The 115,343-nt window shown below is 43.7% G+C and carries 108 protein-coding genes (1 of these 108 running past the window's edge); 48 read left to right on the forward strand and 60 right to left on the reverse strand.

The features are described 5' to 3' along the window. Nucleotides 1-18: 18 nt before the first annotated feature. Entirely contained in the window at nt 19-285 is a 267-nt protein-coding gene (locus P2W76_RS13590; RefSeq protein WP_276348384.1) for a transposase, read from the reverse strand. Nucleotides 286-464: 179 nt separating this feature from the next. On the opposite strand from P2W76_RS13590, the gene P2W76_RS13595 reads away from it, so the two are divergent. Continuing rightward, complete coding sequence (locus tag P2W76_RS13595; protein ID WP_276348385.1) at nt 465-884, forward strand: hypothetical protein; 420 nt, start codon at nt 465-467, stop codon at nt 882-884. A gap of 1 nt (nt 885) precedes the next feature. Here P2W76_RS13595 and P2W76_RS13600 read toward each other — a convergent pair whose 3' ends face one another. Continuing rightward, nucleotides 886-1,866, reverse strand: a complete 981-nt coding sequence (locus P2W76_RS13600) for a YihY/virulence factor BrkB family protein (protein ID WP_276348386.1) — start codon at nt 1,864-1,866, stop codon at nt 886-888. A 179-nt stretch (nt 1,867-2,045) separates the two neighbouring features. Between P2W76_RS13600 and P2W76_RS13605 the strand changes: the two genes are divergently transcribed. Continuing rightward, on the forward strand, nt 2,046-3,032 hold the full coding sequence (locus tag P2W76_RS13605; RefSeq protein ID WP_276348387.1) for an aminotransferase class I/II-fold pyridoxal phosphate-dependent enzyme: 987 nt from the start codon (nt 2,046-2,048) through the stop codon (nt 3,030-3,032). 25 nt (nt 3,033-3,057) lie between these two features. Here P2W76_RS13605 and P2W76_RS13610 read toward each other — a convergent pair whose 3' ends face one another. The 4 genes from P2W76_RS13610 to P2W76_RS13625 form a co-directional block, all read right to left on the reverse strand. After that, nucleotides 3,058-3,738 (reverse strand): M15 family metallopeptidase, encoded by a 681-nt coding sequence (locus P2W76_RS13610; protein ID WP_276348388.1) that lies wholly within the window; start codon nt 3,736-3,738, stop codon nt 3,058-3,060. After that, the gene (locus P2W76_RS13615; RefSeq protein WP_276349272.1) at nt 3,735-4,946 is read right to left on the reverse strand and encodes an alanine dehydrogenase; all 1,212 of its coding nucleotides are present in this window, start codon (nt 4,944-4,946) and stop codon (nt 3,735-3,737) included. The genes P2W76_RS13610 and P2W76_RS13615 overlap by 4 nt, the downstream gene beginning before the upstream one ends. 76 nt (nt 4,947-5,022) lie before the next feature. Then, complete coding sequence (tsaE, locus tag P2W76_RS13620; RefSeq protein ID WP_276348389.1) at nt 5,023-5,439, reverse strand: tRNA (adenosine(37)-N6)-threonylcarbamoyltransferase complex ATPase subunit type 1 TsaE; 417 nt, start codon at nt 5,437-5,439, stop codon at nt 5,023-5,025. A gap of 25 nt (nt 5,440-5,464) precedes the next feature. After that, nucleotides 5,465-7,018, reverse strand: coding sequence for a bifunctional response regulator/alkaline phosphatase family protein (locus P2W76_RS13625; RefSeq protein ID WP_276348390.1), 1,554 nt, complete (start codon nt 7,016-7,018; stop codon nt 5,465-5,467). Nucleotides 7,019-7,114: 96 nt separating this feature from the next. Here P2W76_RS13625 and P2W76_RS13630 point away from each other — a divergent pair, with 96 nt between their 5' ends. The 7 genes from P2W76_RS13630 (at nt 7,115) to P2W76_RS13660 (ending at nt 13,681) form a co-directional block, all read left to right on the forward strand. Then, nucleotides 7,115-8,353, forward strand: coding sequence for an HD domain-containing protein (locus P2W76_RS13630; protein WP_276348391.1), 1,239 nt, complete (start codon nt 7,115-7,117; stop codon nt 8,351-8,353). Between the two features lie 69 nt (nt 8,354-8,422). Further along, nucleotides 8,423-9,460, forward strand: coding sequence for a UDP-3-O-(3-hydroxymyristoyl)glucosamine N-acyltransferase (gene lpxD / locus P2W76_RS13635; RefSeq protein ID WP_276348392.1), 1,038 nt, complete (start codon nt 8,423-8,425; stop codon nt 9,458-9,460). Between the two features lie 29 nt (nt 9,461-9,489). After that, nucleotides 9,490-10,902 (forward strand): bifunctional UDP-3-O-[3-hydroxymyristoyl] N-acetylglucosamine deacetylase/3-hydroxyacyl-ACP dehydratase, encoded by a 1,413-nt coding sequence (locus P2W76_RS13640; protein ID WP_276348393.1) that lies wholly within the window; start codon nt 9,490-9,492, stop codon nt 10,900-10,902. Next, a complete protein-coding gene (lpxA, locus tag P2W76_RS13645) occupies nt 10,899-11,687 on the forward strand; it encodes an acyl-ACP--UDP-N-acetylglucosamine O-acyltransferase (RefSeq protein WP_276348394.1) in 789 nt (262 codons plus the stop codon). The genes P2W76_RS13640 and lpxA overlap by 4 nt, the downstream gene beginning before the upstream one ends. 54 nt (nt 11,688-11,741) lie before the next feature. Continuing rightward, a complete protein-coding gene (locus P2W76_RS13650) occupies nt 11,742-12,362 on the forward strand; it encodes an ATP-binding cassette domain-containing protein (RefSeq protein WP_276348395.1) in 621 nt (206 codons plus the stop codon). 74 nt (nt 12,363-12,436) lie between these two features. Next, nucleotides 12,437-12,997, forward strand: coding sequence for an elongation factor P (gene efp, locus P2W76_RS13655; RefSeq protein ID WP_276348396.1), 561 nt, complete (start codon nt 12,437-12,439; stop codon nt 12,995-12,997). Between the two features lie 105 nt (nt 12,998-13,102). Continuing rightward, nucleotides 13,103-13,681 carry a 5-formyltetrahydrofolate cyclo-ligase gene (locus tag P2W76_RS13660; protein ID WP_276348397.1) on the forward strand — a complete coding sequence of 193 codons (579 nt, stop codon included), beginning with the start codon at nt 13,103-13,105 and terminating at the stop codon, nt 13,679-13,681. Nucleotides 13,682-13,738: 57 nt separating this feature from the next. On the opposite strand, the gene P2W76_RS13665 is transcribed toward P2W76_RS13660, so the two are convergent. The 3 genes from P2W76_RS13665 to P2W76_RS13675 are packed head-to-tail and all read right to left on the reverse strand — an operon-like array spanning nt 13,739 to nt 15,566. Then, entirely contained in the window at nt 13,739-14,506 is a 768-nt protein-coding gene (locus P2W76_RS13665; RefSeq protein ID WP_276348398.1) for an exodeoxyribonuclease III, read from the reverse strand. A gap of 6 nt (nt 14,507-14,512) precedes the next feature. Next, nucleotides 14,513-15,217 carry a peptidylprolyl isomerase gene (locus P2W76_RS13670; protein WP_276348399.1) on the reverse strand — a complete coding sequence of 235 codons (705 nt, stop codon included), beginning with the start codon at nt 15,215-15,217 and terminating at the stop codon, nt 14,513-14,515. Between the two features lie 4 nt (nt 15,218-15,221). Then, on the reverse strand, nt 15,222-15,566 hold the full coding sequence (locus tag P2W76_RS13675; RefSeq protein ID WP_276348400.1) for a hypothetical protein: 345 nt from the start codon (nt 15,564-15,566) through the stop codon (nt 15,222-15,224). Between the two features lie 178 nt (nt 15,567-15,744). Here P2W76_RS13675 and P2W76_RS13680 point away from each other — a divergent pair, with 178 nt between their 5' ends. Next, complete coding sequence (locus P2W76_RS13680) at nt 15,745-16,767, forward strand: Gfo/Idh/MocA family oxidoreductase (RefSeq protein WP_276348401.1); 1,023 nt, start codon at nt 15,745-15,747, stop codon at nt 16,765-16,767. On the opposite strand, the gene P2W76_RS13685 is transcribed toward P2W76_RS13680, so the two are convergent. Next, entirely contained in the window at nt 16,764-17,570 is an 807-nt protein-coding gene (locus P2W76_RS13685; RefSeq protein ID WP_276348402.1) for a class I SAM-dependent methyltransferase, read from the reverse strand. The genes P2W76_RS13680 and P2W76_RS13685 overlap by 4 nt on opposite strands. Nucleotides 17,571-17,585: 15 nt before the next feature. Here P2W76_RS13685 and P2W76_RS13690 point away from each other — a divergent pair, with 15 nt between their 5' ends. From P2W76_RS13690 to P2W76_RS13700, 3 genes are all read left to right on the forward strand, one after another. After that, entirely contained in the window at nt 17,586-17,936 is a 351-nt protein-coding gene (locus P2W76_RS13690; protein ID WP_276348403.1) for a hypothetical protein, read from the forward strand. A gap of 78 nt (nt 17,937-18,014) precedes the next feature. Further along, entirely contained in the window at nt 18,015-20,315 is a 2,301-nt protein-coding gene (locus P2W76_RS13695) for a TonB-dependent receptor (protein ID WP_276348404.1), read from the forward strand. 86 nt (nt 20,316-20,401) lie between these two features. Further along, the gene (locus P2W76_RS13700) at nt 20,402-21,385 is read left to right on the forward strand and encodes an alpha/beta hydrolase (RefSeq protein WP_276348405.1); all 984 of its coding nucleotides are present in this window, start codon (nt 20,402-20,404) and stop codon (nt 21,383-21,385) included. Here the strand turns inward: P2W76_RS13700 and hisS are convergent. From hisS to fumC, 5 genes are read right to left on the reverse strand one after another with little or no spacing between them, the layout of a single operon-like run. Next, complete coding sequence (gene hisS, locus P2W76_RS13705; RefSeq protein ID WP_276348406.1) at nt 21,375-22,763, reverse strand: histidine--tRNA ligase; 1,389 nt, start codon at nt 22,761-22,763, stop codon at nt 21,375-21,377. The genes P2W76_RS13700 and hisS overlap by 11 nt on opposite strands. Before the next feature lie 18 nt (nt 22,764-22,781). Next, nucleotides 22,782-23,225 (reverse strand): low molecular weight protein-tyrosine-phosphatase, encoded by a 444-nt coding sequence (locus P2W76_RS13710; RefSeq protein WP_276348407.1) that lies wholly within the window; start codon nt 23,223-23,225, stop codon nt 22,782-22,784. A 4-nt stretch (nt 23,226-23,229) separates the two neighbouring features. Next, the gene (locus P2W76_RS13715; protein WP_276348408.1) at nt 23,230-24,024 is read right to left on the reverse strand and encodes a S1/P1 nuclease; all 795 of its coding nucleotides are present in this window, start codon (nt 24,022-24,024) and stop codon (nt 23,230-23,232) included. A 58-nt stretch (nt 24,025-24,082) separates the two neighbouring features. Beyond that, the gene (locus tag P2W76_RS13720; RefSeq protein WP_276348409.1) at nt 24,083-24,601 is read right to left on the reverse strand and encodes a fumarate hydratase; all 519 of its coding nucleotides are present in this window, start codon (nt 24,599-24,601) and stop codon (nt 24,083-24,085) included. A 15-nt stretch (nt 24,602-24,616) separates the two neighbouring features. Beyond that, nucleotides 24,617-26,014 carry a class II fumarate hydratase gene (fumC, locus tag P2W76_RS13725; RefSeq protein ID WP_276348410.1) on the reverse strand — a complete coding sequence of 466 codons (1,398 nt, stop codon included), beginning with the start codon at nt 26,012-26,014 and terminating at the stop codon, nt 24,617-24,619. A 188-nt stretch (nt 26,015-26,202) separates the two neighbouring features. Between fumC and P2W76_RS13730 the strand changes: the two genes are divergently transcribed. From P2W76_RS13730 to P2W76_RS13740, 3 genes are all read left to right on the forward strand, one after another. Continuing rightward, nucleotides 26,203-27,417 (forward strand): serine hydrolase domain-containing protein, encoded by a 1,215-nt coding sequence (locus P2W76_RS13730; protein ID WP_276348411.1) that lies wholly within the window; start codon nt 26,203-26,205, stop codon nt 27,415-27,417. Between the two features lie 114 nt (nt 27,418-27,531). Beyond that, nucleotides 27,532-27,915, forward strand: coding sequence for a response regulator (locus P2W76_RS13735; RefSeq protein WP_276348412.1), 384 nt, complete (start codon nt 27,532-27,534; stop codon nt 27,913-27,915). A gap of 12 nt (nt 27,916-27,927) precedes the next feature. After that, nucleotides 27,928-28,236 (forward strand): YbaB/EbfC family nucleoid-associated protein, encoded by a 309-nt coding sequence (locus P2W76_RS13740; RefSeq protein ID WP_276348413.1) that lies wholly within the window; start codon nt 27,928-27,930, stop codon nt 28,234-28,236. Here the strand turns inward: P2W76_RS13740 and P2W76_RS13745 are convergent, their stop codons facing one another. The 5 genes from P2W76_RS13745 to trmB form a co-directional block, all read right to left on the reverse strand. Further along, the gene (locus P2W76_RS13745; RefSeq protein ID WP_276348414.1) at nt 28,237-29,502 is read right to left on the reverse strand and encodes a glucose-1-phosphate adenylyltransferase; all 1,266 of its coding nucleotides are present in this window, start codon (nt 29,500-29,502) and stop codon (nt 28,237-28,239) included. Then, nucleotides 29,492-30,922 carry a glycogen/starch synthase gene (locus P2W76_RS13750; protein ID WP_276348415.1) on the reverse strand — a complete coding sequence of 477 codons (1,431 nt, stop codon included), beginning with the start codon at nt 30,920-30,922 and terminating at the stop codon, nt 29,492-29,494. The genes P2W76_RS13745 and P2W76_RS13750 overlap by 11 nt, the downstream gene beginning before the upstream one ends. Before the next feature lie 82 nt (nt 30,923-31,004). Next, nucleotides 31,005-33,812, reverse strand: coding sequence for a DNA polymerase I (polA, locus tag P2W76_RS13755; protein WP_276348416.1), 2,808 nt, complete (start codon nt 33,810-33,812; stop codon nt 31,005-31,007). Nucleotides 33,813-33,907: 95 nt separating this feature from the next. Beyond that, a complete protein-coding gene (locus P2W76_RS13760; protein WP_276348417.1) occupies nt 33,908-34,480 on the reverse strand; it encodes a DNA-3-methyladenine glycosylase I in 573 nt (190 codons plus the stop codon). A 9-nt stretch (nt 34,481-34,489) separates the two neighbouring features. Continuing rightward, on the reverse strand, nt 34,490-35,140 hold the full coding sequence (gene trmB / locus P2W76_RS13765; protein WP_276348418.1) for a tRNA (guanosine(46)-N7)-methyltransferase TrmB: 651 nt from the start codon (nt 35,138-35,140) through the stop codon (nt 34,490-34,492). Nucleotides 35,141-35,195: 55 nt separating this feature from the next. Between trmB and P2W76_RS13770 the strand changes: the two genes are divergently transcribed. After that, the gene (locus P2W76_RS13770; RefSeq protein WP_276348419.1) at nt 35,196-36,125 is read left to right on the forward strand and encodes a GDP-L-fucose synthase; all 930 of its coding nucleotides are present in this window, start codon (nt 35,196-35,198) and stop codon (nt 36,123-36,125) included. A 46-nt stretch (nt 36,126-36,171) separates the two neighbouring features. Here P2W76_RS13770 and P2W76_RS13775 read toward each other — a convergent pair whose 3' ends face one another. The 7 genes from P2W76_RS13775 to P2W76_RS13805 form a co-directional block, all read right to left on the reverse strand. Beyond that, the gene (locus P2W76_RS13775) at nt 36,172-36,633 is read right to left on the reverse strand and encodes a hypothetical protein (protein ID WP_276348420.1); all 462 of its coding nucleotides are present in this window, start codon (nt 36,631-36,633) and stop codon (nt 36,172-36,174) included. Then, on the reverse strand, nt 36,617-36,985 hold the full coding sequence (locus P2W76_RS13780) for a phage holin family protein (RefSeq protein ID WP_276348421.1): 369 nt from the start codon (nt 36,983-36,985) through the stop codon (nt 36,617-36,619). The genes P2W76_RS13775 and P2W76_RS13780 overlap by 17 nt, the downstream gene beginning before the upstream one ends. Before the next feature lie 16 nt (nt 36,986-37,001). Continuing rightward, nucleotides 37,002-37,331, reverse strand: coding sequence for a YtxH domain-containing protein (locus tag P2W76_RS13785; RefSeq protein WP_276348422.1), 330 nt, complete (start codon nt 37,329-37,331; stop codon nt 37,002-37,004). Between the two features lie 70 nt (nt 37,332-37,401). Beyond that, nucleotides 37,402-38,445: an AI-2E family transporter gene (locus P2W76_RS13790; protein ID WP_276348423.1), complete on the reverse strand. Its 1,044-nt coding sequence runs from the start codon at nt 38,443-38,445 to the stop codon at nt 37,402-37,404. 63 nt (nt 38,446-38,508) lie between these two features. Next, nucleotides 38,509-39,918, reverse strand: coding sequence for a sigma-54 dependent transcriptional regulator (locus tag P2W76_RS13795; RefSeq protein ID WP_276348424.1), 1,410 nt, complete (start codon nt 39,916-39,918; stop codon nt 38,509-38,511). A 118-nt stretch (nt 39,919-40,036) separates the two neighbouring features. Continuing rightward, entirely contained in the window at nt 40,037-40,813 is a 777-nt protein-coding gene (locus tag P2W76_RS13800) for an enoyl-CoA hydratase-related protein (RefSeq protein WP_276348425.1), read from the reverse strand. 65 nt (nt 40,814-40,878) lie between these two features. Continuing rightward, on the reverse strand, nt 40,879-41,298 hold the full coding sequence (locus tag P2W76_RS13805; protein ID WP_276348426.1) for a cobalamin B12-binding domain-containing protein: 420 nt from the start codon (nt 41,296-41,298) through the stop codon (nt 40,879-40,881). A gap of 68 nt (nt 41,299-41,366) precedes the next feature. On the opposite strand from P2W76_RS13805, the gene P2W76_RS13810 reads away from it, so the two are divergent. Continuing rightward, the gene (locus P2W76_RS13810) at nt 41,367-43,037 is read left to right on the forward strand and encodes a glutamine--tRNA ligase/YqeY domain fusion protein (protein ID WP_276348428.1); all 1,671 of its coding nucleotides are present in this window, start codon (nt 41,367-41,369) and stop codon (nt 43,035-43,037) included. Here the strand turns inward: P2W76_RS13810 and P2W76_RS13815 are convergent, their stop codons facing one another. The 3 genes from P2W76_RS13815 to P2W76_RS13825 form a co-directional block, all read right to left on the reverse strand. After that, complete coding sequence (locus tag P2W76_RS13815) at nt 43,038-43,844, reverse strand: N-acetylmuramoyl-L-alanine amidase (protein WP_276348429.1); 807 nt, start codon at nt 43,842-43,844, stop codon at nt 43,038-43,040. A 251-nt stretch (nt 43,845-44,095) separates the two neighbouring features. Further along, nucleotides 44,096-44,548, reverse strand: a complete 453-nt coding sequence (locus P2W76_RS13820; RefSeq protein WP_276348430.1) for an Rrf2 family transcriptional regulator — start codon at nt 44,546-44,548, stop codon at nt 44,096-44,098. A gap of 3 nt (nt 44,549-44,551) precedes the next feature. Then, entirely contained in the window at nt 44,552-44,941 is a 390-nt protein-coding gene (locus P2W76_RS13825; protein ID WP_276348431.1) for a group III truncated hemoglobin, read from the reverse strand. 81 nt (nt 44,942-45,022) lie between these two features. Here P2W76_RS13825 and P2W76_RS13830 point away from each other — a divergent pair, with 81 nt between their 5' ends. Further along, on the forward strand, nt 45,023-45,358 hold the full coding sequence (locus tag P2W76_RS13830; protein ID WP_276348432.1) for a 2Fe-2S iron-sulfur cluster-binding protein: 336 nt from the start codon (nt 45,023-45,025) through the stop codon (nt 45,356-45,358). Between the two features lie 2 nt (nt 45,359-45,360). Here P2W76_RS13830 and P2W76_RS13835 read toward each other — a convergent pair whose 3' ends face one another. The 4 genes from P2W76_RS13835 to P2W76_RS13850 all read right to left on the reverse strand — a co-directional run bounded on the left by P2W76_RS13835 (nt 45,361) and on the right by P2W76_RS13850 (nt 49,332). Continuing rightward, nucleotides 45,361-45,726: a response regulator gene (locus P2W76_RS13835; RefSeq protein ID WP_276348433.1), complete on the reverse strand. Its 366-nt coding sequence runs from the start codon at nt 45,724-45,726 to the stop codon at nt 45,361-45,363. A gap of 173 nt (nt 45,727-45,899) precedes the next feature. Then, nucleotides 45,900-46,703 (reverse strand): DUF4249 domain-containing protein, encoded by an 804-nt coding sequence (locus P2W76_RS13840; RefSeq protein WP_276348434.1) that lies wholly within the window; start codon nt 46,701-46,703, stop codon nt 45,900-45,902. 2 nt (nt 46,704-46,705) lie between these two features. Beyond that, complete coding sequence (locus P2W76_RS13845; protein WP_346429834.1) at nt 46,706-49,027, reverse strand: TonB-dependent receptor; 2,322 nt, start codon at nt 49,025-49,027, stop codon at nt 46,706-46,708. A gap of 107 nt (nt 49,028-49,134) precedes the next feature. Beyond that, on the reverse strand, nt 49,135-49,332 hold the full coding sequence (locus tag P2W76_RS13850) for a KTSC domain-containing protein (RefSeq protein WP_276348435.1): 198 nt from the start codon (nt 49,330-49,332) through the stop codon (nt 49,135-49,137). Nucleotides 49,333-49,433: 101 nt separating this feature from the next. Here P2W76_RS13850 and P2W76_RS13855 point away from each other — a divergent pair, with 101 nt between their 5' ends. Further along, nucleotides 49,434-51,092, forward strand: coding sequence for a Zn-dependent hydrolase (locus P2W76_RS13855; protein WP_276348436.1), 1,659 nt, complete (start codon nt 49,434-49,436; stop codon nt 51,090-51,092). Nucleotides 51,093-51,120: 28 nt separating this feature from the next. Here P2W76_RS13855 and P2W76_RS13860 read toward each other — a convergent pair whose 3' ends face one another. The 5 genes from P2W76_RS13860 to P2W76_RS13880 are packed head-to-tail and all read right to left on the reverse strand — an operon-like array spanning nt 51,121 to nt 57,999. Beyond that, on the reverse strand, nt 51,121-51,522 hold the full coding sequence (locus P2W76_RS13860) for a response regulator (RefSeq protein ID WP_276348437.1): 402 nt from the start codon (nt 51,520-51,522) through the stop codon (nt 51,121-51,123). A 1-nt stretch (nt 51,523) separates the two neighbouring features. Then, complete coding sequence (locus tag P2W76_RS13865; RefSeq protein ID WP_276348439.1) at nt 51,524-52,615, reverse strand: hybrid sensor histidine kinase/response regulator; 1,092 nt, start codon at nt 52,613-52,615, stop codon at nt 51,524-51,526. After that, the gene (locus tag P2W76_RS13870) at nt 52,616-54,766 is read right to left on the reverse strand and encodes a 7TM diverse intracellular signaling domain-containing protein (protein WP_276348440.1); all 2,151 of its coding nucleotides are present in this window, start codon (nt 54,764-54,766) and stop codon (nt 52,616-52,618) included. A gap of 49 nt (nt 54,767-54,815) precedes the next feature. Further along, nucleotides 54,816-57,137 carry an Rv1355c family protein gene (locus P2W76_RS13875; RefSeq protein WP_276348441.1) on the reverse strand — a complete coding sequence of 774 codons (2,322 nt, stop codon included), beginning with the start codon at nt 57,135-57,137 and terminating at the stop codon, nt 54,816-54,818. Nucleotides 57,138-57,189: 52 nt separating this feature from the next. Further along, nucleotides 57,190-57,999: a hypothetical protein gene (locus P2W76_RS13880; RefSeq protein WP_276348442.1), complete on the reverse strand. Its 810-nt coding sequence runs from the start codon at nt 57,997-57,999 to the stop codon at nt 57,190-57,192. 152 nt (nt 58,000-58,151) lie between these two features. Between P2W76_RS13880 and P2W76_RS13885 the strand changes: the two genes are divergently transcribed. The 3 genes from P2W76_RS13885 (at nt 58,152) to P2W76_RS13895 (ending at nt 59,898) form a co-directional block, all read left to right on the forward strand. Continuing rightward, nucleotides 58,152-58,616, forward strand: a complete 465-nt coding sequence (locus tag P2W76_RS13885; protein WP_276348443.1) for a response regulator — start codon at nt 58,152-58,154, stop codon at nt 58,614-58,616. A 224-nt stretch (nt 58,617-58,840) separates the two neighbouring features. Then, nucleotides 58,841-59,293: a PA2169 family four-helix-bundle protein gene (locus P2W76_RS13890; RefSeq protein ID WP_276348445.1), complete on the forward strand. Its 453-nt coding sequence runs from the start codon at nt 58,841-58,843 to the stop codon at nt 59,291-59,293. A 407-nt stretch (nt 59,294-59,700) separates the two neighbouring features. Then, the gene (locus tag P2W76_RS13895) at nt 59,701-59,898 is read left to right on the forward strand and encodes a hypothetical protein (RefSeq protein WP_276348446.1); all 198 of its coding nucleotides are present in this window, start codon (nt 59,701-59,703) and stop codon (nt 59,896-59,898) included. Here the strand turns inward: P2W76_RS13895 and P2W76_RS13900 are convergent. The 3 genes from P2W76_RS13900 to P2W76_RS13910 form a co-directional block, all read right to left on the reverse strand. Next, nucleotides 59,895-60,572 (reverse strand): MCP four helix bundle domain-containing protein, encoded by a 678-nt coding sequence (locus P2W76_RS13900; protein ID WP_276348447.1) that lies wholly within the window; start codon nt 60,570-60,572, stop codon nt 59,895-59,897. The genes P2W76_RS13895 and P2W76_RS13900 overlap by 4 nt on opposite strands. 70 nt (nt 60,573-60,642) lie before the next feature. After that, nucleotides 60,643-61,485 (reverse strand): DUF2911 domain-containing protein, encoded by an 843-nt coding sequence (locus tag P2W76_RS13905; protein ID WP_276348448.1) that lies wholly within the window; start codon nt 61,483-61,485, stop codon nt 60,643-60,645. Between the two features lie 156 nt (nt 61,486-61,641). Beyond that, the gene (locus P2W76_RS13910; protein ID WP_276348449.1) at nt 61,642-62,253 is read right to left on the reverse strand and encodes a DUF6266 family protein; all 612 of its coding nucleotides are present in this window, start codon (nt 62,251-62,253) and stop codon (nt 61,642-61,644) included. 397 nt (nt 62,254-62,650) lie between these two features. On the opposite strand from P2W76_RS13910, the gene katG reads away from it, so the two are divergent. Beyond that, entirely contained in the window at nt 62,651-64,855 is a 2,205-nt protein-coding gene (gene katG, locus P2W76_RS13915; RefSeq protein ID WP_276349274.1) for a catalase/peroxidase HPI, read from the forward strand. Between the two features lie 60 nt (nt 64,856-64,915). On the opposite strand, the gene P2W76_RS13920 is transcribed toward katG, so the two are convergent. The 4 genes from P2W76_RS13920 to P2W76_RS13935 all read right to left on the reverse strand — a co-directional run bounded on the left by P2W76_RS13920 (nt 64,916) and on the right by P2W76_RS13935 (nt 69,937). Continuing rightward, complete coding sequence (locus tag P2W76_RS13920; protein ID WP_276348450.1) at nt 64,916-65,959, reverse strand: PepSY-associated TM helix domain-containing protein; 1,044 nt, start codon at nt 65,957-65,959, stop codon at nt 64,916-64,918. A 46-nt stretch (nt 65,960-66,005) separates the two neighbouring features. After that, on the reverse strand, nt 66,006-68,360 hold the full coding sequence (locus tag P2W76_RS13925) for a TonB-dependent receptor (protein WP_276348451.1): 2,355 nt from the start codon (nt 68,358-68,360) through the stop codon (nt 66,006-66,008). Nucleotides 68,361-68,671: 311 nt separating this feature from the next. Further along, nucleotides 68,672-69,094: a VOC family protein gene (locus P2W76_RS13930; protein ID WP_276348452.1), complete on the reverse strand. Its 423-nt coding sequence runs from the start codon at nt 69,092-69,094 to the stop codon at nt 68,672-68,674. A gap of 36 nt (nt 69,095-69,130) precedes the next feature. Continuing rightward, complete coding sequence (locus P2W76_RS13935) at nt 69,131-69,937, reverse strand: tRNA pseudouridine synthase A (protein ID WP_276348453.1); 807 nt, start codon at nt 69,935-69,937, stop codon at nt 69,131-69,133. 118 nt (nt 69,938-70,055) lie between these two features. Here P2W76_RS13935 and P2W76_RS13940 point away from each other — a divergent pair, with 118 nt between their 5' ends. The 3 genes from P2W76_RS13940 (at nt 70,056) to P2W76_RS13950 (ending at nt 72,558) form a co-directional block, all read left to right on the forward strand. Beyond that, nucleotides 70,056-70,460 carry a hypothetical protein gene (locus P2W76_RS13940; protein WP_276348454.1) on the forward strand — a complete coding sequence of 135 codons (405 nt, stop codon included), beginning with the start codon at nt 70,056-70,058 and terminating at the stop codon, nt 70,458-70,460. 289 nt (nt 70,461-70,749) lie between these two features. Continuing rightward, nucleotides 70,750-71,271, forward strand: coding sequence for a hypothetical protein (locus tag P2W76_RS13945; RefSeq protein WP_276348455.1), 522 nt, complete (start codon nt 70,750-70,752; stop codon nt 71,269-71,271). A 54-nt stretch (nt 71,272-71,325) separates the two neighbouring features. Next, nucleotides 71,326-72,558, forward strand: coding sequence for an MFS transporter (locus P2W76_RS13950; RefSeq protein WP_276348456.1), 1,233 nt, complete (start codon nt 71,326-71,328; stop codon nt 72,556-72,558). A 6-nt stretch (nt 72,559-72,564) separates the two neighbouring features. Here the strand turns inward: P2W76_RS13950 and P2W76_RS13955 are convergent, their stop codons facing one another. Continuing rightward, nucleotides 72,565-73,878: an alpha/beta fold hydrolase gene (locus P2W76_RS13955; protein ID WP_276348457.1), complete on the reverse strand. Its 1,314-nt coding sequence runs from the start codon at nt 73,876-73,878 to the stop codon at nt 72,565-72,567. A 273-nt stretch (nt 73,879-74,151) separates the two neighbouring features. On the opposite strand from P2W76_RS13955, the gene P2W76_RS13960 reads away from it, so the two are divergent. The 6 genes from P2W76_RS13960 (at nt 74,152) to P2W76_RS13985 (ending at nt 80,593) form a co-directional block, all read left to right on the forward strand. Continuing rightward, entirely contained in the window at nt 74,152-75,312 is a 1,161-nt protein-coding gene (locus tag P2W76_RS13960) for a hypothetical protein (protein ID WP_276348458.1), read from the forward strand. Nucleotides 75,313-75,414: 102 nt separating this feature from the next. After that, nucleotides 75,415-76,068 (forward strand): DUF2807 domain-containing protein, encoded by a 654-nt coding sequence (locus P2W76_RS13965; RefSeq protein ID WP_276348460.1) that lies wholly within the window; start codon nt 75,415-75,417, stop codon nt 76,066-76,068. Between the two features lie 103 nt (nt 76,069-76,171). Next, entirely contained in the window at nt 76,172-76,750 is a 579-nt protein-coding gene (locus P2W76_RS13970; protein WP_276348461.1) for an RNA polymerase sigma-70 factor, read from the forward strand. A 14-nt stretch (nt 76,751-76,764) separates the two neighbouring features. Next, nucleotides 76,765-77,718 (forward strand): FecR domain-containing protein, encoded by a 954-nt coding sequence (locus tag P2W76_RS13975; protein WP_276348462.1) that lies wholly within the window; start codon nt 76,765-76,767, stop codon nt 77,716-77,718. Between the two features lie 6 nt (nt 77,719-77,724). Beyond that, nucleotides 77,725-79,506: a hypothetical protein gene (locus P2W76_RS13980; RefSeq protein ID WP_276348463.1), complete on the forward strand. Its 1,782-nt coding sequence runs from the start codon at nt 77,725-77,727 to the stop codon at nt 79,504-79,506. Nucleotides 79,507-79,606: 100 nt separating this feature from the next. Next, a complete protein-coding gene (locus P2W76_RS13985) occupies nt 79,607-80,593 on the forward strand; it encodes a YafY family protein (protein WP_276348464.1) in 987 nt (328 codons plus the stop codon). 80 nt (nt 80,594-80,673) lie between these two features. Here P2W76_RS13985 and P2W76_RS13990 read toward each other — a convergent pair whose 3' ends face one another. Continuing rightward, complete coding sequence (locus P2W76_RS13990) at nt 80,674-81,276, reverse strand: LEA type 2 family protein (RefSeq protein WP_276348465.1); 603 nt, start codon at nt 81,274-81,276, stop codon at nt 80,674-80,676. A 169-nt stretch (nt 81,277-81,445) separates the two neighbouring features. Here P2W76_RS13990 and P2W76_RS13995 point away from each other — a divergent pair, with 169 nt between their 5' ends. From P2W76_RS13995 to P2W76_RS14015, 5 genes are all read left to right on the forward strand, one after another. After that, the gene (locus P2W76_RS13995; RefSeq protein ID WP_276348466.1) at nt 81,446-82,477 is read left to right on the forward strand and encodes a glycerophosphodiester phosphodiesterase family protein; all 1,032 of its coding nucleotides are present in this window, start codon (nt 81,446-81,448) and stop codon (nt 82,475-82,477) included. 202 nt (nt 82,478-82,679) lie between these two features. After that, entirely contained in the window at nt 82,680-83,009 is a 330-nt protein-coding gene (locus tag P2W76_RS14000) for a hypothetical protein (RefSeq protein WP_276348467.1), read from the forward strand. A gap of 45 nt (nt 83,010-83,054) precedes the next feature. Further along, nucleotides 83,055-83,732: a response regulator transcription factor gene (locus P2W76_RS14005; RefSeq protein ID WP_276348468.1), complete on the forward strand. Its 678-nt coding sequence runs from the start codon at nt 83,055-83,057 to the stop codon at nt 83,730-83,732. Continuing rightward, nucleotides 83,732-85,060: a HAMP domain-containing sensor histidine kinase gene (locus P2W76_RS14010; RefSeq protein WP_276348469.1), complete on the forward strand. Its 1,329-nt coding sequence runs from the start codon at nt 83,732-83,734 to the stop codon at nt 85,058-85,060. The genes P2W76_RS14005 and P2W76_RS14010 overlap by 1 nt, the downstream gene beginning before the upstream one ends. A 133-nt stretch (nt 85,061-85,193) precedes the next feature. Continuing rightward, complete coding sequence (locus P2W76_RS14015; RefSeq protein WP_276348470.1) at nt 85,194-87,686, forward strand: TonB-dependent receptor; 2,493 nt, start codon at nt 85,194-85,196, stop codon at nt 87,684-87,686. 54 nt (nt 87,687-87,740) lie between these two features. Here P2W76_RS14015 and P2W76_RS14020 read toward each other — a convergent pair whose 3' ends face one another. Continuing rightward, nucleotides 87,741-88,412, reverse strand: coding sequence for an arylesterase (locus P2W76_RS14020; RefSeq protein WP_276348471.1), 672 nt, complete (start codon nt 88,410-88,412; stop codon nt 87,741-87,743). A 185-nt stretch (nt 88,413-88,597) separates the two neighbouring features. Between P2W76_RS14020 and P2W76_RS14025 the strand changes: the two genes are divergently transcribed. From P2W76_RS14025 to crcB, 3 genes are read left to right on the forward strand one after another with little or no spacing between them, the layout of a single operon-like run. After that, nucleotides 88,598-89,317 carry an ABC transporter ATP-binding protein gene (locus P2W76_RS14025; protein WP_276348472.1) on the forward strand — a complete coding sequence of 240 codons (720 nt, stop codon included), beginning with the start codon at nt 88,598-88,600 and terminating at the stop codon, nt 89,315-89,317. After that, nucleotides 89,304-91,871, forward strand: a complete 2,568-nt coding sequence (locus tag P2W76_RS14030) for an FtsX-like permease family protein (RefSeq protein WP_276348473.1) — start codon at nt 89,304-89,306, stop codon at nt 91,869-91,871. Before P2W76_RS14025 ends, P2W76_RS14030 begins: the two co-directional genes overlap by 14 nt. Before the next feature lie 11 nt (nt 91,872-91,882). After that, nucleotides 91,883-92,263, forward strand: a complete 381-nt coding sequence (crcB, locus tag P2W76_RS14035; protein ID WP_276348474.1) for a fluoride efflux transporter CrcB — start codon at nt 91,883-91,885, stop codon at nt 92,261-92,263. Between the two features lie 105 nt (nt 92,264-92,368). On the opposite strand, the gene P2W76_RS14040 is transcribed toward crcB, so the two are convergent. The 3 genes from P2W76_RS14040 to gltX all read right to left on the reverse strand — a co-directional run bounded on the left by P2W76_RS14040 (nt 92,369) and on the right by gltX (nt 96,566). Beyond that, nucleotides 92,369-93,217, reverse strand: a complete 849-nt coding sequence (locus P2W76_RS14040) for a neutral zinc metallopeptidase (RefSeq protein ID WP_276348475.1) — start codon at nt 93,215-93,217, stop codon at nt 92,369-92,371. 76 nt (nt 93,218-93,293) lie between these two features. Beyond that, entirely contained in the window at nt 93,294-94,985 is a 1,692-nt protein-coding gene (locus P2W76_RS14045) for an amidohydrolase (protein ID WP_276348476.1), read from the reverse strand. A gap of 45 nt (nt 94,986-95,030) precedes the next feature. Next, nucleotides 95,031-96,566 (reverse strand): glutamate--tRNA ligase, encoded by a 1,536-nt coding sequence (gene gltX / locus P2W76_RS14050; RefSeq protein WP_276348477.1) that lies wholly within the window; start codon nt 96,564-96,566, stop codon nt 95,031-95,033. A gap of 185 nt (nt 96,567-96,751) precedes the next feature. On the opposite strand from gltX, the gene P2W76_RS14055 reads away from it, so the two are divergent. Genes P2W76_RS14055 through P2W76_RS14065 form a run of 3 tightly spaced genes read left to right on the forward strand, consistent with a single transcriptional unit; the run spans nt 96,752 to nt 98,869 of the window. Beyond that, entirely contained in the window at nt 96,752-97,957 is a 1,206-nt protein-coding gene (locus P2W76_RS14055; RefSeq protein ID WP_276348478.1) for a HAMP domain-containing sensor histidine kinase, read from the forward strand. Next, nucleotides 97,944-98,450, forward strand: a complete 507-nt coding sequence (locus tag P2W76_RS14060) for a DinB family protein (protein WP_276348479.1) — start codon at nt 97,944-97,946, stop codon at nt 98,448-98,450. The genes P2W76_RS14055 and P2W76_RS14060 overlap by 14 nt, the downstream gene beginning before the upstream one ends. Next, entirely contained in the window at nt 98,447-98,869 is a 423-nt protein-coding gene (locus P2W76_RS14065) for a hotdog fold thioesterase (protein ID WP_276348480.1), read from the forward strand. Before P2W76_RS14060 ends, P2W76_RS14065 begins: the two co-directional genes overlap by 4 nt. Before the next feature lie 201 nt (nt 98,870-99,070). On the opposite strand, the gene P2W76_RS14070 is transcribed toward P2W76_RS14065, so the two are convergent. From P2W76_RS14070 to P2W76_RS14090, 5 genes are all read right to left on the reverse strand, one after another. After that, nucleotides 99,071-100,774 carry a sodium:solute symporter gene (locus tag P2W76_RS14070; protein ID WP_276348481.1) on the reverse strand — a complete coding sequence of 568 codons (1,704 nt, stop codon included), beginning with the start codon at nt 100,772-100,774 and terminating at the stop codon, nt 99,071-99,073. Nucleotides 100,775-100,882: 108 nt separating this feature from the next. Then, the gene (locus P2W76_RS14075) at nt 100,883-101,068 is read right to left on the reverse strand and encodes a hypothetical protein (RefSeq protein ID WP_276348482.1); all 186 of its coding nucleotides are present in this window, start codon (nt 101,066-101,068) and stop codon (nt 100,883-100,885) included. A 3-nt stretch (nt 101,069-101,071) separates the two neighbouring features. Beyond that, on the reverse strand, nt 101,072-103,525 hold the full coding sequence (locus tag P2W76_RS14080) for a PIG-L family deacetylase (RefSeq protein ID WP_276348483.1): 2,454 nt from the start codon (nt 103,523-103,525) through the stop codon (nt 101,072-101,074). A 350-nt stretch (nt 103,526-103,875) separates the two neighbouring features. Beyond that, entirely contained in the window at nt 103,876-106,242 is a 2,367-nt protein-coding gene (locus tag P2W76_RS14085) for an alpha/beta fold hydrolase (protein ID WP_276348484.1), read from the reverse strand. 78 nt (nt 106,243-106,320) lie between these two features. Continuing rightward, the gene (locus P2W76_RS14090) at nt 106,321-109,011 is read right to left on the reverse strand and encodes a M14 metallopeptidase family protein (protein WP_276348485.1); all 2,691 of its coding nucleotides are present in this window, start codon (nt 109,009-109,011) and stop codon (nt 106,321-106,323) included. 102 nt (nt 109,012-109,113) lie between these two features. Here P2W76_RS14090 and P2W76_RS14095 point away from each other — a divergent pair, with 102 nt between their 5' ends. Continuing rightward, nucleotides 109,114-109,860 (forward strand): EcsC family protein, encoded by a 747-nt coding sequence (locus P2W76_RS14095; RefSeq protein ID WP_276348486.1) that lies wholly within the window; start codon nt 109,114-109,116, stop codon nt 109,858-109,860. Nucleotides 109,861-109,919: 59 nt separating this feature from the next. On the opposite strand, the gene P2W76_RS14100 is transcribed toward P2W76_RS14095, so the two are convergent. Continuing rightward, nucleotides 109,920-110,420, reverse strand: coding sequence for a DinB family protein (locus P2W76_RS14100; protein WP_276348487.1), 501 nt, complete (start codon nt 110,418-110,420; stop codon nt 109,920-109,922). An 82-nt stretch (nt 110,421-110,502) separates the two neighbouring features. Then, entirely contained in the window at nt 110,503-111,762 is a 1,260-nt protein-coding gene (locus tag P2W76_RS14105; protein WP_276348488.1) for an FAD-dependent oxidoreductase, read from the reverse strand. A 156-nt stretch (nt 111,763-111,918) separates the two neighbouring features. On the opposite strand from P2W76_RS14105, the gene P2W76_RS14110 reads away from it, so the two are divergent. From P2W76_RS14110 to P2W76_RS14120, 3 genes are read left to right on the forward strand one after another with little or no spacing between them, the layout of a single operon-like run. Continuing rightward, nucleotides 111,919-113,508 carry an amidase gene (locus P2W76_RS14110; protein ID WP_276348489.1) on the forward strand — a complete coding sequence of 530 codons (1,590 nt, stop codon included), beginning with the start codon at nt 111,919-111,921 and terminating at the stop codon, nt 113,506-113,508. Nucleotides 113,509-113,547: 39 nt separating this feature from the next. Further along, nucleotides 113,548-114,363: a maleylpyruvate isomerase N-terminal domain-containing protein gene (locus P2W76_RS14115; RefSeq protein WP_276348490.1), complete on the forward strand. Its 816-nt coding sequence runs from the start codon at nt 113,548-113,550 to the stop codon at nt 114,361-114,363. Nucleotides 114,364-114,374: 11 nt separating this feature from the next. Further along, nucleotides 114,375-114,914, forward strand: a complete 540-nt coding sequence (locus P2W76_RS14120) for a YfiT family bacillithiol transferase (protein ID WP_276348491.1) — start codon at nt 114,375-114,377, stop codon at nt 114,912-114,914. An 18-nt stretch (nt 114,915-114,932) separates the two neighbouring features. Here P2W76_RS14120 and P2W76_RS14125 read toward each other — a convergent pair whose 3' ends face one another. Continuing rightward, a protein-coding gene (locus P2W76_RS14125; protein ID WP_276348492.1) for a hypothetical protein crosses the window boundary here: on the reverse strand, nt 114,933-115,343 show its final stretch. Its footprint extends 432 nt past the window's final position; the window shows 411 of its 843 coding nt (coding positions 433-843); the start codon falls outside the window, past its right edge; the stop codon is at nt 114,933-114,935.

Consider the following 115,343-nt stretch of genomic DNA (forward strand, 5'->3'; position numbering starts at 1 on the left):
CCCGCTTTTGGCAGGGCTTTACAACTTTTTTTCGATGATCGTTTTGGCAAGTTGATAATCCAGGCTTAGCTCAGCGTACATCTGTTTAAGCCTCCGGTTCTCGTTTTGAAGTGTTTTGAGATCTCGCAAGTGAGAGGCATCCATGCCGCTATACTTCTTACGCCAGTTATAGAGTGTGGCTTTGCTGATCCCGTATTCACGGCATACATCTGTGGCCGTGCGGCCTCCTTCATACTGTTTGACCGCAGTAGCGATCTGGGTTTCTGTGAATTGCTGCTTTTTCATTTTATGACATTTGAAATTAAACTTTTTGTCTAATTACTTCATGTCTTAATTTCAGGGAAGCTTACAATCCGCTCCGATGGCTTTAACTTATTCAGACGATCCTTTTTATTGTCAGATCGGGCACTTTTTCAAACAATTATAACCAGAGAGAGTTTAATAACAAGGACAGAACTACATCTATGAAGAAGCTCTTTTATATACTTTCGATCACGTCAGTTTGTTTTTTCAGTTGTTCAGCAACAAACAATCAGCCAGATTGTGAAAACATGATATGCACACAGGAATTCAGAATGGTTCAGGTAGTGTTTAAAGATTCGGTGGGTAAGCCGCTAAATGTGAAAGCATTCTCAGCCGTCAATAAACGCACCGGTGAGAATATGGCCCAGAACAGCGACCCTTCCAATGAACCTAGTCAGGGCGTGTATATAGTAGCAAGTGATGCAGACGTCAGAAAACTTTCGGAAAAAGGCGACGTAATACAGGTCAGCGCAAGTCATCCTGTTACGAATAAAAACGTCATATCAGAATTTGTAGTTACCGGCGGTATTTGTGCGTGTCACATAAATAAGATTTCGGGACCCTCAGAAATTGTACTCTAAATCATTTTTTGACCTTTTCCGTTCCTTCATATGTTTTATCATGATCCTGTGCTGGTAAAACTGCTACTTTTTTCTCTTCTTCAACCTGTAAAACGTGTACAGCATACTCTGCCGGTTTGATTTTGCCGCCATAGCAATCTGCGTAAACCTGGGTGAATTCTGCACCGAAGAATAGGATCGATGCTGTATAGTAAACCCAGATTAATATAACGATCAGTGAACCGGCAGCTCCATAAGCGCTCCCAGGTCCAACCTGCTCTATGTACAGTCCGATTAGAAACTTTCCTAGCATAAACAATGTTGCAGTAAAAAATGCACCCATTCGCACATCTTTCCATCCGATCTGAACATCCGGCAGGTACTTAAAGATTATTCCGAATAAAGCAGATATCACGATGAAAGTTAATATGAGATTGAAAATATTAACAAAAAGGATAGCAACATCCGGAAAATATATCTGAAGCTTGGCGCTAAGCGCAAGTACGAGGCCGTTTATTACGAGCGACACTATCAGTAAAAAGCCTAATCCGATTACCATTGAAAAAGACAGCACACGATTTGTGATCAGTTTTATCCAACCCTTTTTCGGCTTTGCCTTGACTCGCCATATATGGTTTATTGAATCCTGAATTTCTATAAACACACCTGTCGTTCCTATAAACAATGTGGCAAAGCCTATTATTATAGCCAGGGTGGACTCCTGACTTTCGGAAATATTTTTGATCGTTTCCTGTATCTGGTTGGCGGCATCCGCTCCTACGAACTTGTTCAACTCGGCAAATACCTTTCCTTGAGCTGCCTCCTGGCCATATATTATCCCGGCCAATGAAACGATTATGAGCAGTAACGGAGCAATTGCAAAGGTGGTGTAATATGCCAGCGAAGCACTCATTTTTAAAGCGTTATCATCCAGAAAGGCGTTAAATGACCGATATAAAAGCTGTCCCGAATTTCTAATACTGAATCGATCTTTCTGTTTCATAAGTATTTTATTCCTAGAATATGATTGCTTATTAAACTGTTTTAATAAATTTAAAAATTCTCATTTCTGACACATCAGAATAACAAGCAATTGACTGACATAAGCGAATGAAACAATTCTAATTATGGCACACATTAATATGGATCAAATCATGAATAAATAATCCGGTGAAGTGCAATTTGTCTTTTAGTGGTACAGCATACCTCGAAATTCCAGCAAATGAAAAGTTCAGAAAATTGGTATTTGACGGAATTAATCTTTACGGAACAAATTTCGGGGCTTCCCGCAACAACAGTGACACGCCCGATATTTTTGAAAAAGCCGAGGCGGAAGCAGCAAAAAGATCGGGTGCTGAAGATGCAATTGTTGTTTCCAGCGGTTACCTAGCTGCACAGCTTGTAGTTCAATACTACCTGGACGGTCACAAACTTATCTATGCGCCTGATACTCATCCTGCACTATGGATAGGTAAACCTAATCCCCCTAAGGAAAAATTTAATGAATGGATCGTTAAGACGGTCAGGGAAGTTAACAACACGGACGAACCTGTCTTTTTGATAACAAACTCGCTCAATAATCTTGTACCCGAGATTTATAAGTTTGACTGGCTGAATCAACTGAGGACCGAAAAAAAAGTAACAGTTCTAATCGATGATTCTCATGGACTAGGAATTACCGGTGATAACGGCGAGGGGATTTATTCCAGATTACCGGAGCTACCGCACGTAGAGGTGATTGTTATTGCCTCCATGGCTAAGGGACTCGGAATCGACGCCGGACTCGTTCTAAGCAAAAGAAAAATAGCAGATAAATTAAGAAGCTCTCCCGTTTATGCCGGAGCCTCCCCGCCCTCACCTGCCAACCTGTATGCGTATTTAAACGCAGATGAGATCTATGCTGAAGAATTGGAAAAGCTGAAGTTCAATATAAAGTTTTTCAATAGTCTTATCGACGGCCGGCCTGGTGTAACTTACGTTGATGACTTCCCCGTTTATTTAATTCATGAATCCCTGCCTAGTGGTCATTTGTTAGCAAATGGGATAAAAATATCTTCTTTTGCTTATCCCGACCCAAAAGGGAAAGCGCTGAACAGAGTGGTTTTAAATAGCGGTCATACTGAAGAAGACATGAAAAAGCTGGCAATGACACTTTTTGAGAACGAATAACGGCATCAAAATAAGCATAGCTACGTTACAGTTTATCGAACGCCAGATCCATCAGTTCAAAATTTTTCCATCCCTTAAAATCGAAGTGCCACCATTCGTTATCCAGGACCTTAAAACCATTGCTTTCCATTACACTGATCAATAAATTCCGGTTCCTGATCACGTTAGCCGGAAGATTGTTATAGCTCGGACTAGCCGCCGCTGCAAAACTGTCGTAAGGAGTTGGCATAGGCAGTTCTCTGCCGGTTTTTAAATCAATAAGCGTAAGGTCGACCGCACATCCGCGATTATGCCTTGAGCCATCTTTGGGATTAGCAACAAAGTTTTTATCTGAGGCAATAGCAAAGAATTTAACTGTGACACTGTACGGGCGGTATCCATCAAATATTTTAAGCCCCAGACCTTTCCTTTTAAGTTCTGCCTGTACGGCTTTCAATGATTGGGCTACCGGTAACCTTGCAAATGCCCTGGCTTGCCTGTACACCGCTTGCCGCGCAAAATTGTCCTTAGTGGCGTACTTGATATCCAGTTTAATTCCGGGGATGATTTTTTTCAACTCTACTAATTGTTTGTCCGGATTATCTGACACCGACTTTTCATAATCTGCCTGGCTATTAATGATGGCCAGGCCAGAAGAATTTGACTTTTGGGCAACGCTACGTGTGCCTGCCAAAAGAAGCAGGCTAAACAGAATCCGGCTAATCATCGATTGGAAACAATAAGCAGATCAAGGTCTTTAACGGGAATATTAAAGCGCTCTGCAAGATCTTTGTTGGTCAGTTTTCCCTGATACAGGTAAGTAGCATTCCTGATGCCGGGCCGTTCCCAGATGAGATTCATTACACCGCCCATTTCACCGATATCCAGCAAAATCGGTGTGAAAATATTTGTTAATGCATACGTGGCTGTTCTCGACACCCTGGAAGCGATATTAGGTACGCAATAATGGATCACATCGTATTTTCTGAAAGTAGGAACCTTGTGGTTGGTAACCTGCGAGGTTTCAAAACAACCACCCTGGTCGATACTCACATCTATGATAACTGAATTAGGCTTCATTTTGCTAACAGTCTCTTCTGACACTATGCAGGGACTACGGCCATGGCTCGCACGAATCGCACCGATGGCAACATCGCAGTTGCGGATCGCCTTCTGAAGAACGACCGGTTGAATTACTGAGGTGAATACTCTCGCACCAATGTTATTTTGAAGTCTCCGCAGCCTGTAAATTGAGCTGTCGAAAACTTTAACTTCGGCGCCCAGGGCAATCGCTGTACGTGCGGCATACTCACCAACAGTACCTGCTCCCAGGATAACAATTTCTGTAGGCGGTACACCTGTAATTCCACCAAGCATGAGGCCCTTGCCTTCTAAAACATTACTTAAATACTCAGCAGCTATCAGTACGGATGTTGCCCCTACAATTTCACTCATTGCTCTTACAACACTCAGAACGTTGCCCTCATCACGGAGATATTCAAAAGAAAAAGCGGTTATTTTTTTCTTCATCAGTGCCTGAAGAAATTCTGCTTTAATAGTAGCCATCTGTAAAGCGGAAAATAACACCTGCCCTATTTTCATCATCTCAACCTCGTCGTCTGTAGGCGGTGCGATTTTAATGATGATATCGGCTTTATAAACCTCTTTCTTATCATAAACTATCCGGGCTCCCTGCTCACTGTAATGATTATCATTGAAATTTGCGGCCAGTCCGGCACCAGCTTCTATGACTACTTCGTGACCATTCTGGATCAGCAACCCGACAGATAATGGGGTTAGTGCAATGCGGTTCTCCTGAAAAGATGTTTCTTTGGGAATACCTATGAACAGATTGTTTTTCTTGTTCTTAACTTCCAACATTGCTTCCTGCGGCTGCAGCATAGCCTGTTTTGCAATGTCAGATAATTCACTCATCATGTTATCTCAATAAGGGATTGGAAGGTACGAAATTTTTAAAAAATGAGGAAGAGTTAAATGCAGATATTTCAATTCATACTTTCTTCAAACTGATGGTTCTTAGCAGGTCTTCGCCCTGATTTATAACAACTTCAATATAAGTGGGAGGCCACAGACTTTTTATTTTTTCAGGCCACTCGATAAAGCAAAAATTACCGGAGTAGAGATATTCCTCGAACCCGATGTCGTAAGCCTCAGCTTCATTTTTGATGCGGAAGAAATCGAAATGAAATGCCTTTCCATATTTGTAATTGTATTCATTAATAATAGAATACGTCGGACTCGAAACGGTATCGGCTATCCCTATCTCGTGGCAGATAGCCTTTATAAAAGTGGTTTTCCCCGCCCCCATTTCTCCGTTAAAAAGAAAGATCTTTTCATCGTTTGCAAAAGCTAACACCTCCCGGGCAGCTGCCGGGAGGTCATCTACGTCTCGGACGTCAATTTTCATAATTCAAAAATAGAAAATGATCCGGTTATTTAGGGCTGTAGGTCACATAAGGCACAATCATTTCTTCCAGAGAAATTCCTCCGTGCTGAAATGTTTCATTGAAATAATTTACAAATTGGTTGTAGTTGTTGGGGTAGACGAAATAACTGTCCTCCTTGGCAAAGACAAAACCAGAGCTCATATGCAGCTTGGGCAGCATCGCCTCATGGGGGTTTTTTACATGGAACACCTCTTTTGCATTGAAATTCAGGTTCTTGCCTTGCTTATATCTGAGGTTTGAATTTGTGTTACGATCGCCAATGATCTTGCTGGGGTGCTTAACCCGGATCGTGCCATGGTCCGTAGTAATGATCAGTTTGATATCCTTTTGAGCCAGTTTCTTAAGAGCATCCAGTAAAGGTGAGTGTATAAACCAGGAAAGGGTCAGAGAGCGGTAAGCAGCTTCATCATTTGCAAGTTCCCGGATCATGGCCATATCGGTACGGGCGTGAGAAAGCATATCTACGAAGTTATAGACAATGACATTAAGGTCATTACCCATAAGATTATAGATATTTTCTGTAATTGTTTTCCCCTGTTCAAAAGTGAGCACCTTATTATACGAATACTTGCATTCTTTACGCATAATTCTTTGAATCTGGTCGGCGAGGAACTTCTCCTCGAAAAGATTCTTGCCGCCTTCATCTTCATCATTCTGCCACATCTCAGGGAATCGTCTTTCCATTTCAAGGGGCATGAGGCCGGAAAATATGGCATTTCTGGCGTATTGGGTAGCCGTAGGCAGGATACTGTAATAGCTGTCTTCCTCGTCCACCCGGTAATAATCCATCAGGATAGAGTTTATCATTTTCCACTGGTCATATCGGAGATTGTCGATAAGGATAAAAAAAGTTGGCTTTTTAGCCTCCAGGGAAGGTAATACTCTTTTTGAAAAAAGCTGGTTGGAAGTTACCGGTCCATCCTGCGGGCTTTTGAGCCAGCTTAGATAATTCTTTTCAACAAACTTAGAGAACTGGACGTTGGCTTCAGCCTTCTGAACGGTTAATATTTCGTGCATCCCTTCGTCTTCCAGGTTTTCAAGCGAAAGCTCCCAATACACGAGTTTTTTATACACGTCAACCCATTCCGAATGGCTAAGATTATCATTAAGTGTCATACCTAAAGTCCTGAAATCCTGCTGATAAGCCATAGAGGTTTTCTCGCTGATCAGGCGCTTGTTATCGATAAGCTTTTTTATAGTGAGCAGGATTTGCTTGGGGTTAACGGGTTTTATCAGATAATCATCAATTTTAAAACCAATCGCGTCTTCCATCATATACTCTTCCTCGTTTTTTGTAATAAGGACAATCGGAATATCAGGATCTATGGTTTTTATTTGTGCGAGGGTTTCCAGCCCGGTAAGGCCGGGCATATTCTCATCGAGGAAAACGAGGTCAAAATTCTCTTTCTTGAAACAATCTAAAGCATCGTTGCCATTGTTAACTGTTTTTATTTTGTATCCTTTTTCGTTCAGAAATAGTATATGTGGCTTAAGCAAATCGATTTCATCGTCTGCCCATAGAATAGTAGTTTCTTGCATTTGAATGTAAATTTAGTATCATATCGTGCGTTGAACTTTTTTATCAGCGCAATTGTCATTAAAAATAGCAATTTTTGTGCCCTAGGGTTTGAAAGCTTGAATAAGAAGAAAATAATTAATGATCCGGTTTACGGATTTATCACTATTCCATCCGAGTTGGTGTTTGATCTAATTCAGCACCCCTACGTTCAGCGGCTACGATACATTAAGCAGCTGGGAATGACTCACCTCGTATACCCTGGAGCCCTTCACACACGTTTCCATCATGCTATTGGCGCCATGCATTTAATGGGTCTGGCGGTAGAAACAATCAGAAGTAAGGGTCAGGCAATTTCTTGCGAAGAAGAAGAAGCCGCTAATATAGCCATTCTTTTGCACGATATTGGCCATGGCCCCTTTTCACACGCTCTTGAGCACACTATTGTTGAAGGCATACCCCATGAGCATATTTCAAGGTTACTGATGGACAATCTAAACCATGAGTTTGAGGGTAAGCTGGAACTCGCGCTCGACATCTTCAATGATCGCTATCACAAAAAATTCCTGCACCAGCTTGTTTCGGGGCAGCTTGATATCGACCGGATGGACTATCTTAACCGCGATAGTTTTTTTACAGGAGTTTCTGAAGGAGTGATAAGCTTCGACAGGATTATTAAGATGCTGAATGTTGTGGATGACCAGCTTGTAGTGGAAGAAAAGGGGATTTACTCGATCGAGAAGTTCTTAATAGCACGCAGGCTGATGTATTGGCAGGTTTACTTGCACAAAACAGTGATCGCTGCCGAGCAATTGCTGGTCAAGATCCTTGAACGAGCGAAAGAACTTTCAGCACAAGGCCAAAGACTTTTTGCAAGTCCTTGCTTCGCGTATTTTTTAAACAACTCTATTAGTAGGGACGATTTCCAAAATGACCCGCGCAACCTGGAACGGTTCACCAGGCTCGATGATAACGATATATTTACATCCATAAAAGTATGGTGCGACGACAAGGACCTCATTTTATCAACACTGTGTAAGCACCTGATTAAGCGTAACCTCTACCAGGTTGAGATCAGTAATGAACCCCCATCGCTGGAAAAAATCCAGGACCTTGCAGAAAACACTACTCATTTATACGAAATCGATGATGATGACACTTCGTATTTCGTATTTACAGATACTATTAAGAACAACGCGTATAACGTGGGCAATGGTAGTATTAAAATATTGATGAAAGACGGCACTATCCAGGACATTACCACGGCATCAGACAACTCAAACCTGGAAGCGCTCGTGCGGACGGTTCAAAAGTATATTCTTTGCTATTTAAAAGAGGTGAAACTATTTAATGATTAACACATCTTATTCTGAACCTACGGGCAATACAAAATTTGTTCGTTAACTTATAAGCTCTAAATTTGCCAAATGCAATTAACTGCACATCAGATTGGAATATTACTGGAAGGTACTGTAGACGGTAATCCTGACGTGGCAGTAAATCAATTGTCAAAGATCGAGGATGCACAAAAAGGCTCTCTCTCTTTCTTGTCTAATACCAAATACGAACAGTATCTATATACCTCGGGAGCTTCAATAATAATAGTCAATGAAGATTTTACGCCCTCGCAGGCTGTTGCCGCAACATTGATCAGGGTAAAGAACTCGTATAGTGCGTTTTCAATTCTTTTGGAAAAGTACGATGAGATGATTAAGTCTAACAAAAGCGGTATCGAACAGTTCAGCTTTATACACCCTACCGCCAAAATTGGCAAAGATGTCTACATAGGATCTTTTGCTTATATCGGTCCGGATGTTAAAATTGGTGACGGAAGCAAGATCTACCCGAATACCTACGTTGCAGATAACGTAACAATAGGAAAAGGTGTCACCCTGTATGCCGGGGTTAAGGTTTATTTTAATTGTCAGATAGGTGACAAAAGTATTATTCATTCCGGAGCAATAATAGGCGCAGACGGCTTTGGTTTTTCCCCGGATGGTGAAGGTTCTTACCGTAAGATCAGCCAGATTGGAAATGTTATCCTTGAAGAAAATGTGGAGGTGGGATCAAACACAGCAATCGACCGCGCAACCATGGGCTCAACGATTATCCGGAAAGGTGTAAAACTTGATAACCTCATCCAGGTAGCACACAACGTCGAGATCGGGGCTAATACAGTCATCGCAGCCCAAACCGGTATATCGGGAAGCACAAAAATCGGTGACAATTGCGTAATCGGTGGCCAGGCAGGAGTTGTTGGCCACATTACTATAGCAAACGGATCGAATATAGGCGCGAAATCGGGTATAAACAATTCGATTAAAATCGAAAATAAGAGCTGGAACGGCGTGCCGCTGGCACCTTACCGCGACTCCCTAAAAATTCAGGTTGTTATGAAGAGACTGCCCGAACTCGAAGCGAAAGTTCTGGAACTTGAGAAGATCATTAAAAACCTAATAAAATAACCGTTGGGGAAACGGTTAACATTGATGCTATGAATGTAAAACAAAGAACTATTAAATCTGAGATCTCTGTGACAGGGGTTGGATTACATACTGGCCAGGTGGCTACAATGACATTCAAACCTGCACCAGAAAACCATGGTTATAAATTTATAAGAACAGACCTTCCGGGTGCACCTGTTATCGATGCGGATGTGGATAACGTAACAGATACTTCACGGGGCACTACCATTTCCCAGAACGGGGCAAGCGTTAACACCGTTGAGCACGTTCTTGCCAGCCTTGTAGGTGCTGAAGTAGACAACGTGGTGATCGAACTCGACGGACCAGAAACGCCTATAATGGATGGCAGCTCCATCATGTTTATGGAAGCACTTGAAAAGGCGGGCATTGTTGACCAGGAAGCTTACCGTGAATACTATACTATCCCGCATAATATTCATTATTCTGAACCAGATCGTAAGGTTGAAATGGTTGCGATGCCTCTCGATGATTACAGGTTTACGTGTATGATTGATTATAATTCGCCGGTACTTGGAAGCCAGCACGCAGCGATAACCACAATTTCAGAATTCAAAAAAGAAATAGCCTCCTGCCGCACATTTTGCTTCCTGCACGAGCTTGAAATGCTATTGAAACATAACCTGATAAAAGGTGGTGACCTGAATAATGCGATCGTCGTGGTCGATAAACAGGTGAGTAAGGAAGAACTGAAAAACCTTGCAAGACTCTTTAACCGCGATGATATAGACGTAGCCAAGGAGGGTATTCTGAATAACATTGAGCTTCGCCACCAGAATGAGCCGGCACGTCATAAATTACTGGATATGATCGGCGACCTGGCATTGGTCGGTGTTCCTCTGAAGGGACATATCATGGCCGCCAGACCGGGGCATGCGGCTAATGTCGCATTCGCAAAGAAGATAAAAGCTCAGATCAAAAAGGAAAAGAATAAAAAGCACATTCAGATATATAATCCCAATGCAACTCCATTATATGATGTAGTTCAGATTATGAACATGCTTCCGCATCGTCAGCCTTTTTTATTCATCGATAAAATACTTGAACTCTCCAAAACCTATGTTGTAGGCGTGAAAAACGTAACAATGAACGAAGAGTTTTTTAAGGGACATTTTCCGGGCGCGCCAGTAATGCCCGGTGTTATTCAGATAGAAGCAATGGCACAGACAGGCGGTATTTTGCTGTTAAGCACAGTACCTGACCCGCAAAATTATCTGACTTATTTCTTAAAGATCGATAAAGTGAGATTCCGGGCACAGGTATTGCCAGGCGATACGATTATCTTTAGATGCGATCTGATGGAACCAATAAGACGAGGTATCTGCCAGATGAAAGGCGTCGGCATGGTTGGAGAGAAGATTGTTGTAGAGGCAGAAATGATGGCACAGATTAGCAGAGTTAAAGACAGCGAACCAAGCGTATGATCCAACCCTTAGCATATATACACCCGCAGGCAAAAATTGCTGATAATGTAGTGATTGAGCCTTTTGTTACTATTTATAAAGATGTTGTAGTTGGAGAAGGAACCTGGATAGGGTCTAACGTAACCATTATGGATGGTGCCAGGATCGGTAAAAATTGCCGGATTTTTCCTGGTGCTGTAATTTCTGCGCCACCACAGGACTTAAAATATAAAGGAGAAGCTTCAACGGTTACTGTGGGCGACAACACGATTATTCGAGAGTGTGTTACCCTTAATCGCGGAACTGCTTTAGATAAAAACACCACTACCATAGGATCAAATTGCTTGCTTATGGCCTATGTTCACGTAGCCCACGATTGCGTGATCGGAAACAATGTGATCATTGCCAACTCAGTTCAATTGGCCGGACATATAGAGGTACAGGACTACGCTTTTATCGGAGGTGCTTCAGCGGTTCATCAATTTGTATCCATCGGAGCACACTCTATTATTTCCGGGGGCTCACTCGTTCGTAAGGATGTGCCACCATATACCAAGGCAGGCCGTGAGCCCCTTTCGTATGTGGGTATTAATTCTGTTGGATTGAGAAGACGCGGCTTCTCATCAGAGCAAATTAACGAGATACAGGACATCTATCGCACCATATTCCTTAAAAAATTCAATATAACCCGTGCACTGGATATTATTGAAACAGAACGTGAGCCAACAGAAATACGTGACGAGATACTGGATTTTATCCGTAACTCCAACCGTGGCGTTATGAAAGGCTTTGGGAGCGGTGTTTAAATTGCATGCGTGTAGGTGGCAGTTCCTGGTTCGTAATTTTTAATTGCCGTGGCGATGAAGATCATTCTTGAAAAAATCGGAAGGCGCTTTAATCGCGATTGGATCTTCAGAAATATTAATTACACTTTCGAAAGCGGCAAATCCTATGCTATCCTGGGAGCTAACGGAAGCGGAAAATCAACTCTTCTGCAGGTTGTTTCAGCGAGTCTTACAAGTTCCGAAGGCGAGCTTTTTTATCAAAAAGATGGAAGGCCGGTTGATATAGAAAATGTTTTTGATTATTTGAGTATAGCCGCTCCCTATATGGATCTTATCGAAGAGTTCTCTTTGGTTGAGCATATCGATTTTCATTTCCAATTTAAAACCTACAGAGAGGGATATTCAAGGGAATCTGTGATAGAGCTTCTCGGACTGCGTCACTCTCAGCACAAGGCGCTTAAAAATTTCTCGTCCGGCATGAGGCAAAGAGTAAAACTTGCTTTAGCCTTCTGTGCAGATACGGAAGTTCTCTTACTCGACGAACCCACTTCCAATCTCGACGCGCAAGGGGTCGAGTGGTACCTCTCTTTAATTAAACAATTTTCCGCCGGTCGCCTGGTTATCGTTTGTTCCAACCAGGAACACGAATATGCCTTTTGTGATCACAGGATAGGTGTCGAAGATTATAAGCTCTGATTCAAATCAGCGTCTCTATTTGATATCTGAATTTTTCACTGTATCTTTGCGGCTCGAAACCATCAAAATGATTTATGGCAAAAGCGTCAGAAATAAAAACAGGTAATATTCTACGTTATAATGGCGAATTGGTAACTGTTGATGAGATTATTCATCGTACGCCTGGCAAGGGTGGCGCTTTCTATATTGGTAAGTTCCGGAATATAAAAAGCGGAAAGACGGTTGAAGCCCGCCTGGGAACTGACGAGCAGGTTGAAATTTGCCGTGTCGAGACGAGTGATTACCAATACCTTTACGAAGAAGGCGATTATTTCGTTGTGATGGATAACACGTCATTTGAGCAGTTTAGCATTGATAAAAAACTGTTTGGTTCTGCAGCTAAGTTCCTTAAAGAAGGAATGAACGTTATCGTTTCTTTTGAGAGCGAAGAGCCAATTATGGCACAGGCGCCTACAACCGTAGAACTTGAGATTGTCTATACCGAGCCTGCAGTAAAGGGAGATACTTCTACCAATGCATTAAAAAATGCTACCGTTGAAACAGGTATCGAGATCCGTGTGCCTTTATTTGTTAATCAGGGCGATAAAGTAAGAGTTGATACCCGTACCGGGGATTATATAGAAAGAGTAAAATAGTTAATAAGTTTAGTTTTAGGTTTAGGTTGATTATGCGGTCTTTCCAGAGGTGGAGAGGCCGTTTTTTATTGGTATCATTTGGACTGAGTTTTATACATTAGTGTCGTGGATAAAGCTACCCTCCGCCAGCAATTTTTACAACGCCGTTTGAATATCCCGCGCTCACGGTACTGGATTCTTACAGATCAAATTGTAGATCAGGTCAAGTTAATAAACTGGGTGGATTTTAAGATGGTTCACATTTTTCTGCCTATCAGTATGCAGAATGAAATCGATACTTTTTCCATACTACTCTATTTTAAGCATTCTCATCCAAACCTGCAGATCGTTGTCCCAAGAACTAATTTCAAATCGCTCGAGATGTTAAATATGCTCTATGATCATGAGCACACCATTTTAGGGCGAAATCGATATGGTATTCCCGAACCTATTCATGGCCGTGTTGTACCGCCTGCAGAGATCGATCTGGTATTTATTCCTTTGCTGGCATTCGACAGAAACGGCAACCGGGCTGGATACGGAAAAGGTTTTTATGACAGGTTCTTGTCAAATTGCAGACCCGATGTTAAAAAGATCGGTTTGTCATTTTTTGATCCGGTGGATGAAATCAGCGATATCAATGAATTTGACGTCCCTCTTGACATGTGCCTTACTCCCGGAAAGACCTGGAAATTTGGTAATTAGTATTCGAGTAAACGGCGAATGACACCTCAAAGAGCAGTACTGCTTCTGCCGGCCTACCTACAACGTTAATTCAAGTAATACAGGGCAATGATCGGAATGCCGTGCTTCCGGTAAGATGGCCGAGCGCCGTATATTTTGTCTTAGTCCTTCACTGACCATATTATAGTCTATGCGCCAGCCAAGATTCTTCATTCTTGCATTAGCACGATAACTCCACCAGGTATAATTGTGGGGCTCCGCATTTAAGTGCCTGAAGCTATCAACAAAGCCGGTATTGATAAAATTCTCCATCCATTCGCGTTCGGCCGGTAGAAAGCCTGAAGAGTTAGCATTCGATTTTGGGTTGTGAATATCAATCGCCCGGTGGCAAATATTGTAGTCTCCTGAAATTACAAGTTTGGGATGATCGAGCCTCATTTTATCAGCATAATCCTGAAAATCCTCAAGAAAGCGATACTTAAACGTCTGTCGCTCTTCACCGCTTGAGCCTGACGGGAAATAAGTGCTCATCACTGAAAAGCTATCAAAATCGGCTCTTATAACTCTTCCTTCGCGATCATATTCTTGTATTCCGCAGCCATATTCTATGTGCCTGGGCGAATGTTTCGTGAAAATTGCTGTACCGCTGTAGCCTTTCTTTTCCGCCGGGTTCCAATAGTGTTCATATCCCATTTGCTCCAGAAGAAGCAGATCTACGAGCTGGTCGGGAGTTGCTTTGATTTCCTGCAGACAAATAATATCAGGATTTGCTGCCTGCAGCCAGGCCAGCCAGTTTTTACTTAATGCTGAACGTATACCGTTAACATTGTAGGAAATTATCTTCATGAGTTTTTAAAGAGGACTATTTTTTAACACAAGCCTTCTTTTTTCGATTTTTCTTGCTTCGCGATTTTTAAGAACACTAACTTCCATGCTTATATCGTCCATTGGTCTGTCCATGGCATTTGTGCTGACAGAGGCTATTGTATCGACCATCTCCACTCCATGAACTATCTCGCCATAAACCGTGTAGTTTCCATCCAGATGGGGAGTGCCGCCGAGTGTTTTGTAAACTTGCCGATGGGCTTCCGGAATAACCCTCCCGTTCATGCGGTTCATCCTTGTTTGGTCGAGTTCAGCATCTGTAAATTTTCTGCCCTGCACCAGGTAAAATTGACTTGCGCTCGACGATTTCTCCGGATTGTTATCCCTGGCAGCGGCTAGAACTCCCTTTTTATGAAAGAGACTGTCACGGAATTCGGCATCTACCCTGTATCCCAGGTCGCCTGATCCCAGGGCTTGTTCTGGTTTTGCCGCTTTTGAATCCGGGTCGCCACCCTGGATCATAAAGTTTTTGATCACCCTGTGAAAAAGTGTTCCGTTATAGAAGCCTTCATTGGCAAGCTTTAAAAAATTATCGCGGTGCTTCGGAGTTTGATTATACAGCATGATGATACACTCACCTTTTGAAGTCTTTATGCGAACATAACTGTGTTTCGGTTTGGCAACTGTTTCAAGAGCGCAAAACAACAACACAAAGGATATATATTTCTTCATGTCCTTAGTCTAATAAGGTTTCAAAATAGGTAATAATCAACGATCTCATAATCATTTCCTGTTCTAATAAGGTGTAAGGTGGGATAGGCTTGACAAGAGTCCAGTGCGGCCAGCCATCCTGATCGACACCCTCTAACTCGTAGAAACCCAGTTCACTAAACAAACGGCAGTTGGCGATATGCATTAATTCTTCCTTTTGTCTTTTGCTGAACTTTTGCGGCCCTTTTCCCAATTCCTGAACCCCGATCAGGAAAAGCATAACTTTCATGTCCGGAATATCAGTGTCAAAATCCCTTGCGATTCGCTCCTGCAGCACAGTCCATTTATCATTAATCTCCGATGGTTTCATCTGTTTATATTTTTGTCTTAGTTGTCAGATGGAGCCTTTGATAATTAAAATAATCATTGCCATGGGGGTTTAATGATGATTTTAATTATGTCGGGTTCATGACTGTAAAAGTCTGTAAAAAATAGATATATGACGCTATGCCAGAACAGAAATCTATGTGCAATCAGTATATTTGCTTATGCAAAAACCAATTGTCACAGCTTTATTGGCTTATGGAATGTCTGGGAAATTATTCCACGCCCCGTTCATTAATTTTCATCAGGGTTTTAATTTTAAAGGAGTTTTTGAACACAACAATAAGCGCGTTCAGGCTGATTATTCCGGTGTCAAGAGCTATGACACCTTACAGGAGGTCCTTGATGATAAAGATATAGAGCTCGTGATTGTTAATACTCCAAGCAACCTGCATGTAGATCATACAAGACGGGCTCTGCTTGCAGGAAAACACGTGCTGGTGGAGAAACCATTTGCACCCACCGTGGAAGAAGCGAAAGACTTATTTGAGCTGGGCCGGAAAGTGAACCGTAAGATCATGGTCTATCAGAACCGGCGGTTTTCCAGCGATTTTGAAGTAACGAAAGATATTATTAACAGCGGGAAACTGGGTGAAATCATTGAGATGCATTTGCGTTACGATCGTTATAGAGCTGAAATAGGCCCTAAAGCTTTTAAGGAGAATCCTTTTCCGGCCAGCGGCGTAGTTTATGACCTTGCAGCTCACCTATTGGATCAGGTGATCTGTCTGCTGGGAAGACCTGACAGTTATCGCAAGGTCACTGGTATTTATCGCGACCATTCAAAGGTGGATGATTATGGGCATATTTACCTGTCTTATCCGGGCAAAAAGAACGTTTTTATTACAACAAGCCTGCTGGTTGCCGACCCTTTGCCAGGTATTATTATTCATGGCTCTAAAGGGTCTTTTATCAAATCATTTTGCGATTCCCAGGAAGATCAGCTGATTGCCGGAATGAAACCCGGAGATTCAGACTTTGGCAAAGAAGATGATGGAAAAGAAGGCCGGCTCACCATCGTAAATTCTAATGGTGAGAAAAGAACCGAATTGATTGCTTCTGTTAGGGGGAAATATATAGACTTGTTCGAAGCTGTTTATCAGAATATCAGAAACGATGTTGATTTTCCTGTGAAAGAAGAAGAAGTTCTTATACAGCTTGAAATACTGGAAAGTAAGGCAGATTAAGTATTCACTTTTCCGATGCGGGTGTACACGGGAAAAGATACCTTACAGATCTTTTCAGTTCCCCACGCTGTTCTGAATTCTGCTTCCAACTGACCGACAGGGTTGATATTTTTTTTGCCGATAAAATGCTGGACTGCCGACCAACTATTCAGGTAACCGAGAAGGTTTTCCAAGGTCCATGAAGTTTCAATTCGAAATTCAGGAAGAAGGATCTCTTCAAAAGGAAAGGGAATTGTCTGATAATTCTCTTCTATAAATTTTCTTTCAGGATCCCAATATTGACTTCCGAGTATATCACTGTACAAATTCTGTATCACTTTATCTATTGGTGTATTCAGTTCGGGGAGCTTATAGGCCCACACGGCTATAATGCTTTCTGACTTGCCTACACGCCTTGCCTCTTTATAGAACTCTTCGAAATTAAACCAATGTATTGCCTGCGCTACTGTTATAAGATCAACAGAGGAGGTTTTGATATCGGTGTTCTCGGCTGGCATTAGCCGGTAATTTATATTAGGCTTTTGTCTGGCATGTTGTATTTGCCCCGAGCTGATATCTGTTGCAATTACTTCGTCAAAGTGAGCTGAAAGCACACTGGCGACCTGCCCGTTACCGCAGCCACAATCCCAGGCCGTGTTTTTTTCTTTAACCAGATCTAACAGACGATCATATAACCCTTGCGGATAAACAGGGCGAAATTGAGCATAGGAGGAAGCTTGTGCAGAGAAATTATCTTTCAAAACAGATACTAGATTGTTACAATGCCAAAAATAGGGAATTAGGTTATCATTTACCTTTTGCATATTTTTGAGCTGGTTATGAAAAGAATAAAGAAGTCATTAGGTGTTGCGCTCTCGGCAGTTTTGCTGCTGAGCTTCTCCGTGACGTTTATTCCTTTAGATTTTCTTCATAACCATCAAACCAGTCAAACCCAGGTTTCCTGCTCTAAGGATAAAGCGCATTCTAGCTGCAATCATAAATTACACGTCACCAAGAAAGCTGATTTTTGCTGGGCTTGCGCTGTCCATTTCGATAAGACATTTACAAAAATAAGCTTCGTTGAGAAGCTAAAACTTTCTCCGGGATTATCCGTGCTCGTTAATAATGATACAGCAGGATATATCATCGAACTTCTTTTTACAGTCTTACGGGGCCCCCCAACAGAATAATTCTATTTCTTCTACTTAATAATAATGCTATCCGTTTCGGGTAAGCACTTCTATTACATTATTTTTTATCTCATAGAAATGAAATCTATTATTCTTTATATATTCCTGTTCCTTCCGGCGTCAAACCTTTTTGCTGAAGTAATTTCACTCGATGGACACGTTATTGATGCCCAGACTAAAGAAACTTTACCTGGCGCCGTTATAACAATACCAGACCTTAAAATTTCAGCGGTCTCTGATGATTCAGGACAATTCACTTTTACAAATATCCCTCAAAAAGGACGTTTCCTTATTGAGGTGCGATATATAGGTTATAAAACAATGATTCAAACCGTCGACCTGTCGGCAGCTTCAGGTCTTGAGTTTGCGTTATCACCCAGCACTATTGAAACAAAGGAAGTTGTGATTACCGGAACAGCTTTTAGTACTGATAATCGTAAAAACAGTACCGCTGTATCGTCCGTCACTAAGGATCAGCTAATAAATCGCCCCTCTGGTAATCTTGTAGATGCAATTGCCAAAGTTCCCGGAGTTTCCCAGGTTACCACGGGAGGCGGAATATCAAAACCCGTTATTCGCGGCCTTAGTTATAACAGGGTGGTAACGCTTGTAGATGGAGCAAAACAGGAAGGACAGCAATGGGGTGATGAGCATGGACTTGAAGTAGATCAATATAGCGCAGAACGTGTAGAAGTTCTGCGTGGTGCAGCAAGTCTGTTATATGGCTCTGACGCCCTGGGGGGGGTAATTAACGTTTTGGAACCATTACCATCGCCGGAGGGCAAAATACAGGGAGAGTTACTCACCAGCTATCAGTCAAACAACGGTCTCAGTGGAAGCTCCGCAATGATCCAGGGTAATACTGATGGGTTTGTATGGCGTGCAAGGGGATCTTATAAAAATGCGTTCAGTTATAACGCACCTGGTGGCCGTATTGCAAATACAGGGTATAACGAGACCAGTCTTAGCGGACAAGTAGGATTCAATAAGAAATGGGGATATGCTCATCTAAATGCTTCCAGTTTTAGAAACAATATTGGCCTTCCCGATTTTAGCAGAAATCCGGACGGGCAGTTTGAGGATGAGAATGGAAATGTTCTTTCAAATGATGATCTTAAAAGCCGTGACCTATTCCTTCCTTTTCAGGATATACGCCATTACAAACTGGCGATGAACAGTCATATTTTATTCAGCACAGGAAGGTTACGTACAACGCTTGCCTTCCAGAACAATCAGCGGCGGGAGCTTGAAGATAGCAGAACCAATCCATCATTGTTATTTGATCTTAAAACCTATAGCTCGGATTTTAAATATTATTTCAACGAAAAAAGGGGATGGGAACCAGTGATTGGCTTGTCGGGTTCTCTGCAAAATAATAAGAATAAGGCTGAAGAGCTGCTTATTCCGGATTATGATTCCCGTGAGCTAGGCTTATTTGTTTATGCTAAAAAATCATGGGAAAGTACCACGTTCAATTTTGGAGCAAGATTTGACTACCGGAATATTGACGGCTTTGCGATGGAGGAAGATGGTGCGCCCAAATTCAATAATTTCAGCAACAGCTTTTCAAATGTAAGCGGCGCCTTAGGTTTTACTAAGGAGTTTAATGAACACTTCAACTTTAAGGCTAACCTGGGTTCGGCATTTCGTTCACCCAATATTGCTGAGCTGAGCTCCGATGGCGTTCATGAAGGAACGTTCCGATACGAGATTGGTAACAACGACCTGAAACCCGAAAATAGTTATTATGGTGACCTTGCCTTTGAATTCAACAACAATACTGTAAGTGCGAGTATCGGGGCGTTTAACAATTACATTGACAATTATATCTTTAGCAGTCAGCTAAATAATGAAACGATTCTTGTTGATTCGGAGACATTACCAGTATACCGCTTTATCCAGGAGAACGCTAATTTATCTGGTATTGAAGCAAGCCTGACGCTGCATCCGGCAGAGCTTATTCATATTGAGAACAGTTTCTCGTATACACGCGGAGTAAACCGGGCAACAAAAAATCCTTTACCCTTTATTCCGGCTGGGGTATTGCGAAATGAATTGCGACTAGAACCGGAGATAAAAGGGTTAAAAAGCACCTATTTCTCGCTTGCACTAGATAATTTTTTCAAACAAAACAGGATTGATCTTTTTGAAACCAAAAGCGCGGGTTACAGTCTGGTAAATTTAGGCCTTGGTACAACATTTATCATGGGTAAGCAGCCGATCAGGATGAACATCTCAGCTAATAACCTGTTCGATAAGGCATATTATGATCATTTAAGCAGGTTTAAGCCAGGCAGGCTCGATGAGACGGATCCTTTAACAGGATATTATAATCAAGGCAGGAACATCTCTGTTGGGTTATATCTTCCATTCAAATAGAATACATTCCCCAAAACAGTACTGCGACAACTTTTGCGTTCTTTAAACTTATCTTTGCATAGCCAGTTGAATTAAAAAGCAATGCTATGCAAAGATTAGTTTTATTTCTGCTCCTCGCCTGTTCCCTCGTAAGTTATAGTCAAAAAAAACAGGCACTTTCTATCACCCTTGAAAATGTCGATTATGCCTATCCCGTTAAATTCTTACCATTGTCAGTGGAGGGACAGGATCTGCGAATGGCGTATATGGATGTTCAGCCGCTTCAACCAAATGGTTCGACAGTGATGCTTTTTCACGGTAAGAACTTTGCCGGCTACTATTGGACAAATGTAATTAAGGGGCTTTCTGAAGAGGGGTATCGTGTTATTGTTCCCGACCAGATAGGGTTCGGAAAGTCTTCGAAGGCGATTATTAATTATAGCTTTCATACACTGGCCGGCTTTAACAAGCAACTCCTTGACAGCCTCGGTATTAAACAGACTGTATTAATGGGGCATTCCATGGGCGGTATGCTTGCTTCACGTTTCGCTTTGCTCTTTCCTGAAAACACTTCACAATTGATTCTTACAAATCCTATCGGCCTGGAAGATTATAAAACATTTGTACCCTACGCAAGTACAGAGAATCTGTACCGGATTGAACTTAAGACAACACCTGAAAGTGTTAAAAGATACTATCAAAGCTCATATTTTGTGAAATGGAAGCCGGAATACGATGAGCTTGTTCGCGTTGCGTCAGGTATTACCGGAAGCTCTGACTTCCCGCGTGCCGCTAAGGTAGCTGCGCTAACTTCCCAAATGATCTATGAACAGCCTGTAGTATATGAATTTCCTCAATTGAAAGTCCCGGTTCTCCTGCTTATCGGAACCCAGGACAAAACAATAGTAGGTAAGGGCCGCTTAGGCGATGACGATCAGAAAAAATATGGTCAGTATACTGTGTTGGGTAAGCAAACTGCCGCCAAAATTCCTGGCTCCAAACTGATTGAGTTTAACAATTCCGGTCATATCCCGCATCTGGAGATCCCGGAAGAATTTATGAAAGCATTAATGGCTAATATCAGGAAGTGAGATCGGAGATGATCTGATCGATTGACCGCCTGCACTGATCGCCACTTTTCATATTCTTCAGGGTGAGTACATTGCTTTCCATCTCGTCGCTTCCAATAAGGATCACATAAGGTATCTTCTTGTCATCGGCATAATTTAGCTGTTTTTTAAGCTTGGCCGATGAAGGATATAACTCAGAATTTATTCCGGCCATCCTCAATTTCTGAAGCAATGGAAGTGCATATTTTTCCGCATTTTGGTCAAAATTACTGATCATAACCCGGGTGCTTTCGGATGAAGTTTCCGGAAAAAGGTTCAGCTCTTCAAGAACGTCATAGATGCGGTCGGCGCCAAAAGAAATACCGACGCCTGTTAAGCCTTTCAGGCCGAACATTCCGGTGAGGTCATCATAGCGGCCACCGCCTCCTATACTTCCCATCGCTACTTCGTTAGTTTTTACTTCAAATATCGCTCCCGTATAATAGTTAAGGCCGCGGGCCAGGGTAATATCTAGTTCAAGGTTCAAGGCTGCTGGGCCTGCGTTCTGAGGCCTTAGCAATGAGAGATATGTAAATATCGTTTCGATCTCTTCGATGCCTTTCAGTCCGGTAGAAGAATCTTTTAAAACCTGCTTCAAGTCCCCGATCTTAGCCTCGTTAAGGCCCTCAAGCAGAATTACCGGCTTAAGTTTTTCTATATCTGCGGAGGTGAAGCCTCGTTCAATTAACTCCTTCGTTACACCTTCAAAACCAATCTTATCCAGCTTATCTATTGCAACGGTCATATCGACGATAAGTTCCGCTTTTCCAATTATTTCAGCGATTCCCGACAGGATCTTGCGATTATTGATCTTGACAGTAAAATCTTTTAGTCCAAGTTCGGTCAAAGCTTCGTGGTAAATAAGAACAAACTCAGCCTCGTTTAGAAGACTGTCTGATCCGACCACATCTGCATCACACTGATAAAATTCGCGGTATCTGCCTCGTTGAGGGCGGTCTGCCCGCCATACCGGCTGGATCTGGAAGCGTTTAAAGGGAAGCGAGATATCGTTTTGGTGCATGACAACGTACCTTGCAAAAGGTACGGTCAGATCGTAACGAAGCGCTTTCTCGCTGATAACCGGCACCAGACCTTGAGAAGTATACGCTGAGAGTTTTTCGGCAGGAACCTTAGACAGAAAATCCCCGGAATTCAAAACTTTGAAGATCAGCTTATCACCTTCATCGCCATACTTTCCTGTCAGAGTTTCCAGATTTTCCATTGTAGGAGTCTGGATCTCCTGGTAACCATATTTCCTGAAAACAGAGCTTATTGTGTTAAAAATATAATTTCTCCTTACCATTTCTAACGCAGAGAAATCTCGGGTTCCTTTTGGGATGGACGGTTTTATGATTGCCATAGGAATAAAGGTACAGGTTTAAGCCGGAGTGTTCATTTCAGCGATGATCTCCCGGCAACGCCTTTCGACCATTTTATATACAGGATCAAACAGGTTATCATCATAATACGGATCAGGTACTATCTCATTTTTTAAAAAGAGGCTTACTTTACCGTGATCCTCATCGTGCCTGGCCAAAGCTTTCACGTCGCTGAGGTTGCTATAATCCATTACAAAAATATGATCATAATTGTCGAAATCGCCTATTTCAAATTGCCTGCAGCTCTGCTGGGAGATATCAACACCATAATTCTTCGCTACTGCAATAGAACGGTGGTCGGGCTTTTCACCAATATGCCAGTGGCCTGTCCCCGCGGAGTCGATTTCCCATTCAAGGCCATTTTCCTTTGCAAGATGTTCAAGGACACCGTGAGCTAGCGGTGAACGGCAGATATTACCCAGACAAACCATCAGTATCTTCATCACCTTACTTAAAAATGTCGTTAAGCAAGGCGGCCAGGTGTATTCCCCCCTTAAGCAGCTGTTGGTCGGCGACTCCTATATAGTCATAGATGTACCTGTAACTTAATTTGTCGCCAGTTTTTACATTAGCGTAGATCTTCTCGCTGATTTTATAAGAATCTTCTACCCACAGATTAATGTCCTCATTTTGGAGTTGAAAAAGTCGCGGCTTATCAATGAAGTTTATTGATCTGGCATATTCGGTATAACTAAGCTCTTGCGAATCAATCAGGTCGCTGTCCCAGATACGGTGAAGATTTGACGGCTGCCCGAACCAGGTAACCTGCACTTTATTCCCGCCGAGATCTTCAAATCTGCCGGTATGCATAGGTTGGTGCAGATCACCCACCAGGTGAATTAAAAGACGCAGATACATTATTTTTTTGTTCTTGTCCAATGATCTGTCTTTCAGTTCCGAACTTAGAAACCGGATTTTCGTATAGGCGTCGGTTACGGTGTCGGTAAGCAGGTAGCTTTGCAATCGATCACTGGTCAAACCAGCCGGCAGATTAATATAATGCCAGTTGCTGAGATAATTATATGCAGGTTCCGACTTAATAAAGTCCGCCCAATTACTTGCCATTGCCAGGGATTCATTACCCAGGATATTTTTTATTTCACGCTGGGTCCTTTTTTTGAGGTAATCCTGCGCAATTTCGCCAACAACCCGGTGACCCAGTAAACCCCAGGCCATGCTTTGCAGAGGCAGGTAAGCCAGCAAAGACAGTAACGCAATTTGACGGATAATCTTAATTTTCATCTTGATCTTTTAGAGAGGAAGTTATATACTGAGTTCTCCAGGTTGGTGTGCGAGTATGTTAGTTTAATGGTTTCGGAACACAACCGGTTCGTTCTTTTAAAGCCAGGTTGAGAGGTAAATGATCCTGCAACCCCTCTAAAAATAGACTGTCAGAGGTACTTTTCCTGATAACAAAAACAGGGAGATATTGGCCGCTTCGGTAGCAGCCGGAAATCTTCTGTTTAAAATCAGGCTTTGTAAACGTGGCAGTAATGACCAAAGTGTCATTTTTCGTTTCATATACACCCTTCGCATATTCGGTCCACCTGCCATTGTTAAAGCAGCTGTCGGGATAAGTACTCACCTTTGCGAATGTATTTATCGTAACATAAACAGAGTCGCAGCTGAAACGGAAATTATGCTTCGAATACTGGAGCCTTTCCTCCTGATAAGCTACATCATTTTCTTCCCATACGCCCTGTATATCTTCACGGCCGGTTCCCTGAAGATTTGGATTGAACTTGCAGGAATATACCGTCGCGAAACTCAAAGCGAGTAAACTCAAGGTTAGTACTCTTGTGAAACTTGGTCCTGACATAGTGTCCCGGATATCTTACTTCAATCCGCCAATCATATCCTCGGGGCGGACCCACTGATCAAATTGTTCATTAGTTAATAAACCCAACCCGAGTGCTGCCTCCCGTAAAGATTTATTTTCCTTAAGAGCCGTTTTAGCGATTTTGGCCGCGTTTTCATAACCAATATGGGGGTTGAGGGCGGTAACGAGCATCAAGGAGTTTTCAAGATGCTTTTTGATGCCTTCATAATTTGGCTCAATTCCCGAAACACAGTTATCAGTGAAAGACACACATGCGTCGCCAATTAGCCGTGCAGACTGAAGGAAATTTGCCGCCATAACAGGTTTAAAAACGTTAAGTTCATAATGCCCGTTAGAACCTCCAATAGTGATAGCTACGTCGTTACCCATGACCTGGGCAGCTACCATTGTTATAGCTTCATTTTGAGTAGGATTAACTTTACCTGGCATGATAGAAGATCCGGGTTCATTATCCGGGATATGGATCTCTCCAATACCCGAACGTGGACCCGAGGCAAGCATTCGAATATCATTGCCTATCTTCATTAAGGAAACCGCAATCTGTTTTAATGCCCCGTGTGTTTCCACGATAGCATCATGCGCAGCAAGCGCCTCAAATTTGTTTTCGGCAGTGCGGAAAGGCAGGCCGGTAAATTTTGCGATGTAATCGGCTACGTTCACATCATAACCTTTAGGCGTATTAATACCTGTTCCTACAGCGGTTCCACCTAAAGCGAGTTCAGATAAATGATCCAGCGTGTTTCTGAGGGCTTTAAGACCATGATTTAATTGAGAAACATAGCCCGAGAATTCCTGGCCCAGAGTCAACGGCGTGGCGTCCATTAAATGTGTACGACCGATTTTAACCACATCTTTGAAACTGTCAACCTTCTTCTGAAGAGCATCCCTGAGCTTCTCAACCCCCGGGATGGTTACTTCAGATACCATTTTATACGCAGCAATATGCATAGCGGTGGGAAATGTGTCATTAGACGACTGCGATTTATTGACATCATCATTAGGATGTATAAAAGTCTTCCCTTCGCCGAGCTTGTTTCCCTGAAGTACATGGGCGCGGTTGGCAATCACTTCATTCACATTCATATTCGATTGGGTACCTGAACCTGTTTGCCATATGACCAATGGAAACTCAGACGCCAGCTTCCCCTCGAGAATTTCGTCGCAGACCCGGGCAATAAGATCACGTTTTTCCGGGCTTAAGATATCGCTGTCGGCGTTGGTATATGCGGCAGCCTTTTTCAGATAAGCGAAAGCTTCAATAATCTCTTTCGGCATTGAAGCCTCAGGGCCAATTTTAAAATTATTTCTTGAGCGTTGAGTCTGTGCTCCCCAATATTTATCAAGGGGTACCTGAACCTCGCCCATAGTATCATGTTCTACTCTGTAAGTCATGGAAATAGGAATTTATATCTGGTGCAAATTTAGATTTTTTTAGATAGTGTTGACGTCATTTGTTCAGATTTTGCAGCTTAATCCCCGAAATGTGACCATCGAAAATGATATGTGTAAAACTCTTTACCCTGCCTGATTGTAATATTTTATAATTTTCACCTCTAAATACTTATTCGATAACCTTCCTGATGAATTTATATATACAGCAACCCTTCCTGCTTCTTTTTATTTCAGTTGTATTATTTTCCTGCTCATCATCGCCTTCAGAAAAACGAAAACAAGAACGGACGGTCTCTGATGACCAGTTGGACAGTATTGCCCTGATCTACGATCCCAAGAAATCAGATCCCCGTTATGAGGATTTTGTGATGAGGCTGCATAAGCGCTCAGGCTTCAACGGTAATGTATTGGTTGCAAAAAAGGGAAAGATCATATACCAAAAGGCGATCGGATGGGCTGATCATCTTCACCGGGATAGTCTTAAGATTAATTCAGTATTTGAATTGGCTTCCGTGAGCAAGCCCTTTACTTCGGTGGCGGTTATGATGCTGGTCGAAGACGGGAAGCTTCGCCTCGATCAGGATGTCAGGGAGTTTTATCCTGAGTTTCCCTATGAGGGGATTACGATCAGGATGCTGTTATCACATCGTTCGGGCATGATGAATTACGTGTATTTTGTTGATGACCTGTGGAAGTCGCAAAAGAAGGACGAACGGCCCGGAATCTCAAATCAGGATGTGATGGGACTTATTGCTGAACATAAACCGAAGCCTTATATGAAACCCGACAGAAAATTCCATTATAACAACTCAAATTATATGGTTCTGGCAGCTATCATAGAGAAGGTCACCGGCCAGAGGTATTCGCAATTTATGGCTGAAAACGTTTTTAGGCCGGCCGGTTTAAAAAATACTGCTGTTTTTTCAAAAGCTGAGTATGAAAAGATTCCTACAGACGTCGTCGGGCACGACCGGACCTGGCGTCGCTCTGTTGCGCAGAATTTTCTTGATGGTCCCGTAGGTGATAAGGGAATTTACAGTACCGTGCATGATCTGTTTCTTTTCGATCGTGCGATGCGAAGCGGAAGACTTTTAAAGAAATCTTCTCTCGATTCAATGTATGCACCACGTAATGAAACACAGAGAGGACATTTTAACTATGGTTATGGATGGCGTCTTTTTGAGAATGAACAACACAAAGTAGTGTATCATACCGGGTGGTGGCACGGCTTCAGGCATATTTATTTGCGTCAGCTGGATGAAGATATAGTTGTTATTTTGTTGAGCAACCTCACTAACGGCAGCTTGTTAAAGCTGGATGAAATATACAATCTGGCAGGTATGCCGGTAGTGCGGAGAAGCGCATACTCAGGAAGCGGCCAGACTGCTTCTGACGACGACTAATTATCTTTAAATAATTTTTTATTCTTTTAACGAAAGATTTAAAACTTTCCTATAAAGTTCTCCTTTATCTTGATAAAGACTTAAATTGCTAAAAGTTATAAGACAAATTAGACAATGAGCACAGCATTTATAATTGATGATGATCCTATACATCAGCGTATTGCTCAAATAATGATTGCCAAGCATGGGTTATTTGAGTGGCATACCAGTTATACCGATGCTGAACGTGCACTTGGCTTTCTGAAGGAAAATGCTAAAAATGCCGATAGTTTACCAGATGTGATACTGCTCGATTTGAATATGCCGGTAATTGACGGTTGGGACTTTTTGGAAGCATTCGCTAAATTTCAGGCTGAATTAAGCAAAAACGTTCGGGTATTCATTGTAACGTCGTCTGTTGACGAAAAAGACAAATTGCGTTCTCAGGCTTTCCCATTTGTTAAAGGGTTTATATCTAAGCCTTTATCCCCTGATATAATAAAAAGTACCTTGATATAAAATTTCTAAGCTATGTTTGATAAGTTATTTGAAGCTCAGCAAAAAGCTGAAGAAATCAAGAGGCGGCTGGATACAATTACAGTAACGTCAGAGATTGAATCCGGAAAAATCAAAGTATCATCGACCGCAAATAAACGTATAACGGCTATCTCAATTGATCCTGCTTTTCTTGCCTCTGCGGGGCCTGAAGAATTGGAAGAATTGTTGGTAACCGTAATTAACAAAACACTCGGGCAAGCCGAAAGTGTAAGTCAGGCTGAAATGCAGGCCGTTACACGTGATATGATGGGAGGTCTGGGCAACCTGTTCGGAAGCAAGTAATTAAATAACTGTTCCGTTCGGGATTACTGCCATTTTTTTAATTACAACAATACCATCTTTAATGGTGTGAGTTTTAAAATCTCCATCTTTAAGCTGGGGGCCGCCATTGATCCGAACATCATTTCCTATAAAGCAGTTTTTGTCAATAATAGCATTTTTAATGTAGCAGCGTTCACCAATGCCCATGATCGGGCAGCCGGTCTTAGCGGCCTCATCTAATTCCATTAGCGTCTGGTACCTGTCGCCGCCCATGACATAGGTATTGACAATGGTAGTGCCTGTTCCTATACGTGTTCTGATGCCAATAACAGATCGCTCTATCCGGCTGGCATTTATAATACATCCATCCGAAATAACAGTTTTTTCAAGAGTTGTACCCGATATTTTCGACGGCGGGAGCATTCTTGCACGAGAATAGATGGATCTTTTGTCAAAAAGGTTAAACTCAGGTATGTCGTCAGTCAGGCCGAGATTTGCATCAAAAAATGAGTGAATATGACCAATATCCGTCCAATAGCCCTGATATTGATAACTTACAACTTTGTGGTCTTCAAGCGACTGTGGGATGATCTCTTTTCCAAAATCTGTCCGCGTATTATTTTCAAGAAGATCAAAAAGGAGCTTTTTATTAAACATATAGATCCCCATAGAAGCCAGATAGTGCTTTCCCTTAGCCTTCATTTCGTCATCAACTTCTGATTTCCAATCAGGAAGCAGGTCAGGCTTAGGCTTCTCGATGAAAGATGTTATAAGATTATTTTCATCCGCCTTCAGAATGCCGAAATCAGGTGCATCTCTCGCTGTTACAGGAATAGTAGCAATTGATATTTCAGCGCCGCATTCCTCATGATTTTTTATCATTAGCTCAAAATCCATCTGATACAATTGATCGCCCGATAATATCAAAACGTATTCACAATCGTGCTGAACAAGGTGATAAAGACATTGACGGACCGCATCGGCAGTTCCCTGGTACCAGGTAGCATTATTAGGGGTTTGCTCCGCTGCCAGTATATCCACAAAAGCATCGCTGAAAAAACTAAAATGATAAGTGTTTTTGATATGCTTGTTCAGCGAGGCTGAGTTAAACTGGGTCAGAACGAATATTCGTTCAATACCTGAATTCAGACAGTTAGAGATGGGAATATCTACAAGCCTGTACTTTCCCGCAATCGGAACTGCAGGTTTCGAACGTGTATCGGTTAATGGATAAAGACGTGAACCTTGTCCACCTCCAAGCACAACGGAAATTACTTTAGATTGCATGAAGCTTAATTAAGCGTTTATAGAGATTAATATATTCTTTAGCCGACCTGTCCCAGGAAAAATCCAGGGCCATCATTTTTTTTCTGAAAGAAGCCATTTGATTGCTGCCGGCATAAGTTTCCAATGCTCGTCCGATAGCTTTTACCATCTCACCCGTTTCCAGTTTATCAAAGGTTATCCCATATCCTCCGGGATCACTTAAATCAATCACTGTATCACTTAATCCGCCTGTTTTGTGAACTACAGGCATGGTTCCGTATCTAACCGCATAAAGTTGGTTTAGTCCGCACGGCTCCACTCTGGAGGGCATGATAAGAAAATCAGCACCGGCATAGATGCGGTGTGAAAGCTCCTCATCATAACCAATATAAAGGCCACAGTGTTTTTTATGTTTTAAGGCTGTTTTTTGAAGTTCCGTTTCAACTTCAGCTTCTCCTGAGCCTAGTATGATAAAACTCATTTTACCTGCATAGCTTTTCAGGCACGAGTCGATAAGCTCAGGTAAGAGCTCAGCGCCTTTTTCGCCGACAAGCCTGCCAATAAATGCGACCAAAGGCTTTGTTTCATCAAGACCGAATTGCTCGCACAAGCGCTTTTTGTTCTCTTTTTTTCCTTCATCCACGGTTTCAGCTGTATAGTTTTGAAAAACCATTGGATCATTTTCTGGATTCCAGACACCCGTATCGATTCCATTGATAATGCCTGTTCCTTTTCCTTTCTCCATTTCAAATAACTTCTCCAACCCGTTAGAATTGATCGATAATTCCTCAAGGTAGGTCGGGGAAACGGTCGTAAAACTCCAGCAACATTTCACAGATGCAGCCAGAGAATTGATGCAATTATTCCAGTCGAGCAGACCTGCTTTATCAAGGTCTACAGGCGGAAGATAAGCAACTTTGTCCCAGCCCAACCAGCCCTGGTATTGTCCGTTGTGAATAGTACAGACCGTGGGAATCATAGCCAGATCCCTATATAAACCAGAATGTGACATCAGGAATGGTACTAGGCCTGTATGATGATCATGACAATGAATAATATCAGGCTTTTTTTCCGACTGGTTTATCCAGTCTAAAAACGAGACTTGATAACTTATAAATTGTTTGATCTCATCCGGATAACTGTATATTTCCTTCCGGTCCAGTAAGCCGTGAATATAGATCAGGTACAGGTCAAAACCCAGTTTCCCGGTTTTCTCTTTCAATACTTTGTACTCAAATGTTTTTCCGCCGGCTGTCGCAACCGAACTGTATATCTCATAGAATTCATTCTCCTGAACAAACTTGCGGTCGTAGTACGGCAGGACTACCGAGGCATTTATGCCCGCTGAGCGAAGGTATTTTGGAAGGGCGCCCACAACATCACCTAAGCCGCCAACTTTGGCAACAGGGTAACATTCTGCACTTAGGTGGATCACATCCATGGCATCGGGCTTTTGATCTTAAAAGTGAATTTAGTAAATGTTATTCAGCTATTCTAAACAAAAGCAATAAGGAAAATATCCCTTAATGCGCCTCAAGCCAGTTGGAACCTTCCCCAACTTCGACCAGGATGGGCACGCTGGTTTCGATGGCATTTTTCATTCTTTCCTCAATGATCTTTTTCATTTGGCTGACCTCCGGTTTAGGAACATCAAAAACGAGCTCATCATGAACCTGCATGGTCATTTTGGAAGCTAAGTTCTGGTCTTTAATATCCTGATGGATCCGGATCATCGCAATTTTTATCATATCAGCCGCAGACCCCTGGATCGGAGCATTTATTGCATTTCGCTCTGCAAAACCACGGACAGTTTGGTTGGCCGAGTTAATATCGCGAAGATAACGCCGCCTTCCCATGATCGTTTCAACATAGCCGTTTTCGCGGGCAAAATTCATGGTATCGTTCATATACTTCTTGATATTAGGATAGGTATTGAAATAATTTTCAATAATTTCGGCAGCTTCTTTTCTGGGGATGCTAAGATTCTGCGAAAGTCCGAACGCCGACTGGCCGTAAATTATTCCGAAATTCACGGCTTTAGCATTCCGGCGCTGGGTTGACGTTACATCCTCAAGGGAAATTCCATAAACCCTCGCCGCCGTAGCTGTATGGATGTCCAGTCCTCTGCTGAAAGCATCCATCATATTTTCATCCTTGCTGATCTCTGCTATCAGCCGGAGTTCGATTTGCGAATAGTCGGCAGACAGCAGCACATGATTCTCGTCCCTTGGAATAAAGGCTTTGCGCACCTCCCTTCCCCGTTCTGTCCGGATCGGGATATTCTGAAGATTAGGATTATTTGAACTTAGCCGTCCCGTTGATGCCACAGCCTGATTATATGACGTATGAATGCGGCTGGTTTTGCGGTTGATCATCTGTGGTAAAGCATCGACATACGTCGATTTAAGCTTTTGCAGCTGGCGGAAATCGAGGATATCGGCTACGATATCGCTTTTGTTAGCCAACCGGCTCAGAACGTCCTCGCCGGTTTGATACTGACCGGTTTTCGTCTTTTTTGCCTGCGGGTCAAGCTGCAGCTTATCAAAAAGCACTTCGCCCAGCTGCTTTGGCGAAGCAATATTAAATTTGACCCCCGCTTTTTCATAGATATTTGTTTCAAGCTGTTTTAAATCGGTTCTTAGAACTTCCGAGAACTCGGCAAGAGCTTGCTGGTCAATTTTGACGCCCTCTCGCTCTATATCTGCCAATACATAGATCAGCGGGTTTTCTATTTCACGTGCCAGCTTAAGGGCATTCACCCCTTCAAGTATAGGTTCAAAAACGTCCCGTAACTGTAATGTGATATCTGCGTCTTCCGCAGCATATTCCGTTATTTTCTCGATTTCCGCATCGCGCATATTTCCCTGATTTTTTCCTTTTGGTCCAATCAGGGATGTAATACTTACAGGGCTGTAGTTTAAATAATTTTCCGCTAACAGATCCATATTATGCCGCGAATCCGGATCGATAAGATAATGGGCAAGCATGGTATCAAATAGCTCGCCACGTACAGTTATACCGTACCAGTTAAGAACGAGTATATCATATTTTAGATTCTGCCCTATCTTGCCAATGTTGGGATTCTCAAAAACAGATTTAAAATCGTTCACGCAGGCCTGGCATTCAGCTTGATCTGCCGAAAGTGGTACATACCAGGCTTCACCAGGTTTGATGCTGAATGACAAACCGACGAGCTCACAATCGTTGGCATCAAGACAGGTTGTCTCAGTGTCGAAACAAAAGCGATCTTGTTTCGAAAGTATTTCTGCCAGCTCCTTCCTCGTTTCAGGGCTGTCTGCCAGCATATAGTTATGTTCTGTGTTCGAGATGTTTTTAGCCGCCGGCCCCTTTTCGGAAAAAGGGTCTGTGGGTTTTTGAACTGCTTCAGCCGGTGCATTGCTCGCGAACATGTCCATTTGTCCATTTGCGGGGCCTGTAGCCTTACTTTCACTTACGTTGAAGTCATCGCCAAAAACACGCTTCCCCAGCGTCCGGAATTCAAGTTCTGCAAAAAGGGGTTCGAGCACATCCCGGTTTGGTTCATCAATACGTAATGCATCTACATCTAATTCTACCGGGGCGTTAAGCATTATAGTAGCCAGCTTTTTAGACACCAGGCCCTGCTCAGCAAAGTTTTCGACATTTTCACGAAGCTTTCCCTTCAGTTCATGGCTGTTGGCTATAATGTTTTCAACTGAACCATACTGTTTTATCAGTTGTTTGGCTGTTTTCTCCCCTACGCCGGGTATTCCCGGAATGTTATCCACTGCATCGCCCCATAGTCCGAGAATATCAATAACCTGCTCAACGTGGTCGATCTCCCATTTCTCAAGGATTTCCTTCACTCCCAGTATCTCCATGCCGTTGCCCATGCGTGCAGGCTTATAGATAAAAATATTGTCTGAAACCAGCTGGCCAAAATCCTTATCCGGGGTCATACAGAAAACCGTAAATCCTTCTTTTTCTGCCTTTTTCGCCAGGGTTCCAATGATGTCGTCAGCTTCATAACCATCTGAAAAAACACAGGGAATATTAAATCCCTCAATTAACCGAACGATATAGGGAATGGCTATGGACAGGTCTTCGGGCATTGCCTGCCGGTGAGCTTTGTAGTCGGTGAAGTCGGTATGTCGTTCTGTGGGCGCGTCGGTATCAAAAACAACAGCCATATGCGTTGGCTGCTCTTTTTTTAATACTTCGAGCAGTGTATTCGTAAATCCCATAATGGCCGAAGTATTTAAGCCGCCTGAAGTGAACCGGGGACTTTTACTGAGGGCAAAATGAGCCCTGTAAATGAGTGCGAAGGCGTCGAGGAGAAATAGTTTCTTCATGGAATGGTATTTTGCGTTGAGCCTACTCTAAAAACGGAAGAGCAATTTAGTAGCGTTATGTCAAAGTTAATAAACTAATTAATGTCAGCCGGCTTTCAGTATTTTGCTATACAGCCATCAATATGATCATTAACCATGCCCGTGGCCTGCATATGGGCATAGCATATTGTGGTCCCGAAAAATTTGAACCCACGTTTTTTCATATCTGCGCTGATCCTATCCGATAATTCTGTCCGTGCCGGAACATTCGTATGATCTTTCATGGAATTTATTATCGGCTTTTTATCGGGAAGGAAGCCCCATATATAGTCGTAGAAACTGCCAAAATCCTCCTGAATCGCAAGAAAGAGACGCGCATTGGTAATTGCAGCTTCGATTTTCTGTCGGTTGCGGATTATTCCAGCATCCTGCATCAGGGTTTGAACATCGGCGTCGGTAAATGCAGCAACTTTTTTTGCATCAAAATTCGCGAATGCCTTGCGGTAGTTATCACGTTTTCGTAACACGGTGATCCAACTAAGTCCAGCCTGAGCGCTTTCGAGCACTAGAAACTCAAACAAGGTTTTATCATCGTAGACAGGTTTTCCCCACTCCTCATCGTGATATTTAACATATAATGGATCGTTTCCGCACCAGCTGCAACGGATCGGCTTAGTTTCTTCATTCATAATTAGAGTTTAATCAAAGCTGAACTTCAAATAATTAATATTCTTGTTATGAGCAAGATACTTTTTCTCATAATAGGTTTTTATAGAAAGTACCTCGTCGGCGAATTCAGAATTGTAAAGATCCGCCGTACTGACGTCTAATTTAAGCCCCAGCTGATTTACCTTTTCCAGGGTATAAGAATATAGGGAATCACTATCTGTTTTCAGGTGTACCGGCCCTCCTTTCTTAAGTAAAGAACGATACATTTCCAGGAAGCGCGGCGACGTGAGCCGCTTTTTTTCGCGGCTGATCTGTGGTTGCGGATCAGGGAACGTTATCCAGATTTCTGTAACTTCTTTTTCCATAAAATAGTCCAATAAGTTTTCAATCTGAATTCTTAAAAATGCCACGTTAGGGATGCCTTCTTCAAGCGCGGTCTTGGCACCGCGCCATATCCGGTTTCCCTTATAGTCCAGGCCAATAAAGTTTATACCGGGAAATAGCTTAGCTAAATTAACCGTGTATTCGCCCTTACCGCAGCCTAGTTCAAGTATAACGGGGTTGCTGTTTTTAAAATGACCCTCAGACCATTTACCTTTTAGTTTTTTACCGTCCTCCAGCTCTATCACATTCTCAAATAACGCGATTTCAGCAAAGCGTCGTAGTTTATCCTTACCCATTTCTTACATTAAGCTTGCAAAAATAGTTTTAACTTCGCATCATTAATATACACGGGTGGAAAAGAACTCTAAAATTTATGTAGCCGGACACAGGGGAATGGTAGGATCAGCCATTCACAGGAAATTGTTAAAGGAAGGTTATACCAATATTCTTACCAGAACATCCAAAGAGCTGGACTTGCGTAACCAGTCTGACGTTTCCCTTTTTTTTGAAACTGAGAAACCGGAGTATGTCTTTTTGGCGGCAGCAAAGGTGGGTGGGATCATTGCTAACAGCACTTACAAGGCCGACTTTTTGTATGAGAATTTAGCGATCCAAAATAATGTGATCCACCAGTCGTATTTGACCGGCGTTAAAAAGCTTTTGTTTCTTGGATCCAGTTGTATCTATCCGAAGCTTGCACCTCAACCTCTACGGGAAGAGTACCTGCTTACGGGTTTATTAGAAACAACCAATGAGGCCTACGCGGTTGCAAAAATCGCTGGCATCAAGATGTGCGCAGCTTACAGGGAGCAATATAATTGCAACTTTATTTCCGTGATGCCCACTAATCTCTATGGATATAATGATAATTACCACCCGGAGAACTCTCATGTCCTGCCTGCATTGATCAGGAAGTTTCATGAGGCGAAGGTTAACTCCCAGCCAACAGTCACTGTTTGGGGTACAGGAACTCCGCTCCGTGAATTTCTTTTCTCTGACGACTTAGGTGATGCATGTTTCTACATCATGCAGAATTATAACGGAAAAGATTTTTTGAATATAGGTACGGGTAAAGACCTGCCTGTAAAAGACCTTGCGCTTCTTGTAAAGAAGATCATTGGTTTTGAGGGACAGATCGTTTTTGATACCTCGAAACCCGATGGTACGCCGCGTAAACTCATGGATGTATCAAAACTCGAGTCTCTGGGTTGGAAATATACAACCGAGCTGGAAGAGGGGATTCGCTTGGCTTACGAAGACTTTCAAAAGAACAATACCTGAAGCTTAGTATTAAAAAAACCCGCTTAGCCTTTTAAGCGGGTTTTTTTTAATATGTTTCACTGTCTGGCGGGATACCGTAATCGGCAAGAACTGGCTCTTTTCTCTTTTTAGGTCTGGGGGATTTGATCCAGTTAGTAACCTTGTCGATCAACTCAGCAATACTGTCTTTATTTACATTTTTCGCAGCATTCTGGGACACCATAGCCACTATTGATTTCACAAAAAGACCGGAACTGGGAAAAAAATATTTGTTCAGAAATACGGGGAGTCCTACTCTGAATATATTTGTAACCCAGTCGCGTTCTTCCTTATGTGCAGGATCATTCTCCGCACCGATAAAGGATTTTAGAAAATCGCCTGCCTTATTATAAATTGTTATGGGAAGATGAAACTTTGCTTTTATCTTTTCTGGTATCTGCCGAAACTCATTTTCATGCTCTAAACGCTGCAATCTTAATCGGCTTATTTCTAAACGCAGGTCGTTTAGGTTTTCAATCCTGGTGTTCATTTATATTTCGGTCTTTAAAAAACTTTTTGATAACCGCGTTAATTATATGTTTCTCGATGTGGTTATCCTTAAACGCATATATAATGATAGCCACCAAAAGATACGTTCCCGTCACAATAAGAAATCCTGAATAAGAATCTCCTATCACTTCAGATAAATAGAACCCTAACGCGAGGCTGCCAAATAAGATAGCCAATACAGCGAAAAGCAGAACCAGGCCATCGGTAATTAAATTTGCAAATAGCCGCGAACCTTTTTCAACTGCCGAAAGGATTGCGAGTTCTTTACGGACTTCTACGTAGTCCTTAACTTTTTCTGCGATCTCCTTCGCATCAAGTCCCTTATCTTCCATTTTTTAACGAGGAGGTTTATGAGTTAGGTGATTTGCTCGCGGCTTTTTCTGCTTTGTTTGCAGCGTTTGATGCGGCTGTTGAAGCCGATGCCGTAGCAGCAACATACTCTTCCTCAGCTCCTCTTAACTTAGTTTTAATTGAGTCAACCACCTTGTCTTTAAAATCACTAAGGTTACCGATTTCGTCTGCTGCGCGGTCCTTAATACTATCGCCTAAATTTTTCAGCGACTCGTTTAATTTGTCACGTGTGTCAGATCCTTTTTCAGGTGCGAATAAGATACCTATAGCAGCCCCTGCAGCTAAGCCAGCAAGTAATGCCGCTAAAATTTTTGAGTTGTCGTTCATGTTAATAATTTTAAAGGTTATTATAATATATGTACTTAATTATACAATTTAACCCATAAACTGTTTTTATTTATTCATCTTCTGCTGATTTCAACTTTTCTAATTTTTCTGTTGCGAGTTTGCTGGTTTCATAAATTTTTATCGTTAGAATAAAGTATGATAAAAGGAGCGGCCCGAATACGAGACCCAGGATTCCAAAGATGGGTATCCCTATGATCACCCCGACAACGGTGATAATCGGATGGGTATCAGACACATTCTTCGCGATAATAAGCCTGATGACATTGTCGATATTTATGATCACTATAAAGCCCCATAGAAGTAAGCCCCAACCTCCGGAACTGTTGCCGCTTGCTATTTCCATCAATGCAGCAGGTACAAATACTACCGGCGCACCAACTACCGGTAAAAACGATAGAAAAGTAGATATTACACCCCAGAATATGGGGTCGCGTATATCAAACATAAAAAAGCCTAAGCTTACCAGCGCACCCTGCACAATAGCAATGAATCCTTGTCCCAGTACATTCGAATACGTGGTCATCTTTAACTCATTCGCAAACTTCAAAGCATTTTGTTCTCTGAAAGGCGCATACTTGAGCAATCCGGCTTCAAACTCTTCTTTTTGAACAAACATAAAATAAAGCAGGAAATACATGATCAGCAGGCCCAGAATAATGTTCGCTGCGCCGCTTAATACCGATGGAAACAATTCCTCGGCCACCTGGTTCATTTTTCCCATAGCCTTGTCGAAGAGGTCCGGCTGATCGATCTTATTGCCTATAAATTCATCAATCTTATTCATGATGTTTTTTATACGTATAGGGTCGTCCTGAAACTCTGAAACCTTATCTATAACCATCAAGCTGAGTGTCAAAAATGGCAGGACAATAATTACCAGGGAGAGAATGATGATCAGGCTGGCGGCAACCCATCTTTTCATATTCCATGTATCAATAAAAAAAGTAAAAACCGGAACCAGGATAGTATATAGCACAATAGTGCTTAATAAAGTGCCGGCGATAGTACGGAGCGAATACAGGACAAAGCATCCCAGTATGATCAGGATGGCTAGGACAATTGTGTTACGCTGTTTGTAGCTATAGATAGACATATATATATTCTTATAAAAAAACCCTGCTTAGATAACAGGGTTTTTAGAGAATGTTTTGTTCAATTAGCCTAAATTTATTGCTTTCATCTTATTGTAAAGGGTCTTCCTGTCAATATTAAGGATCTTAGCGGCCTTAGTTTTATTGAAGTTAACTTCCTTCAAGACGTTTAAAATAGTTTCATACTCGGCTTCCATGGCCGCATTCTTAAGATCATGGCGGTTGCTGTGCTGGTTTACATTAACATTTGTTTCGAACGTGCTTTCAATGGCGGAGACCTTAGCAAAAGTAGAGATCTCCAGCGGCAGGGTCTTTAGCGTAATCTCAGAACTTTCGGATAAAAGTGTAGCCCGCCGTATCACGTTTTTTAGCTCCCTGACGTTGCCGGGCCAGTTATAGGTCATAAAGCAATCCACCACCTCAGGCGAAAAATCTGTTACATTCCGGTTAAGTTCGTTGTTTGCCACTCTCAGAAAGTGCTCGGCAAATGTTATAATGTCCTTTCCCCGTTCACGCAGAGGGGGTATTGTAATGCTGAACTCATTAAAGCGGTGGAAAAGGTCTTCCCGGAACCGGCTTTTTTGAATAGCGTCCATTAAATTTTCATTAGTTGCTACAATGATCCTTACATCAAGATCAATTTCCTTCGTGCTTCCAATACGTTTAACTTTGCGCTCCTGCACAACCCGGAGAAGCGCCGCCTGAATATCGTATGATAGGTTTCCAACTTCGTCCAGGAATAGGGTTCCGCCATTGGCCATCTCGAAATGGCCGATCTTTGTATACAGCGCGCCTGTAAATGAGCCTTTCTCATGACCGAAAAACTCGCTTCCGGCCAGATCCTTGGTTAAAGATCCGCAGTCCATAGCAATGAACGGTTTATCTTTCCTGGGACTATTCAAATGAATGCTTTTAGCGACAGACTCTTTTCCGGTCCCGCTCTCGCCACTAAGTATAACACTGTAATTTGTCGGAGCTACCAGTTTGATCTGTCTGATAAGTTCCTGAGAGGCAGTGCTTTTGCCTACAACAAACTCTTCAGGGATCATATCTGTTTTGCGATCACGGTTTTTATCCGTTTCAGCCGAGCTGGCAGCCGGCTGGTTAATTATCTTTTGAGCCTCGATGGCTTTATTGACTGTGTTAAGGATTTCGTCCGGATAAAGTGGCTTGGTAATGTAATCGTACGCGCCCATCTTAATGAGTTCTACAGCCAGCTTTATGTCAGAATAGCCAGTAATAATGATTACCCCTGTATCCGGATATGATGTTTTTATTTTACGTAGCATTTCCCGCCCGTCCGTATCCTCCAGACGGAAGTCACATAATACCAGGTTGAAACTTTCTTTAGACAACAGCTCTAAAGCATTGGCTCCATTTGTACTGGTTGCAACTTCAAAACCGTTACGGGTTAAAAATTTTGATAAAATAAGTCCAATGTTTATTTCATCATCAACAATTAAGATCTTATTCATAGGATGAAGATTCACATAAAACGATGACAGATGTTTCGGGACAGCAATATAGCGAAAAGAATATGAATTGGGAAATTTTCTCTACACTTTTAGCATTACCGGAATATACGACCGGACGTTATTTTCCTGTAAAAAGGGCTTTTCTTTTATTTAAAAATGCATTTACTCCTTCTTTGAAATCTGCTGAGTCAAAGCATTTGGCAAATTCATTAATTTCCACCTCATATCCATTTTCACCATCCCTCAAACCCGCATTTATTGCCCTAATTGCGCTTGATACAGCAAAAGGCGACCGCGTCATAATCTTCTTCAATAATTCCTGGGCTTGAAATATCAGCTCATCCGGTTCAGTCAGGCGATTAACCAGACCAGTGCGATAAGCTTCTTCTGCCGAAATCATCTCTGCAGTCATGATCATCTCGAAAGCCCGGCCTTTTCCTACAAGCTGAACGAGACGTTGAGTGCCTCCGTAACCGGGAATCAAGCCTAAACTAACCTCTGGAAGGCCCATTTTTGATGTTAAAGAAGCAATCCTTATATGACATGCCATGGCGAGTTCCAAGCCGCCGCCCAGAGCAAAACCATTAATTGCAGCAATTACCGGTTTATTTGCGTTCTCTATAAAATTGAACACATGATCCTGCCCCTTACGTGCCAGGTCTCTCCCTTCTTCCACACTGTAGGCAGCAAATTCGGATATATCGGCTCCCGCGATAAATGCCTTAGATCCGGCGCCGGTAATAATTATGCCCCCGACTCCCTCGTCTTGAAATGCGGAGGCCAGGACCTCATGAAGTTCAGTAAGCGTTTCTCTATTTAACGCATTTAGTTTGCTTTCACGGTTTATGGTGATTTGAAGTATACCGTTATTAGCTTGCAGGACAAGATTATTCATGTAGGTAGTATTAGTGATAAGAACCAAATGGGGTAAACCCGGTTCAGCCTGATGGCCTTGCAAGTTTAAAATTGCCTGTTAACGGCAACCCATTCATTAATATAACTGACTATGTCTTTCGTGTTTGTTCCCGGGGGAAAAAGCGCGCCCACTCCCAAATCGTGTAATGTTTTCATATCATCAGCAGGTATTATTCCGCCCCCGGTAAGTAAAACATCTTCTATGCCCTTTTCCTTCATAAGGCTTGCTATCTTTGGAAAGACGGTCATGTGAGCACCCGAAAGTATCGAAATGCCTATCGCATCCACGTCTTCCTGTAAGGCGGTGTTTACCACCATCTCTGGTGTTTGTCGCAGACCGGTATAAATTACCTCCATACCGGCGTCTCTGAGTGAAGTTGCGATAATCTTTGCACCCCGGTCATGGCCATCCAGTCCAACTTTGGCCACAAGAACACGAACCGGGCGATTTAATGAGTTAGGCATATGTAAAAGTAAGAAGAAATACCGATTGTGTGTTTTTGTTTCCTATTTTTGTACCCTCAAAGCAGATTATGACTGAAGAAAGATCGTCAAACTTTTTAGAAGAGATTATCGAGGAAGACCTCAGTAACAACAGAAATGATGGTCGCGTACTCACCCGTTTTCCTCCTGAACCGAATGGGTACCTTCATATCGGACATGCCAAATCTATCTGTCTTAATTTTGGGATTGCACAGAAATATAATGGCAAAACCAATCTAAGATTCGATGACACTAATCCAACAACAGAGGAAACGGAGTACGTAAACAGCATCCGTGCAGATATTCACTGGCTGGGATTTGAGTGGGATAAGGAGCTCTATTCATCTGATTACTTTGACACACTGTATGGCCTGGCCGTAGCGCTTATCAAAAAAGGCCTGGCGTATGTCGATGACAGTAGTGCTGAAGAGATTGCTCTCGCGAAGGGAACACCAACAGAGCCCGGAATACCCACGCCATTCAGGGCCCGGAGTGTCGAAGACAATCTGCTGCTTTTTGAAAATATGAAGGCGGGGAAATATCCCGATGGTGCAAAGGTTCTCCGGGCTAAAATAGACCTTGAATCGCCTAACATGCATTTAAGAGATCCTTTGATGTACCGTATTAAGCATGCCCATCATCACCGCACTGGCGACAAATGGTGTATCTACCCGATGTATGATTTTGCTCACGGACAGTCAGACTCGATTGAAAATATTACCCACTCCATCTGTACCCTTGAATTCGTACCGCATCGCCCGCTATATGAGTGGTTTATTGAAAAACTTGACATTTTCCCTTCAAGACAGTATGAATTTGCCCGGCTGAATATGAATTTCACCGTAATGAGTAAAAGAAAGCTCCTTCAGCTGGTGAATGAAAAGTATGTTACAGGCTGGGATGACCCCCGTATGCCCACGATCAGTGGCTTAAGACGCAGGGGATATACGCCCGCATCAATAAGAAATTTTTGTGAGCGGATAGGCGTCGCAAAGCGCGAAAATCTTATTGACCTGAGTCTGCTCGAATTTTGTATACGCGAGGATCTTAATAAGACAGCTCTAAGAAGGATGGCTGTCATGGATCCTGTTAAACTGGTGATTACCAATTATCCTGAAGGCAAAGCTGAGATCATGCAGGGCGAAAATAATCCGGAGGCTGAAGATGGCGGCGGGTCGAGAGATATTCCATTTGGCCCGGAGCTTTGGATTGAGCGCGAGGATTTTATGGAAGAGGCTCCAAAGAAGTTCTTCCGCCTGGGGCCGGGTTTGATGGTTCGGTTAAAGAATGCCTACATCGTGAAATGCGACGATTTTATGAAAGATGACAATGGTCGCATAACAGAGATCCGATGCTCTTATATACCGGAATCAAAAAGCGGATCGGACACCAGCGGTATCCATGTGAAGGGCACCATCCATTGGGTAAGTGCCAGGCATGCTAAAACCGCAGAGATTCGCTTGTATGACAGGCTTTTCAGGGTTGAAAACCCTTCGAGCGAGGAGGGGGATTTTAAAGAATATATTAACCCGGACAGCCTGACAGTTATAAAAAATGCCTTTATTGAACCGGATCTTGGGAATGCGCAACCGGGCTTAGGATACCAGTTTATCCGCAAAGGTTATTTCAGCGTGGATAACGATTCGACGCCTGAAGCCCTCGTGTTCAACCGTACAGTTACCCTGAAAGACGCCTGGGCAAAAGAAGTTAAGAAGAGCTGATCAGAGATATTTCTTATAAAGATTAAAAAGCACCTTTTTTTCTTCTTCGTTCAATATGCCGGTAATTTCCTTTTGAATGAAGTGAAGTTGGAATGATTTTACGGCATTTACCGGGTTTTTTATATCGTATCCTATAATTCGAAGTGCCTCGACATCATTGAAGTTTGCTGGTATGCTGTCTGATAAGCCGGCATCCGGCCATAAGCCGAAGCCCTTTTCGGCCAATAACTTCCACGGAAAAGTTATGTTCGGATCTACTTTCCGCCCCGGAGCGATATCAGAATGGCCTATAAAATTAGCTGCCGGTATATTATGCTTTCTTTTGAGAGTATCCAAAACAGTCAGTAAACTGTTGATCTGTGGTTGTGCAAAAGGTTCAAAGCCGTTGTTGTCAAGTTCGATCCCTATAGATGACGAGTTGATATCGGTTAAATTACCCCATCTCGCGGCACCTCCGTGCCAGGCGCGTAAATAATCATTAAGCATCTGGTAAACTACACCATCCCTGCCAATTACATAATGAGCACTTACCTGGGTTTTGGGCATAGTAAATGTCTTTAACGTTTGCTCGGTCGAATTCTGTGCGGTATGGTGGATGATCACATAATTGGGCTTTCGGAGGCCAAAGTTTACCGTTCCAACAAAACTCTGGCCCGCAGGATTGACAGGAGTTTCACGAATGGTATTAGCCAAGCTTTTAGTTTGCTTTTTATAGACCTTATTTGTTGGTCCGTAGGGCGAAGAGGAGCAAGCTGATAAGGCAGTTAATGCCGCCGCAAAAAGGAGCATCTGTGGTTTTGACTTCATAGGGATTGCTTTGAGATCTGCAATTTACTAAAATGAACTATGGTGGAATAGTTTTTTGAAACATCAGGCAATAACTTACCGTATAAAGTCTACGATGTCAGCTAATTCTGTTGATTTATATCGTTATTGATTTAGGTGTAAAAGCATCCGCTGAAGTTCTTTAGCCGATGTGAAGGTTTGTTATGAGTGATTGACCTTTGAAAGTGCTGACATAATATGCAGCACTTTTTTTGTAAAATAATCGATGCCGTTTACCCCACACCCGGTATCGCCAGGTTTCTGACAAAGGAGCTTCCTTCTTTTACCCTACGTGCAAGCTGTTCTATCGTAGTCCTGCTGAACGAATCCAGGAGCGTTTCCCTGGCCATTTTATACTGGTCATGCATTGGGCAGGGGCGGCTTGCAGAGCACTGTTTAAGCCCCAGCCCGCATTCGTAAAAAACATCCAGTCCATCAATGGTGTCGACAATATTTATTACTGCTTGGTCAATCTGCAGCCTTTCCATGTAGAATCCTCCGTTCGGACCCTTTATGGAACTTATGATACCGCTTTTTGTCAGAATCTGGAGGATTTTTGCCGTATAAGCCTCGGGCGCATCAACTTCGCGCGAGATCTCCGCGAAGCTTGATTTTGCCGTCTCACCATATCGTGAAGCGAGATAGACAACAGCCCTGATCCCGTATCTGCAAGCTTTCGAGATCATTGTTTAAAAGACGTGCCTTGAAGTATTGCTATTAATGTCAAGCTTGCTACGGAACATTTCAGCCATTAGTAGTGCCCGGCGTTTGGCGTCGCTCGCTACAGGCCCCTCAAAATGTTCGTCGATTGTACGGTTAAAGAGGTTTAGCCACCGTTCGAAATGCTCACTGTTCAAATCCATCGTAGCATGTTTCATAAACGGACTGCCGCTGTAGCCCTTAATTCCGAATAAAGCAGCATTCCAGAATAGATACATTTTTTCAAGATGCGGGCCCCAATGCGTAGAAAGCCTGAAATTGAAAATAGGAGCTAAAAGTGCGTCATGCTGTATCCTGCCGTAAAAATCATCCACGAAAACTTTAATGTCATCAAGACCCCTTATATCGGCTTTTCCCATAACAAATAATTTAAACAAAAATAGGTATTTATAATAAAGGATTAAAATATCTTTTATTATAATATATTTGTCCGTGTTATTATGAGGGAACCCCGCATCAGGATCTTGTTTACTGTGCTTTATGCCGGCGATGAATATACGATACAGACGTTTCCAGGCGAATACCGTGATCTCAAAACCCTGATAGAAGATAAACTCTATCCGGAGGATTTCGGCCAGTGTGGTGGTATGGGAAGATGCGCTACCTGTATGGTAGAGATCAGTTCTCCGGATGGTTATAGCGGAGCATTAAGAAGAAACGAAGCTACAACTCTAAGCCGGATGTCTCCGAAGTCTGGAAATATAAGGCTTTCCTGTCAGGTGGAAATAGACTCGGAGCTCGCAAATACCCTGGTTAGCGTGCTGGAAACGATATAAAATTAATCTGTCCGCCGGTGATGTTGTCTTACCAGGTCAAGCAAGTCTTCTATCAAAAATGGCTTGGAGATATAATTATCTGCTTTGCATTTTCTGGCAATTTCTGAAAGATCATTTACAGCAGAGATAAGGATAACCGGAAGATGCGATGTGCCCGGATTAGCCTTTATGTCCAGGCATAGCTGGTGTCCTTTCTGAATTCCAAGATTCTCATCAAGAAGGATGAGATGAGGATTAATATCCTCCAGGCTTTTTATAGGCTCGGCATCGAGAGAAGCAAGTACCTCATAATCTTCATTTTCGAGGATAAATCCTAAAAGTTCCAGAATATCATGATTATCTTCTATAACAACAATTTTCTTCTTCATCGGTGATTCTTAGAATACAAATATAGACTTAGTTTATTAAGCTCAAATTAGCATTAATATAATCAATCAATAACCACGTATTTATAACGGTTTTGAAGCACGCATTTTTTATAAGACGGAGTGCCTTTATTGGACGGAAAATAAAAAACATAATCTTCCTTGTAAGGAACTCCCTACTTAAGAGTGATAGTGTATGCCGCTCGTGTATTAGCGCTGAAAATTCCGAGTGCGCCGTTATCTATATTGGATTCAGGGTTAGACGGTGCCACGGGCGGACCGCCGTTCCCGTCGACCTGGCTTACAGCAAAGTAATATTTAAAAACATTTCTGTCGATACATTGCACCTCAAGATCTACTTTGTCCCCCCGTTCCACGCCATCATCTAATGTGATAATATCGGAAGTTGGATTTCCATCACTGAACCGGTCTTCGTTTACCTGGTCGGCTTTCAAAACCCCGTTCAGGCGTACTATAAAACGATATTGATTTTGAATTCCCGGCGGATCTTTGTAATATACAGCAGGGTAGATGGAAGAATTTCCGAAAAAGGAAAGCTCCTTGAACGCAACCGAATCAATCCTTACAGCAGCAGGCATGACCGAGCTTGCCTTATATGTTTTCCCGCCTGTTACAACCTCCAATGTATACCGGACACCGGGTATGCCGCGGAAACGCTGGCTTCTGTAAATGCCATCAGTTGACGCGTTAAAGGCAAAGGTTTGGTTATTGCTTGAATATACTGTTACCCGTGCGCCCTTAATGCCTTTAAAAGTATTGGGCTGATCAAAAGCGATCGTCTGTGAAACTTTAACCGTGTGAACCTCTGGCTGGTCACTTATATTTCCCTCGATCACAACGAGAGGCGGGGCCGTGGACAGGTCGGGTTCTATCACTTCTTCGCAGGAAGAAAAGCTAATAGCCAAACCTATCAGAACACTCTTTAATATAATTTTATATGACGGGATACCTGAAATCATATTTAAAACTTAAAGTTCCATGTAATAGACGGAATTATACCAAATAACGTTGTTTTAACCGCCTGGGTTTGTGTCACGTCATCAGGATTGTCACGAAAATCAATAGAGTATGCATTCTTCTTATTGTAGATGTTGTAAAAACCCAGCGACCAGCTTGATTGTAATTTTTTTCCGGGTTTGGCCTCAAGCGTTGCTGCAAGATCAAGCCGGTGATAATCAGGCATCCGGTCAGAGTTTCGCTTTGAATAGTAAAAATATGTTTGATTGTTTATCTGATATTTTCCCGCCGGGAAAGTCACCGCATTCCCGGTATTATAAACAAAGGTAGAAGAAAGAGTCCAGCGGGTCCCTGCTTTGTATATCCCAACCACCGATAGATCATGTGTACGGTCCTGCTTTGCAAAAAACCATCTTCCATCGTCAATGTCGTCAAATTGCCGTTCCGTTTTTGAAAGCGTATACCCAACCCATCCGTTGAGTTTTCCGAACCGTTTCTTAACAAAAAGCTCTATACCATAAGCCCTGCCTTTTCCATAAAGAAGGTCGGCCTCTACGTTCTGGTTTCCACGAAGGTCTGTCCCACTCCGGTATTCTATCTGATTCTGCATCGTTTTGTAATATAATTCTGCAGAAAACTCATACTTATCGTCCCTGAAATTCCTGAAGTAACCCCATGCAACCTGGTCGGCAATTTCAGGCTTCACATTATTACTGCTCATTATATATAGGTCCGTTGGCGATGCCGCAGTTGAATTAGACATCAAATGCAGATTTTGAGTATTCCGGGTGTAAGAGGCTTTTATTGACGATGTGGGGCCGAGTATGTAGCTGGCTGATAATCTCGGCTCAACGCGGAAATAGTTTTCTACAAGTTCACCCTGATGGTACGTCTTGCTAGCGGTTATTATTCCCTCGCTGTCGTAAGTGTTAAATATTCCCGGGCCTTTCAAAAAAAAGGAGCTGCCTCTGATACCGTATACAATATTAAAGTTTTCGTTAATTTCCCACTCATCAGAAACATACAAGGCGACTTCATTCCCCTTCCTCCTTTCGATAGTTTCTTCGTTTACGCTCGAACCGGCGTTTGAAGTGATGCTTCCGGGGGCTATTGTATGGCTGATCAAATCCAAACCAAAACGAAGATTATGACTATTGTTCAGGGAAAGTTGAAAGTCCTGTTTAAGATTGATGTCTCTGATGGATGAGCTGACCTTAAAGTTATTTTCTTCGATAAAGTTCTCAATCACATAATTGTAATTGCTATAAATTAATGAAGTGTTTGAAAACAAACGGTTGCTGTACAGATGATTCCATCGGAGGGTTGCCGTTGCATTACCCCATCCGAATCCGAAGGTTTCGTTCAGACCCAGTTCGTCCCGGCCGAAATATCCTGACAGATAAATAGTGTTCTTATTATCCAGCTGATAATTTGCTTTCGCATTCAGGTCATAAAAATACAGTGTGTTTTTCCGGACAGAAGTATCCTTTGCAAACGCCAGGAAAGCATCAGCATAGGTTCTCCGGCCGCTTACCATAAATGAGCTCCTGTCTTTTGCAATAGGGCCTTCGACTTTCAGCCGTGATGAAATTAGGCCGATCCCACCTTCAGTAGTATATTCCTTTTTATTCCCGTCATTCATCCGGATATCGAGCACGGAAGAGAGTCTTCCGCCATATTGTGCCGGCATGCCGCCTTTAAAAACGCTGACGTCCTTTATCGCATCAGAGTTAAAGGTAGAAAAGAACCCCAGCAGGTGCGATGCATTGTAAACCGGAGCCTCGTCCAAAAGAATGAGATTTTGATCTGCCGATCCGCCGCGGACATAAAAACCGCTGTTTCCTTCTCCGGCCGACTTGATGCCCGGAAGCAGCTGAAGCGTTTTAAGTACGTCCCGTTCACCGAAAAGCACCGGTACATTTCTGATTTCGGCCAGGTTAACTTTCGCTATGCCCATTTGGGCGCTTACCACGTTGTCATTTCTTTTTTCCGCGCTCACAACTACTTCATCAATGCTGTTGTCGGGAAAGAGATTTAGATCTATCCGGGTATCTGAGCTGATCACAATGCTTCGAATCAATGTGCGGTAGCCTATATAGCTTACGCTCATTAGATATTTTCCGGGGCTTAATTTATAGGAGTAAAAGCCATAAGCATTAGTACTGGTGCCGTTCTGTATCTTCCCGCTGAACTTAATTGTAACCCCGATCAGGCTCTCACCTGAAAGAGAATCGGTCACAGTGCCATTTATGGTGAAACTATCCTGGGACCGGCTTACAGTTGTAAAGCCTAATAGGAAAATAATGAGAACAAAGGTATACTTCAAAAGAACTTCTTGTTAAGGCTTGAATACAGATACGATTATCTCCACTTATTAAGTTGGGAAATACTATCCAATAAAAATTAAGAAGGTAAAAATACGTTTTTAAAGATTTAATTTACCTTGTCAAAGTCATATTTGCCTTTGATGTGAAAGTTAAGGAACCTGCCTTTTGAGCCGGCAATTTTTAGCGATTTATATACTTCAGGGGGCACACCGCGATAATCATAGATCAGGCCGGAAACAAATTTAACCCGGAGGGTTAGACTCTCCTGGAAATAATCAATTTTATCTATTACACTGGAAGGCATTTCATTGAATGAACTAAGGTTCCTGAAAAAATAATGCCAAACAGATCTTCGTGCATGTCACGTTAACAATTCTTATATTTATTATCCTTAATATATTAAGCATGACCAATAAGCTTCAAACAATTTTGCATATCGGACTGGTAATAGCAACTGTAGTTTCCTCCTGTACAAATAGGAGTGGCGATCAGGAGACGGGCAAGGACAGCCTGCAGACATATGTCGCAGAGCGGCTTCCTATCTATGCTAAGGTGACGCTGACGACAGACATTCAAAAGCTCACAGATAACCAGCGGCAAGTATTGCCGCTTCTCATCCGGGCGGCAGAGGTGATGGATGAGCTTTTCTGGCAACAAGCCTATCCGGCTCGGGATAGTTTGATGGAAACCATCAATGATGAAAAAACCAAAGAATTCGTTCTGATAAACTATGGTCCCTGGGACCGGCTTAACGGCAATAAACCTTTTGTTAACGGAGTCGGCGCAAAACCGGCAGGTTCGGGCTTCTATCCCCCGGACATGTCCAAGAAAGAGTTTGAGAGTTCAGACGTAAAAGATAAAATGGGTTTATATTCTATGGTAAGAAGGGATACGGCCGGCAAGCTCTATTCGGTACCTTATCATGTTTATTTTAAAGATAAGCTTAAAAAGGCGTCCGACTTGCTTAAGAGGGCGTCAGAACTTTCTGATGAGCCCCAGTTAAAAAAGTATCTGAGTCTGCGAGCGGAAGCCCTTGTTACCGACAATTATACCGCAAGTGACTATGCGTGGATGGATATGAAGGAGAATGGTCTTGATATCATCATAGGCCCGATAGAGAATTATGAAGATGCTTTGTTCAATGCCCGGGCAGCATTCGAAAGTTATGTGCTTGTCAAGGATAAGGAATGGAGCAAGCGATTGGAGAAGTACGTATCAATGATGCCTGAACTCCAAAGAGGCCTGCCCGTAGACGCCAAATATAAAAATGAAACCCCCGGCGCCGAATCCCAGCTCGCGGCGTTTGACGTGGTTTATTATGCCGGCGATGGAAATTCCGGAGGTAAAACCATTGCCGTCAATCTTCCCAACGATGAAGAGATCCAGCAGAAAAAAGGTACGCGCAGGTCGCAGTTAAAGAATGCTATGAGAGCAAAGTTCGACAAGATCATGATTCCTATCGGCGAAGAATTGATAGATAAGGAACAGCAGAAGTACCTGAACTTTGATGCTTTCTTTACAAATGTAATGTTTCACGAAGTAGCTCACGGCCTGGGAATAAAATCGACTGTAAACGGTAAGGGTTATGTAAGGGAAGCGCTTCAGGAACAATCTTCATGGCTTGAAGAAGGAAAGGCCGACATTCTGGGGCTTTACATGGTAACCAGTATTCTTAAAAAGGGAGAGCTGGAGGGTGACATTAAAGATTATTATACCACATTTATGGCCGGTATTCTGCGTTCCGTGCGATTTGGTGCCAGCGCTTCCCATGGGAAAGCGAATATGCTATGCTTCAATTTCTTTAATGAAAATGGTGCATTTGAAAGAACCCCCGGGGGACGCTACAAGGTGAACTACGAAAAATTCGCTGTGGCCATGAACAGCCTTAGTAATAAGATATTAACCCTTCAGGGAAATGGTGATAAGGCGGGCGTTGAAAAGGTGCAGAATGAGATGGCCATTATTCATCCTGAATTAAAATCTGACCTCGATCGCCTGAGTAAAAAGGGCATACCAGTGGACGTTATTTTTGAACAGGGCATTGACGTCCTTAGGCTTAAGTAAGCTTTTAACCGATTATTTTAAAAGAGAATTAAACAGCATTTACTAAACTAGACACAATTTCTTTTGAAATTGGTTTTCCGTAAAATTTGCGAATGCAGGGATGGTTTTCCAGCCGGTTCTTATCGCTCTCGTTGATCGACGAGCTGAACATAAAAATGGCATAGTTTGATCTGATATCTTCGGGAAGGAGTTCAAATGCCTCCACAAACTGAAAGCCGTTCATAACCGGCATCTGAATGTCCAAAACAATAATCGTCATCGCGTCTGCAGGACCGGGAGCCGAATTTTTTATATGTTCGTATGCGTCTGTAGCCTGGGTGTAAGTTTTAATGCTTGAATAAGTTCCTGTATTCTGAATAATTTTCTCTCCGATAAAACAATCCAGCTGGCTGTCGTCGATAATGATAAAGTGGGGAAACGGAGCTGACATTTCACTTGTTTTGAATAGTAACTTTAAAACTTGTACCCTTATTTATTTCTGAATCTACAGTTATTTTCCCATTCAGCTTCGTTACTGCTGCCTTAACATTGTATAACCCGAACCCCGAGCCAACTTCCTGTGAACTCGCACGGAAGAACATATTAAAAATATCCCCTACGTAATTTTTATCAATACCGACCCCGTTATCGGTTATTTCTATTACAGCCTTCCCGTTTTCTACCAGTATCTTAAGCTCCACGAGCTTCTCCTTATTATCCCTTTTCTGGTACTTGAAAGCATTCGATAACAAATTGTTAAGGATCAGCTTAATTGAAACCTCATCGCCCCGGAATGTTTCTTTCTGCTCAATACTTGGTTTGAACTCCACATCACTTACCAGGTAAGTAAAGTTAAATATTCTGGTCTGCTCTTTGACGATTTCATTGAAATCAATTTCTTTGATTTCAAGTTCACCGCGGTTCAGATTATAATAATCATGAACGCTCTTAATGAAATCATCTAGATTACGCACCGAATCTTTCATCATCAAAAGCATTTTCCTTATTTCGGAGATGTCTTCTATATGCTGTGCGGCTTCGATAGCACCCAAAATACTGAGAAGCGGACCGCGCATATCATGTGTAACGCTGTATGAGAATTTGTCAAGCTCGTTGTAGGCTTTTTGTAATTCCTCATTTTTTACTGCGAGCAGCGAATTGGATACATAGAATTTATTGGCCTCATTAATAGCGCCAAGTATATCTGCATCTTTCCACGGCTTTTTTACATACCTGAATACATTCCCCAGGTTTATAGAATCGATCACGGATTCTATATCGGCGTAACCGGTCAGCAGAATACGGATAGGTTTAGGATAACGGCTGCGGATCTCCTCGAAAAACTGTACCCCGGTTTTGCCTGGCATCCTCTGATCGCAGAAAATAACACGGATGTCCGGGTGCGAATTCAGGTGTTCCATCGCATCTGTCGCGTTCACAGCGATCATAATATTATAGCTCATCCTGAACGAAGCCTTAAACCCGGTCAGGTTGTTTATCTCGTCATCAACATATAATATTTTTATTTTTTCTTGTTTCTCCATTTACATCTCTTCTTCAACATTTTCATGAACTATTGGTAATTCCAGAATAAACTCTGAACCTTCACCCGGCGTACTGTTAATTTGAATTTCACCCTGATGCCTCCTGATTGTATTGTAAGCAATTGACATTCCAAGACCGGTACCCTCTCCTACATCTTTAGTGGTGAAGAAGGGCTCAAATATCTTCTTCTTTGTAGCTTCATCCATTCCAATACCGTTATCCTCTATTTTGACATATACTTTCGTGTCACTATTGCTCGTCGTTATTCTCAGCACTCCGCCCTCCTCATCGCCAAATTTCTTATTTATTGCATAAATTCCATTCGACAGAATGTTCAGGAATACCTGGTTGAGTTTCCCGGGGTAGCATTCGATGAGGGGGATATCCGCGTATATTTTCTCCAGTCTGATCTTGTTACTTAATAAATTATTAATGACAATAAGAGTCGAGTCTAATCCATCATTCAGGTCTGCTTTTTTAAGATCGTCTTCATCCAGGCGCGAGAATACACGGAGACCCTTAACTATTTCGGACGTTCGCGAAGCTCCCTCCTTGATACCTTTTAAGAGCTGGTTAATTTCTATTTTGAGATAGTCATAATCCAGTTCTTCTTTTTGCTCTTCGATCAGCCTTTGTTTCTCTTCAACAGGGAGATCTGAAAGGCCTATTTTTTCCATTTCCTGGATAAAATCAATAAGAATATCTACATCCCGGTTAAGCGGAGTAATGTTCGAGGTTACAAAATTGATGGGGTTGTTTATCTCATGGGCAATACCTGCTGTCAGCTGGCCGAGAGATGCCATCTTCTCTGCTTCCACAAGCTGACCTTCCGCTTCCTTCAGATCGATAAGCGTTTGATTAAGCTCATTGTTTGCTTCGCTTAATTCAAGGGTACGTTCATTAACTTTGGTTTCAAGTATTACATTTTGTTCCCGGATAATGCGTTCATTTTCTTTAAGAGCCTGTAAGGTTTGTTCCTGCGAGCGCTCCTTATCTCTTTTAAACGTATTTATCTTGTCGGCCAGCGCGAAGGCGAGTAAAACAACGTCGAGTGCAGTACCCAGTTCTTTCGTGTAGTTGGTGAAATCGTTATATGGTACAACCCCCAAATTTCGAAGGACAAAAAGCAGCAGGCCGGTAAAGAACAGCGAGAATGCAAGCAGGAACAGTTTCGCGGGCCGGTAACCCTCCAGCGATAGCGTGATAGTCACCGTAAAAGTGACCAATACGGTAGAAACTGCCGCAAAATCTATTGCCCGGAAGCTAACCCTGTCATAACCCAGAAGTCTGAGAACTATGGCTGCAGAATATATCAGGATTGACAGGTAAATAAAACGATGCATCCTCGGAGAATTCTCCCTGGTCTGGAGGAAATTCATCATGAAGAGGTTGCCTGCAATGCCCGCGAGACCCGGAAATACTATAATGCCGAGATGATTAAGACCCGGATAATCGAACAGAATAAAGCGGTAGGTATAGCCGCTTAAGGTAATAGAACTGAGCCCGATAAATAAACTGTAAAAGACATAGTACAGGTAGCTCTTATCCTTCACAGAAAAATATATGAACGAATTATATATGATCATTACCAGGATCAGACCCATAAAAAGCCCCCACGCCAGGTCGTTGGTGAGGAGGTTCTCGGCTGTAGTTTTCGGCGTGCCCAGGATTAGTGGCAGCACCATCTGTTCGGAACTTCTAACCCGCAGAAAATAAGCTTCAGTGGTGCCTGGTCTTATGTACACATCAAAAAGAAAATTTTGATGCTTGTATTTTCGGTTTGCGAATTCGGTATCGTAGCTTAATTTCTGTACCAGCCCATCGTTCATCGCATAAAACTCGCAGGTGCTCAGCATAGGATATTCCAGTGCCAGGATAAGGTGTTCCTGCTCACTTTCATTCCTTATCGAGAATTTAAGCCAGAAATCCGAACTGCTTAGTTTTAGGTTGGGTATGCTTACGCCCTGGTCCACAAAGCTATCTGAGCTGCGAATATCATTAAGGGTCAATTTATTCGTGGGATCTTCCAGAATGGAAACGTGATCTCCGATAACAATATTTCCACCTTTAAAGACTACGGGTTCTTGTGCAAATATATCAGCCGAAAAAAATATAGGCAGTAAAAAGACTATAAACCAATACCTATTCATTTCTAACAGCTTCGGTCATTATGAGTGGTTCCAATTTCCCTGTAATTTATCAAATCTCACCGTCGAATACCAAAATATCTTCAAGTGCCAGGCGGTGGGCTTTCAGCACTGGTTCTTCAGCAATAGCTATTTTTGCCAGAAACACCTCGGCATCATTGTTTCCCGAACCGGTGATCTTATTAAACCGTTCCCGCAACATGCTTAGTTCCCGGATATTTGCTTCTTCCAGGCCTTCTCCATTTCCATGTAAAATACGTGAGAAAAGATAGAGAGGCGAAATCAGCGGATGAATGGCAAGATTAAGGTTTGTTGCCTCCAGCCAGAACCTTTCCATGGAACGGCCCCCTTCAAAAAAGTTTTTAAGGCTATATCCCGGAAGGCTTATCAGGCAGAGTGCCGAAGCAGTCGAAACCGTTCTCATGGCAAGCATGCCCAAAGCATTTCCCCCGCCAAGCTCCTTAACTGCATTTATCACTTTCTCGCTCCGGATAACCCCCATTGCCGCCATCAGGGAATGGCCAAGGCCGAGAGTCTGAATGTCGATGCCATCGCGGGTGCGTTCAGCCTCTTCATTGGTCCAGCGCATCTCACGATGCACAAAATCATAATGCCCTTCCGGGTTGAGGAGCCGTATCTTATCGCAGGCGCCGATGATCATCGCAAGGCTCCGAAGATCTGCCTCGTCAGTAAAATACTTAAGCTGAACACCGGGTATGGATTCAGCCATCACCTTCAGCCGTGATAACAGGTCTTCCCCGACAGATGATTTGGGCGCAAGCAACCGGTTGGTATGCCTTCTGAATATGGCACTGTCAAGTGGTTTTACAAGATCAGTTTCCCGCTTCGGCTGAAGTGCTCTAAAGCGGATAGCAGCAACGACCTTTTCTGTGGAGCTGTCCGGGAAAAGAGCGTAGTATGGTTCCAGCCCAAGATTTAAGGCATGGATGCTCAGGTTTTCATAGGCCGCTCCTAAACTTATGAATGATGCGGTTTTTTGGAAGTCGCCAAAGGAAAATGACCTGAATTCATCATGGAAAAGATATAATACACCATTTTTATAGAACCATTTCCACGGCTGGTCATTACCTGTTGAGGGAGCCGCTGATGCCGCTGAAACCAATTGCTTAATGGTTTCGTTATCCGGGATGATATCGTCCGGCAAGGTTTCAAGTTTTACTCCGGCACTCAGGCTCTTCATATCTTCTTTCCAAAGCGGCGCAAAAGGGTTGTGTTTCGTGTGAACCTTTTCATCCGTTTGTTTTTTGTCTGATATGAGTTCATCCAGGTCTATATAATATCTTCCTGATTCGTGAAACTGATCGAGCAGTATGCGCCGGCAAACATCAGCTCCTAATGCCCCTCCAAGAACGACAGAACTCGCCAGCTGCGGCCATGTGTTTATGGTTTGTTCCACTTCCAGCATGGACGCCTTTGCCCTCAGGGAGATGTTCTCTATCCCCAGCATTTGCAGCATTACAGGTATCTTATCCTCTGTGCTGAGGCCTCTGATTGTTTTAGGATCTACATTGTCGATTGTTCCGTGAAGCAAGGGACGATCAGGCTCCAGATCAAAGCGCTCTACGTCAAGCATTCCGCGGTCGCTGGTATCCATCAGTACCGGGATGCCAAGATCCCTTGCCTTGAAACGGGAAATGATCTTAATATCGAGGCTGTCGCATTCGTCTACAAGGAGATCAATTTTTCCATTGCCGGTGAAAAAATCATCCATATTTTCTTCAGTGAGCCCGTCGAAATAACAAATAACGTGTAAGAAGGGATCTATTTCAGCAATTTCGCGTGCGGTTATCACCACTTTGGGAATGCCGAGGTTATGAACACCCGAACGGATCCGGTTGAGATTGCTTAATTCCAGCGTGTCAAAGTCGGTTAGACGAAGCTCCCCAAACCCTCTTTCCATCGCCAGGGTAAGTGCAACAGACTGCCCGACCGAAAGTCCGATAATGCCAATGATCTTAGTGGCCAGTTCGTCTTGCTCCTTTTTGGTTATCTTATACTGGTTACGGTTGCTTCGGACCTGGATAAATTCTTGTTTATCAAGCATGTGGACCAGGCGCCTGCTCCAGGGATAATAAACCCATACACCGTATGAATCAATATCTTTCCCCCCCAGGTGGCTGTTTATCAGATCCGCGTAATCAGTTTCTTTAATTTTAACAGCCGGACTTTTCATTTTAATCAGCTCGCGCAGCTGGCCATGAATTTCATCATGGGCAAATACAACATCGCCTGACGCCAGCAGCCCGTCAAGGGCGCTCCGGTCAGAGGGATTATCCAGCCTGAAAAATGTAGGGCGATAGGTTAGTTGTATTTGTCTGGATGCATCTGAAAGTGCATTGATCCTGGCTTTCATAGTAGGTGATTTTAATAGCAAAAGCTATCGTACATTAAATATTCTGTCTTACCTACAGCAAATTTAGATTACTTTCATCAATACTGCCGGTTGATTTTCCTTTCGTCGTATTGGCAATTGTAGCCTGAAGATCCCATTTATCCATATTTGGGATTTCGATATCGTAGTGTATTTCTATTTTTTTCCTGCGGAGCTCCTCTATCCTGACCCCCTGCAGATTTTCCCGGAGCGACATGATAGCAGCTTTATTCTCCGCATCAGCCGCGCTAAGGTCCTTCAGATCGCGGAGAATAAGTACGGTTGCCAGCAGGTCTAGCTTGGGATAATAGAACGTGCCATTATTTCCGATCCCTTCCTCAATTTCATAGCCCACGCTTTGCGCCATCTTTACGGTGTAGGGGGCGCAAAGACCAAACAGTGAATCCAGTCCTATCTGTGTCGACATGGCCACTCCAACACGGGTTAAAAAGATACTGCCTATACCATAGCCGGCAATCTCCCGCGAATTCCACAAACCGCAGCCCTCTCCGGTACCTTTCTGGGCGTAATCCCATACCATATCGTAAATAGCAGGATCTAAAGCGCCCGTGGCCTGCTCAATTGGCAGCGGTTCTGTTCCGCCCGCCACGTGGATACGTGCGCCTCCGTAAATGTGCTCTTTGTCAAGCGACTCTACAATCATGACAAACGCTGCGGGGTTATTAACCCATTCGTTATTAGAAGAGGTTACCTTTTCTACGCCTATGCTTGTCAGCACCCGCTTATGCCCTTCCACAAATAATTCACACGACCGCGGGTCGTCAATGGCCCTGAATGCCCTTAAACGCACAACAGGGTTGCCATTATTAAATTGTATCTCCATTTATATACTATATCCCGCCTTGTCTTGCTGAATATATTTTACTATCATTAGATAAGATTTATAAGAATTGTTTCAGCCAGTAATTTAGGGGATAATTAGTATCTTTTTTATTAATTATCCTTATTTTTGCTAAAATATTAATGTTACAACAAATGTCTGATAAAAAGATTGATATCCTGTATGTCGATGATGAAGAAAATAATCTGATATCATTCAAGGCTACTTTCAGACTTAAATATAATATTATGATCGCGGTCAGTGCTGATGCCGCTATGAAAATATTGGAAACAAAGCCCGTTGAGATCATAATCACTGATCAGCGCATGCCTAATATGACCGGCATTGAATTCCTTGAAAAGGTTATTGAAAAATATCCAGATCCTGTACGAATTCTTCTGACCGGTTATGCCGACATGAACGCCGTTATTGATGCTGTTAACAAAGGTAAGATTTATCACTATCTAAGCAAGCCGTGGAGCGAACAGGAGCTTGAGGAAACTATTCAAAAAGCGTTTGAAGCCTATCAGGCGAGCAGGGAAGTTAAAGAAATGAATAGTAAGCTCGCCGTGTCTAATGATCAGCTTGAGTTTTTGCTAAGGCAGAAGCTGCTTTCATGATACGGGAAGCGAGAGACGAGAAGCGAGTTTCTTTCCAACGTACCTTCTGAGATTCTCATAGATCCAATCATTTTTCATTTAATCGTTCTTCTACTGGTATAGAAACAATCAGTCTCGGCCTCATCGTTCGTTTCTCGCATCTCGTTTCTCGTCCCAGTTAATTACACTTTCCCGAAACCAAATCCGGAATCGAGCTGTTTTCAAATCAAACAACATCAACGATTATGGAAACTAAAGAAAAAACAGAGGTATTAAACGACCTTATTTTGATAAACAATGACAGGATTGAGGGTTATCAAAAAGCTAAGGAAGAATTGAAAGATGGAAATGACGATCTTAAAGAATTGTTTACATCAATGATAGCGGAGAGCCACGCTTTAAAGATGGCCCTGGCCACTGAAGTTACAGCCTCCGGTGAAGAAGTAGAAGAAGGAACAACGAACAGCGGAAAGATCTACCGCGCCTGGATGGATGTAAAAGCTGCATTCAGCGGTGCTGATCGTAAAGCCGTGCTCGAAAGCTGTGAGTTTGGCGAAGATGCTGCACAGAAGGCTTATCAAATGGCACTTAAAGAAGAAGATCTGCCGGCACATGTACGCTCGCTGATCTCCGAGCAAAAGGCAACACTGAGAGCTTCACACGATAAGATCAAAGCTTTGCGCGACGCACAGGCCTGAGATTAAGTCAAATCACTGAATTAAAAAGATCCCCCGGTTCTCCTCGAAGCGGGGGATCTTTTTAATTTACAGAAACGCGGCGGCAAAATACGGAAGATACGATCATCTCGTTTCCCGCATCTCGTCTCTCATTCACCGCCCATTTCCCCCCCATTCACCGAGTACTTGACGGCGCCTGCCTAATTGCAGTTTACCTGTTCCCGCCTTCCATATACTTTTGATCAGACAAAACGAAGAGATCAAACAGAGCGCTGCTAAATATATTTTCACTCGGCTGTATCATTTTATATGCAAGCGGCGTCTTAGCTGTAATAAACTGTTAATCTGCTGCTAACGTCATGAACACGCAGTATACAAATTGCAACAGAAATGCTGATGATATAGCTTAAACGACAAATTATTTTTTCATGAAAACTGTACATTTTGAGATCCCAACCATGACCAGGCTCAACCGGCAGCTTGAGGTATGCAACTCTGTAAAAAAACTGAACGTAGTGAATATAACTACCGAAAGTGGCCGCGCTGCTGTTACCTTTCAGGATACCTTATTGAAAGTGGATATAATCAAGGCTATAGAAGAAGCCGGGTATATTGTTAAGTACTAGTTAAGGTTATATTTCTCCTGCCTGATATGCACCTGCTTATCTGTAATAATCAGGATCATAATAACCAGGCCCAGAATAATAGCTATTACAAACTGGAGCTGGGTTAAAAAAGTAGAGCTCGATTCACTTTTTTTGGACTCGGTTAACAACTCTTTCCCTACCCGGGTCTGGACCTGTGTTAATCGCATCAGGTCTTTGTTCAGATCATTATAGAGATGTACTGTAGTACTCAGGTACAGATCCCGTGCGGCTTCTTTATTTTCTTCGGCAGTTTTTATCAGTAGCAGCTCATCCCGTCTGTAATCCCTGACATTCTTTTTCAGGCTGCTAAGATAATTCGATTCGGCCTTTACCAGGTAGGTGTTCTCGTATTTGCTGATCAGCTTATCCATCTTCAGGTTCTCTTCCCCGATAAAACGATTTATCTCCGTGCTGCTGATCTTATCTGTAAAAAGGTAAGTAAAAAGCTGGTTTCTCTTGCTATGAATATGGTCGGCTATTGTATAAAGATCTACTGCCGGTATAAGCCTGTCTTCATAAATAGAATTGAACGACTTTGAAATACGCGTAACGTTATAGGATTCCAGGAGACTGAAGATCATTATAAACAGCATTAACACTGCCAGCATGATGGCGAGGCGGATTTTACGTTGTATTGCGAAAGCCCATTTCATACACATTAAGTTTTAGATAAAAAAGCCCTGAGCCTTTTAGTGCTCAAGGCTGTATTTTATTCCGGCGTTTCTATTTGCCGGCCTGTGCAATTATTGCACTATTAAGCCGGATGTATTCGGCATTGTTCATTGTCTTTGCAATTTCGAGACCTGTCTTTGCGCTGGCAGCCGCTCCTGCCTTGTCACCTGCTTTAAGCTGGATCTTTGCTTTATAGTAATTGTACCATGGAGTCTTCTGATCGGCCGGGTCTACCGCGTTCATCCATTCCAGAGCCTTGTTAAGATCCTTGCCGTTATCTAAATAATAGATGGCCGACTGCATATAAGGCTTTTTCTCTCCTTTCATAGCCTGATCGATGTTTGCCATTACCCGGCTGTCCACATCCACAGTCATTCCAATGCCAACCCTTGTGTCTGCCCAATCCAGGTTTAGTTTCGCCGACGCAGGTGTAACATCACCAAAGGAAATGGTAAAGGTCTCTGTCTTTTCAGGAAGCCTGGATGGCTTTACCGTGAAACGCAGAACATCTTCAGATTGTTTGTACGAATATGCACCCCACTGCTTGGTGTCTTTATTAAGGATAACTGTCCAGGAAGCTTTACCCGGGATAGTCAACAGCGCATACTCTCCCGCTTTCACAGGATTGCCCGCCAGGCTGATATCCTCAGAAAAGGCGATAGTCGTAATTGTGTTTGCCCCTGTACGCCACACCTCGCCATAAGGTGTAAGATCGGTAAAAACGTTTCTGCCCTTAACATTCGGACGCGAGTATTTTACCGTGACCGTACCAAGGCCAAACTCCTGGATAATTGTTTGTGCACTGCTTACCTGAGGCATTTTTAACTGTGCTGATGCCGGAGCAAGGAATAAGCAGCAAAGGATAAAGACAAATAAAATTGAGATCTTTTTCATGGTTAATTTTTTTAATACTTAAAATTAGTCAAATATCGCTTAAGAAATCCAATAGTACCGTCTTTTACTAATTCTTAATCCAGGCCCAGCCGGGATACGTGGTCGGGTTTTGCCCGGATAAAAATACCAGGCTGATATGAACAGACAGGAAACGATTTACTTAAGCACGATCTTTCCCAGGTACACACTATTCGAACACCTGTCACGCTCCTCAGAAACGAATGCTATATACAGGTCGACTTCCTTGCCTGAGATATATTCGTACGGGAGGATGTGCTTTCCCTCATTTCTCCGCGCTCCGCATACATCCCATACCCGGTCTTCGCCGCCCGCATAAGCCAGCACCATTGCCCGGTCGGTCGTATCCCCGCCTGGCTCCCACCTAAAATCAATTATGCCTTTTTCAGGGTTACTTACAGCCGGTGCTGAAGGCAGAGCTAAGTCGCCCCAGGAGATTAACGCCCGCGATGGGTCGAGGGTCAGATCTTCGTTAAGCGCGTTGAGTTTGAGGTACGACAAGGCGCTTCCGAAGCCATGCTGCTTGTCCGAATAATTCTGAAATCCTATCCTGACACATGGCGTAATGTTGGTCAGCCATGCCTGTACCGCTGCCATTGCTTTTCGGTTGAGGATCTGTTTTTCGCTCGGGGGCTTCGTTGTATGTTTGGGGACACCGCGCATGTAAGTACGACCATATCTGGTATAGCCAACCACTGATGCTACCCGGCCACTGAAAGCGCCTGTTATCCCGTTTGTTATTCGTGCCATAACAAAAATTTTAAGGTTAAAATTGATTATCTAAATTAATAATTCAATGTGATACTTTACAGAAAATATTGGGATAAATAACGGATATTATAAGGATAAATTCCCATGGTTATCCGTAGAATATCCGAGTAATGTCCGAAGAATGTCCGAAGAAATAAAAGATTAATTAAGTAAAATTACACCGTAAACTCCGGTAAGTATTGAACCATCAATTTTCCTCATTTACAGGCCGCAACATCGAATAAATGATTTTTATAATTCCATAGATTTTATCTATATCAACATAAATTTATAAAATGATTTCCCGTCGAATTATCTTGTAGATTTGCTATCTAATCAAAGAATAATAAATATGCAGGATCATTCTCATCCACATCATGACGCTAAGGTTGGCGACATGAATACGGAAACTACCGCTAAGTGCCCGTTTTCCGGCGGAGCATTAAACCACGGTGCTGGCGGTGGCCAAACCAATCGCGACTGGTGGCCAAATCAATTGAACCTAAATATCCTTCGTCAGCATTCTACGCTGTCGAACCCGATGGATAAGGATTTTAATTATGCCGAGGAGTTTAAGAAACTTGATCTGAACGAAGTAAAGAAAGATTTGTTCGCCCTGATGACCGATTCTCAGGATTGGTGGCCGGCTGACTATGGGCATTACGGTCCCTTTTTCATCCGGATGGCATGGCATAGCGCTGGTACCTATCGTATTAGCGATGGACGGGGCGGTAGCGGATCCGGATCACAGCGTTTCGCACCGCTTAACAGCTGGCCTGATAACGCGAACCTGGATAAGGCCCGCTTGTTGCTATGGCCTATAAAGCAGAAATACGGCAAGAAGATCTCATGGGCCGATCTGATGATCCTGGCAGGTAACTGTGCCCTGGAATCTATGGGTTTTGAAACATTCGGTTTTGGCGGCGGCCGTGAGGATATCTGGGAGCCTGAACAAGATGTTTACTGGGGTGCTGAGGACGTGTGGTTAGGCGATGAGCGCTACATTGGCGACCGTGAGCTGGAAAATCCACTGGGTGCTGTTCAGATGGGATTGATATACGTAAACCCGGAAGGCCCTAATGGTAATCCTGATCCGATTGCTTCAGCACGCGATATTCGTGAGACTTTCGGCCGTATGGCAATGAACGATGAAGAGACGGTGGCCCTGATAGCAGGTGGACATACTTTTGGTAAAACGCATGGCGCAGCTGATCCAAGCAAATATATTGCAAAGGAACCTGCAGGAGCAGGAATTGAAGAACAGGGATTGGGCTGGAGAAACAGCTTTGGTTCGGGGAATGCTGGTGATACCATTACCAGTGGCCTGGAAGGGGCCTGGACAACCACTCCCACTAAATGGAGCAATAACTTTTTTGATAACCTTTTTGGCTTCGAATGGGAACTTACCAAGAGCCCTGCGGGCGCCAGCCAGTGGAGACCAAAAGATGGGGCAGGCGCTGGAACTGTGCCAGATGCACATGATCTCGCAAAAAAGCATGCGCCATTTATGCTGACTACCGACCTTGCGCTTAGGATGGATCCCAATTACGGTCCGATAGCAAAACGATTCCATGAAAATCCTGATCAGTTTGCGGATGCTTTCGCCAAAGCATGGTTTAAGCTCACTCACCGTGATATGGGACCGAAAGAACGTTACCTGGGCCCGGAAGTACCGGCACAGGAGTTGTTATGGCAAGACCCGGTTCCTGCGGTTACGCATGAATTGATCAACGACCAGGATATTGCAAGCCTTAAAACCAGGATTTTAAGTTCAGGACTTTCTGTATCGGAACTGGTGTCTGCTGCATGGGCATCGGCATCAAGCTATCGCGATTCTGATAAACGCGGAGGTACTGATGGCGGGCGCGTTCGGTTAGCTCCTCAGAATAACTGGACAGTGAACAACCCCGCGCAGCTTGCTTCTGTGCTGCAGAAACTGGAAGCGGTTCAAAAAGATTTCAATGATGCCCAGGCCGGTGGTAAAGCAGTCTCTATGGCTGATCTTATCGTTCTGGCGGGATGTGCAGGTATCGAACAAAGCGCAAGGAACGCTGGTCATGATATCGCTGTTCCTTTCAGGCCGGGAAGAGCCGACGCTTCACAAGCGCAAACTGATGTTGCATCGTTTGCTGCGCTTGAACCAAAAGCAGACGGTTTCCGCAACTATCAGCAGTATCATCACAAGGTATCTGCAGAGGAATTACTGATTGATAAAGCTCAGCTGCTGACGCTGACTGCTCCTGAATTAACGGTACTTATCGGCGGATTGCGTGCTTTGAACATTAACTTTGATCAAAGCAAACACGGTGTATTTACTGATCGCCCCGGCGCACTTACTAACGATTTCTTTGTAAACCTGCTGGATTTCGGCACTACGTGGCGAGCTTCTGCAGATAACAAAAATGTGTTTGAAGGACGTGACCGTAAGACTGGTTCGGTAAAATGGACTGGTACCCGCGTAGACCTGATATTCGGTTCGAACTCAGAACTTAGGGCAATCGCCGAAGTTTACGGATGTGAAGATGCTAAAGACAAATTTGTGAAAGACTTTGTTGCAGCATGGTCTAAGGTGATGGATCTTGGCCGCTTCAACCTGGCTTAATAAACCTTAGCGAGGATGGATAAATAAAAGAGACTGGCTACATTTGAGCCAGTCTCTTTTTTATTTTATTTCAACCGTCTTGCGTCTTCTTCTCCATAAAAAGAAGCCGCTAACTGAAAGGACCGGCCCGCTTAGACCTACAAGAACAAAAAGAAATTTAATAATAAAATTGCCGTACTCTACGAAATGTATCCCTCTGACCAGGCTGGATAAAGGCTTTGTAGATACCACGCCACTGAGCTTACCTGTCTGGATATCGGCAGTGACGGAATTATAAAAACGGCTGAAAATCCGGCTCCTGTTATCTGTAGTACCTGAAAAAGTTATTTTATCATTAACATTTGATGGGAAGCGAATATAACTGGGATGGAATTCCGGTAATTGTGTGCTGATTCCGGCGAGAAGCTTATCAACAGAAACCCTGTTCAATACCGGAGAATTCAGAGCAGCAGGCTTTGGAGGATTCATTCCAGCGCTTACGATTTCATAACTGATCACAAGTCCGCTTAGGGCCATCAACAGGTTAAAAAGTAAGGCCCATACCCCCACATACCGGTGAAGGGAAGAATAAAATGAGTTCCTGTTCCTGACATTGAAACGGATCTTAAATAACAGGCATTTCAGAAGGGCGCTTCTATACACTACAGAACCGGTGATCAGAGAAATAACAAACAATAACCCAACAATTAACACGACAATTTCGCCTGCTAAACCGGCATGCAGGCTATAATGGAATTTCAGGATCCAAAAAATCACACCACTGGATTGCCGGACAACCTTTAACAGCTCTCCGCTTGAGGGGTGGACAAATGCGATTAAGCGGTCTTCGGGCGACCTTAGCTGAAAGACCAGTGTTTCAGAAGGATCTGCAGAAAATCGAATTAACCGGATATCCCACGCTGAATAGCTGGCGACAATGCGATCATAGGCTTTGTCAATTGAAACTGATCTGTCATTTTCTACGTGCAGGTATTTCTCGTATTGCAGATCATCCAGCTCCTGGTGAAAAACGAGAATAGCTCCCGAAAGGCTCAGCAAAAAGATGAGAGCCCCGGCGATGAGTCCGCTCCATTTATGGAACCTATAGATCCGCTTTAATTTCATTTAAAAAGAAAGCACCTTTAAGGGTGCTTTCAAACTTGGTTCAGGATTAAAATTGCGTACTTATTCCCAGGGTAAAGCTCATACCCCTGCCTTTCACGTAATATTGGTCTAAACTTGGCCACAGCGATCTTGCCGGGAAATAGTCGGCATTCAAAAGATTCTCAACCCCCAGCTTTAAATAGGTAGATTTCTTAAACCGGTAAGAAGAAGAGAGATTAATCACCTGATAAGGGTCAACCTTTCCCTCATATGTTTTATAAACACCTGTATTGGTAAGCGGGAAACGGTTTCTGCTTGATGAAGCCAGGAAATCAGCCCGGACAAGAAACTTCGAATTCGGAACATATTTCAGGTACGCGGTATATTTAGGAGGAGTGATCCGGTCGCCACCTAAAAAGGTATCCGTTTCATCATTAAATTTATTATTATTATTTCCATCTCTTTTTCCTTCCACATAGCTGTAACTACTTCCCAGGTTTATTTTAGAAGAAAGGTTTACATCTGCAGAAACTTCAAATCCATGAACACGTTCGGGCTGTCTTACTATCACGTAAAATCCATTTTGCTCAACAAAGCTGGAACCCAGTTCGGACTTGCTCACATAAGCGGATACCTCAAATCTAAATGCTTTGAACTCACTTTCAAATCCTGTTTCGTAATGGTTAATAATTACTGGCTCGGTTTGGATCTTATTGATGTCATCTACCCGGGCTGCACGCAGAAGCAAGCCCAGGTCAGCAACAGAAAAGCCCTGCGAGAAATTAACATACGGCCTGAAGAAGTTGAAACGGTTGTATCTCAGGCCGCTGTTAAATACGAGGTTCTCATAATCTATTTCCCCGCCTTTTACTGACACACTCGTTCCAAAAGTTTTAGTGACCGCATTATAAGGCTTAAGGGTTTCGTAGTCTTCTACCCCAATGTTCATTCGTTCGTAACGGATACCTCCGTTAAACACAAGATCCTTGAACAGCCTGGACTGTACCTGCATAAATGGCGCAGTGCTGAGCATATTCATTTTGGGAACCCAGATTCTGCCATCAAGAAGCGGCTGTGAAGTAACATCACTTAGCAGGTCCAATCCATAAGTCAGGTCTGCGCTCAGCTTTTTTGCGGCCAGTAGTGGCGTATTAAAATCAGCTCTGATTCCTTTCTTTGAAGATTGAATTATGGATTGTCCGCCGTTCTCGAAATTTGTGCTGTAGAAGAAGAGTGTATTAAAATCCTGAACATAAGCATTCACTGATAAACTGGTTTTCCCAGCCAGCTTATCGTTTGTGTACATTGCCATAGCATTGTGATTCCACCTGGTACCGGGAGGACTTCCCGGAGTTGAGCCTTCAATACCATAAGTTTTAGCACCATTTTTACGACTGCCCATTACTTCCTGGAGATTCGTTTCCTCAAGACTTCTGAAAAAATTATAGCTTAACTGAACACGTTGATCGGGATTGATCTGGTATCCTAATTTTGAAAAGGTATTATATACCTGATTATTGCTTAGTCCATATGTGGGACCCAAAATGTCTCCTTCCGCATCTCTTACCTTGCCTGTTTGTTCATAACTCCCGCTCACGGTATAATCAAACTTTCCGAGGTTTCCGTATATAGATTGGGAAAGCCGCCCCCCAATACTACCTTTAGGATTGACAACGCCTCCCGAAAAGCTAAGGTCCGTCTTGCCGGCAAAACGGGAGTCACTGGTTTTGTTAGATCTGGTAATATAATTGATTATACCACCTGACGCTCCATTGCCATAGATCGAATTAGCTCCCTTGATCACTTCAATACGCTCGATCACGCCGGCATCAATTGTACGCATATCAACTGATCCGTTACGTAACGGTGTTGATTGCGACACCCCATCTACAAGTATAAGGATCTGCCGGCCTCTCAATGTCTGGCCCCAGTTACTGCTGGTTCCGCTGGATACACCTAAACCAGGAACAGCTGAGGAAAGAATATCGCTGAAGTTATTATTGACAGCCTGAAGTTCTTGCATGGTAGCCGAATTTACAACAGTAACTGCCGTGGTAAACTCCTCTTTCAGTTGCTCTTTCTTCCGGGATGTGATTATGACTTCGTTTAACAACGAATTCTTTGTTGGCAACAAGGTTACCACAAGTTCTCTTGAAATACCCTCTCCCAGGTTTATTTGCAGTTCCTGAGACTGAAATCCGACCGCAGAGACCGTTAATGTATATTCAGATGAATTCAGGGCACTAAAGCTAAAGCTGCCATCGGTAGCTGCCATTATTGATTTGCCCGGGTTGATCTTAACTGTTGCATAACTTATCGGTTCGCCATTCGTGTCTTTTATATATCCTTTCAGATTACCGGTCTGTGCAAGCAGTATTTGCGTATACAATAAAATAATACTCAGGAGTAATGATCTTCTCATATTTTGTTTTTTCGGCAAATCTAAAAATTATTTATAATCAGTCCAAATAAACAGAACAAAAAGATCACCGTCAGGCCAATCGAAGTTTACTGATGAGCATCTTATTTACCGGATAAGCTGGAAAGGTAATTTTCCAGCTTGTCAAAGTTTTGCTTTTGCCCTGCATCTGCTTTAAATGTTTTGACGATAAGGTCAAAATCTTCCGGGGTGTCAAATACCGAGCTCCATTGTATTTGGGTTTCATTGCCTTTGGCTTGAAAAACCACAGTAGCAATGAAGTGCAGTACTTCTTGAATTTGAAACAGTTGGGATTACTCTTCAACCTGGAACTCAGGATTCCATACTACTTCCCAAAGATGCCCGTCAGGGTCTTGGAAATAGCCCGCATAACCATTATAAAAGGTGTTTTGTGCCGGCTTGATTATTTTTGCACCAGCCGTTTTAGCCTGGATCATAACAGCATCCACTTCTTCCTTTGTATTTACATTGTGTCCGATGGTAAACTCTAAGGACGAAGGCTCTTGAACCGGAATACCCGTATCTTTGGAAATACTTTCCTTTGGCCATAAGGCGAGCCTCAGGCCGTTCTGCAGATCAAAGAATGCAACTGCGCCGTATTCAAATTCTTGTCCGACGATACCTTCGGTTTTTAGTCCGAGTCCGTTTTGATAAAAAGTAACTGCTTTCGCCAGGTCGGCTACGCCGAGGGTCAGTACTGATATTCTCGCTTTCATAATGCTATATTGTTATTTATGCGATGCCTTCGCAAATTAAAGATCTCTCCAGAAAACTTCGGAGTAATTATGCGCGGGCGAAAAGTCGGCTTTTGCTGGCAAGTCTAAAAAAGGGTAGGTCACTTTAGAAAGATATAATCCTTCAGGGTGGGCTGGCGGGATAAGAGGCGGCGGTTGCCGCGAGATCAGGTAGCTTTCGAACTCATCTGCACCAAAAGTACCATCACCAATTTCGATCAGCTTATGGGCGAGGATCCGGATCATGCGGCCAAGAAAACGGTTCGACGAAATACGGAACCGGATGCGGTTGCCGGAATCATTTGTAAATAGTGCGGCAGATGAAATATGGCAAATGGTATGTTCATTCTTATCCGGCGATTTGCAGTATGCGCGGTAATCGCTATACCCAGGCAGCAGCGCTACTGCTTTTTTCATTTCCCTCAGGTTGAGGCCATCTCTCAGGTACTGCGAACTGCTTTCGCTCAGGAAGGGATCTTTGTAGGTATGAATAAAATAATCATAGGTACGCAGCACGGCGTCGAAACGGGCATGTGGCTTGCCGTCCATAGGAATGATATCAAAGATTGCAATGTCATCCGGCAGGATATGGTTCCAGCGAAAAATAAGGTCGAAATCCCAGCTCTCTCCGATATCCATATGAAAAAAGAATTGGCTGGCGTGTACTCCTGTATCAGTGCGGCCGCACCCAAAGATCTGCACCTGTTTTTTTAAGATCCGGCTTAAGGTAGTTTCTAAAACCTCCTGTACGGAAGGCTTATCCGGTTGCCGTTGCCAGCCGAAATACCGGGTACCTTTATATGCTATGTGTACGAAATAACGCAAATGAGTTCTTAAAAATGCTAAGCTAGGAAATACTCCCAACCTTCATAGCAGTCGCTGCTCCTGAATCCCAATTAATATTTTGTACCTTTGCACACAAGAACTTAAGAGAAAAGCAGATATGAAGACCATAGTTATAGTTGCAGGGATCATTATTGCCGGAGCGACGGTTGTTGCCTTAGTGCAGAACGATAAGAAAAGTGATGCCGCTCCGGAAATTCATAACGCTGCTGACGGCCATGGCCACCCGGCAGATGCTGCGGCACCCGGTGCGGATGCTAAGTTAAATCCTGCTCATGGCTTGCCGGGTCATCGCTGCGACCTGGCTGTAGGTGCACCACTTCCTGCGGGTGGTCCAGGTACCGCACCAGCCCAGGCGCCGCAAACTATTCAAATGAACCCGGTACCTCAGCAGGCCGCTCCTGCTAATCCGTCCGCCGCTCCCGCCGCTGGTGTTAAGATAAATCCCGCACATGGAATGCCAGGCCACCGGTGTGATATACAGGTTGGGGCGCCGTTGACGTAAGGGGGAGTTGAGACCCGATAGCTGTCGGGTTGAAAGTTGAAAGTTGAAAGTTGAAAGTTGAAAGTTGAAAACTGAAAACTGAAAACTGAAAACTGAAAACTGAAAACTGAAAACTGAAAACTGAAAACTGAAAACTGAAAACTGAAAACTGAAAACTGAAAACTGAAAACGGGACGTAGCTCATTTTCAAAAATGAGTTTACAATCGTTTAACCGCGTTGTTTTAAAAAGTTTTCCACATTTATTTTAATTCGCGAAATGCGAATAGTGATTATTTGCTATATTTAATCATGAAAGAACATAAAGGGATGCGGCCTCAGGATGTGGTTTTGCTTTTGAAGCTTATCATTGATGGCGGAGAGGAAAATAAGATCAAGGAGCTATCATCGAAATTGTTCATAAGCGCTTCAGAAATCAGTGAATCGCTGAACCGCTCCGCCATATCCGGCTTGCTCTTGCCAGATACCCGCACGGTCAATAAAGAGCCGTTTTTGAAATTCCTCGAACACGGGCTTCAGTATGTTTTTCCCGCTCAGCTTGGTCCAGTCAGGAATGGTTATTTTACAGCCCATTCTGAGTCTTCGCTTTACCTGAGTTTCTCTTCAGAAGAAAAGTTGGTATGGGCAGACGAACAGGGAAAGGAGCGCGGCCAAACTATTTTGCCTCTCTATCCGACGGTAGTAAAGACGATCAAAAAGGACAGGCTGCTGTATAAACTTTTAGCGCTTTGTGATATTATCCGGATCGGTGATGCATCCGATAAGAATAAGGCGGTCTGGCATTTGAGGGAGGCTTTTCAGACGAGGAGTTGATTCCTTAAATCATAATTCGCTTTTCTGGTCTATACCACAGATATTTGCAACATAATGAACGAGCAGCAGGTAAACAGCCCGGGTGAGATCCCTACGGAGGCGGCAAAAAACATCACTAATCAGACGGTATTTCCAATCCTATTTGCGATAAGTTTTTCGCACCTGCTGAATGATACGATACAATCGCTGATTCCGGCGATCTATCCTATAGTAAAGGATTCGTTCAGCCTGACCTTTGCACAGATCGGGCTTATCACATTGACGTTTCAAATGTCGGCCTCGCTTTTCCAGCCTTTCGTAGGACTGTATACAGATCGCAAGCCACAACCCTACTCCCTGGCCGTAGGGATGGGATTTACCTTAATCGGCCTCCTGTTATTGTCGCAGGCCCCGAACTTTGCAATGCTGGTCGTTTCTGTAGCTTTCGTGGGGATCGGTTCTTCTATATTCCATCCGGAGGCATCTCGAATGGCTAGTATGGCGTCGGGCGGACGAAGAGGGATGGCCCAGTCTGTTTTCCAGGTTGGAGGAAATGCGGGGAGCTCTATCGGGCCTTTGCTGGCCGCGCTGATCATCGTGCCATATGGTCAATCAAATATTATATGGTTTTCCCTTCTTGCTTTGCTGGCTATTTTAATCCTGGTAAATGTGGGCGGCTGGTATAAGCTTAAGATCAAGACCAGGGCTCATAAAGCTGCGGTCTCTCATGCTGTTCAAACCCTTCCGCGGAGAAAGATAATCCTTTCAGTGGTCATATTGCTGGTCCTGATATTCTCCAAGTATTTCTACCTGGCAAGTATGAGCAGTTATTATACCTTCTACATGATGCATAAATTCGGGGTATCGGTCCAAAGCTCGCAGGTCTACCTGTTCATATTTCTTTTTTCCGTTGCAGCGGGTACATTGATAGGCGGGCCGCTGGGGGATAAATTCGGGAGAAAATATGTGATCTGGGGATCCATACTCGGGGTAGCGCCATTCACCCTGATGCTGCCTCATGCCAACCTGTTCTGGACTGCTGTATTAACCGTGCCCATCGGAGTGATCCTTGCTTCTGCTTTTTCTGCGATCCTGGTATATGCGCAGGAGCTCATTCCAGGCAAAGTAGGAATGATCTCGGGATTATTCTTTGGCTTCGCCTTTGGGATGGGAGGTGTGGGATCTGCACTGCTCGGCGCCCTCGCCGACCGCACAAGTATCGAGTATGTTTACAGTATTTGCGCCTTTCTTCCGCTGATCGGGTTAATCACCGGATTTTTGCCGGATATCGGGAAGAAGGTAAGTTAGTTGTTCTTACTTCCCCTTAATCCAAACCGCAATATCCTCGATCAGCTTTGGTGAAACATTTGCCGGTACGCGGTATTGTACGCCGGTTCCTTTTTCCTTTTGGGAAGTTAAGAGGTGATTGAGATCCGGATAAACTTTAAAAGACGCGTTCTTATTTGCGGCGAGTCCGGCTCTCCACATATTGTAATCCTGCATCGACACCTGGAAATCGTTTTCTCCCTGGATCACCAGGATCTTTTTGGGAAATTTCTTTGCTGAGGCAACCTGGTCATAATTATTCAGGTCGATCCAATAAGATGCGGGTGCAGACAGGATAATGGAGTCCGGAGCAATATCACCAAGCTTTAACAGGCGGGACCGGTCGATCTCATTGGTTGTTGCCTGGAACCGCTGTTTAGTAGCAGCTGTGGTATCGCCGCTTAACAGATATAAATACTTGTTTTGTTCAGCAACCAGGTCGGCCATCTTCCTCGCCGGCGCTGCCGCCAGGATAATTCCCGCCAGGTCAGGTGCCAGGCCTGCTATACGTGGTGCAAGCATCCCGCCAAGACTGTGTCCCAGAAGATAGATCTGTGCCTTATTTACACCAGGAGTACTTTTTGCTACAGCGATAGCCTCCAGTGCATCATCGATAACTTCTTCTTTGACCGTGAAGGTTTTTACAAAGGAATTTGGGTAAACCATAGAACGTTTTACGTAACGCAGGGTTGCGATACCTTTTGCAGCGAGACCACTGGCCAGGTCTTTTAAGGGTTTGTTCGGACCGACAGTGCCGTCCATGTCTGATGGGCCGGAGCCATGTACCAGCACCACCAGCGGGAAATTTGTCGCACCCTTTGGAATTGTCAGCATTCCGGCCATCTGGCCTCCACCAAACTTTATCTGAACTTCTTTTTCAGTGTATAGATTGGTATCTGCATAAGCAGGAGCTACATAAACGGCTTCCTGGGTTGTTTGTGCTACAAAGAATCCGACCAGTTTTTCTGATTTATTGAAGATAAAGGTAAAGCCCTGTGACCCTTTAGTGAAAACGCAATTTAACGTTACCTGAAAGTATTCGCCCTGGGTTTTGTTTTGTGCGCCGTCCACAGATTCATAGGTGCCGAGGCTGTTACCTAGTCTTAGCCAGAACAGCTTAAGCTCGTCCGCCGATATCTTGTCTTTAACGCTTTCATCAAAAAAACCATGTGCTTCTTCGAATTTACCTTTATCCATCGTGTCGAAAAACGCATCGGCGCGGTTGATCAGGTTTACGATACTTTGCGCAAATGTGATCTGGCTGATAAAGAGGAAGGCGATAATTAGTTTAAAAGATTTCATGTATTGGTGGTTTCAATTTCCGGGGAGGAAGATAAGGAAAAGATATGAGCAATGAGCTCTGAGCATCAGCTTCGTCCGGGCGAATTCACATGGCCTGAGCAATTTGATGCAAAAAACGATTCATTAAACTTTAATTAATAGGGACATTAAATACCCCTTTTATGGGTTCTGAACGAAGCTCATAGCCCAATGCCGATACCTTCGTCACATTTTTTCCTCCGGCCCGTAGGGGTAAACTCTTTCATAGTTGTCTCATCCCAAAATACAACAAAAATGAAAGTACAAATTACACAATCAAAATTAGAGCGGGTCTTAAAGATCCTTATTGCGCTGCTTGTATTCATGGCATTTTATCTTAATTCAAATGCCCAGGTAGTTATTGCAGATAAGGTTAACATTGGCCTGATTTATCCGATCAGTACCAATGGTACACATGCTGCTGCGGATACGAATGTTTTCTCATTTAACCTGCTGGCGGGTGTTTCGGCGGCTGAAAAGGGTTTTACATTTGCCGGTTTCTCAAATGTAGTGCGCCACGATGCCAGGGGTATGCAATTCGCCGGTTTTTCAAATCATGTTGGTAAGAAGGCAGAAGGAATGATGTTCGCCGGCTTCATGAATATTTATGGCGAAAGTAAAGGCCTGGCTTTTGCCGGGTTCGCCAACATAGCCAGGAAGAATATTGAGGGCGCCCAGTTTTCGGGTTTTTTAAACCGGGCAGCTGATGTTAAGGGTACACAATTCGGTGGCTTTTCAAACGTCGCCCGCAATCTAACCGGAACCCAGGTAGCAGGGTTCAACAACGTTGGCCGTCAGGTAAAGGGCACTCAATTAGCAGGATTCAGCAACACAGCCGGTGATGTGCAGGGCTCGCAAGTTGCCGGTTTTATCAATGTAGCGAAAAAGGTTAAAGGAGTACAGCTGGCGGGTTTTATCAATATCGCTGACAGCAGCGACCACCCTATTGGCATTATTAATATCATTAAGAATGGCGAGAAATCAATCGGTTTTAGTGTGGATGAAAGTCAGACAGGAATAGCTTCGTTCCGTTCAGGCGGGAGGGTCTTTTATGGGATCATAGGCGCTGGCTATAATTTTAAGAACGAAGAGGAGGTTTATGCTTTTGAGCTGGGTTTCGGCGCTCACATGATACATACGGGTGCATTCAGGATCAAGGCCGAGCTAAGTGTACTTACCCTGGAAAGCTTCTGGTCGGGAGAATACTTTAAGAACTCATTTAAACTGCTGCCCTCCGTCAGGCCGGGTAAACACATCGAGATCTTCGGAGGACCGGTATTCAGTTATGTAAACACAAATACTACGGAAGGACGGGGATTGACCAGCAAATACATTAAAACCTGGGAGAACAGGTGGGGGAATAACTTCGAGGGGATCTATGTGGGATATACTGCGGGAGTGAATATTCTTTTTTAGAGCCAAGAATCAAGAATCAAGAATCAAGACGCTGGACGGAAACCATTAGCCATTACCAATTACCTATTAACCATTAACCATTACCCATTAACAACACATATTATGAGAACTACATTATTATTTATTGCAATTATCAGTTTATTCAGCATTTCGTGTACTAAGGACAGGCTGACTGCTGATGGCAATGTTATAACTGAAATACGTAAGCCAGGTACTTTTACCGGGGTACACAGCAGCGGGGCAAATCCGGTTACGATTACGTACGGAGCAGAATACAAAGTGGAGATCAAAGGCTCTGCGAATCTGATCCCAAGATATAAATCGAATATCCACAATGGCGTGTTGAATATCGGTTATGAACATGTCAATGTCCAGGATGACGATATTGAAGTATTTGTTACACTCCCTGCACTAAAGAAAGCCTCAATGAGCGGCAGCGGCAGGCTGTGGATTGACGGCAATTTCCCGGCACAGGATATCTTCCGTTTAAGTATCAGTGGCTCATCTAAAACTACTGTGCGGGGCTTCTTTGCCGCGGACGAGGTAAATGTTGACATTTCGGGATCGGGTGATGCTCACCTTGAAAATATACAGGCAAAAAGAGGTGATGTAAGAATCAGCGGCAGCGGTGACGTAAGGATGACGGTTCAGAACTCACTTAAAGCCCGGATCAGCGGCAGCGGCAAAGTTTATTATACCGGCAATGCGACTGTTGATTCAGAAGTCAGTGGCAGTGGGTCAGTGATTAAGTTATAGTTAAGTGCGGTGCAGGTACACGATGAAAACAGACACCATCCCGTGATGTAACAAATCATTCAGATGCAATATCTAAATCTGATATATTTGGCAACATTAACAGGTGGAATTAGCAGTAACAAACACAGGCGGTGCCGCACCCGGGTATGACGATAATGCTTTTGAGCAATTGTTTAAAGCTCATTTTAAAGCGCTGCATTCTTATGCCAGTATAATGCTTCATCACGACAGCCATGCTGAAGAGGTCGTACAGAATATGTTTGTAAGATTATGGGAAAAAAGGGATTTGCTCGATGTGCAAACATCCGTAAAAGCGTACCTCTATAAGTGTGTCTACAACGATTGCCTGAATTATATTAAGCATAAAAAGATCAAAACGAAGTACCAGGACCACGCGGCTTTTACAATGAATGATCAAGTCGAAAATACCTCAGATAGATTAGTGCTCGGGGAATTGCAGGATCGACTACAGGAAGCCATGAACGAACTGCCTGAGCAGTGCCGGACTATCTTCCAAATGAGCCGTTTTGAAGAGCTGAAATATAGGGAAATTGCTGAAGAGCTGGGCTTGTCAATCAAGACAGTCGAAAACCAGATGGGCAAGGCTTTACGTATCCTTAGGGTAAAACTGGTTGATTTTCTGCCGATATTATTATTGTTTATGCATTACAAAGATCTATAGAATGGAGGCAGCGCATGAATGATGACCTGATCATAAAATATCTTTTAAAGGAAGCCGGTCCGGAAGAGGAGGCTGAGGTTAATGAATGGATTTCTGCCAGCCCTGAGAACAAAAGGGAATTCTCGCGATTTGAGCTAATATGGAACAGCAGCAAAAAGCTTGAAGAAAAAAGTGCTGTTGATCCGGAAGCAGCCTGGGCCAGTTTTAAAACGAGAGTATCCAAGCCTGCAGGCGGGCAAACGCCGGCGCGTAAACTAACGCAGCGTTATAGCTGGCTGAGCGTAGCCGCCGTATTATTCATTGTTGCGGGCGCATGGTTTTTTTATTCAGTTTTTAGCAATGGATATGAAAGTATTGAAGCCGGAAAACTTGTGCGGAAGGAAGTATTTCCAGATGGATCTGAGGTAACCCTTAACCGGAACACCTTAATTTCTTACCGCAAGAATTTCAAGGGCGAAACACGTAGTGTAAAGCTTGAAAATGGCGAAGCGTTCTTTCATGTTAGCCCTGATAAATCCAAACCTTTTGTCATTGAGGCCGACGATGTGACTGTAACAGTGCTGGGCACCTCATTCAACGTAAAACACATTAATAAAACCACGGAGGTGATAGTTGAGACTGGTATTGTTCGTGTAAGTATGAACCAGCAGGCGATTGAATTGAGAGCGGGTGAAAAAGTTTTAATCCGGGGTACTGATACCAGCCTTCATAAAGAAGCAAACACAGACCAGCTTTATAACTACTACAGAAGTAAACTGTTTGTTGCGGATAACACCCCCCTATGGCGCGTAGTGGAAATTCTTAATGAGGCGTACGACAGCAATATCATAATTGGAAACGATCAGATTAAGGATCTGCCATTAAATGTCACCTTTAAGGACGAACCGCTGGATAAAATACTCAACGTGATCACTCAAACCTTTAAGATAAGCGCTGTTAAAGAGGATGGTAAAATTATACTCCGATAATTCGTGATGACTAAAAAAGCTGCTGCTCTGTTGCTCTTTTTAAGCATTGTATTTACTCTGCAAGCCCAGCATACTTCGGATATCCCCAATTTGTATAAACGGATCTCACTTGATATTGTGCAACAGCCTGTGGGTGAGGTTTTGGAGCAGATCAGCAAAAAGGGCGGCTTTTATTTTTCCTATAGCGGTAATGCCTTTAACCGCGACAGCCTGATCAGTATAGCCGTAAAGAACCAGCCTGTCAGGGATATTCTCGACAGGATTTTTTTGGGAAAGGTAGATTACCGCGAAAGTAGCAGATATATAATTCTAAGGTCCACGCTGCTTCATTTTGCAATCGAACCCGAGACCATAAAAACTGATTCAAAACATTACCTGATCACCGGGAAGGTAGTTGATGTTCATACCGGAAAAAATGTCGCAGATGCCAGTGTATATGAAAAGCGCTTACTTGAATCTACCCTCACTAATAAGGAAGGATATTTCCGGATGCGAATCAGGGGTGAATTCCAATCGGTTATTTTAACGGTAAGCAAAGAAGCATATCGTGACACAAGCATTATGTTTCTTTCCACTGTGACGATCAAGCCTGAGGGTTATGTCTATAGTGACGAGGATAATTCCAGTTACGTGTCTAATATTGTTGAGCGTCTCGGTATCGGGAGATTTCTCGTTTCGGCGAAACAGCAGATCCAGAGTTTAAATCTTGCCGGCTTTATGGCCAGGAGCCCTTTTCAGGCCTCCCTGCTGCCGGGTTTAAGTTCGCACGGAATGTTTAGTCCGCAGGTTGTGAACAAGGCATCGTTGAATGTTTTTGGCGGCTACACCGCCGGGGTTAACGGTGTAGAAGTTGCAGGTTTGTTTAACATCAATAAAGGTGATGTAAGGCATTTCCAGGCTGCGGGGCTGACTAACCTGGTTGGGGGATCTGTTCATGGTTTTCAGGCTGGCGGCGTATTAAATTCCGTTCTGGATAGCGTACACGGTTTTCAGGCAGCAGGTGTTGTAAACGATGTGCGGATGAATATGGACGGCTGGCAGGCTGCGGGAGTTCTTAATCATGTTCGTAAAAATCTAAAGGGTGTGCAGGTATCAGGGGTCGCGAATCTGGTATCTAATAATTCAGGAGGAATTCAAGTCAGCGGAATCGCTAACCTGGCTAAAAGTGCCAAAGGAATTCAAATTTCGGGGATAGGAAACGTCGCCCGGCAGGAAATGCGGGGTTTACAGCTGGCAGGCATCTTTAATTATGCTAAAAAGATGAACGGTGTACAACTTGGGCTTATTAATGTTGCCGACAGCTCGTCGGGCGTTAGTATAGGCCTGATCAACTGGGTGAATAAAGGTTATCATAAAGTCAGCCTTTCCGCTAACGACGTCTTCAATTACCAATTGGGCATCAAGACCGGAAATGCCAGATTGTATTCTATACTTATAGCCTCGGCTACTTTTAAAGAAGGTGAAAAAGTTTATTCGGCCGGCTTGGGTTTCGGACATGATTTTATTTTTAATAACACATTATCTGCTGCTGCAGAAATATCATCGCAGGGCTTATATCTGGGGAATTTCGATTCGGCAAACATCCTCAGTAAGGCTCAGCTTAATGTCCAGGTTAAGGTAATGAAAGGTATCAGCCTGTTCGCCGGCCCGGCTTATAATGTTTACCATACGGATCCCGCAGTGTCAAGTGCCAGTGGGTTTAAAAATAGAATTGGCCCACTCAGGTCCGGTGTTAATAGATCGGCGAGAGGATGGATGGGCTGGAATGCTGGAATTACCTTATTGTGAGCCACATTTCCCCGGCTCCAGGCGGGGGTGTTGCTCCGGCTTCAATTAGAACTGATTTTAATATCTTCGTCAGGCGGATTTCTCTCTTCCGTTTATTACTATGAACCGCATCGATCGTATTTCCGCAATCCTGATCCACCTGCAGTCGCGTAAGATTGTAAAAGCACAGGATATCGCCGACCGGTTTGAAATTAGTCTTCGAACGGTTTACAGGGATATCAGGACGCTCGAACAGGCGGGAATACCGATCATTGGCGAGGCCGGACTCGGTTATTCCCTTGTTGAGGGTTACCGGCTTCCCCCCGTTATGTTCAGCCCGGAAGAGGCGCTCGCATTTCTGACCGCTGAGAAACTCGTTGCCCGGTTAACCGACGGGCCCAACGCCGATAATTATAGTTCTGCCATGTATAAGATCAAGGCTGTTCTCGATCAGGACAAAAAAGATCTTCTGCAGAATATTGGTGATCACATCGAAGTTTTCAGAAGAACTGGTAATGAAGGGATCCAGCCCGACCTGAACCTTATGCAGCCGATTTTGAAAAGTATCGATCAGAAAAAGGTGCTGGAGATTAAATATCATGCCCGGTATAACCAGCAGAAAACAGAACGGTTAGTCGAGCCTCTGGGTGTCTTTTATAACGATAATAGCTGGCATCTGATCGCATTTTGTCAAATGAGAGCTGACTACCGGGATTTTCGTCTTGACAGGATCTCATGCATGGAATTGACAAACAAAGGCTTCTCCGGGGAACATCAGACCCTGAAGGAATACCTCGAAAGGTACAATGTCGAAAATACTCAAAATCAGCATCTCCCTCTTGTTGTAATAAGAGTCCGTAAAGACAAGGCGTACTGGCTTGATAACCAGAAGTATCATCAGGGCTTTGTCTCGCAAACGGAATATGAAGAAGAGGTCGAAATGACGTTTTTAAGCTCGTCTTTATATGCATTCGCCCGGTGGTATATGATGTTTGGCGATCACGCGCAAATTATGCAGCCGGAAGGCTTGAAGGACGAGGTGAGGAAGTTGCTGGTTAAAATAGCTGAGAAAGTTGAGAGTGATCAAGGAGCACAGATCAAGGAATAAGGACTTATCCAGATTGTGATTAAACCGGACATCCTTATTTACGGTAATGCGTCCTTATTCTTTGCTCCTTGTTCCTTACTCTAAAACAGGATCTTACTGCTAACTTCCTTATCAATTGTAATATAGCCGGGGTACTTAACCAGTTTGCCGCCTACATCAATCGTTGGTTTAATTTTGATTGTTACAACACCCTTACGTTCTGCTGCGCCGCTTTCACCTCCGCGGACAAAGTCCAGTATCTCTTCCATGGTCTTTCCGTTTGACAGGAAAGAATAAATATTAGAGTTTACCCTTACCGGGACTTCTGTGGTACCGCCCGCCGGTACGGTCACTCTCTGGTTCACAAAGCCGTTTGCAATTTCCTGGTTCTTGATCAATACGATGTAATCGAACTGATTAATCGCGGCTTCAGTACTCGTTGGGTTGCTGATTTTGAGATTTACACGTGCTTTCAACGGTATATTCTTTCTGAAGAGTGCAAGCGCAAGCTCTGGCATATTGCTGATCTCGAAGTTTCTGTTCTTTACCATTTGGCTTACATCCCTCCCGACAAGGTAAATGCTGTCTGCTGAACTTATCTCATAAGTGCATTTTTCAAGTGCTTCGATCTGACGGGCTTGCTTATTTAAACCGCAGCCTGCAACAAATATCGCTGCAAGGCAAAAGATGATGATCCGTTTCATAGGGGACTTAACGCTGAATTCGTGCCAAACTTATTAAAACCCGGTTATATCTAAGGTATTTTATGCAAAACCACAAAATTTAAATCTCAGTGGAATGATTAACGTAAAATTCACAATAGGTAAGTAACTTTACTGTTTATCCAGAAAGCATTTTTACAATAAGCAACATATGAAATTATCGAAATCAATTTACCTGTTCATTGCCTTTATCATTATTTCAATCACATCTTTCGCCCAGCAAAAAATGTCCATACTAATAAGCAATCATACCTTTTCTTCCGGCAAACCGGAAGTAGGGACTTTGCATATAGTATCAACAGGAAATGCAGCATTTAAACTTAAGGGGAAAGACGCGAAAAAATTCATCCTGGCCGGCAACAAACTATCTGTAAAAAAAGAATATATTAAACCGGATGTAAAATGGTACGACGTTACTGTTGAAGCCAAAACCGGGTCTTCAAAAGCAAAGGAAAGCTTCAGGATTGTCCATGATCAATTCATAACAAACAAGGTGATCGCTCACCGTGGGGCATGGAAAAATACCGGTGCTGCCGAAAATTCGATCGCAGCCCTGCAACATGCTATCAGGCTGGGCTGCCAGGGAAGTGAGTTTGATGTTCACATGACCGCGGATTCTGTCCCCGTAATAAACCATGACCCGACTATTCAGGGGCTCACCATTGCCTCGTCCTCATCAGATCAACTGGGAAAATTGAAGCTATCCAGCGGTGAGAACATGCCAACTCTTGAAGCATATATTAAAGCGGGCCTGGGGCAGAATAATACGAAGCTGGTACTCGAGATAAAGCCTACAACAAGCAAGGAACGAGCTTTGCAACTTACCCGGAAAGTAGTGCAGACGGTTAAGGAGCTGAAAGCACAAGCGTGGATAGACTATATCAGTTTCGATTATAATATTTGCCTGGAACTTAACAGGCTTGATCCTTATGCCCGTGTGGCATATTTGAATGGGGATAAGTCGCCGGCCGCCCTGGCGGCAGATAAACTTTGGGGCTTTGATTATCATTTTAATGTGTTTAAGAAAAATGAACACTGGATCGATGAAGCGAAGCAAAAAGGCCTGACGATAAATGCATGGACTGTAAATGATGAAGCAATGCTCAAATGGTTCCTGAGTAAAGACATCGATTTCATCACTACGAACGAACCGGAGCTTCTGCTGAAGCTGGTTAAAGATTGATCGACTATTCAATTATTAACTCCGCGTCTTCATAGCCCATTGAAATAATTTTGCATTCGCCCATGACCTTTATATCTTAATCTCGTATATTAAAGGATGGCGGGCATTGATTGGTTATCCTGAACTGCTTGTGTCGAATTGAATAATCTGATTTACTGATTGATTGCCTTTTTGAGGCGAACTTTCTTTATTTTTACTTACAATGAAATTTTTAAATGGTTATCGCATTGCATTGATTACAATCCTGGCTGCAATTTCGCCTTTTTTTTCGAACGCATCGGACGGGAGCATCGACAAGCCATTAAGACGTAATATCGCACATTCAGTCCTTACCTTGTTCCAGGACTCAGTTCCGGCAAGGAAAAAGCCACAGCCTAAACCTCAGGATACACGGCAGAAGCCGGCCCAGGATGTCAGGGATGGAAGAATTAAGGAAACTGACAGGCGTGCAATTAAGCAGGTTCCAAGGTCACTGCCAAAGCTGAAACCTCAGCCGGTTAGCGATAATGTAAAGATCAGAGGCCGCCAGTAAGGGCTGCGGAACGTCTTTTTTTTTTAAACTAACATCGGTTCTAATTTGAAAGTTCTCCTGATAGAAGATGAAAAGACGCTTGCTTACGAGATCGAAGCATTCCTGAAGAAAGCCTTTTACATCTGTGATATGGCTCACAATGCACAGAAAGGTCTTGAAATGCTGGGTATGAATCCTTACGACTTTATTCTGCTGGATCTGGGCCTACCAGATCTCGATGGGCTGAAAGTGCTTCAGGAGGCTAAGAAACTAAATCCGGATGCAGCTTATATTATTCTTACAGCACGCGGAAATATTGAAGATCGCATACTTGGATTGGATTTAGGTGCTGATGACTACCTTCCGAAGCCTTTCTCTTTGCTTGAGCTTCAATCAAGGATGCAGGCTATATCGCGGCGAAAGTTTAATCTCAATACACAGGAAATAAACCTGGGCGAATTTGTTCTGGACCTTCAGAAACGAGTAGTGAGCCACAATCAGAATGAAGTGGAGCTTACCCGCAAAGAGTTTGACCTTCTAAGCTATCTTCTTTTGCACAAGAATCGTGTGTTGACCCGGATGCAGCTAAGCGAACATATCTGGGGATCATTTGCGGATGATGATTACGATTCTAATTATATTGATGTACATATAAAAAATATCCGTAAGAAGTTGAGTGCATTCGGGCCCGTTGAGTGGCTTGAAACAGTTAGAGGAGTGGGATATAAAATAAGGAAGCACTAGTGAAACTTATCAGCAAGCTCACATTATTTGTTACTCTGTCAAAGCTTGCTGTCGTATTGCTTTTCGTCTTCACGCTGCCTTACCTGATCGGCGGCATTGCCCGTGACTATACCGACTCCTATTTGCGCCAGCAAAAGGAGAAAGTCCTCGATATAATAGCCCAAAATGGTGTAGACACTTATTTACAGGGAGACCAGAGTTATGGTAGTTATACCATGCTTAAGGAAGAATATATTTCCCTTGAACCGGTCGAAAATAACTTTAACGTTGACACTATTTATACTGACGAACGTATAATAGAGAATGATACTTTAAATTACAGGGTTCTGACCCATGCTTTTTTAGCCGGTGACAAAAAGTACCTGATGGAGGTCGGCAAAACTACGGCGACCATCGATCAATACAACCGCCCCCTGCAGAAGATAGCAACCTATGTGCTTCTCGGACTGATCTTGTTTACATTGATCATCGATCTTTTTTATACACGATTCCTTCTTCGCCCCCTCGGAAAGATAATCCGGACAAAGATCAGCAACAGAAAATTTCCCTTTAATGAAAACTCCAGGCCGATAAAAACCACGACCACCGATTTCAGGTATCTTGATATGTCTCTTATAAACCTTATGGAACAGATCCATGAGGCATTTGAAAAGGAACGGGAGTTCACAGCAAATGCATCCCATGAACTCATGACGCCAATAGGAATCCTGCAGAACAAGATCGAGAATCTTATGGGAGAACCTGAATTAGATCAGATGGTGCAGGAACGTTTGATTGGCATGCAGAGAACGCTGAACCGATTGAAGCGGATTGTCCATTCCCTGCTTCTCATTTCAAGAATCGACAACGACCAGTTCAGTAAAAATGAATCAGTTGGTCTGTACGAGATTTTCCTGGACATCGAAGAAGAGATCAGCCACAGGCTGATCGAGAAAGAAATAACATTAAGTATCGATATTTCGAAAAGCGTGACTCTCTCAGGAGTAAACAGAGACCTGATATTCCAGCTGATGTACAATCTCGTCAATAACGCCATAAGGTATAATAAGCAACAGGGATCGATCAGGATTGCGGATAAAATGATGGATGGCGGCTCCTGCATTATTACTATCACCGACTCAGGGATAGGTATTCCTGAGGAGGATATCAGCACGATATTTAACAGGTTTAAGAAAGCCAATAAATCGGAAGAAGCCGGAGGCTATGGCCTGGGCCTTTCTATCGTCAAAAGTATTGCCGACTATCACGGGATAAGCATAGAACTCAGGTCGGAGGTTGGTAAGGGAACTGAATTCCTGATTAGTTTTCCCTCCAAACTTATAGAATAGGTCTGCTCGCGCGAGCGGTTCGTCGGCCATTACAGGCCGTTTGTCTGAAATTCTGTTTTCGCTGTAACCAATATAAATATCCATCGTCTTATTTCCAGATATAAGGCCAGATTCAGAGGTGCCTTTAATCTAAATGAGGGTTTACTCCCTTAAAGACCAGTTAAATAATTCGATGATGAAACCTAAATACCTAAGCATACTGTTTATTTTCTCAGGCCTGATTTGTGTGTCAGCCAACTTGAAAGGGCAGAGTAAACTCCTTGGATCGAAAGTCAGCGGGACAGTTTTGGACGAGGAAAAAAAGCCGCTTGATTTTGCGACAATAAGCCTTATAAAGACGCCGGATTCTCTTTTACTAAGAACGGCGGTGAGCGGTCTTGACGGAAAATATTCTTTTGAAAGTCTGCCTGTGGGTACATACCGCGTGAATATAAGCATGGTAGGATTTACTAGAGTGCGTTCGAAGGAGTTTACTATTGACGAAGGCAGCAAGGTTGTAGACCTCGGTGAAATTGTAGTACCTAAGGATAGTAAGATGCTGGGTGAAATCAGGGTCCTTGCCGTTAAGCCATTTATTGAGCGTAAGATAGACAGGCTTGTTGTTAATGTGGAAAGCAGCAGCGTTTCAGCTGGATCGACTGCGCTGGAGGTGCTGCAAAAAGCACCTGGTGTTACCCTTGATCAGAATGACAACATAGCTATGCAGGGCAAGCAGGGTGTTCTCGTAATGCTTGACGGGAAGCAAACGTATATGAGTAATGCCGATGTAGCTAATATGCTTCGTAATATGCCCAGCACGCAGATCGAAACTATCGAGTTGATCACCAATCCATCCGCTAAATATGATGCCGCCGGCAACTCGGGGATCATCAATATTAAAACTAAAAAGAGCAACAGTGTGGGCACTAATGGTACGGTTACCGCCGGTGCGGGGATGGGCGATCACTACCGTGCAAATGGCGGCCTGTCTATCAACCACCGCAATAAAGACATAAACCTGTTTGGTAATTATAACTATTCAACGCGCGAACAGGGCCAGAATATGATCATTGACAGGATTGTTGCCAGCCAACCCGCAACAACATACTTCGGACAAACGGGGAGCTTCGTTCGTGATAATGATAATAACAACTTCAAAGCCGGTCTGGATATCTTCCTTAATAAAAAGAATACACTTGGTTTTCTTGTAAACGGGTACCTGAACTCAGGGTCTGAGATTTATAATAACACTACGCTTATCGGCCGTTCGTTCAGTCAGACTGACTCATCCGTTATAGCAGTAAATAATGCAAACAGCAGATACAGAAACATGGCTTATAATGCAAATTATAAAGCTACGCTTGATACAAGTGGCAAGGAGCTTTCTGTCGATCTTGATTATTCCCGGTATAACGGCAATGAGAAAACGCTCTATGACAACCGTTTTCATAACGCAAACGGTACTATAAAAGCACCGTCGTTCATACAGAACCGTACACCCTCGATCATAAATATAAAAGCGGTGAAAGCTGATTATTCCATGCCGTTTAGTAAAACAGTCAAGATGGAAGCCGGTATAAAAAGCAGCTGGGTTAAGACCGATAACGATTTCCAATTTGAAAGGCTTGTAAGTGATTCATGGCAGAATGATCCTGGAAGAAGCAACCAGTTTATCTATGACGAGAATGTTAACGCTGCGTATGTAAACATTAACAAGCAATATAAATCTACAAGTGTCCAGTTAGGGCTGAGAGCCGAACAAACTAATTCCAATGGCAACTCCATTACTACGGCTAAGGAAGTAAACCGCAGTTATATTGATGTTTTTCCGAGTGTATTTATAAATCAAACACTTTCAAAGGATCATGGCCTCGGGATTTCTTACAGCCGCAGGATAGATCGTCCGAGCTATGATGCGCTTAATCCATTCATGTTTTTCCTTGACCAGTATACTTATAATCAGGGTAACCCATTCCTGAACCCTCAATACACGAACAATTTTGAATTAAGCTACAATTACAAGAAGACTTACAGCCTGACTTTCAATTATAGCCTTACACGCGATGTGATCACAGAGGTGCTGCTTCCTGATACAGCAAAAAAGGCATTGTTTCAAACCAATGAGAATTTGGACAAACAGATCAATTACAGTGTAAACCTGAATGCTCCTGTTTCCTTGAGTAAATGGTGGAGTACAAGCAATAACGCTTCAGTTTTTTACCTGGGATTCCGGTCGCCCGATCTCCGGGGCCAGGACTTAAGTTCAGGCCGGGTTGCCCTGCAGTTTAACTCACAGCATAAGTTCGTAATCAGCCCGAGTCTTACGGGTGAGCTCAGCGGGGATTATACCTCGCCGATAGAATACGGTACACTTAAGATCAGCTCTCAGTATGCAGTAGACCTTGGATTAAGCAAATCTTTCATGAAGAAAAAGGCAAATGTGAAGCTTGCTTTAAGTGATGTGTTCAATACAAGGAAGCAAACGATCTCCAGTGCTTACGAAGGTCTTGACTACAATCTTGTGCAAAAGAACGAAACGCGTATCGGCAGACTGACCTTTACCTACCGCTTTGGAAGGAGCGAGATAAAGCCTGAGCGCCGACGCGCCACTGGTCTTGAGGACGAACAGAGACGCATTAAAAATTAATTTTAGTTTAGTTGATTGATTGGAAGGCGCCGGTTAGAAACCGGGCCTTTTTTATTAGAGCAAATCCTTCAGAACTACCCAGACATTTTCTGCAAGTATCTTATGTCCTGCCGGTGTCGGGTGAATTCCATCTGACTGGTTCATTTCTGCTATACCACCCACTTTATCAAGCAGAAAGGGTACCAACGCCATGTTGTTTTTGTCGGCAATGCGTTTAAAGATAACCTGAAACTCAGAAGTATATTTGGAACCCATGTTGGGAGGTACCTGCATCCCGGTCATTACGAGCTTCACGTCCGGGTACTTTATTTTGACCTGGTCCACGATACTCTGCAGGTTTTCTTCTGTTTCCGAAACAGGTATGCCTCTCAAGCCGTCGTTGGCTCCCAGTTCGAGCACAAAAACATCTACCTTTTGTTTAAGGATCCAGTTTATCCTGGCCTTACCGGCTGCGGTAGTTTCTCCGCTCAGGCCTGCATTAATTATTTTATAAGGAAGATTAAGGGAATCTATCTTGTCGCCTATAAGTGCGGGGAATGCCTCTTCGGGTTCAACACCAAGGCCCGCGGTTAAACTGTTTCCAAAGAACAGGATGGTTTTTTTTTGCGCGGTATCTGATACTGCTACGCTGTCTTTTTTAGCGGTATTTTCCCCCTGGTTGTTGCCGGTTCCACACGAAGTGACGATAAATAGAGATACGGCAAGATATAAGATGTTTTTAAGCATAATTTTTCTTTGATCACAAAATTACTGTTTCTGTGTGATACTCGCAGCTGATACATGATATGCATGTAACATCTGTTCTCAAACATCATCAAACAGAGGGTAATTTTTACAATACGCACATACTCACTAGCTTCAAATTCATTATTTTGCGCGGAAGGGGTAGACGTTAAATTAAAACAAACGCTGTGGGCACAATCCTAAATATACAGAACCTTACAAAAACGTATCAAAGCGGTGGAAGCACGCTCACGGTGCTCGACAATATAAGTTTTGCTTTGGAAGCAGGTTCAACCATGTCGATCGTTGGGCCATCGGGAAGCGGTAAAACGACCCTTCTGGGTTTGTGTGCCGGTTTAGACCGGTCAAGCTCAGGGATGGTGGAGTTAAACAACATCCGGCTGGACAACCTAACAGAAGATCAAAGGGCCCAGGTTAGAAATGAGCATGTCGGGTTTATTTTCCAAAACTTTCAATTGCTGCCCACACTGACTGCTATAGAGAATGTAATGGTTCCGCTGGAGTTAAGAGGGGAAAGGAATATCCGTTCGCATGCTGCAGACCTTTTGGATAAGGTTGGCCTGGCCGACCGCGCGCATCACTACCCAAGTCAGCTCTCTGGCGGTGAGCAGCAGCGTGTATCTTTGGCGAGGGCTTTTTCGAATTCTCCTAAAATTCTTTTTGCAGATGAACCCACCGGAAATCTGGATGCCGAAACGAGCGAGAAAGTAGTAAAGCTAATTTTTGACCTTAATAAAGAAGCCGGTACTACTTTGGTTCTGGTAACACACGATCTCGAAATGGCGTCAAAAACCCAGCGGATCATTCGGATTAAAGGCGGCGCATTGATTTCCGATGAATTAACTTCCTCCGGAATGCTTGACAAGAAAAATTATGCCGGAGGATAATATTGTGCCGTCAGTAGCTAAAAACAGCTTAAACTTCAGATGGCTGATCTTAATGGCGTGGCGTGATAGTCGCCGTAACCGCTCGCGCCTTTTTCTCTTTGTCTCTTCTATTATTCTGGGCATAGCTGCTATCGTTGCTATTTATTCCTTTGAATACAACCTGCGCCAGGATATCGATTCACAGGCAAAGAGTCTTCTTGGAGCAGACCTGGTCATAGAAACCAATAAGGCTGTAAAGGAGGATATTCGCCCGGTGCTTATGGCATTAGGAGACGAGCGTTCGGAGGAGCGGACCTTTGCGTCAATGATCTATTTCCCTAAGAACCAGGGAACACGGCTGGTTAATGTCAGAGCCTTGCAAGGCGCATATCCATATTACGGGTCAATTGAAACCAGTCCTGCAGGTGCGGGTACCTCTTTCCGTGCCAGCCGCTCTGCGCTGGTCGATAAAACCCTGATGCTTCAGTTCGATGCTAAGGTGGGCGACTCTGTCAAAGTTGGCGAACTTTCCTTCCGGATCGCCGGTGTGCTTAACAAAGCCCCTGGCCAAACAGGTTTTTCCGCATCTGTGGCACCGGTAGTGTATATCCCGCTCCGGTATCTTGAACAGACGGGCCTGTCGCAGAAAGGGAGCCGCATCAACTACAACTTTTATTTCAAATTTGCAGAGAACGTTAATGTAGACCTGCTCGCGGATAAACTTGAGCCACGTCTCGAGAAAGCAGAGATGGACGCCGAAACTGTAGAATCCCATAAGGAAGATACGGGCCGTTCATTCGAGGACATGACAGAGTTCCTAGCCCTTGTGGGTTTCGTGGCCCTGTTGCTGGGCTGCATCGGTGTCGCGAGTGCTATTCACATTTACATTCGTGAGAAGATCAATACTATTGCCATTCTACGCTGCCTGGGAGTAAGCTCAAAGCAGGCCTTTATTATTTACCTGATCCAGATCATAGGGATCGGTTTAATAGGCTCTGTTATCGGAGCTATTGTTGGAACGCTGATCCAGCAGTTTTTGCCGCTTGTGCTTGCCGATTTCCTGCCGGTGGAAATAACTGTGGCAATATCATGGGCCGCCATCACACAGGGCCTGTTGCTGGGCCTGGTCATTTCGATCCTGTTTGCGTTGCTTCCTTTGGTCTCTGTGAGAAATATATCGCCGCTGAACACGCTACGTATATCCTTTCAGGAAACGTCTCTGTTTAAAGACCCGGTCAAATGGCTCGTTTACCTCCTTATCGTTTCTTTCGTATTTGCGTTTACCTATTTTCAGATGGATTCGTTCAGAAAGACGATATATTTTACCGGGGGGGTACTGCTGGCGTTTTTGATCCTGTCTGCGTTGGCTTACCTGATGATGTGGCTTGCCCGGAAGTTCTTTCCATCCTCCTGGAGTTATTTGTGGCGTCAGGGCTTTGCAAATTTATTCCGGCCAAATAATCAAACGCTGATCCTTGTGGTATCTATCGGTTTGGGTACCGCCTTTATTTGTACTCTTTTCTTCGTTCAGGGTATCCTGATCAACCGGGTAACCATGTCGTCCAGCCAAAACCAGCCGAACATGGTGCTGTTTGATATTCAGGGCGAACAGCGGCAGGCAGTCAGGCAGCTTACACAGAGCATGAGCCTTCCCGTTATCCAGGAAGTTCCGATTGTCAATATGCGTATGACGGAAATTAAAGGGCGTAACGCAGCCAGCTTTAAAAACGACAGCACAGCCCGCGGGGCAAGGAGAGCGCTGGACCGTGAGTACAGGGTGACGTACCGGGATAGCCTTAGTGATTCGGAAAAAATAACAGAAGGAAAATGGACTGGAAGGGCCGGGCAGGGACAGCCGGTTTATGTATCACTTGAAGACGGATTTGCCCGCCGGATAGACGTTAAGATTGGGGACAAACTGACCTTCAACGTTCAGGGAACTCCTATGGAAACCGTTGTGGGGAGTATACGAAAAGTCGACTGGAACCGTATCCAAACAAATTTCTTGTTGATATTCCCGGCAGGGGTATTGGAGGATGCACCTCAGTTTCATGTCCTTCTAACGAAAGTTCCATCGAACGAGGTTTCTGCTAAATACCAACGCGCCGTTGTTAAAACATTCCCCAATATTTCGATGATAGATCTGGGCCTGGTACTGAGTGTGCTGGATGAGATCCTAACTAAAATGGGTTTTGTGATCCGGTTTATGGCGGCATTCAGTATCATCACAGGTTTGATCGTACTTATTGCGTCTGTTCTCATCAGTAAATATCAACGGATAAAAGAAAGTGTCTTACTAAGGACTCTTGGTGCAAGCCGTAAGCAGATCCTGATCATTACTGCGCTGGAATATTTTTTCCTGGGAGCGCTGGCAGCGGGCGCCGGTATAGTCTTAGCATTGCTTGCAAGCTGGGGATTAGCTAAATTTAGCTTCGAAACGACTTTTGCTCCTGAAATGCTGCCGGTTCTGGTATTGTTTGTCTTGATCTCATCTTTAACGGTGCTGATAGGATTGTTCAACAGCCGGGGAGTACTTAACAAGCCGCCTTTGGAGGTATTGAGAAGCGAAGTTTAAGAATCACCATCATGAGAATAGTCTTACTTATAGGTATTGGAAGTTTTATTGGAGGCATCGCTCGGTACCTGCTTTCTCAGCTTATTCAAAATAAAGCGCTCGTTACTTTCCCCTACGGTACGCTAGCGGTAAACATTGTAGGTTGTTTCCTTATCGGGATCGTATATGGGGTTGCGGAGAGATCCGGACTATCAAATGAATGGAGATTATTCATTGCTACCGGTATACTAGGTGGGTTTACAACTTTCTCAGCATTCTCATATGAGAGCATTAACCTGATGCGCGATGGCCAGGCCGGGGCTGCGTTGGTTTACATTGCGGCGAGTATTATGTTGGGACTGGCTGCTACTTTTATTGGGCTGTCAGTTGGGGCTTTGAGTAATGGGCAATGAGCAAAGAGCAAGGAGCTTTGAGCTATTTTCAGTTTTTTGTAAGCATAACTCAAAGCTCATTGCTCATTTCCCAAAGCTCATTTCCCAAAGCCCATAACTCAAAGCTCATAACTCATTACTGGAAAAAGTATCTCCCTGGCTAACATCACCTGTTTCATATCCTTTTTTAAACCACTTCATACGCTGTGCGGAGGTTCCGTGGGTAAATGAATCCGGTACCACGTGGCCCTGGGATCGTTTTTGGAGCCTGTCGTCGCCAATGGCGCTCGCTGCGGTAAGGGCTTCTTCAATATCCCCCTCTTCTAATACGCTCTGGCCGTCCTGTTGCAGGTTTTTAATATAATTGGCGTACACGCCTGCGTAGAAATCAGCCTGTAGTTCGAGTTTCACAGAGAGACGGTTGTATTCAGTCTCACTCACTTGTCCGCGCATGCCCTGGACCTTATCTGAAGTGCCCAGGAGGTTTTGCACATGGTGCCCCACTTCGTGGGCTATAACATAAGCCATCGGGAAATCCCCACCAGCGCCGAAACGATCTTTAAGTTCCTGCTGAAAGGTTAGATCCAGATAAACCCTGCTATCAGCCGGGCAGTAGAATGGACCGGTGGCTGAGCTGGCTGAACCACAGGCAGAAGATACGGAGTTATCGAACAGCACTATTGTAGGCCTTTCATACTGCATTCCCCTTTCATTGAATATGTTAGTCCACAGCTCATCAGTATCGGCCAATACAACATCAGCGAATTTTCCAGCATCATCAGTCGGCGAGCCGACTTTGCCTTCCTGAACAGAACCGCCGGCAGGAAGTTGCCCTAATAAGCCTGATAAGTCCTGGCCAAAAAGCAAACCTAAGATTACGACCAGGATTCCGCCGCCGCCAAGTGCAAGTCCGCCGCCGCCCATGCCTCGTCTGTCGTCAATATTTCCGCTTCCGCGTCTGCCTAACCATTTCATAAGAATATATTTAGTTTTGGTTTAACACTATGGGTGTACCTTTGTTTTACAGGTGAGAAGATAGCTTTCCGCGAACCTATTTTGCCGGCTGTTCATAAACGACCTTACCACCTACTACAGTTGTCAAAACTTTGACATCCCGGATCTTTTCAGGGTCGATAGTCGTAATATCATTATCCAGAACGACGAAGTCTGCGAAAGCGTTCTTTTTTAAAACGCCTTTTTTATCCTCGTCAAAGGACGCATAAGCGGCTCCGGAAGTATAGGCCCTTAAAGCTTGCTCGACCGTTATCTTTTGCTCCGGAACCCAGCCGCCCGGATTTTGATCGTCAATAGTGCGCCGGGTGACTGCTGCATAAATTCCTTCAAGGGGAGTTGGCGGCGCTACAAACCAATCGCTGCCGAATGCAAGAATTGTTTTATTGTCTAGGAGGCTTTTAAATGCATAGGTAGTTTTAATGCGTTCCGGCCCGATAATTTTCTCGGCCCAGCGTCCGTCGTCGATGGCATGATAAGGCTGCACGCTGGCAACCAGGTTCATTCTGGCTATACGTGGAAAATCTGCAGGTGCGATATGCTGAAAATGTTCGATCCGAAAGCGGCGGTCTTTTTTTCCATTTTCTTTTTCAACCCGTTCGAAAATGTCTAATAACTCCCGGATAGCCTTATCCCCTATCGAGTGAATTAACAGCTGGAGCCCGGCCTTATCAGCAGCGGATATCGCGGTATAAAGCTTATCGGTTGTAGTGACCATAAAGCCGCTATCCGCAGGAGTATCAGAAAAGGCTTTTTGAAAAGCTGCGGTATGCGATCCCAGGGAACCATCAACAAAACCTTTCAAGCCGCCTATTTTCAGGTAGCTATCCCCACGCCCGGATCTTTCGACTTCTTCAACCAGTTTCTCCCACGAAGAGAGCGGTACAGCAGCATAGACCCGTGTTTTGAGCTCTTTCTTCTTGTGAGCACGTCTAAATACCTCCAGGTCTCCCCAGGTTCCCATGTTTTGGATAGAGGTAACGCCTCTTTCTACCACATAATCCATAGCTGCTTTAAGAGCCCTGTCTTTGAGATCGTCGGATGGCTCGGTTATATGCTTATAGATTACACTCATCGCGTTATCCTTAAAAATTCCGTCAGGTATGCCTTTGCTGTCTCTGGTTATGGTGCCGCCCAGGATATCTTTGGTGGACGAATTAACTTTTGACAGATTCATAGCCGCCGTGTTTGCCAGGCCCATATGCCCGTCAAGACGTTGTATAAACACCGGGTGGTTAGGTGTTATCGAGTCTATCCAGGATGCTTTTGGAAGCTCGCCGCCCCAATTTGTGTGATCCCAGTCGCCATTTAAGATCCAGCTTCCGGCCGGAATTGTTTTAGCGAATGCGGCTATCCGGTCAATGAATTCCTGCCTGGTTTTTGCATCACGCAACTGTACCGACGAGAGCCCAAAGCCACCATCAATAAAATGAATATGAGCGTCGTTGAAGCCCGGTGTCACCATCTTGCCCTTAGCATCTATGACATTAGACCCTTCGCCGGTAAGTTTTTCAACTTCCTGGTTTGTGCCGACGAAAAGGATTTCTTCTCCTTTGACAGCCATAGCCTCAGCCCAAGGCTGATCAGGATCTCCCGTCCAGATGCGCGCATTAATTACCGCTAAAGTGGCAGCGCTATCAGTGTTGGATTTACATCCTGTAAAAAAACAGATTGTAGCGATTAAAAACACCAGGCAAAGGGTGACTTTCAGAGGGTTGAATTGTGATCTCATCAGGACTTATTTCTAATAAATATATGAAATAAGATAGAGCTAGTGTTAATCTTTCATGAAAGCAGCTAGCGCTTTGGTAATTCTCATAGCTGTTTCCTCCCTGCCCAGCAAAGCCGCAATATCAAAAACCGCCGGCCCGAATTTACCACCCACAAGCATGATCCTGAAAGGAAGCATTACCTCGCCAATCTTCAGGTTATTTTCTTCGGCTAATGCTTTGAACGTAACTTCAAGATCTGCGGGGTTCCACTGATCAGCAGCAAGTGACTCGTAACTGATCATAAGTTTATTAAAAAAGTCTGTTTTCGCACCTGTCCATTTGGGTTTTACAGCATCAAGATCGTAAGTTTTCGGCGTCATAAAGAAGAATGATGCCTGCTCCCAGAAATCCTGCAGGTAGCTCATACGCTCTTTAACGAGGCTAATGACCTTGTCCAGATACTCTTCACTTTTCACCTTTACTCCCAGTTTTTCCAGGTCATGGAGTACGTGGAACCGGATAGCAGAGACTTCGGCTCTCTTTATATATTCATGACTAAACCATTTCGCTTTCTCTATATCGAACTTAGCCCCCGACTTGCTGACACGTTCGATGCTGAACTTTTCAACCAGTTCATTCAGACTAAATATTTCTTGTTCCGTGCCATCATTCCAGCCTAGCAGGGCAAGCATGTTGACAAATGCTTCGGGAAGAAAGCCCATTTCACGGAAGCCTTTTGTAATGTCGCCAGTGTTAGGGTCGGTCCAGTTCATAGCATATACGGGGAATCCCAGCCTGTCTCCATCGCGTTTGCTCAGTTTGCCGTTTCCGTCAGGTTTAAGAATAAGCGGAAGATGTACCCATTCAGGCATTTCCTGTTTCCAGCCCAGATATTCCCATAACAAGATATGCACGGGTGCTGAGGGCAGCCATTCCTCGCCGCGGAACGCATGAGTAATTTTCATCAGATAGTCGTCGACCACGACCGCCAGATGATAAGTCGGCATGCCGTCTGCTTTTAACAATACCTTATCATCAACCAGGTCGGTTTCAAAACTTACATGCCCGCGGATCAGATCATGAAAATGAACCGTTTCGCCTGGCAGCACTTTTATACGAATCACATAGGGTACACCCTGACTGATCAGCGCCTGGCTTTCCTCCGAAGACAGGCTCAACGAGTTTCGTAAGCTCTGACGGTTTTCGTGCCCATATCTGAAGTTCGGATATTTTTGTCTTTGTGCTTCCAATTCTTCAGTAGTGTCAAAAGCATAATATGCGTAGCCATCTTTCACAAGCTGTTCTGCGTATTTTCTGTAATTTTCTTTCCGTTCACTCTGGCGATAAGGTGCAAAAGGCCCTCCATTGGCAGGTCCTTCGTCAGGAGTTAAGCCGCACCAGTTTAAACAGTCAATGATATATTGTTCGGCGCCTTCAACATACCTGTTCTGGTCGGTGTCTTCTATCCTGAGGATAAAATCTCCTTTGTGCTGGCGGGCAAATAAATAGTTAAATAACACTGTTCTTACACCTCCGAGGTGTAAACCGCCAGTTGGGCTGGGTGCAAAACGTACTCTTACTTTTTTGGTATTCTCAGACATGAGGCAAAGATACGGATTGTTCTGAGTTACGCAGATCGGTGGTTAGTAATCGGTGACATTTCCAGACATCTCTGTATCGGTGGTCTACTAATAATTTTTTTAGCCGCTGGCATCTCGCCGCTCGTATCCCGTATCCGAAAATATCCTCTCCCACTTTCCGTTTCCTTTTGTAATTTGCTTCCTGAATGAATCCTTACGAACGAAAGCGCCGCTGGAAATTTATCTTACTCGCATTTGCTGTGGTAATTGCCGGGGCCTCGCTGTGGTATACAGATTACCTGGTAAAGAATATTTCCAACGTGGAACGCACCAGAGCTGACCTCTGGGCGCAAAGCACAAGGAATATTATAGCCATGCCTGACGTGAATGATGAGTATATCACGTTCATTTACAGTATGAGAGACAGCCTGGCAGTACCAGCCATTGTTGCCGATTCGGCCGATAATATAATAATCTGGCGCGGCCTGGATACTTCGAAAACCGACATGGTAGAAGACACTGAAAGGACCTATGACCCTAAGTATTTCCAGTCGCAGTTAGCTCAGATGAAGAGGCAGCATCCTCAACCAATAGTCCTTGAACTGGACACCCGCAAGTGGTATGTCTATTATAAAGATTCATTATTGCTTACTCAGCTGAGGGCATTTCCTTATATCCAATTGTCTGTGATAGCCATATTTCTCCTGGTAGCTTATAGTGTATTCAGCTCATCCAGGAAATCGGAACAAGACCAGGTTTGGGTAGGACTTGCCAAGGAAACGGCTCATCAGCTAGGGACGCCTATCTCATCCTTAATGGCTTGGGTGGAGTTATTGCGATCGAGGTTTAATGCGCCTGACGACCCCCTGATCCTTGAAATGGAAAACGATGTTAAACGTCTCGAGACCGTTGCCGACCGTTTTTCCAAGATCGGATCTAAACCGGTGCTGCATAATCATGTCGTATATGAAGTTGTCGAGGAATATATCAACTACTTCAAAGTAAGAGTTAGTGACAAGATCGAATTCGTTTTGTCGGGAGACAGTCAGGTCGAGGCCCTTATAAACGTTCCTCTATTCGATTGGGTAATAGAAAACATTCTAAAAAATGCCGTAAACGCAATTCAAGGGCCGGGCGTGATTAAGGTAGATATCAGGGAAAACCTTGCAAAAGAACAAGTGTTTATCGATATATGTGATACTGGCTCAGGAATACCGCGTTTGAAGTTCGATACCGTCTTCCAACCCGGGTATACCACACGCAAGCGTGGGTGGGGTCTGGGCTTGTCGCTCACTAAACGGATAATTGAGAATTATCACAAAGGGCATATTTTTGTAAAAGATTCTGAAATCGGGAAGGGGACCACCTTCCGTATTGTTTTAAAAAGTAATATGACCTATGAAGCAGCCTGATATCGGCGAATACGCGCCATTTTATAAGAAATACATCGATACCGTTAGTCAAAATGTAATTGCTGAACTGGATCATCAGGCGAATTCATTTCCTTCATTTTTAAAAGGAATCAGTGCCGATAAAGCCTCGTTCGCGTACGCCGAAGGGAAATGGACTGTCAAAGAACTGGTGGGTCATGTAATAGATACCGAGCGTATTATGATTTACCGTGCCTTACGCATAGGAAGAAATGATAAAACACCTCTTCCCGGGTTTGAAGAGAACGAATATGTGGCAAACGCACATTTCTGTGATCGTACCTTAGAAAGCCTGGCTGATGAATTTGCTATGCTCCGGAAAGCGAATATGTATCTTCTCAGATCGTTTTCAGAAGAAGAACTTAACAGGACGGGGGTCTCAAACGGTGCCCCGATCAGCGTGCGGGCTCTGGTTTTTATTCTGGCGGGCCATTTGAATCATCACCGGAACGTTATTGAAGAAAGATATTTATGATCTGGGCAAGGGAATATACACCGCAGGAAATTAATGAACGACCGAAAAATCATCTGGGTGCTTTGCTGGGTATCGAATTCACGGAGATTGGAGAAGATTTTTTAAAAGCACGAATGCCAGTTGATGAACGTACTCACCAGCCCTATGGGATCTTGCACGGCGGGGCATCGGTGGTGCTTGCTGAAACAATAGGAAGTGTGGCGTCAAGTATGGTTATTGATTGGGACAAATATATAGGGGTGGGTCTTGAAGTAAATGCAAATCACCTGCGGCCCGTAAAATCGGGATATGTCACAGCCATGTGTACGCCGCTGCACATTGGTGGTAAAACCCACGTCTGGGATATTAAGATCCATAATGACCAAGGTAAATTGAACTGTATCAGCAGGCTTACTGTCGCTATCGTTCCCAAGCCTTAATAAGCCGCCAGGATCGGAAGTCCAGGCCTCTGTTTTTAGTTGGGAAAGTAATATCCGGATATTAAAAAGAATCGTTGTAAAAAAGTATAAATTTCTAGAACTTTTTGAAACGCTGATGGTTAATCATCTAGAACCCCACAGGGGTTCGTTGTGATAAGGTTTAGGTTGGAACTCCCGCATAAAAGCGGGGGTTTCTTTTTTTTAGGCAGGGATTGTTTTCACCCTATAGTTATTTATCTTTTGAACCAGCAGTGAGATAGCCATAACCAGCACGCATCCCACCAGATTGAGCCATAAGAATGCCATGATATCTGCCCACCAGCAGGCAAAAACAATCACTTCAGTTATCAGAGCGGCAATAAAGGTTGCCGACCCGCCTACCTTTTTTAAATAGAAAGCGACCACAAATATCCCGAGGATAGTTCCGTAAAAAAGAGAGCCCAAAATATTCACCGCCTCGATCAGATTACCCATCTTGCTGGCGTAAAGTGCCATAAGAATACAGAATATGCCCCAAACAACGGTCGCCCATCGCGAGATGTTAAGATATTTGTCGTCGGTATCCGTTTTGTTTATCAGTCGCTTATAAATATCAATTACCGTAGTTGAGGCCAGCGAATTTAAAGCACTAGCTGTAGAACCCATAGAGGCCAGGAAGACGATCGCAATGAGTAAACCAATAAGGCCCTGCGGCAGGTAGCGTGTTACAAAGCTAAGAAATACGTAATTGTTATCGTTCGTATCAGCATCCGGATCGTTCCTTTCTATCAGGTTAACCGCTTCCTGACGAATTGCTTTGGTTTTTTCATCGGCTGCTTGTAAGAGCGTTCTTTGAGAATTTATAGCTTGCTCGTCTTTGGCATCAAGTGCTGCATCCAAGCGTTCAACCTCCAGTTGCTTGGACTTAAAAGCCCGGGTATAATCCGTTTTTATCCGGTTGAGTTCAGGGGCATATTCGCTCTTCTCAAGCTTGGAAAGTTCGTACCTGTTAAAAAAAATAGGAGGCTCATGATATTGATAGAAGGTAAAAACCAGCACCCCTATAAGCAGAATTAGAAATTGCATGGGGATCTTTACCAAACCATTCATAAGCAGGCCGAGCCGGCTTTGACTTATGGAGGAACCTGTCAGGTAGCGGCCCACCTGGCTCTGGTCGGTACCAAAATAAGATAGCTGCAGGAAAAAACCTCCGATTAGGCCACTCCAAACTGTGTATTGATTATTCCAGTCGAAGCTGAAATCTATAGCATTGGTGCGACCCATTTTGCCAGCGATCTGCAAAGCTTTGCCAAAACCGACACTTTCGGGCAGAAGCTTTACAACTACAACCCCTGCGATAAACAGTCCGGTAAAGATCACAGTCATCTGTAAAAGCTGCGTATAAGATACGGCTTTTGTACCCCCATACACAGTGTAAAGGACAACCACGCTCCCGATAAATATCGTTGTGAACGTAGTGTTTATATTAAGGACGGTAGAAAGGATAATAGATGCGGCATAGACTGATATACCGGTTGACAGTCCGCGCTGAATGAGGAAGAGAAACGCAGTTAACGCTCTTGTTTTCAGATCGAAACGTTTTTCAAGAAATTCATAGGCTGTATAAACATTGAGCTTGTGAAAGATCGGGACGAAGGTTATACACAGTACGATCATTGCCAACGGCAATCCGAAATAAAATTGTGCGAATCCCATCCCGGAAGAAAAAGCCAGGCCCGGTGCTGACAGAAAGGTGATTGCACTCGCCTGAGTAGCCATTACAGACAGGGTGACGTAATACCAGGCGAACGATTTGTTACCCAACAGGTATCCGTCGATATTGGTTGTGCCCCTGCTTTTGTAAACGCCATAAATGACAATCACCAGCAGCGTTGAGAAGAGGACTATCCAATCGAGCCCACTCATTTAAAAGTTTCTGTAAAGAGATAAAAAAGAAAGATCAGAAGAACCAGCCATACTATCAGGAGGCAGTAGAACTGGTTCCATGTCTTAACAAAGGGCGGAAGGTCCTGATCAGGCTTCTTCATCCGAATTAACTACTGCATTCATCCAAAAGGCTGCAGCAAGAAGGCCAAGGATGCCTCCCAGGATTGTATAACCGACAGAACCACTAATAACCCATGCTGTAAATAGTCCGCAGATTAAAGCAGGTATTACATAATATGAACTGTAACTTTTGGTAGCCTTGTGATTTTCCATGATCTAATTAGTCTTATTTTTTGTGATCAAATTTACAAATAATCTATATGCACCGGGTATTCCGGCAGGTAATTCGCGGAAAAATGCGAGCGAGGTATATACGAAACGGCCTTTCCCGTAATCTGCGACGATAAGGGATCCATCATTGGAGTTTTCTCCCGGATCGTTCATTGACAACACGCGGGTATATTTTGAATCAGCGTCGGAGGTGAAATAAAGCCCTCTTTCCTGTACCCAATTGTCAAAATCGCGTTCAGTTATCTTATTGGGAAAATTCAGCACCGGATGATCATTAGCAAGAAGGCTTACTTTGGCATTCTCATCGGTTACCCTATCGCGTGATATGCGAAACGGGTAGGGCCCGATGTTCGCGACCTTAAGCGGGTTGCTGACGTTATATTGCACAAGCAGAGTTCCGCCCTTATTAACGTAGTCCATGAGTTTTGGCTGAATTAACCCCAATTGTTCGTTTACATTATAAAAACGGACGCCGGTTATTATAGCGTCGTAACCGGTTAAATTTGCGTTAAGGACCTGGCTTTCTGAAAGAATACTTACCTGGTAACCGATCTGTTCGAGGGCTTCCGGAATGAGATCGCCGGCACCAGCGATGTATCCGATATTCTTCCCCCCGGTTTTCAGGTCAACTTTCTCCAGGTGTGCTTCAGCGAGTGGAAATAAAGTCTGCAAAGGGATATGTTCATAGGATATCGTTTTATAACCTCTGTTAAAGGTTCCGGTACCGGTCGCAATGCTAACCGAAAATGTGCCGTGCGTTGTATTGCCAGAAGGTGTGAGTATGAACTGGATAGTTTTTTCATCCTGCTGAGATTGGATGTCTATGTTAATCTGCTTAGGTTGAATCTGCCATCCTTCGGGTACCTTTGGCGAAACAATACCCGAAACGGGCTTATCACTGAAACTTTTCAATTGTATCTGGATTGTTTTCGGGCTGTTACCCATAAAAAGGTATGCTTTGTCGGCGATAGTTGCAGTTATTGAAGGGGATGATATTACTGGCTGATAGACCTCGCCTCGAACGGGGTCAGTAAATTTGTAAACTACCGGGCGGGTGTAGCTTAGTTCCTTTCCATTAATGATAAATGTAAAAGTTGTTTCCAGCAGAGGACTATTTTCCGCGTTACCTACGAGATGGTAATCTGGTATAGTGTACATTCCGATTGCGTGATTTTCACGGAGCCAGTAAGGGTTGCTCAGGCCGGGCGTTGTACGACTGTAAGTTTGGCGGATTAAAATGCCCTCCTTAAGATCGATATTTCGCTTTTCTGTTTCGTTAAAAGGCTTAAGCGCCACAGATATTGGTGATTGAAGCAGAATTTGAGAATTCACTGTTACAGTCGAATTAATTTCCAGGCTTGGTTTGGCTGCATAGCTTTCAAACCATAAGCCGGCTGCCGCTGCGATAAGTTCCTTGACTTCATAGGTTTTCTGTGATTTCCAATAGTTGTCTTTAAGATTTGCGATGGCGGCAAGGATATTAATCAGACCGGGTACAGACGCTGAGGGTTCATCGATCTTGAAGGACTTATCAACCGAGGAGATCATTCTTCCAATAGGTTCACCGCCGTCTGTACGTTTCCAATCGAAGCTGATACCCTCAAAAAGGTCTGATTTAGCCGGCTCGCCAGCTACTGGTAAAAAGTACTCGATCGCTTCACCGCGTTGCCTGGCACTGCCAAAACCCTGGCTTTTATGATTTGTCCTGCTCTCGGCAGCAATTTCCCCATAGCCTTTGCCAAGCAATGGGTTAAAAGCACCGATGTCCAATTTTAACTGATCGGCGGAAGTGGTATTGTTACCTCCGAAATTAAAGGTGTTCCAAACTATTCTTTTAGCCTGCCATACCTGTACATCCTTTAATTGCTCAGGAAATCGTTTTGGATCGGCTGCCGCTAAGAATGCTTCACGGGCAATGATTGCCGATGCGGAATGCTGTCCATGACCGGCACGGGCATCCTCAGGGAATCGGGTTATGATTATATCGGGCCTGAATTTGCGTATTACCCAGACAGCGTCTGCGAGAATTTGCTCTTTATCCCATATCGAAAATGTTTCCTGCGGATTTTTAGAAAACCCAAAATCTATTGCCCTGGTAAAGAACTGCTCGGCTCCGTCGGTGCGCCGCGCTGCCAGCAGTTCCTGTGTACGTATAAGGCCAAGTAGTTCTGACTGCTCATTGCCGATCAGATTTTGTCCGCCGTCGCCGCGTGTAAGGGATAGATAACCTGTCCTCAATTTCTTTTCCTTTGCGAGGTAAGACAATAACCTGGTGTTTTCATCGTCCGGATGGGCAGCAATATAGAGTGCTGAACCAAGTGTATTCAGCTTTTTTATCCCAAGCTTAATCTCTCCCGAGTGGTACTGGGCTGAGGGTTGAGCCAGAGCAAAAAAAGGAAAAAAAAGGAAAACGCAGATCGGGGTCAGACGAATTTTCATAATTCTGCAGGATAAAGCCGAATGTAATTAAAAAACAATCTTAAACCCCGATGACACAAAAAATTTACCTGTTTGGAAAGACAGCTAAACTAAAAAACGGTCAGATTTTAGTATCTGACCGTTTCCCCAAAAATTACAATTAAAAACTTGTAAATCCTTAAAGCTTTGCTTCGCTGTTCAGAGTACAATCACTGCATGTCTGATATGCGGTAATACTATGAGTAATTAACAGGCTCTAAGGCTGATTAACCTTTATTTTATAAAAATACAATTTTTCATTATTTATCTCAAATAAGTTTTCAACATTTTTTATTCGCTTTATTTGCAGCCATTAGGCTGGTAAATATTTGTTATTTGACCCTTAAAGTCGTTTCAAACAGCTTTAGAATACGTTTATATTCGTCGGTCCAGCTGGATGGCTCTGTAAACGCATGGTCTTCTACGGGATAAACAGCCAGTTCCCAATTGTCTTTTTTTAATTCAATTAAGCGCTGGGATAATCTTACGATGTCTTGAAAGTTGACATTTACATCGACCATGCCGTGCGCCATCAGCAGGTTTCCCTTAAACCCTTCCGCAAAATAGATCGGTGAGCTTTTTTTATAAGAATTTTCATCATTCGCAGGTTCGTTGAGGATATTAGACGTGTAACCGTGATTGTAATGAGCCCAGTCAGTAACTGACCTGAGGCCTGCGCCCGACTTAAAAACATCAGGCTCTTTAAATAGCGCCATGAGTGTAATAAAACCACCATACGATCCCCCATATATACCCACGTTTGCAGGATTTACATCATACTTCTCAACTAATAGCCTGACCGCATCAACATGGTCGCTCAGGTCTTTACCGCCCATATGCCGGTAGATACCTGTGCGATGATTGCGACCGTAGCCTGAACTTCCGGTATAATCCACATCAATAACTGTGTATCCTTTGTCGGCTAAAAGATTGTTGAACATGTATTCCCTGAAATACTGGCTCCACCAATAGTGCACATTCTGCAGATAGCCCGCTCCATGAACGAAAAGCACGGCGGGTTTTGATGGGTCCGCCCTTTTGGGTTTGTAAATACGAGCATATACGTCTGATCCGAAGCGGTTTTTAAAAGAAACCATCTCGGGATCCTTCCATGGATAGGACCTGAATTCCTGGCTGACCGAATTTGTGATCTGCTCGGCTTTCGCACCAGGCTTATTTTCCTGGAGGAACAGCTCCCAGGGTTTATTCGAATAGGAATAACGAAATGCAAGCCATTTTTCATTGGGCGACATGCTAACTTCATGCCCCCCTTTCATTGAAGTTAATTTCACCGGGGTCCCGCCCTTTGCGGAAATCCGGTAAAAGTGCGTAATACCGGGATGTTCGATATTAGCCGTAAAAAAGAAACTCGTCCTGTCATTCGAAAGACGGAGTGTCTGTACTTCAAATTTACCTGATGTCAATTGCTTCTTCTCGCCTGTGAGAACGTTCACCGAATAGAGATGAGAATAACCGGTGGCTTCGCTTTGAAAGTATACAGTATTATTATCGATCCATCCCAGGTTTCCGCCATTGAAAGAGTTAATGCCGGGCCCTCCGACCCAGGCTTCATCGCGCTGACGATCAAGCAAGGAGAGTTTTCCCGAATATGGATCAAATTTCATTATCCAGCGGTCCTTGTTGTCAAGCGAGCTAACCGCTACTACCGCCTGCGATCCGTCGAAATTCCAAAATGGACCGGTCATAGAAACTTTTCGGTCTTCGTTTCTTTTGGTGCGTTCTGCCAGCTGGTGGGGATAGTCCTTTACATAGTCAGGCAGGTCTTTTATTCCAGGTATTTCTTTCGTGGATATCGCATATATTGTATCCCGTTGCACATCGTAGACATAACTGTGATGTGTTGGCAGCATGCTTCCGACTTTGGTTCGCCCATTTATGTCTTCTGTATATCCTGAGGCGGTAACATAATTGGGAACGATAATATTCTTGTTTCCTTCCGGACTTTTCGACACCCTGAAAACAATATATCTTTCGTCCGGGCTTATTCTAAGAGAACTGACGGTGCTGCGTTCATCAAGATAAAACTCTTTCGGGCGCTTAACGGCATCATCTTTCGTCTTTTTTTCTGCCGATTTTTCTGCCTGATCTTTTTTCCTGAGGACATCGAACTCTCTTAACTGATCTTGTTTTAGCCATTCGTCCTGTCTGCTCAAAACCGGCGAAACCCGGGGTTTTGTCCGGGTAAAATTACTTAGCTGGACTAAACTTCCATTATTTAAGGAGATTGCATATAAATTATCACCCCGCTGAAAAATCACCTTGCTTTCGTCCTTATTAAATAAGGCATTGCTTTCACGATCGGAAGTATTGGTAAGAATATTTTCGATACCCGCAGTTACATTTTTTAAAACGATATCACCGTTCCGTTCGAACAGCGCCTTTGTCCGGTCACGGGAATAGGTTAAAGGGCCACGGTCCAGGCTCCTCCGCAATGGGTCGGCGACCCTTTCGGGGGTTTTATCCTGCGTGGATATTTGGTATAACTGGTCGGCTTCTGCATTGCCGGGGTTCCAATTGAAATATATGTCCCGGCTATTTTCATCCCATTGAATGTTTGTCGGTGATACGCCCATCCACCGGGGATCCCGCATGATCTTCTCAACAGTCAATTCTCCCAGTTGCTGAGCGACTGCACATGAATAGCTGCCCAGGAGAAAAATAACTAATAGCTTTTTCATATTTGTCCAGAATTTAGATCTGCTTCAGACTCAGTGTAATTACTTCTTTTAAGCACTCCAGGTTATTTGCCGGCGAATTTAATAGCCATACAGCTGGTTGAACAATAATTTGAAAGTGCCGTGACTTTGTGCCCTGAATGTGATCTCGGGGCCAAAAGCATAAAGTTTTCCTTTACCGATCCGGGCCTCGAATGCTCCAATCCCATCCTGCAGATATTCTTGTCCCCAAGCCCACCCGCTGCGTAATGATTTGGGATGCGAGAACCATAATATAGGCTTTATGGATCCGCCTGCCATAGCTTCGGTACCAACTTTGAAGACAGGGCTATTATCAAAATAGATATCAGCCTGTTCCGGCATACCCCATGCAGCAGGCAGTTTATTATTGACGCTCACCCGCAAAACACTTCCGGGGATATAGTACTTTTCGGCAGGCAGGCGGGCATACGTGCCGTTCGCACTTCTTTCTACCAAATGGTTGCGCACAGGCAAGCCCAGGTGGTAAGCAATATTGGTACTGCTGCCGATAGTGACAATTTTGCCGCCATCTTCCAGGAATTTCTTCAATTGCGGTATGGATTTGTCAGCGGTGATCCTGCCGGTTGTTTTTCGATATTCTTCAGGAATCATTTCCGCATTAGGACCTGCAGTTACGGGTACTGCTTGTGAATTGAAAGCGGGAATTGCTCCCGTTACGAAGATTATAACATCATATTTAGAATTGAGCTTTCCTGCATCGATTTCCTGCGGGTATAAAATAGAAGCTTTAAAGTTATATTGTTCCATCAGGAAACGGACCCAGCCTGAGGCCATAGATCCGCCGTAAGTATCCCACAAGGCAATACGTAAACCGGAAAGCGGGGTAATATTTTTTGGTGTACTTGCAGCCGGTTTAACTTCCAGCCCCGGGCTTTCTATCTGCTTTTTAAGAATAGCTCTGCTCTTGTTGGTTGCAGGAATATAGAAATCACCCAATCTATCCCCGCTGTTTATTCTGGAAACACTTTGTCCGGCATGCAGCAGCTCGTTAACCGCCTGAAAGGCATTATTCGATTGGGCGTTTATCAGGTATCCTTCGGATGACGGGAGGGGTTTGATTTCAGGATTTTGCAGCTGGCCGTAAGGAATGCGTTGAAAAGGTCCTTTAAACTCGTCGAGGATTCGATCGAAATCGACGTTCATTAGATACGCCAGTGTCCATCCTGCCGCATCATATGGCGCTACCGGCGGACCGCCTTCATATTTGAAATCATTTGGATGATCCTGAGGTTCGAACATGTCGAGGACATGCGGCCTGAATGCCTGGTCGGTTTTAATAATGTAGGAACCTTTGAGATAATTTTTCCCGGCAACGGTAAAATCTTCGCTCGCTTTATGAACGAGAATTCCAGTACGGATAAGAGCATTTACAAATTTCACCGCGGTAGGGAAATCAGCTTGTCCGGCAGGAATAATGTATCCCCTGGCATCTCTGAGAGACAAATCCTTCATTACGCCATCAAAGTACTTCACCGGAATTTGATAGGGCACGCGACTTGCCTTTTGATCCGTTTGATAGGCCGCACTGATCGCAGCTACTTTCTTTGGCGATAGGCCCCAGGTGTTTTTACTCCCGCGTTCGATGGAGTTCTTTCCCATTAAATAGATATTGTAAAGCAGCTCGTCCCGATGGCGTTGTGCATAGTTTAATACAGCATAGTTCATAGAAACAGAATAATCAACCGATTGCCTGAAATGCCATTTTTGTGGAGTAACCGGAAAAGTTGTGCCGCCATTGGGAATAAGGCGTTCTGGCACAAGAGGTATTTCGGTAGGTGTAGGGCCGCCGACTGTTTCCGTCAGGAGACCGATGATATTGTGAAAGTAAGTGGTAGTCCTTAACCCCCCGTTGTACCATGTTGAAAAGACTGAACCGTACTTTTGTGTATATCCAGGCTTATTTTCAGCGTTCAAGCGCGTGTTTATTGCCGCACCAAGAGCATCGATGCTCGTCATTATGATCGGATCGAATACGTAGTTAAAAGGATCCCTATACGGGGCGCCGGCTACCACTGAACCCGCAGGTCCTGCCTGATGATGATTATACATGATCTGCGGGAGCCATTCTATAAACAGCTGGTTGGCGATATTTTGGCTCTCTTTGAGATTTAACATGAAGAAATCCCGGTTGTTGTCGTGCCCGGCATACTTTTCATATAACCTGGGCAGACCCTGCAGCGTACGCTTTAATGGATCTTTTTCGCGCATATACCAATTCCCTACCAATTCATGGCCATCAGGGTTTGCATGCGTCATCAAAATGATCGTATTGTCCAGGATTCGCATCGTCTCCGGATCTTTGCGGCTGATAAGCTGCCAGGCGGTTTCAATAAGCTGATGGATGCCAAGCGTTTCGGTAGCATGCAAGCCGCCGTCAATCCATACTACCGCCTTACCTTCATCAGCAAGAGCTTTGGCTTCCGTATCTGTTAATCCTTCCGCATGGGCTAGCTTTTGTGATATTTCCTTGTAGCGGCTGAGCTTATTCAGGTTTTCCGGAGAAGAAACTATGAGCATATATTGAGACCTTCCTTCTTCTGTTTTTCCAATCTCCGCGAATTCCGCCCGGTCGCTTAAAGAAAGATTTTTGAAATAAGCTTCGGTTTGAGTGTTTGTACTCAAATGATAATCATCACCAATATCAAAGCCAAAGTGCTCTTTAGGCGAAATCTGTGCGTAAACACCGTTTATTATCAATAAACAGATGGTCAGTAGGTAGAGTTTATGCATTAATTCAAGTTTATGAATGCAAGATAGCACAGAAAGAGCGGGGAATCAATCGTTTTTAAGGTATCTTCAACATCAAAACGTCAATCAATTTGTTAACTCTGTATGACTCCTTACGAAAAGCAGGCTTACCACGAGCTGGAGATTTGGAAACTTAAGATCAGAAAACGACCCTCGTTGTTAAATTCGGCTGCAAAAAGCCTGCAAAACAGGATAAACAGGATCATCCCTGAGAAGATTCACAATGCCATAACTCTTACAATTGAAAAAATGGTGAAGGCTGTTTTGTTTGGAGCGAAATATACTACCAAAGAGCCGAAACAGCACGACTCCCTGCAGCTGAGAGAAGCGTTTGTTAAAGAAAGGATCGAGTTTTATAGAAAGACAGCCTCTGCCGAGGGCGCCGTAACCGGAGCAGGCGGAATTCTACTTGGTCTTGCTGATTTTCCCATTCTTATTGGCATTAAGATGAAAATGCTGTTTGATATAGCTGCTATATATGGTTACGATGTGAAGAACTACAAGGAGCGGCTGTATATTCTTTATATTTTTCAGCTCGCATTTTCAAGTCAGCAAGGAAGAAACGATGTTTTCAGGCAGATGGAAGACTGGGAAAATTACCAAAGGAGCCTTCCGGAAGATATTGATGAGTTCGACTGGCGTACGTTTCAGCAAGAGTACCGGGATTATATTGACCTGGCCAAGATGGCTCAATTGATCCCTGTTATTGGCGCAGCAGTTGGAGCAATTGTCAACTACAAACTGATAAACAAACTCGGCGAAACGGCTGTTAATTGTTATCGGATGCGGAAAGTAAGCTCTTTGAAAATAATAAGCAATGGTATTCGATAACAGTTAGCCGGTGCTTCGATATTTGTTGCCGGATACAGCTGCAGTTTAATGTAAAGCCGCTAAAATAATTTCTCGTTAGGAGGTTTAATGCCTTTTAGCCGCAGGTATATTGTCGCCTGTGCACGATGATGTGTCTGATGTTCAAATGCTTTATTCAGCCAGCCGTATTGCGTTACTTCGTAGGTGCCTCGTTTTACGATGTTACTTAGCTTCGAAGCATCCAGGTTTCTTATAGATTCGATGGCGAAATCATATGTCTGCATGACAACCTGGGTTAAAGCTGTTTTTGTTTTGAGCTCATTCATTTTTTCCAGGGATTTGCCCTGAAATATTGGCGTTGCCCCGGTTCCGCTAACGATAAGCCCAATAGTGCCCTGTGACATATGCAACATCTGTTCAGCGAAGCTTCTGATATCCGGCGTTGGCCTGAAGTTCATTCCTTCTTCAGGCATTGCATCTAAATATTCCTTGGTGTAAGATTTCGCGCGTTCCCAATCCGCTACCATATGTCCCTTAATAATCTCGTCGGTCATTCCCTGGCCAAAAAGAGAATTACTCATTAAAATCAACAAGCAAATGCTTAACATATTTGTTAGAGTCTTCATAACCTGTATCTCGTAATCTTATTTCAGAACTATACATCTAACTTAGCAAATTACCGGCAAAATCAACTCTTATGTTAAAAGGCTGCAGATAACGGTCAGCTAATACAGCGAATTCTTTCCTGGTAATCTGTCTTTTGGGTTCGAATTTGGTGTCGAAATTAAAACTTTCTTTCCATCCCTCTTCGATCTCTTTTTTTAGTTCGTCACCACGTGTTGCTGTAAACATAAAAAGGTTAATAGCATCTTCAATGGTCATGGCCTCCCTCTTATTGTCGGCAAACCATATCTGGCTTCTTGAATAAAATTCCCTCATTGGCGCCCGTAACTGTTCAGAAGAAATTGTCCCGGCGGTATCGAATTTGATAACGGTATGGTCGTCCTCTTTCGTCAGGGAAGGTTTTAAGAGGCCACTGACAGACATCCGCTGAAACGCCAGGAAATTCGGATCACTGCGCTTAATATCGGCCAAGGGAATCAGTTCGGCACCGAAGGCCATCAGTTCACCCTGCACTACCCTGACGTTAATGTTTTTCGTGACGGTTTTAAAGAAAGCGCAATAGGAAGCGATTGTTCCTGCAGCCTGACCGGCAGACATGTTAACGGGGGTTACGGTATTATTACTTTTTGGCACTATGATAAAGTTATCTACTCCTGCCGGGATCATAGCGCCCAGGGGAATTGGACATACTGAACGGGACATACCTGTTCCTGAGTAAGCCGTTGCGACTGTGCTCCGGTATAGTTTGCCTTCAAAAAGCTCAGGCGCAGCCGTCTGTGTTGTCATGGTTTTATTGGGATCGATTCGAAGGATAGACGCGATAAGAAGATTTTCAGTTGCATCAACAACAGCATCTGCTTTAATCTTTTGTCCGCCCCTTAACCTGATTTCCCATCCTTTTCCATCTTTTTCGATTTTTTCGAGTGAACTATTTAAAGTAACTGTTAAATTTTTCGTGGTGTCGGTAATAGATTTTACAAGCAAAGAATATTGAGCTTTGGTCATGTTAGGGTCTAATGTGGCTGCAGAATCTTTTGTTTCAGATTTCTTTCTTGTTTTCAGCTGGTATTGGTCTCGGATCTTTTCCAGGTAACTTAGGTCTTCGGCAGAAAGGTCAGCACTGATTTGCGGTGTTTGAGTCAATAGAACGGTCTTTGCTCCCGATCTGGCAGACTGTATAGATGCGGCAATGCTTCCCGCAGTATTTCCTATAACTAACACGCCTGTTTTAATTGTTTGCGCGGAAAGAGACAGGCTGGTAACAAAAAGTACTATAACTGAAAAAACATATTTGACCATGTCGATTTTTGAAGAGTGTTAATTTACTGTTTCTTTTATTAAGTTTATTATATGGAAAGGAATGGCAAGTATATCAAACTGATTAACATACGAAATAGTATTATTTATTTGTCATGCGCATTAAGTTTTTTCCTTGGCGGATTTATAACCCGGCAAATGGAGGAGGATAAAATAACTATTTCTGTGATAAAAGAGGCGCAGAAGATAATTGGCATAGGGTTCACCAATGCTGAGGCAGATTCCATGATCCAGACGCTGGAAACACGACGAAAAAATTACGCGGAATTAAGAAAGCTTAATATGCCTAACTCCGTCGTACCGTCAATGAATTTTAACCCGCTACCGGTAGGATATCGGTTCCCCGATAAAATAAGCGCGTTCAAAATACCGGCTGCGCCTAAAGCAAAACTCAGCGCCAGCCGGGACGAATTGGCGTTTAAATCGGTTTCTGAACTTGCCGCACTGGTTCGCACAAAGCAAATTACCTCTGTCGAACTTACGGGCTTTTTTATTGAGCGTTTAAGGAAATATAATCCTGTTCTGCAGCACACCATTGTTATTACCGAGGCGAGAGCGTTGGCACAGGCAAAAAAAGCAGACGAGGAGATAAGCTCGGGCCATTATCGTGGTGTTTTGCATGGAATTCCATTTGGCGCCAAGGATCTGTTAGCAACTAAGGACTATAAGACCACCTGGGGATCGGTTCCCTATAAAGATCAGGTTATAGATACGGATGCTACAGTTATTACCCGTCTGGAGGCTGCCGGTGCAGTTCTTGTTGCGAAGCTGACACTTGGTGAGCTCGCCATGGGAGATGTCTGGTTTGGTGGAAAAACAAAAAATCCATGGGACGTTAAACGTGGATCCAGTGGCTCTTCCGCAGGGTCTGCCTCCGCCGTGGCGGCGGGATGTTTACCATTTGCTATAGGATCGGAAACCTATGGCTCGATAGTATCCCCTTCTGATGAATGCGGTACAACCGGTTTGCGACCAACATTCGGCAGGGTCAGCAAGTATGGTGCGATGGCCTTAAGCTGGAGTATGGATAAGCTGGGACCCATTGCCAGGAATGTGGAAGATTGTGCAATCGTTTTTAATGCGATCATGGGGCCGGATGGAAAAGATCTGAGTGTGATCACAGCACCGTTCAGCTATATATCGTCCTCAAGTAGGAGTTTAAAGGGGGTACGCATTGGTTATATTAAGTCTGAGTTCAATAAAAAGGACGATAACTATGAAAACGATAGCCTGACCCTTGTTAAATTAAAAGAAATGGGTGCCGAGCTGATTCCTTTTGAACTGCCAGTATTGCCATACGTGGAAATGAGCATTGCGTTATCGGCAGAGGCAGGGGCGGCATTTGACGAACTGATACTTACAAACAGGGAAGATCTGATGGTGGATCAGCATAAGGGGGCAAGGCCAAACGGATTACGAGCCGCCCGTTTCATCCCGGCTGTAGAATATATACAGGCTAACCGTGCCAGAACCTTATTGATTGAACAACTGAATGAAAAGATGAAAAGTATCGACGTATTCGTTGCCCCTTCCTTTGGGTTGAATCTGCGGGTTACAAATTTGAGTGGCCATCCATGTGTAGTTTTACCGAACGGATTTAACAAGGGACTTCCCGGGAGCATCACCTTTACCGGACAATTATTTGGCGAGGGGAAACTTTTGCAAATTGCACGCAGTTATCAGCTAGCCACCTCATTTAACGACCTACATCCACCACTGAACTTTTAAACCGTTACGCACGGCCTGAGGCCAATGTTCAAATTTGATATGATACCAGTACTTCACTTATTTCCAAGGCTTAACTCCTCGCTTATTGATCTTTTGACGGGATTGTCGCCCGTTCAATGGAATAGTCCCACAGTTTGTAGACAATGGCTGGTCAAAGATATCGCGGCGCACTTACTAGACACAGCATTAAGACGGGTTTCGTCAGGCCGGGATAATCATTTCGGGGCGGCTCCTGAGATAGGGTCGTATAGCGGACTTGTCGATTTCCTGAACGAACTGAACGCCGAATGGGTAAGGGCTTACAAAAGAGTCAGCCCGGAAGTGCTTGTAAAGCAGCTTTCAATAGCTCAAGACGACTTCTATGAGTACCTCCTTACCGTTGACCTTAGAGAACCAGCGCCCTATCCGGTTTCGTGGGCAGGAGAAGAGGAGTCCAGTCAATGGTTTGATATCGCCAGGGAGTATACTGAGCGCTGGCATCATCAGCAGCAAATAAGACAGGCCGTGGGCGCAGGATCCATCCTAAATAGAGAATTATATTTCCCGTTTCTGCAAATAAGTATGCTGGCGCTGCCCTTCCATTATAGCACGCAGACAGCGCCCGAGGGCACCACAATCAAAATAAATATAGTGGGCGAAGCTGGCGGCAGCTGGGTAATATCAAGAACGGAAAGATCATGGGAATTCGCAAGTACTGATACCGAAGCCAATAACCAGGTATATATTGATCAGAACATTGCCTGGATGCTTTTTTCCAAAGGGGTTGATATTTATGAAGCTCAGCAATATTGGCAGATCTTAGGCAATTATCAACTGGGATTTCATGCATTGAAAATGAGGGCTTTTATGGTTTAAATTTTATTAATATGACAGATATAGAAAACCTGAAATATCCAATTGGAAGGTTTAAGTATGAAACCGGACGTAATGGCGTGGACGAACTTATAGATCGTATATCCACGCTTCCTCAGAGGCTGCGGACTGAGGTCGAAGGGTTAAGCGAAAGTCAGCTTGGCACACCTTATCGTGAAGGTGGCTGGACACTGCGGCAGGTTGTTCATCACATCGCCGACAGCCACATTAACGCTTACAGCCGCTTCAAGCTGGCCATGACTGAAACGAACCCTGAAATAAGACCGTATAATGAAGGTCAATGGGCGGAATGTGAAGACGCAAAACATAGTCATATTTCACTTTCGCTGGAATTGATTGAAGCATTACATAAAAGGTGGGTATTCTTTCTGAGAACCTTAAATAAAGACGATCTCCAGCGAACCTACTATCATCCTGTAAATAAGAAGCAGTCAGCGCTTCTCGAGATTATCAGTATGTACGCCTGGCATGGCGACCATCACCTGGCTCACATCGATGCCGCTAAACGACGAAATAAATGGCAGGACAATTAAGCCCTGCCATTCGATCAGTTAAAAAACATTGAATATGTTATGTTCAATACGAAACAGGAACATGTTTTTTGCCATTCTGTTCATATTGCCGTATAACTGGAGCCGTTTGGAGAATTCAAGCCTTGTTCTGCTGCCCAATATGAGCTGAACCGCTGGTGCCGCTTCCATAAAACTTTGGGATTTACCGATATTGCTTTTTCCAAGAATCTCCAGGTACACATTGAGGTTAGGCTGCGAATAGCTTGTATATGTCTTCGGATATGTTAACAGTCCGGCTGAAAAAGTATACCCGATCGACTCATCCGCCTGTCCTGGCAGCAGTTTATAACCTCCGCGGTTGTCCAGGGCCTTGGTATAATTCACAGAAGCAGACAGGGCGAGTTTATGTATCAGCTGTGTAATGACGATACCCCCCTGCAAGCCGCTGTT

Origin of the sequence: Daejeonella sp. JGW-45 (assembly GCF_029360805.1) — a bacterium.
Taxonomy (GTDB): Bacteria; Bacteroidota; Bacteroidia; order Sphingobacteriales; family Sphingobacteriaceae; genus Daejeonella.

Bases quoted from the DNA above. Each gene is read 5' to 3' on its own strand.
- P2W76_RS13590 (WP_276348384.1), bottom strand. From the start codon at position 285: ATGAAAAAGCAGCAATTCACAGAAACCCAGATCGCTACTGCGGTCAAA.
- P2W76_RS13595 (WP_276348385.1), top strand. From the start codon at position 465: ATGAAGAAGCTCTTTTATATACTTTCGATCACGTCAGTTTGTTTTTTC.
- P2W76_RS13600 (WP_276348386.1), bottom strand. From the start codon at position 1,866: ATGAAACAGAAAGATCGATTCAGTATTAGAAATTCGGGACAGCTTTTA.
- P2W76_RS13610 (WP_276348388.1), bottom strand. From the start codon at position 3,738: ATGATTAGCCGGATTCTGTTTAGCCTGCTTCTTTTGGCAGGCACACGT.
- P2W76_RS13615 (WP_276349272.1), bottom strand. From the start codon at position 4,946: ATGAGTGAATTATCTGACATTGCAAAACAGGCTATGCTGCAGCCGCAG.
- tsaE (WP_276348389.1), bottom strand. From the start codon at position 5,439: ATGAAAATTGACGTCCGAGACGTAGATGACCTCCCGGCAGCTGCCCGG.
- P2W76_RS13625 (WP_276348390.1), bottom strand. From the start codon at position 7,018: ATGCAAGAAACTACTATTCTATGGGCAGACGATGAAATCGATTTGCTT.
- lpxD (WP_276348392.1), top strand. From the start codon at position 8,423: ATGCAATTAACTGCACATCAGATTGGAATATTACTGGAAGGTACTGTA.
- P2W76_RS13640 (WP_276348393.1), top strand. From the start codon at position 9,490: ATGAATGTAAAACAAAGAACTATTAAATCTGAGATCTCTGTGACAGGG.
- lpxA (WP_276348394.1), top strand. From the start codon at position 10,899: ATGATCCAACCCTTAGCATATATACACCCGCAGGCAAAAATTGCTGAT.
- P2W76_RS13650 (WP_276348395.1), top strand. From the start codon at position 11,742: ATGAAGATCATTCTTGAAAAAATCGGAAGGCGCTTTAATCGCGATTGG.
- efp (WP_276348396.1), top strand. From the start codon at position 12,437: ATGGCAAAAGCGTCAGAAATAAAAACAGGTAATATTCTACGTTATAAT.
- P2W76_RS13665 (WP_276348398.1), bottom strand. From the start codon at position 14,506: ATGAAGATAATTTCCTACAATGTTAACGGTATACGTTCAGCATTAAGT.
- P2W76_RS13670 (WP_276348399.1), bottom strand. From the start codon at position 15,217: ATGAAGAAATATATATCCTTTGTGTTGTTGTTTTGCGCTCTTGAAACA.
- P2W76_RS13675 (WP_276348400.1), bottom strand. From the start codon at position 15,566: ATGAAACCATCGGAGATTAATGATAAATGGACTGTGCTGCAGGAGCGA.
- P2W76_RS13680 (WP_276348401.1), top strand. From the start codon at position 15,745: ATGCAAAAACCAATTGTCACAGCTTTATTGGCTTATGGAATGTCTGGG.
- P2W76_RS13685 (WP_276348402.1), bottom strand. From the start codon at position 17,570: ATGCAAAAGGTAAATGATAACCTAATTCCCTATTTTTGGCATTGTAAC.
- P2W76_RS13690 (WP_276348403.1), top strand. From the start codon at position 17,586: ATGAAAAGAATAAAGAAGTCATTAGGTGTTGCGCTCTCGGCAGTTTTG.
- P2W76_RS13695 (WP_276348404.1), top strand. From the start codon at position 18,015: ATGAAATCTATTATTCTTTATATATTCCTGTTCCTTCCGGCGTCAAAC.
- P2W76_RS13700 (WP_276348405.1), top strand. From the start codon at position 20,402: ATGCAAAGATTAGTTTTATTTCTGCTCCTCGCCTGTTCCCTCGTAAGT.
- hisS (WP_276348406.1), bottom strand. From the start codon at position 22,763: ATGGCAATCATAAAACCGTCCATCCCAAAAGGAACCCGAGATTTCTCT.
- P2W76_RS13710 (WP_276348407.1), bottom strand. From the start codon at position 23,225: ATGAAGATACTGATGGTTTGTCTGGGTAATATCTGCCGTTCACCGCTA.
- P2W76_RS13715 (WP_276348408.1), bottom strand. From the start codon at position 24,024: ATGAAAATTAAGATTATCCGTCAAATTGCGTTACTGTCTTTGCTGGCT.
- P2W76_RS13720 (WP_276348409.1), bottom strand. From the start codon at position 24,601: ATGTCAGGACCAAGTTTCACAAGAGTACTAACCTTGAGTTTACTCGCT.
- fumC (WP_276348410.1), bottom strand. From the start codon at position 26,014: ATGACTTACAGAGTAGAACATGATACTATGGGCGAGGTTCAGGTACCC.
- P2W76_RS13730 (WP_276348411.1), top strand. From the start codon at position 26,203: ATGAATTTATATATACAGCAACCCTTCCTGCTTCTTTTTATTTCAGTT.
- P2W76_RS13735 (WP_276348412.1), top strand. From the start codon at position 27,532: ATGAGCACAGCATTTATAATTGATGATGATCCTATACATCAGCGTATT.
- P2W76_RS13740 (WP_276348413.1), top strand. From the start codon at position 27,928: ATGTTTGATAAGTTATTTGAAGCTCAGCAAAAAGCTGAAGAAATCAAG.
- P2W76_RS13745 (WP_276348414.1), bottom strand. From the start codon at position 29,502: ATGCAATCTAAAGTAATTTCCGTTGTGCTTGGAGGTGGACAAGGTTCA.
- P2W76_RS13750 (WP_276348415.1), bottom strand. From the start codon at position 30,922: ATGGATGTGATCCACCTAAGTGCAGAATGTTACCCTGTTGCCAAAGTT.
- polA (WP_276348416.1), bottom strand. From the start codon at position 33,812: ATGAAGAAACTATTTCTCCTCGACGCCTTCGCACTCATTTACAGGGCT.
- P2W76_RS13760 (WP_276348417.1), bottom strand. From the start codon at position 34,480: ATGAATGAAGAAACTAAGCCGATCCGTTGCAGCTGGTGCGGAAACGAT.
- trmB (WP_276348418.1), bottom strand. From the start codon at position 35,140: ATGGGTAAGGATAAACTACGACGCTTTGCTGAAATCGCGTTATTTGAG.
- P2W76_RS13775 (WP_276348420.1), bottom strand. From the start codon at position 36,633: ATGAACACCAGGATTGAAAACCTAAACGACCTGCGTTTAGAAATAAGC.
- P2W76_RS13780 (WP_276348421.1), bottom strand. From the start codon at position 36,985: ATGGAAGATAAGGGACTTGATGCGAAGGAGATCGCAGAAAAAGTTAAG.
- P2W76_RS13785 (WP_276348422.1), bottom strand. From the start codon at position 37,331: ATGAACGACAACTCAAAAATTTTAGCGGCATTACTTGCTGGCTTAGCT.
- P2W76_RS13790 (WP_276348423.1), bottom strand. From the start codon at position 38,445: ATGTCTATCTATAGCTACAAACAGCGTAACACAATTGTCCTAGCCATC.
- P2W76_RS13795 (WP_276348424.1), bottom strand. From the start codon at position 39,918: ATGAATAAGATCTTAATTGTTGATGATGAAATAAACATTGGACTTATT.
- P2W76_RS13800 (WP_276348425.1), bottom strand. From the start codon at position 40,813: ATGAATAATCTTGTCCTGCAAGCTAATAACGGTATACTTCAAATCACC.
- P2W76_RS13805 (WP_276348426.1), bottom strand. From the start codon at position 41,298: ATGCCTAACTCATTAAATCGCCCGGTTCGTGTTCTTGTGGCCAAAGTT.
- P2W76_RS13810 (WP_276348428.1), top strand. From the start codon at position 41,367: ATGACTGAAGAAAGATCGTCAAACTTTTTAGAAGAGATTATCGAGGAA.
- P2W76_RS13815 (WP_276348429.1), bottom strand. From the start codon at position 43,844: ATGAAGTCAAAACCACAGATGCTCCTTTTTGCGGCGGCATTAACTGCC.
- P2W76_RS13820 (WP_276348430.1), bottom strand. From the start codon at position 44,548: ATGATCTCGAAAGCTTGCAGATACGGGATCAGGGCTGTTGTCTATCTC.
- P2W76_RS13825 (WP_276348431.1), bottom strand. From the start codon at position 44,941: ATGGGAAAAGCCGATATAAGGGGTCTTGATGACATTAAAGTTTTCGTG.
- P2W76_RS13830 (WP_276348432.1), top strand. From the start codon at position 45,023: ATGAGGGAACCCCGCATCAGGATCTTGTTTACTGTGCTTTATGCCGGC.
- P2W76_RS13835 (WP_276348433.1), bottom strand. From the start codon at position 45,726: ATGAAGAAGAAAATTGTTGTTATAGAAGATAATCATGATATTCTGGAA.
- P2W76_RS13840 (WP_276348434.1), bottom strand. From the start codon at position 46,703: ATGATTTCAGGTATCCCGTCATATAAAATTATATTAAAGAGTGTTCTG.
- P2W76_RS13850 (WP_276348435.1), bottom strand. From the start codon at position 49,332: ATGCCTTCCAGTGTAATAGATAAAATTGATTATTTCCAGGAGAGTCTA.
- P2W76_RS13855 (WP_276348436.1), top strand. From the start codon at position 49,434: ATGACCAATAAGCTTCAAACAATTTTGCATATCGGACTGGTAATAGCA.
- P2W76_RS13860 (WP_276348437.1), bottom strand. From the start codon at position 51,522: ATGTCAGCTCCGTTTCCCCACTTTATCATTATCGACGACAGCCAGCTG.
- P2W76_RS13865 (WP_276348439.1), bottom strand. From the start codon at position 52,615: ATGGAGAAACAAGAAAAAATAAAAATATTATATGTTGATGACGAGATA.
- P2W76_RS13870 (WP_276348440.1), bottom strand. From the start codon at position 54,766: ATGAATAGGTATTGGTTTATAGTCTTTTTACTGCCTATATTTTTTTCG.
- P2W76_RS13875 (WP_276348441.1), bottom strand. From the start codon at position 57,137: ATGAAAGCCAGGATCAATGCACTTTCAGATGCATCCAGACAAATACAA.
- P2W76_RS13880 (WP_276348442.1), bottom strand. From the start codon at position 57,999: ATGGAGATACAATTTAATAATGGCAACCCTGTTGTGCGTTTAAGGGCA.
- P2W76_RS13885 (WP_276348443.1), top strand. From the start codon at position 58,152: ATGTCTGATAAAAAGATTGATATCCTGTATGTCGATGATGAAGAAAAT.
- P2W76_RS13890 (WP_276348445.1), top strand. From the start codon at position 58,841: ATGGAAACTAAAGAAAAAACAGAGGTATTAAACGACCTTATTTTGATA.
- P2W76_RS13895 (WP_276348446.1), top strand. From the start codon at position 59,701: ATGAAAACTGTACATTTTGAGATCCCAACCATGACCAGGCTCAACCGG.
- P2W76_RS13900 (WP_276348447.1), bottom strand. From the start codon at position 60,572: ATGAAATGGGCTTTCGCAATACAACGTAAAATCCGCCTCGCCATCATG.
- P2W76_RS13905 (WP_276348448.1), bottom strand. From the start codon at position 61,485: ATGAAAAAGATCTCAATTTTATTTGTCTTTATCCTTTGCTGCTTATTC.
- P2W76_RS13910 (WP_276348449.1), bottom strand. From the start codon at position 62,253: ATGGCACGAATAACAAACGGGATAACAGGCGCTTTCAGTGGCCGGGTA.
- katG (WP_276349274.1), top strand. From the start codon at position 62,651: ATGAATACGGAAACTACCGCTAAGTGCCCGTTTTCCGGCGGAGCATTA.
- P2W76_RS13920 (WP_276348450.1), bottom strand. From the start codon at position 65,959: ATGAAATTAAAGCGGATCTATAGGTTCCATAAATGGAGCGGACTCATC.
- P2W76_RS13925 (WP_276348451.1), bottom strand. From the start codon at position 68,360: ATGAGAAGATCATTACTCCTGAGTATTATTTTATTGTATACGCAAATA.
- P2W76_RS13930 (WP_276348452.1), bottom strand. From the start codon at position 69,094: ATGAAAGCGAGAATATCAGTACTGACCCTCGGCGTAGCCGACCTGGCG.
- P2W76_RS13940 (WP_276348454.1), top strand. From the start codon at position 70,056: ATGAAGACCATAGTTATAGTTGCAGGGATCATTATTGCCGGAGCGACG.
- P2W76_RS13945 (WP_276348455.1), top strand. From the start codon at position 70,750: ATGAAAGAACATAAAGGGATGCGGCCTCAGGATGTGGTTTTGCTTTTG.
- P2W76_RS13950 (WP_276348456.1), top strand. From the start codon at position 71,326: ATGAACGAGCAGCAGGTAAACAGCCCGGGTGAGATCCCTACGGAGGCG.
- P2W76_RS13955 (WP_276348457.1), bottom strand. From the start codon at position 73,878: ATGAAATCTTTTAAACTAATTATCGCCTTCCTCTTTATCAGCCAGATC.
- P2W76_RS13960 (WP_276348458.1), top strand. From the start codon at position 74,152: ATGAAAGTACAAATTACACAATCAAAATTAGAGCGGGTCTTAAAGATC.
- P2W76_RS13965 (WP_276348460.1), top strand. From the start codon at position 75,415: ATGAGAACTACATTATTATTTATTGCAATTATCAGTTTATTCAGCATT.
- P2W76_RS13975 (WP_276348462.1), top strand. From the start codon at position 76,765: ATGAATGATGACCTGATCATAAAATATCTTTTAAAGGAAGCCGGTCCG.
- P2W76_RS13980 (WP_276348463.1), top strand. From the start codon at position 77,725: ATGACTAAAAAAGCTGCTGCTCTGTTGCTCTTTTTAAGCATTGTATTT.
- P2W76_RS13985 (WP_276348464.1), top strand. From the start codon at position 79,607: ATGAACCGCATCGATCGTATTTCCGCAATCCTGATCCACCTGCAGTCG.
- P2W76_RS13990 (WP_276348465.1), bottom strand. From the start codon at position 81,276: ATGAAACGGATCATCATCTTTTGCCTTGCAGCGATATTTGTTGCAGGC.
- P2W76_RS13995 (WP_276348466.1), top strand. From the start codon at position 81,446: ATGAAATTATCGAAATCAATTTACCTGTTCATTGCCTTTATCATTATT.
- P2W76_RS14000 (WP_276348467.1), top strand. From the start codon at position 82,680: ATGAAATTTTTAAATGGTTATCGCATTGCATTGATTACAATCCTGGCT.
- P2W76_RS14015 (WP_276348470.1), top strand. From the start codon at position 85,194: ATGAGGGTTTACTCCCTTAAAGACCAGTTAAATAATTCGATGATGAAA.
- P2W76_RS14020 (WP_276348471.1), bottom strand. From the start codon at position 88,412: ATGCTTAAAAACATCTTATATCTTGCCGTATCTCTATTTATCGTCACT.
- P2W76_RS14030 (WP_276348473.1), top strand. From the start codon at position 89,304: ATGCCGGAGGATAATATTGTGCCGTCAGTAGCTAAAAACAGCTTAAAC.
- crcB (WP_276348474.1), top strand. From the start codon at position 91,883: ATGAGAATAGTCTTACTTATAGGTATTGGAAGTTTTATTGGAGGCATC.
- P2W76_RS14040 (WP_276348475.1), bottom strand. From the start codon at position 93,217: ATGAAATGGTTAGGCAGACGCGGAAGCGGAAATATTGACGACAGACGA.
- P2W76_RS14045 (WP_276348476.1), bottom strand. From the start codon at position 94,985: ATGAGATCACAATTCAACCCTCTGAAAGTCACCCTTTGCCTGGTGTTT.
- gltX (WP_276348477.1), bottom strand. From the start codon at position 96,566: ATGTCTGAGAATACCAAAAAAGTAAGAGTACGTTTTGCACCCAGCCCA.
- P2W76_RS14055 (WP_276348478.1), top strand. From the start codon at position 96,752: ATGAATCCTTACGAACGAAAGCGCCGCTGGAAATTTATCTTACTCGCA.
- P2W76_RS14060 (WP_276348479.1), top strand. From the start codon at position 97,944: ATGAAGCAGCCTGATATCGGCGAATACGCGCCATTTTATAAGAAATAC.
- P2W76_RS14065 (WP_276348480.1), top strand. From the start codon at position 98,447: ATGATCTGGGCAAGGGAATATACACCGCAGGAAATTAATGAACGACCG.
- P2W76_RS14070 (WP_276348481.1), bottom strand. From the start codon at position 100,774: ATGAGTGGGCTCGATTGGATAGTCCTCTTCTCAACGCTGCTGGTGATT.
- P2W76_RS14075 (WP_276348482.1), bottom strand. From the start codon at position 101,068: ATGGAAAATCACAAGGCTACCAAAAGTTACAGTTCATATTATGTAATA.
- P2W76_RS14080 (WP_276348483.1), bottom strand. From the start codon at position 103,525: ATGAAAATTCGTCTGACCCCGATCTGCGTTTTCCTTTTTTTTCCTTTT.
- P2W76_RS14085 (WP_276348484.1), bottom strand. From the start codon at position 106,242: ATGAAAAAGCTATTAGTTATTTTTCTCCTGGGCAGCTATTCATGTGCA.
- P2W76_RS14090 (WP_276348485.1), bottom strand. From the start codon at position 109,011: ATGCATAAACTCTACCTACTGACCATCTGTTTATTGATAATAAACGGT.
- P2W76_RS14095 (WP_276348486.1), top strand. From the start codon at position 109,114: ATGACTCCTTACGAAAAGCAGGCTTACCACGAGCTGGAGATTTGGAAA.
- P2W76_RS14100 (WP_276348487.1), bottom strand. From the start codon at position 110,420: ATGAGTAATTCTCTTTTTGGCCAGGGAATGACCGACGAGATTATTAAG.
- P2W76_RS14105 (WP_276348488.1), bottom strand. From the start codon at position 111,762: ATGGTCAAATATGTTTTTTCAGTTATAGTACTTTTTGTTACCAGCCTG.
- P2W76_RS14110 (WP_276348489.1), top strand. From the start codon at position 111,919: ATGGAGGAGGATAAAATAACTATTTCTGTGATAAAAGAGGCGCAGAAG.
- P2W76_RS14115 (WP_276348490.1), top strand. From the start codon at position 113,548: ATGATACCAGTACTTCACTTATTTCCAAGGCTTAACTCCTCGCTTATT.
- P2W76_RS14120 (WP_276348491.1), top strand. From the start codon at position 114,375: ATGACAGATATAGAAAACCTGAAATATCCAATTGGAAGGTTTAAGTAT.